The organism is Streptomyces sp. NPDC059917 (genome assembly GCF_042730635.1).
GTDB lineage: Bacteria > Actinomycetota > Actinomycetes > Streptomycetales > Streptomycetaceae > Streptomyces.
The window spans coordinates 1-99,216 of sequence record NZ_JBHWLC010000026.1; the positions used below are offsets into that span (position 1 = coordinate 1).

General features: G+C 72.6%; 89 protein-coding genes and 1 tRNA gene. 51 read left to right on the forward strand and 39 right to left on the reverse strand.

Annotation, left to right across the window (positions count from 1 at the left end; translation table 11 throughout):
* Positions 1 to 195: 195 nt before the first annotated feature.
* The 5 genes from ACFWAR_RS17265 to ACFWAR_RS17285 form a co-directional block, all read right to left on the reverse strand.
* Complete coding sequence (locus ACFWAR_RS17265) at positions 196 to 1,140, reverse strand: tyrosine-protein phosphatase (protein WP_385777877.1); 945 nt, start codon at positions 1,138 to 1,140, stop codon at positions 196 to 198.
* Between the two features lie 31 nt (positions 1,141 to 1,171).
* On the reverse strand, positions 1,172 to 2,329 hold the full coding sequence (locus ACFWAR_RS17270) for an NAD(P)H-dependent flavin oxidoreductase (RefSeq protein ID WP_385777879.1): 1,158 nt from the start codon (positions 2,327 to 2,329) through the stop codon (positions 1,172 to 1,174).
* Positions 2,326 to 3,033 (reverse strand): CoA-transferase subunit beta, encoded by a 708-nt coding sequence (locus tag ACFWAR_RS17275; RefSeq protein WP_385778037.1) that lies wholly within the window; start codon positions 3,031 to 3,033, stop codon positions 2,326 to 2,328. The genes ACFWAR_RS17270 and ACFWAR_RS17275 overlap by 4 nt, the downstream gene beginning before the upstream one ends.
* 89 nt (positions 3,034 to 3,122) lie before the next feature.
* Positions 3,123 to 3,989 carry a CoA transferase subunit A gene (locus tag ACFWAR_RS17280; RefSeq protein ID WP_385777881.1) on the reverse strand — a complete coding sequence of 289 codons (867 nt, stop codon included), beginning with the start codon at positions 3,987 to 3,989 and terminating at the stop codon, positions 3,123 to 3,125.
* Complete coding sequence (locus tag ACFWAR_RS17285) at positions 3,986 to 4,753, reverse strand: enoyl-CoA hydratase family protein (protein ID WP_385777883.1); 768 nt, start codon at positions 4,751 to 4,753, stop codon at positions 3,986 to 3,988. Before ACFWAR_RS17285 ends, ACFWAR_RS17280 begins: the two co-directional genes overlap by 4 nt.
* Before the next feature lie 56 nt (positions 4,754 to 4,809).
* Here ACFWAR_RS17285 and ACFWAR_RS17290 point away from each other — a divergent pair, with 56 nt between their 5' ends.
* The 3 genes from ACFWAR_RS17290 to ACFWAR_RS17300 all read left to right on the forward strand — a co-directional run bounded on the left by ACFWAR_RS17290 (position 4,810) and on the right by ACFWAR_RS17300 (position 7,147).
* On the forward strand, positions 4,810 to 5,574 hold the full coding sequence (locus ACFWAR_RS17290) for an SDR family oxidoreductase (RefSeq protein ID WP_385777886.1): 765 nt from the start codon (positions 4,810 to 4,812) through the stop codon (positions 5,572 to 5,574).
* Position 5,575: 1 nt separating this feature from the next.
* Positions 5,576 to 6,487 (forward strand): SDR family oxidoreductase, encoded by a 912-nt coding sequence (locus ACFWAR_RS17295; RefSeq protein WP_385777889.1) that lies wholly within the window; start codon positions 5,576 to 5,578, stop codon positions 6,485 to 6,487.
* A gap of 168 nt (positions 6,488 to 6,655) precedes the next feature.
* Positions 6,656 to 7,147, forward strand: a complete 492-nt coding sequence (locus tag ACFWAR_RS17300) for an SUKH-3 domain-containing protein (RefSeq protein WP_385778039.1) — start codon at positions 6,656 to 6,658, stop codon at positions 7,145 to 7,147.
* A 240-nt stretch (positions 7,148 to 7,387) separates the two neighbouring features.
* On the opposite strand, the gene ACFWAR_RS17305 is transcribed toward ACFWAR_RS17300, so the two are convergent.
* From ACFWAR_RS17305 to ACFWAR_RS17315, 3 genes are all read right to left on the reverse strand, one after another.
* Positions 7,388 to 7,963 carry a hypothetical protein gene (locus ACFWAR_RS17305; RefSeq protein WP_385777892.1) on the reverse strand — a complete coding sequence of 192 codons (576 nt, stop codon included), beginning with the start codon at positions 7,961 to 7,963 and terminating at the stop codon, positions 7,388 to 7,390.
* A gap of 813 nt (positions 7,964 to 8,776) precedes the next feature.
* A complete protein-coding gene (locus ACFWAR_RS17310; protein ID WP_385777894.1) occupies positions 8,777 to 9,565 on the reverse strand; it encodes a hypothetical protein in 789 nt (262 codons plus the stop codon).
* A gap of 52 nt (positions 9,566 to 9,617) precedes the next feature.
* Positions 9,618 to 10,133 carry a SigE family RNA polymerase sigma factor gene (locus tag ACFWAR_RS17315; RefSeq protein ID WP_385777896.1) on the reverse strand — a complete coding sequence of 172 codons (516 nt, stop codon included), beginning with the start codon at positions 10,131 to 10,133 and terminating at the stop codon, positions 9,618 to 9,620.
* 157 nt (positions 10,134 to 10,290) lie between these two features.
* On the opposite strand from ACFWAR_RS17315, the gene ACFWAR_RS17320 reads away from it, so the two are divergent.
* The 11 genes from ACFWAR_RS17320 (at position 10,291) to ACFWAR_RS17370 (ending at position 19,625) form a co-directional block, all read left to right on the forward strand.
* Positions 10,291 to 11,211 carry an aminoglycoside phosphotransferase family protein gene (locus ACFWAR_RS17320; protein WP_385777898.1) on the forward strand — a complete coding sequence of 307 codons (921 nt, stop codon included), beginning with the start codon at positions 10,291 to 10,293 and terminating at the stop codon, positions 11,209 to 11,211.
* 567 nt (positions 11,212 to 11,778) lie between these two features.
* Positions 11,779 to 12,432, forward strand: a complete 654-nt coding sequence (locus ACFWAR_RS17325) for a DUF4360 domain-containing protein (RefSeq protein WP_385777900.1) — start codon at positions 11,779 to 11,781, stop codon at positions 12,430 to 12,432.
* 37 nt (positions 12,433 to 12,469) lie between these two features.
* Positions 12,470 to 13,129: a DUF4360 domain-containing protein gene (locus ACFWAR_RS17330; protein WP_385777902.1), complete on the forward strand. Its 660-nt coding sequence runs from the start codon at positions 12,470 to 12,472 to the stop codon at positions 13,127 to 13,129.
* A gap of 111 nt (positions 13,130 to 13,240) precedes the next feature.
* Positions 13,241 to 14,089, forward strand: coding sequence for a helix-turn-helix domain-containing protein (locus tag ACFWAR_RS17335; protein ID WP_385777904.1), 849 nt, complete (start codon positions 13,241 to 13,243; stop codon positions 14,087 to 14,089).
* Positions 14,049 to 14,306, forward strand: a complete 258-nt coding sequence (locus tag ACFWAR_RS17340; RefSeq protein WP_385777906.1) for a DUF397 domain-containing protein — start codon at positions 14,049 to 14,051, stop codon at positions 14,304 to 14,306. Before ACFWAR_RS17335 ends, ACFWAR_RS17340 begins: the two co-directional genes overlap by 41 nt.
* Before the next feature lie 105 nt (positions 14,307 to 14,411).
* Entirely contained in the window at positions 14,412 to 15,197 is a 786-nt protein-coding gene (locus ACFWAR_RS17345) for a 2-keto-4-pentenoate hydratase (protein WP_385777908.1), read from the forward strand.
* A gap of 13 nt (positions 15,198 to 15,210) precedes the next feature.
* Entirely contained in the window at positions 15,211 to 16,128 is a 918-nt protein-coding gene (locus tag ACFWAR_RS17350; RefSeq protein WP_385777910.1) for an acetaldehyde dehydrogenase (acetylating), read from the forward strand.
* Between the two features lies 1 nt (position 16,129).
* Positions 16,130 to 17,161, forward strand: coding sequence for a 4-hydroxy-2-oxovalerate aldolase (gene dmpG, locus ACFWAR_RS17355; protein ID WP_385777912.1), 1,032 nt, complete (start codon positions 16,130 to 16,132; stop codon positions 17,159 to 17,161).
* Positions 17,162 to 17,171: 10 nt separating this feature from the next.
* Positions 17,172 to 18,335, forward strand: a complete 1,164-nt coding sequence (locus ACFWAR_RS17360) for a Rieske 2Fe-2S domain-containing protein (RefSeq protein WP_385777914.1) — start codon at positions 17,172 to 17,174, stop codon at positions 18,333 to 18,335.
* On the forward strand, positions 18,335 to 18,565 hold the full coding sequence (locus tag ACFWAR_RS17365; protein ID WP_385777916.1) for a hypothetical protein: 231 nt from the start codon (positions 18,335 to 18,337) through the stop codon (positions 18,563 to 18,565). Before ACFWAR_RS17360 ends, ACFWAR_RS17365 begins: the two co-directional genes overlap by 1 nt.
* The gene (locus tag ACFWAR_RS17370) at positions 18,558 to 19,625 is read left to right on the forward strand and encodes a 2Fe-2S iron-sulfur cluster-binding protein (protein WP_385777918.1); all 1,068 of its coding nucleotides are present in this window, start codon (positions 18,558 to 18,560) and stop codon (positions 19,623 to 19,625) included. Before ACFWAR_RS17365 ends, ACFWAR_RS17370 begins: the two co-directional genes overlap by 8 nt.
* Positions 19,626 to 19,733: 108 nt before the next feature.
* On the opposite strand, the gene ACFWAR_RS17375 is transcribed toward ACFWAR_RS17370, so the two are convergent.
* Positions 19,734 to 20,615: an IclR family transcriptional regulator gene (locus tag ACFWAR_RS17375; RefSeq protein ID WP_385777920.1), complete on the reverse strand. Its 882-nt coding sequence runs from the start codon at positions 20,613 to 20,615 to the stop codon at positions 19,734 to 19,736.
* Positions 20,616 to 20,872: 257 nt separating this feature from the next.
* On the opposite strand from ACFWAR_RS17375, the gene hsaA reads away from it, so the two are divergent.
* From hsaA to ACFWAR_RS17410, 7 genes are all read left to right on the forward strand, one after another.
* Positions 20,873 to 22,042, forward strand: a complete 1,170-nt coding sequence (gene hsaA, locus ACFWAR_RS17380; RefSeq protein WP_385777922.1) for a 3-hydroxy-9,10-secoandrosta-1,3,5(10)-triene-9,17-dione monooxygenase oxygenase subunit — start codon at positions 20,873 to 20,875, stop codon at positions 22,040 to 22,042.
* Between the two features lie 2 nt (positions 22,043 to 22,044).
* Positions 22,045 to 22,905, forward strand: a complete 861-nt coding sequence (hsaD, locus tag ACFWAR_RS17385) for a 4,5:9,10-diseco-3-hydroxy-5,9,17-trioxoandrosta-1(10),2-diene-4-oate hydrolase (protein WP_385777924.1) — start codon at positions 22,045 to 22,047, stop codon at positions 22,903 to 22,905.
* Positions 22,906 to 22,913: 8 nt separating this feature from the next.
* Complete coding sequence (locus ACFWAR_RS17390) at positions 22,914 to 23,822, forward strand: VOC family protein (protein ID WP_385777926.1); 909 nt, start codon at positions 22,914 to 22,916, stop codon at positions 23,820 to 23,822.
* Positions 23,810 to 24,325 carry a flavin reductase family protein gene (locus tag ACFWAR_RS17395; protein ID WP_385777928.1) on the forward strand — a complete coding sequence of 172 codons (516 nt, stop codon included), beginning with the start codon at positions 23,810 to 23,812 and terminating at the stop codon, positions 24,323 to 24,325. Before ACFWAR_RS17390 ends, ACFWAR_RS17395 begins: the two co-directional genes overlap by 13 nt.
* Positions 24,322 to 25,992 (forward strand): FAD-dependent oxidoreductase, encoded by a 1,671-nt coding sequence (locus ACFWAR_RS17400; protein ID WP_385777930.1) that lies wholly within the window; start codon positions 24,322 to 24,324, stop codon positions 25,990 to 25,992. The genes ACFWAR_RS17395 and ACFWAR_RS17400 overlap by 4 nt, the downstream gene beginning before the upstream one ends.
* 58 nt (positions 25,993 to 26,050) lie before the next feature.
* Entirely contained in the window at positions 26,051 to 26,230 is a 180-nt protein-coding gene (locus ACFWAR_RS17405) for a hypothetical protein (RefSeq protein ID WP_385777932.1), read from the forward strand.
* A 143-nt stretch (positions 26,231 to 26,373) separates the two neighbouring features.
* Positions 26,374 to 26,583, forward strand: a complete 210-nt coding sequence (locus ACFWAR_RS17410; protein ID WP_385777934.1) for a hypothetical protein — start codon at positions 26,374 to 26,376, stop codon at positions 26,581 to 26,583.
* A 184-nt stretch (positions 26,584 to 26,767) separates the two neighbouring features.
* On the opposite strand, the gene ACFWAR_RS17415 is transcribed toward ACFWAR_RS17410, so the two are convergent.
* Entirely contained in the window at positions 26,768 to 27,661 is an 894-nt protein-coding gene (locus ACFWAR_RS17415; RefSeq protein ID WP_385777936.1) for a hypothetical protein, read from the reverse strand.
* Positions 27,662 to 27,828: 167 nt separating this feature from the next.
* On the opposite strand from ACFWAR_RS17415, the gene ACFWAR_RS17420 reads away from it, so the two are divergent.
* From ACFWAR_RS17420 to ACFWAR_RS17450, 7 genes are all read left to right on the forward strand, one after another.
* The gene (locus tag ACFWAR_RS17420) at positions 27,829 to 28,623 is read left to right on the forward strand and encodes a S1 family peptidase (RefSeq protein ID WP_385778041.1); all 795 of its coding nucleotides are present in this window, start codon (positions 27,829 to 27,831) and stop codon (positions 28,621 to 28,623) included.
* A gap of 223 nt (positions 28,624 to 28,846) precedes the next feature.
* A complete protein-coding gene (locus ACFWAR_RS17425; RefSeq protein WP_354383307.1) occupies positions 28,847 to 29,503 on the forward strand; it encodes a response regulator transcription factor in 657 nt (218 codons plus the stop codon).
* Positions 29,504 to 29,555: 52 nt separating this feature from the next.
* Entirely contained in the window at positions 29,556 to 30,752 is a 1,197-nt protein-coding gene (locus ACFWAR_RS17430; protein ID WP_385777939.1) for a sensor histidine kinase, read from the forward strand.
* Positions 30,753 to 30,763: 11 nt separating this feature from the next.
* Complete coding sequence (locus tag ACFWAR_RS17435; RefSeq protein WP_385777941.1) at positions 30,764 to 31,084, forward strand: chorismate mutase; 321 nt, start codon at positions 30,764 to 30,766, stop codon at positions 31,082 to 31,084.
* Between the two features lie 138 nt (positions 31,085 to 31,222).
* Positions 31,223 to 33,730 carry an aminopeptidase N gene (gene pepN, locus ACFWAR_RS17440; RefSeq protein ID WP_385777943.1) on the forward strand — a complete coding sequence of 836 codons (2,508 nt, stop codon included), beginning with the start codon at positions 31,223 to 31,225 and terminating at the stop codon, positions 33,728 to 33,730.
* 157 nt (positions 33,731 to 33,887) lie between these two features.
* Positions 33,888 to 35,330 (forward strand): pyridoxal phosphate-dependent decarboxylase family protein, encoded by a 1,443-nt coding sequence (locus ACFWAR_RS17445; protein ID WP_385777945.1) that lies wholly within the window; start codon positions 33,888 to 33,890, stop codon positions 35,328 to 35,330.
* Entirely contained in the window at positions 35,327 to 36,739 is a 1,413-nt protein-coding gene (locus ACFWAR_RS17450) for a lysine N(6)-hydroxylase/L-ornithine N(5)-oxygenase family protein (RefSeq protein WP_385777947.1), read from the forward strand. The genes ACFWAR_RS17445 and ACFWAR_RS17450 overlap by 4 nt, the downstream gene beginning before the upstream one ends.
* Before the next feature lie 62 nt (positions 36,740 to 36,801).
* Here ACFWAR_RS17450 and ACFWAR_RS17455 read toward each other — a convergent pair whose 3' ends face one another.
* On the reverse strand, positions 36,802 to 38,595 hold the full coding sequence (locus ACFWAR_RS17455; RefSeq protein ID WP_385777949.1) for a bifunctional metallophosphatase/5'-nucleotidase: 1,794 nt from the start codon (positions 38,593 to 38,595) through the stop codon (positions 36,802 to 36,804).
* Between the two features lie 154 nt (positions 38,596 to 38,749).
* Here ACFWAR_RS17455 and ACFWAR_RS17460 point away from each other — a divergent pair, with 154 nt between their 5' ends.
* Positions 38,750 to 39,493 (forward strand): SIMPL domain-containing protein, encoded by a 744-nt coding sequence (locus ACFWAR_RS17460; RefSeq protein WP_385777951.1) that lies wholly within the window; start codon positions 38,750 to 38,752, stop codon positions 39,491 to 39,493.
* Between the two features lie 156 nt (positions 39,494 to 39,649).
* Positions 39,650 to 41,077 (forward strand): pyruvate kinase, encoded by a 1,428-nt coding sequence (gene pyk, locus ACFWAR_RS17465; protein ID WP_385777953.1) that lies wholly within the window; start codon positions 39,650 to 39,652, stop codon positions 41,075 to 41,077.
* Between the two features lie 123 nt (positions 41,078 to 41,200).
* Here the strand turns inward: pyk and ACFWAR_RS17470 are convergent, their stop codons facing one another.
* Both ACFWAR_RS17470 and ACFWAR_RS17475 read right to left on the reverse strand, forming a co-directional pair.
* Positions 41,201 to 41,689: an isochorismatase family protein gene (locus ACFWAR_RS17470; RefSeq protein WP_385777955.1), complete on the reverse strand. Its 489-nt coding sequence runs from the start codon at positions 41,687 to 41,689 to the stop codon at positions 41,201 to 41,203.
* A gap of 34 nt (positions 41,690 to 41,723) precedes the next feature.
* On the reverse strand, positions 41,724 to 42,302 hold the full coding sequence (locus tag ACFWAR_RS17475; protein ID WP_385777957.1) for a MepB family protein: 579 nt from the start codon (positions 42,300 to 42,302) through the stop codon (positions 41,724 to 41,726).
* Positions 42,303 to 42,412: 110 nt separating this feature from the next.
* On the opposite strand from ACFWAR_RS17475, the gene ACFWAR_RS17480 reads away from it, so the two are divergent.
* Positions 42,413 to 44,965, forward strand: a complete 2,553-nt coding sequence (locus ACFWAR_RS17480; protein WP_385777959.1) for an MDR family MFS transporter — start codon at positions 42,413 to 42,415, stop codon at positions 44,963 to 44,965.
* A 59-nt stretch (positions 44,966 to 45,024) separates the two neighbouring features.
* On the opposite strand, the gene ACFWAR_RS17485 is transcribed toward ACFWAR_RS17480, so the two are convergent.
* The gene (locus ACFWAR_RS17485; RefSeq protein WP_385777961.1) at positions 45,025 to 45,351 is read right to left on the reverse strand and encodes a hypothetical protein; all 327 of its coding nucleotides are present in this window, start codon (positions 45,349 to 45,351) and stop codon (positions 45,025 to 45,027) included.
* Between the two features lie 92 nt (positions 45,352 to 45,443).
* On the opposite strand from ACFWAR_RS17485, the gene ACFWAR_RS17490 reads away from it, so the two are divergent.
* A complete protein-coding gene (locus tag ACFWAR_RS17490) occupies positions 45,444 to 46,082 on the forward strand; it encodes a TetR/AcrR family transcriptional regulator (protein WP_385777963.1) in 639 nt (212 codons plus the stop codon).
* A gap of 126 nt (positions 46,083 to 46,208) precedes the next feature.
* Here the strand turns inward: ACFWAR_RS17490 and ACFWAR_RS17495 are convergent.
* Positions 46,209 to 46,283: transfer RNA gene (locus ACFWAR_RS17495), tRNA-Leu, on the reverse strand.
* A 74-nt stretch (positions 46,284 to 46,357) separates the two neighbouring features.
* Between ACFWAR_RS17495 and ACFWAR_RS17500 the strand changes: the two genes are divergently transcribed.
* Positions 46,358 to 47,047: a response regulator gene (locus ACFWAR_RS17500; protein WP_354383321.1), complete on the forward strand. Its 690-nt coding sequence runs from the start codon at positions 46,358 to 46,360 to the stop codon at positions 47,045 to 47,047.
* A 73-nt stretch (positions 47,048 to 47,120) separates the two neighbouring features.
* On the opposite strand, the gene ACFWAR_RS17505 is transcribed toward ACFWAR_RS17500, so the two are convergent.
* The 8 genes from ACFWAR_RS17505 to ACFWAR_RS17540 form a co-directional block, all read right to left on the reverse strand.
* Positions 47,121 to 47,837 carry an ABC transporter ATP-binding protein gene (locus tag ACFWAR_RS17505; protein ID WP_385777965.1) on the reverse strand — a complete coding sequence of 239 codons (717 nt, stop codon included), beginning with the start codon at positions 47,835 to 47,837 and terminating at the stop codon, positions 47,121 to 47,123.
* Positions 47,834 to 48,718 carry an ABC transporter ATP-binding protein gene (locus ACFWAR_RS17510; protein ID WP_385777967.1) on the reverse strand — a complete coding sequence of 295 codons (885 nt, stop codon included), beginning with the start codon at positions 48,716 to 48,718 and terminating at the stop codon, positions 47,834 to 47,836. The genes ACFWAR_RS17505 and ACFWAR_RS17510 overlap by 4 nt, the downstream gene beginning before the upstream one ends.
* A gap of 4 nt (positions 48,719 to 48,722) precedes the next feature.
* Positions 48,723 to 50,543 carry a branched-chain amino acid ABC transporter permease gene (locus ACFWAR_RS17515; RefSeq protein WP_385777969.1) on the reverse strand — a complete coding sequence of 607 codons (1,821 nt, stop codon included), beginning with the start codon at positions 50,541 to 50,543 and terminating at the stop codon, positions 48,723 to 48,725.
* Positions 50,540 to 51,469, reverse strand: a complete 930-nt coding sequence (locus ACFWAR_RS17520) for a branched-chain amino acid ABC transporter permease (protein ID WP_354383325.1) — start codon at positions 51,467 to 51,469, stop codon at positions 50,540 to 50,542. The genes ACFWAR_RS17515 and ACFWAR_RS17520 overlap by 4 nt, the downstream gene beginning before the upstream one ends.
* Positions 51,470 to 51,560: 91 nt before the next feature.
* Positions 51,561 to 52,793, reverse strand: coding sequence for a branched-chain amino acid ABC transporter substrate-binding protein (locus ACFWAR_RS17525; RefSeq protein ID WP_385777971.1), 1,233 nt, complete (start codon positions 52,791 to 52,793; stop codon positions 51,561 to 51,563).
* A gap of 977 nt (positions 52,794 to 53,770) precedes the next feature.
* Positions 53,771 to 54,238, reverse strand: coding sequence for a hypothetical protein (locus tag ACFWAR_RS17530; RefSeq protein ID WP_385777973.1), 468 nt, complete (start codon positions 54,236 to 54,238; stop codon positions 53,771 to 53,773).
* 39 nt (positions 54,239 to 54,277) lie between these two features.
* Positions 54,278 to 54,754: a PaaI family thioesterase gene (locus ACFWAR_RS17535; protein ID WP_385777975.1), complete on the reverse strand. Its 477-nt coding sequence runs from the start codon at positions 54,752 to 54,754 to the stop codon at positions 54,278 to 54,280.
* A gap of 100 nt (positions 54,755 to 54,854) precedes the next feature.
* Positions 54,855 to 57,128 (reverse strand): FdhF/YdeP family oxidoreductase, encoded by a 2,274-nt coding sequence (locus ACFWAR_RS17540; protein WP_385777977.1) that lies wholly within the window; start codon positions 57,126 to 57,128, stop codon positions 54,855 to 54,857.
* A 257-nt stretch (positions 57,129 to 57,385) separates the two neighbouring features.
* Here ACFWAR_RS17540 and polA point away from each other — a divergent pair, with 257 nt between their 5' ends.
* Positions 57,386 to 60,106, forward strand: a complete 2,721-nt coding sequence (gene polA / locus ACFWAR_RS17545) for a DNA polymerase I (RefSeq protein WP_385777978.1) — start codon at positions 57,386 to 57,388, stop codon at positions 60,104 to 60,106.
* 40 nt (positions 60,107 to 60,146) lie between these two features.
* Here polA and ACFWAR_RS17550 read toward each other — a convergent pair whose 3' ends face one another.
* A complete protein-coding gene (locus ACFWAR_RS17550) occupies positions 60,147 to 61,052 on the reverse strand; it encodes a DUF4184 family protein (protein WP_385777980.1) in 906 nt (301 codons plus the stop codon).
* A gap of 200 nt (positions 61,053 to 61,252) precedes the next feature.
* Here ACFWAR_RS17550 and ACFWAR_RS17555 point away from each other — a divergent pair, with 200 nt between their 5' ends.
* From ACFWAR_RS17555 to ACFWAR_RS17565, 3 genes are all read left to right on the forward strand, one after another.
* Positions 61,253 to 62,437, forward strand: a complete 1,185-nt coding sequence (locus ACFWAR_RS17555; RefSeq protein ID WP_385777982.1) for a lytic transglycosylase domain-containing protein — start codon at positions 61,253 to 61,255, stop codon at positions 62,435 to 62,437.
* Positions 62,438 to 62,515: 78 nt separating this feature from the next.
* The gene (locus ACFWAR_RS17560; RefSeq protein ID WP_385777984.1) at positions 62,516 to 62,656 is read left to right on the forward strand and encodes an SPW_0924 family protein; all 141 of its coding nucleotides are present in this window, start codon (positions 62,516 to 62,518) and stop codon (positions 62,654 to 62,656) included.
* A 14-nt stretch (positions 62,657 to 62,670) separates the two neighbouring features.
* On the forward strand, positions 62,671 to 63,678 hold the full coding sequence (locus ACFWAR_RS17565; RefSeq protein WP_385777986.1) for a DUF3068 domain-containing protein: 1,008 nt from the start codon (positions 62,671 to 62,673) through the stop codon (positions 63,676 to 63,678).
* Here the strand turns inward: ACFWAR_RS17565 and hrpB are convergent.
* Together hrpB and ACFWAR_RS17575 are read right to left on the reverse strand one after the other, a co-directional pair.
* Positions 63,675 to 66,212 (reverse strand): ATP-dependent helicase HrpB, encoded by a 2,538-nt coding sequence (gene hrpB / locus ACFWAR_RS17570; RefSeq protein ID WP_385777988.1) that lies wholly within the window; start codon positions 66,210 to 66,212, stop codon positions 63,675 to 63,677. The two genes, ACFWAR_RS17565 and hrpB, sit on opposite strands and share 4 nt — an antisense overlap.
* A 3-nt stretch (positions 66,213 to 66,215) precedes the next feature.
* On the reverse strand, positions 66,216 to 67,070 hold the full coding sequence (locus ACFWAR_RS17575) for a class I SAM-dependent methyltransferase (protein WP_385777990.1): 855 nt from the start codon (positions 67,068 to 67,070) through the stop codon (positions 66,216 to 66,218).
* 347 nt (positions 67,071 to 67,417) lie between these two features.
* On the opposite strand from ACFWAR_RS17575, the gene rpsA reads away from it, so the two are divergent.
* The 4 genes from rpsA to ACFWAR_RS17595 all read left to right on the forward strand — a co-directional run bounded on the left by rpsA (position 67,418) and on the right by ACFWAR_RS17595 (position 71,325).
* On the forward strand, positions 67,418 to 68,938 hold the full coding sequence (gene rpsA, locus ACFWAR_RS17580; protein WP_351038657.1) for a 30S ribosomal protein S1: 1,521 nt from the start codon (positions 67,418 to 67,420) through the stop codon (positions 68,936 to 68,938).
* Between the two features lie 235 nt (positions 68,939 to 69,173).
* Positions 69,174 to 70,112 (forward strand): PAC2 family protein, encoded by a 939-nt coding sequence (locus tag ACFWAR_RS17585; protein ID WP_385777992.1) that lies wholly within the window; start codon positions 69,174 to 69,176, stop codon positions 70,110 to 70,112.
* Between the two features lie 66 nt (positions 70,113 to 70,178).
* Positions 70,179 to 70,787 carry a dephospho-CoA kinase gene (coaE, locus tag ACFWAR_RS17590; protein ID WP_354383338.1) on the forward strand — a complete coding sequence of 203 codons (609 nt, stop codon included), beginning with the start codon at positions 70,179 to 70,181 and terminating at the stop codon, positions 70,785 to 70,787.
* A gap of 166 nt (positions 70,788 to 70,953) precedes the next feature.
* Complete coding sequence (locus tag ACFWAR_RS17595; RefSeq protein ID WP_385778043.1) at positions 70,954 to 71,325, forward strand: tetratricopeptide repeat protein; 372 nt, start codon at positions 70,954 to 70,956, stop codon at positions 71,323 to 71,325.
* 25 nt (positions 71,326 to 71,350) lie between these two features.
* Here the strand turns inward: ACFWAR_RS17595 and ACFWAR_RS17600 are convergent, their stop codons facing one another.
* Together ACFWAR_RS17600 and ACFWAR_RS17605 are read right to left on the reverse strand one after the other, a co-directional pair.
* Positions 71,351 to 71,608 (reverse strand): DUF6343 family protein, encoded by a 258-nt coding sequence (locus ACFWAR_RS17600; protein WP_385777995.1) that lies wholly within the window; start codon positions 71,606 to 71,608, stop codon positions 71,351 to 71,353.
* Positions 71,609 to 71,679: 71 nt separating this feature from the next.
* Positions 71,680 to 72,306, reverse strand: a complete 627-nt coding sequence (locus tag ACFWAR_RS17605; RefSeq protein ID WP_385777997.1) for a hypothetical protein — start codon at positions 72,304 to 72,306, stop codon at positions 71,680 to 71,682.
* Between the two features lie 177 nt (positions 72,307 to 72,483).
* On the opposite strand from ACFWAR_RS17605, the gene ACFWAR_RS17610 reads away from it, so the two are divergent.
* On the forward strand, positions 72,484 to 75,408 hold the full coding sequence (locus tag ACFWAR_RS17610) for a DEAD/DEAH box helicase (RefSeq protein WP_385777999.1): 2,925 nt from the start codon (positions 72,484 to 72,486) through the stop codon (positions 75,406 to 75,408).
* Positions 75,405 to 76,616: an SWIM zinc finger family protein gene (locus tag ACFWAR_RS17615; RefSeq protein ID WP_385778001.1), complete on the forward strand. Its 1,212-nt coding sequence runs from the start codon at positions 75,405 to 75,407 to the stop codon at positions 76,614 to 76,616. The genes ACFWAR_RS17610 and ACFWAR_RS17615 overlap by 4 nt, the downstream gene beginning before the upstream one ends.
* 19 nt (positions 76,617 to 76,635) lie before the next feature.
* Here ACFWAR_RS17615 and ACFWAR_RS17620 read toward each other — a convergent pair whose 3' ends face one another.
* Entirely contained in the window at positions 76,636 to 77,178 is a 543-nt protein-coding gene (locus ACFWAR_RS17620) for a hypothetical protein (RefSeq protein ID WP_385778003.1), read from the reverse strand.
* Positions 77,179 to 77,304: 126 nt separating this feature from the next.
* On the opposite strand from ACFWAR_RS17620, the gene ACFWAR_RS17625 reads away from it, so the two are divergent.
* Positions 77,305 to 77,991: a chaplin gene (locus ACFWAR_RS17625; protein ID WP_385778005.1), complete on the forward strand. Its 687-nt coding sequence runs from the start codon at positions 77,305 to 77,307 to the stop codon at positions 77,989 to 77,991.
* Here the strand turns inward: ACFWAR_RS17625 and ACFWAR_RS17630 are convergent.
* Together ACFWAR_RS17630 and ACFWAR_RS17635 are read right to left on the reverse strand one after the other, a co-directional pair.
* The gene (locus ACFWAR_RS17630) at positions 77,967 to 78,653 is read right to left on the reverse strand and encodes a DUF2293 domain-containing protein (RefSeq protein WP_385778007.1); all 687 of its coding nucleotides are present in this window, start codon (positions 78,651 to 78,653) and stop codon (positions 77,967 to 77,969) included. The two genes, ACFWAR_RS17625 and ACFWAR_RS17630, sit on opposite strands and share 25 nt — an antisense overlap.
* 120 nt (positions 78,654 to 78,773) lie before the next feature.
* Positions 78,774 to 80,213: a WGR domain-containing protein gene (locus ACFWAR_RS17635; protein WP_385778009.1), complete on the reverse strand. Its 1,440-nt coding sequence runs from the start codon at positions 80,211 to 80,213 to the stop codon at positions 78,774 to 78,776.
* A 91-nt stretch (positions 80,214 to 80,304) separates the two neighbouring features.
* Between ACFWAR_RS17635 and ACFWAR_RS17640 the strand changes: the two genes are divergently transcribed.
* A complete protein-coding gene (locus ACFWAR_RS17640) occupies positions 80,305 to 80,952 on the forward strand; it encodes a uridine kinase (protein WP_385778011.1) in 648 nt (215 codons plus the stop codon).
* A 38-nt stretch (positions 80,953 to 80,990) separates the two neighbouring features.
* Here ACFWAR_RS17640 and ACFWAR_RS17645 read toward each other — a convergent pair whose 3' ends face one another.
* Both ACFWAR_RS17645 and ACFWAR_RS17650 read right to left on the reverse strand, forming a co-directional pair.
* On the reverse strand, positions 80,991 to 81,905 hold the full coding sequence (locus ACFWAR_RS17645) for a carbohydrate kinase family protein (RefSeq protein ID WP_385778045.1): 915 nt from the start codon (positions 81,903 to 81,905) through the stop codon (positions 80,991 to 80,993).
* Positions 81,899 to 82,822: a pseudouridine-5'-phosphate glycosidase gene (locus ACFWAR_RS17650; RefSeq protein ID WP_385778013.1), complete on the reverse strand. Its 924-nt coding sequence runs from the start codon at positions 82,820 to 82,822 to the stop codon at positions 81,899 to 81,901. The genes ACFWAR_RS17645 and ACFWAR_RS17650 overlap by 7 nt, the downstream gene beginning before the upstream one ends.
* Before the next feature lie 186 nt (positions 82,823 to 83,008).
* Between ACFWAR_RS17650 and ACFWAR_RS17655 the strand changes: the two genes are divergently transcribed.
* Positions 83,009 to 83,404 (forward strand): cupin domain-containing protein, encoded by a 396-nt coding sequence (locus ACFWAR_RS17655; RefSeq protein ID WP_385778015.1) that lies wholly within the window; start codon positions 83,009 to 83,011, stop codon positions 83,402 to 83,404.
* A 22-nt stretch (positions 83,405 to 83,426) separates the two neighbouring features.
* Here the strand turns inward: ACFWAR_RS17655 and ACFWAR_RS17660 are convergent, their stop codons facing one another.
* The 3 genes from ACFWAR_RS17660 to ACFWAR_RS17670 all read right to left on the reverse strand — a co-directional run bounded on the left by ACFWAR_RS17660 (position 83,427) and on the right by ACFWAR_RS17670 (position 86,591).
* Entirely contained in the window at positions 83,427 to 84,809 is a 1,383-nt protein-coding gene (locus tag ACFWAR_RS17660) for an MFS transporter (protein WP_385778017.1), read from the reverse strand.
* Between the two features lie 207 nt (positions 84,810 to 85,016).
* Complete coding sequence (locus ACFWAR_RS17665; protein ID WP_385778019.1) at positions 85,017 to 85,568, reverse strand: methylated-DNA--[protein]-cysteine S-methyltransferase; 552 nt, start codon at positions 85,566 to 85,568, stop codon at positions 85,017 to 85,019.
* 72 nt (positions 85,569 to 85,640) lie between these two features.
* On the reverse strand, positions 85,641 to 86,591 hold the full coding sequence (locus ACFWAR_RS17670; protein WP_385778021.1) for a glycerophosphodiester phosphodiesterase: 951 nt from the start codon (positions 86,589 to 86,591) through the stop codon (positions 85,641 to 85,643).
* Positions 86,592 to 86,921: 330 nt separating this feature from the next.
* Between ACFWAR_RS17670 and uvrB the strand changes: the two genes are divergently transcribed.
* The 4 genes from uvrB to ACFWAR_RS17690 all read left to right on the forward strand — a co-directional run bounded on the left by uvrB (position 86,922) and on the right by ACFWAR_RS17690 (position 93,043).
* Positions 86,922 to 89,057, forward strand: coding sequence for an excinuclease ABC subunit UvrB (gene uvrB, locus ACFWAR_RS17675; protein ID WP_385778023.1), 2,136 nt, complete (start codon positions 86,922 to 86,924; stop codon positions 89,055 to 89,057).
* Between the two features lie 83 nt (positions 89,058 to 89,140).
* Entirely contained in the window at positions 89,141 to 89,719 is a 579-nt protein-coding gene (locus tag ACFWAR_RS17680) for a TerD family protein (protein ID WP_385778025.1), read from the forward strand.
* A gap of 58 nt (positions 89,720 to 89,777) precedes the next feature.
* A complete protein-coding gene (locus tag ACFWAR_RS17685; RefSeq protein WP_385778027.1) occupies positions 89,778 to 91,787 on the forward strand; it encodes a TerD family protein in 2,010 nt (669 codons plus the stop codon).
* A gap of 263 nt (positions 91,788 to 92,050) precedes the next feature.
* Positions 92,051 to 93,043 (forward strand): TerC/Alx family metal homeostasis membrane protein, encoded by a 993-nt coding sequence (locus ACFWAR_RS17690; protein ID WP_385778029.1) that lies wholly within the window; start codon positions 92,051 to 92,053, stop codon positions 93,041 to 93,043.
* A 13-nt stretch (positions 93,044 to 93,056) separates the two neighbouring features.
* Here ACFWAR_RS17690 and ACFWAR_RS17695 read toward each other — a convergent pair whose 3' ends face one another.
* The 3 genes from ACFWAR_RS17695 to ACFWAR_RS17705 all read right to left on the reverse strand — a co-directional run bounded on the left by ACFWAR_RS17695 (position 93,057) and on the right by ACFWAR_RS17705 (position 95,892).
* Positions 93,057 to 94,349, reverse strand: a complete 1,293-nt coding sequence (locus ACFWAR_RS17695) for an MFS transporter (protein WP_385778047.1) — start codon at positions 94,347 to 94,349, stop codon at positions 93,057 to 93,059.
* Positions 94,350 to 94,536: 187 nt separating this feature from the next.
* Positions 94,537 to 95,193 carry an MBL fold metallo-hydrolase gene (locus ACFWAR_RS17700; protein WP_385778031.1) on the reverse strand — a complete coding sequence of 219 codons (657 nt, stop codon included), beginning with the start codon at positions 95,191 to 95,193 and terminating at the stop codon, positions 94,537 to 94,539.
* A 9-nt stretch (positions 95,194 to 95,202) separates the two neighbouring features.
* Positions 95,203 to 95,892 carry a maleylpyruvate isomerase family mycothiol-dependent enzyme gene (locus ACFWAR_RS17705; protein WP_385778033.1) on the reverse strand — a complete coding sequence of 230 codons (690 nt, stop codon included), beginning with the start codon at positions 95,890 to 95,892 and terminating at the stop codon, positions 95,203 to 95,205.
* Between the two features lie 178 nt (positions 95,893 to 96,070).
* On the opposite strand from ACFWAR_RS17705, the gene uvrA reads away from it, so the two are divergent.
* Positions 96,071 to 99,073, forward strand: coding sequence for an excinuclease ABC subunit UvrA (uvrA, locus tag ACFWAR_RS17710; RefSeq protein ID WP_385778035.1), 3,003 nt, complete (start codon positions 96,071 to 96,073; stop codon positions 99,071 to 99,073).
* Positions 99,074 to 99,216 lie beyond the last annotated feature (143 nt).

The following is a 99,216-nucleotide window of genomic DNA, read 5'->3' on the forward strand; positions in this document are numbered from 1 at the left end:
GTGTATACGACCCCCCCGCGGCGGCGGCGCCCAGGGCGCGAGCCAGGGCTTCGGCCAGGGCCGTCGCCGCGCGACCGGCGGCGGCGCCGGGTCGGGCCGCCCCAGCGCCTGATCCCTCCCCGCACGCGTACGTACGACGACGCCGGGCAGCGCATGACGCGCTGCCCGGCGTTTTCGCGTTCCCGCCCCTCGTCCCTACGAGCGGACCAGCTTGACCTGGAGCTTCGCCAGGGTCCGCAGGTCCAGCCCGAGGCCGTCCGTCAGGTAGCCGTAGAAGCCGCCGTAGTCGGCCTCCAGCTGCGCCGTCGCCGAGTCCAGGTAGTCCTGGCGGACCTCCTGGAGCGGTATCAGCAGGTCCGGGTCCTGCATCCGGCCGGACTGCTTGAGCCCCGCCCGGACCTGGGCGTCGTACGCGGCCCGGAAGGTGTTCGAGGCCAGGTAGTCCTGCTCGGCCGTGGCCTGCGGCACGGCCAGGGCCCGCAGCAGGACGTAGCTCAGCCAGCCCGTCCGGTCCTTGCCGGACGTGCAGTGGTACAGCAGCGGACCCTGCTTGCCGTCCGCGATCTCCCGCAGCGTCGTCGCGAACTGGGCCCGGCTGTCCGGGTTCGTGACGAAGGTGCGGTAGACCTCGCGCATGTAGGCCTCGGCGCGGCCGCCGCCGAGCATCTGCTCCTGCTTGACGGGGTCGCCGGTGGCGATCGCGCCCACCAGGAACCCGTACAGGCCGCGGTCGCTGACCTGGCGCGAGGTGGAGGTCAGGCCGGCGGGCAGCCGGTCCGTCCCGTCGTACTGCTGCTCCATCGGAATGCGGAAGTCGACGACCTTCGTGAGGCCGAGACCGGAGACCGTGGTGAGGTCCGCGTCGGTCAGCTTGCCGAGCGCGTCGGAACGGTAGACCAGCCCCTGGCGGACCTGACCGCCGAGGAGGGTGCGGTACCCGCCGATGTCGCGGACGTTGACCGCGCCCTGGAGCGGGATCCGGCGGATCGTGTCCGCCTGCTGGTGGGGGTGCTGGGGGTGCCGGGCCGTGGTGGCGGCGGCCGGCGTCGGCGCGGCGTACGCGGCGGCCGGGAGGGTGCCGACGGCGAGCGCGGAGAGAAGCACTCCGGTCGCCGCCAGGCGGATTCGGGCACGGCTCATCGGTGCGACTCCTGAAAGGGGAGAAGGGGGATCACCCTGCCGGAGGCAGGGCGCGGAGCACTGCGTGTGCCTCGGCCATGACGCGGGTGACGAGTTCCGCACAGGACGGAAGGTCCTCGATCACGCCCGCGACCTGGCCCGATGCCATGACGCCGAGGTCCGTACGGCCCTCGACCATGGACGCCTTGAGGAGCATGGGGGTGTTGGCGGCGAGCAGGACCTGGCTCCAGGACAGGTCCTTGCCGTGTTTCATCGCGAGCCCGTCGCGGACCATCTGCGGCCAGCTCAGCCCAGAGATCCGGCGGAAGGACGCCGCGTGCCGGACCGCCTTGGCCAGCGCCCGGGTACGGCCCGCCCGCTCCAGCGCGACGACCAGCTCGCTGCGCAGCATCCGGTGCGGCAGCCCGTCCACGGCCGTGGTCACCGTGACGTCTTTGACCCCGGCCGCGAGGTAGCGGGCCTTGACCGGGTCCGGGACGGTCGAATCGGAGGTCAGCAGGAACCGGGTGCCCATCGCGACGCCCGCCGCGCCGAAGGCGAGGGCCGCGACCAGGCCGCGCCCGTCGTGGAAGCCGCCCGCCGCGATCACCGGGATGTCCACCGCGTCCACCACCTGCGGCAGCAGCACGGTCGTCGCCACGTCCCCGGTGTGCCCGCCGCCCTCCCCGCCCTGCACGATCACCGCGTCCGCGCCCCAGGCCGCGACCTTCTCCGCGTGCCGCCGGGCCCCGATGGACGGGATCACCACCACGCCCGCGTCCTTGAGCCGCGCGATCAGCTCCTTGGAGGGCGCGAGCGCGAAGGACGCGACCCGGACCCCCTCGTCGATGATCAGCTGGGCCCGCTCGGCCGCGTCCCCGGCGTCCGCCCGCAGGTTGACCCCGAAGGGCGCCCGCGTACGGGACTTGACCTCCTGCACCGCCCCGCGCAGCTGGTCCACGGTCATCGTGGCGGAGGCCAGGATGCCGAGCGCACCGGCGTTGGCGGCGGCGGACACCAGGCGCGGGCCCGCGACCCAGCCCATGCCGGTCTGGACGATCGGGTGCTCGATGCCGACGAGCTTGGTGAGGGCGGTTTCGATCCGGGGCGTCTGCGGCCGGGACGTCTGTGGCCGGGACGTCTTCGTCCGGGACGTCTCGGTCGGGGGCGTCTGCGGCCCGTCCGTTTCTCTCCCATCCGTCCCCGTCACGCGGGCACCTCGCGCAGGCGGGTGGCGCGGGGGTCGAGTTCCTCGCGGATCAGGAGCAGTTCGGCGGCGCTCGGCTCGCGGGTGCGGGCGATCGGGTCCGTGATGCCGGTCAGGTCGAAGCCGGTGGCCGCGCGGACCTCCTCGACGCTCACCCCCGGGTGCAGGGAGGCGATCCGCATCGACCGGTCCGGGGTCCCGAAGTCGAAGACCCCGAGGTTCGTCACCACGCGGGGGATGCGGTGGAAGCGGGTCGCGGACGGGCCCGCCGCGGCGGCCCGGTCGTAGCCCACGCCCGAGACCATGTCCACGCGGGCGACGAAGACCCGCGAGGAGTGCTTGGGGATCCAGTAACTGACCGGGTTGTTCAGGGTGTTGACGGGGGCGCCGCGGACGCCGAGCAGCTGGCGGGAGGGCTGCTCCCAGTCGCCGATGCAGGAGATGTTCTGGTTGCCGAAGCGGTCGATCTGGCTGGCGCCCATCATCACGTGCCGCTTGCCGCCGGTGACCATGGCCAGGTGCTGGCGGTAGGGCAACCAGCCCTCGACGGAGCCGTCCGGGCCGACCAGGAACGCCTCGCCGTTGGTCAGCAGCAGGTCGGGGGCGAAGGTGCGGCGGGCCAGCCGGGCGCCGATGGAGGGGATCAGGCCCATGGGGCTGGCGAGGACCTCGCCGTTGTCCCGCCAGGCCTCGGCGCAGGCGATCACGCAGTAGTCGGCGCGGGTCGGGGGGGCTGGGGTGGTTGAGGTGGCTGGTGTGGCGGGGGTGGCTGGCGTGGCTGGCGTGGCTGGGGTGGTCACTTCTGCTGCTCCTCGTGCCAGGCCTGGACGGCGGACTGGTAGGCCTTCTCGTTGCCGGACAGGAAGCGGGCGGTGAACTCCGCCCAGGCCGCCGGGTCGCCGGCCGCGGCGACGTACGCCTTCTGGAAGGGCTCGTCGCGCTCGTAGTCGGGGGCGCAGGTGGTGAAGTGCGCGCCGTTGGGGGTCTCGACGACCCCGGTGACCGAGTGCCGCTTGAGGAGCAGGGTCTGCGGGGCCGCCCCGCGGGTCAGCTCGGCGGTCTCGACGAGCCGCTCGCAGGAGACGTACGCGCTGTCCGCCGCCTCGCAGAAGAGGTCGTCGAAGTACGGGTCGGGGCCCAGGTACTGGCCGTTTCCGGCTCGGTCGGCGCGGTTCACGTGGACCAGGGCCGCGTCCATGCGCAGGGCGGGTACGGCGACGAACTCCTCGCCGTCGGCGTAGGGGGAGGTGACCGTGCGCAGTTCGGGATTGACCCGCATGACGTCGGAGCCGAGGCCGGCGCGGACGGGCAGGAAGGGCAGCCGGTTCACGGCGGCGGTCAGCCCCCACATGAACATGGCCTCGTCGATCTCGGTGAGGGTGAAGGCGCCGCGCTCGCGGGCGGCCCGGAAGTGGGGCTCCAGGGGGATGGAGTCGAGGGTGGTGAAGGCGGCCACCAGCTTGCGGATCTTTCCGGCGGCGGCCAGCAGGCCGACGTCGGGGCCGCCGTAGGAGATGACGGTGAGATCGGTGATCTCGGACCGGAGCAGTGCTCGCACCAGGGCCATCGGCTTGCGCCGCGAGCCCCAGCCGCCGATCCCGATCGTCATCCCGCTGCGCAGCCGTCCGACCACCTCGTCGGGGGTCATGGTCTTGTCGGTCATCGGCGCTCCTCGCCTCCGAAGGTGTCGCGGACCCGGTCGGCGACCCCGCTGAGATTGGCCTCGAAGGTGAAGCCCTGCTCGAAGCGGTAGCTGCGCCGGACGTCCACGGGGTCGATGCCGTTGATGGCCGCCTTCGCCAGGCGGATGAGGTAGCCGTCCTTGAGCGCGATCTCGGCGGCCAGCTCCAGGGCCGCCGCGCGCAGCCCCTCGCGCGGGACCACCTTCCAGACCGAGCCGTGCGCGTGCAGCTCGGCGGCCGTCGCGGTGCGCGAGGTGTAGTACAGGGCGCGCATCAGGTGCTGGGGGACCAGCCGCGAGAGGTGGGTGGCCGCGCCGAGCGCGCCCCGGTCCAGCTCCGGCAGCCCGAAGGTGGCGTCGTCGCTGGCCACGATCGCGTCGGCGTTGCCGACCAGGCCGATGCCGCCGCCCAGGCAGAAGCCGTGCACGGCGGCGACGACGGGGACCTCGCACTCGTACACGGCCGCGAAGGCCTCGTAGCAGCCGCGGTTGGCGCCGATGAGCGCGCCGTGCCCGCCGTTTTCGCCGCGTCTGGTGTCGCGCTGCATCTCCTTGATGTCGACGCCCGCGTTGAAGCCGCGCCCCTCGGCCGCCAGCACCACGCAGCGGACCTCGGGGTCGCGGCCCGCGGCGCGCAGGGCGTCGGCGAGGTCGTACCAGCCCTGCACGGGAAGGGCGTTGACCGGTGGGAAGTCGACTGTGACGAGTGCGATGCCCTTGCCGGGGCTTGAGGTGGAGACACCCATGAGCGGATCAGCTACCTTTCCACCAAACGTTTGTTAGGGGAGGAAGGTAGCAGCCTATGGAGCTGGACGGGAGGGTCGTCGTCGTCACCGGTGGCACCCGGGGCGTCGGCGCCGGTATCGCCCGGTCGTTCCTCGCGGCGGGCGCGCGGGTCGTCGTCTGCGCGCGCCGCCCGCCGCAGGAGCCGGTGGAGGCGGGGGGCCGGGAGGCCCGTTTCACCGCCCTCGACCTGCGGGATCCGGTGGCGGTGGGGGAGTTCTTCGCCTCCGTCGCCGAGCGGTACGGGCGGCTGGACTGCCTGGTCAACAACGCCGGCGGCACCCCGTACCGACTGCTCGGCGAGGGCGAGGCCGAGCGGCACGCACGGGTCGTCGCCCTCAACCTGACGGCGCCGCTCACCGCTTCGCTGGCCGCCTACCCCGCGCTACGGGCTGCGGGCGGGTCGGTGGTCATGATCGGCAGCGTCAGCGGCACCCGCCCCTCGCCGGGCACCGCCGCCTACGGGGCCGCCAAGGCGGGGCTGGAGAACCTGGCCCGCTCGATGGCCGTCGAGTGGGCGCCCGAGGTACGGGTGAACACCCTGGTGCTGGGCATGGTCCGCACCGAACTCTCCCACCTGCACTACGGGGACGAGGCCGGGATCGCCGCCGTCGGCGCCACGGTCCCGCTCGGCCGGCTCGCCGAGCCCGCCGACGTGGGCGGGGCGGCCGTCTTCCTGGCCTCCGACCGGGCCGCGTACGTGAGCGGCGCGAGCCTGCTGCTGCACGGCGGCGGCGAACGCCCCGCCTTCCTGGACGCCGCAACCGCCAACAAGGAGACGTGACATGGGACTTGCCGAAGACCGGGTAGTGATCGTGACGGGCGCGGGGCGGGGGCTGGGCCGGGCCCACGCCCTGGCCTTCGCGGCGGAGGGCGCGCGGGTCGTCGTCAACGACCTCGGGGTGGGCCTGGACGGGTTGCCGGGGCCGGACGCCCCGGCGGCGCTGGTGGTGGCGGAGATCCGGGCGCTGGGGGGCGAGGCGGTGGCCCACGGCGGGGACATCGCCACGACGGAGGGTGCGGCCTCGCTGGTCGAGTGCGCGCTGGACGCCTTCGGGCGGCTGGACACCCTGGTCAACAACGCGGGGTTCCTGCGGGACCGGATGCTCGTGAACCTCGACGAGGACGACTGGGACGCGGTCATGCGGGTCCACCTCAAGGGGCACTTCCTGCCGCTCAAGCACGCGGCGGCGCACTGGCGGGCCGAGGCGAAGGCGGGGCGGCAGGTGGCGGCCCGGGTGGTCAACACCTCGTCGGGGGCGGGCCTGTTGGGCTCGGTCGGCCAGGGCAACTACAGCGCGGCCAAGGCGGGGATCCTGGGCATGACGCTGGTCGCGGCGGCGGAGATGGGCCGGTACGGGGTCCAGGTCAACGCGATCGCCCCGGCGGCGCGGACCCGGATGACGGAGGAGACCTTCGCGGCGACGATGGCGGCCCCCGTAGCCGGGGCCTTCGACGCGATGGCCCCGGAGAACGTCTCCCCGCTGGTCGTCTGGCTCGGCTCCGACGCCTCGGCCGGGGTCACGGGCCGCGTCTTCGAAGCGGAGGGCGGCCGCATCACCGTCATGGAGGGCTGGCGCCCGGGCCCCACCGCGAACCAAGCCTCCCGCTGGACCCCGACGGAGGCGGGCGAGGCCGCATCGAAACTCCTGTCCGAAGCCCAGCCCCCGCACCCGGTGTACGGGGCGGCGGGGTAGGGGGGATGCAGCACTGGGCCCCGCTCCGCGCGATCGAGCATCTCGGGGAACTGGACCGTGACCAGTCCTGGTAAATGGCTTGCGTCTCGGTGTGTTCTGCATGATCTAGTTCGTGGAGTTCGCTGGCTCGTGCCTGATGGCGCTGCACTGTCTTGGAGTCGATTGCTGATGCCGAATAGATTTGACCTGCTGCGACCCGAGACGATCCAGGTTTTGAGTGATTCCGGTTGGGACCCTCAGCGGAAGATGGATGTTTCCCGGTGGATGGAGGTATTCCGGCAGGAGGGGTACGCTCCGAGCTTGCGGGCCGAAGAGGTGCTGTCCACCCTGGGTGGATTGAGCGTTGAGCCGGTGAATAAAACAGGTCCGTACTTTAGCAACGACGAACCCTTCAGCTTCGATCCCATTTCTTGCGGGAATCAGCGGGGCATGGCGCTGGAGATTGAGCAGGCTTTGGGTGGGCGCTACTTCCCCATTGGTGAATGGCTTAGCTATTCGAGCGTCTTTATGGAGGATGGTGGTGCGGTAGTTGCCGCGGGCCTCGGGTGGATCTGGTCAATGGGTTCCAGCTTCGAGGAGGCTTTGGAGTTGGCCATCTATGCGGATCGCCCTCTGGAGTGCTTGTACACCGACCCGGGACTCAATCCGTGGCCCCGCTAGATTTAATTCTGCTTGGAAGGCGATCTCCGGCATGCTTGGGATTGCCTGGAATGTGGCGCAAATTTCACTAGGTCAGGAGCATGAGTGGAAGCGGGCGAGTGTCCTGTTGGGTCTGAATCCGGGGGCGGAATTAACTGCTGGTTGGTGCAGTGCGCGGGATGGGTACGTCTACCAGGGTGGTGCTTAAGTTTCCGCTAGGTATCGGCAGGGCCTCGGGGGGATTTGGCGTTCGGGAAGCGGTTAGCCCACTGCGCTCAGGATGGGGGTCCAGGTGGGGCTTGTGAGGGTGGATGCCGCTTGGGCTTCGGTGAGGGGCGGGGTGGGGCGGGTGGGCTTGGGGGTTTCGGGGCCTGTGCCGCCGCCGGGGCTGTTCCATTGGGTTAGTTGGAGTTGGGCTCCGGTGGATTTCAGGGTCAGGGTGAGGGTCCAGCGTTGGGCGGAGCCCGGGGTGCGGTCGGCTGCGGTGCGTTCCGAGAGGAGCAGTGCGCCGCCGGGGGTGGTCGGGCTGTCGGGGAGTTCGGTCAGGGTGCAGGTGTCGCCCTTGGGGCGGGCGGGGGTGCGGTCGCAGCTCAGGCCGTCGCCGTCGCGCAGGGGGAGTTTGAGGCGGACCGCCGAGATGCCGACGAAGGCGGGGCCGTGGCCGTCGTCGAGGAGGAGTCCGGCGTTGGCTACGTAGCCGGCCGAGGGGTCCGCCGGGTTGTTGCTCTGGCCGTGTTGGTCGCTGAACCGGGCGCCCGGGAAGGTCTGTTGCAGGGCCTGGATCATCTGGTCACCGGAGACCGCGGAGCGGGGTAGGGCCAGGGCCGTCGGTTCCATATTCTGTCTGCTGTGGAAGGTTGGAGTAGCTGATGAGGCGCATGGACGACTGGGATGCAGGATCGTTCTTGAAGAACATTGCCATGCTTGAGATTAGGGCAATGGCGCGACGAAAAAAGCCTCTAGAGTTTTGGCCGGATGGTGATTCTCTGGCTTGTATTGCATGGCTTGCAGACCTCTGTCACACCATGCCGGACGCTTCGCTTCGAGTGTCTGGTGTTCGTGGGGTGATCGGCATCAGGAGCTCCCGCCCATTCCTGCATGCGTGGGAAGTAGCCGATTCAAGGGGGCGTGAATGGATAATCGATCGACTGGAGCGCGAGGGGGTTGCATGGACTCCTCCAGAGTCGACGAGGAAGTATCCGGAATCTTGACCATGCAGCCACGCGGCGTCGAGTGGCCAGATTTGACATCGGTATTATGTCGTGAGGGGTAGTGGAGGCGGAAGCGTAAAGGGTCCGTGATCTCCGTCATGTGTTTACTTGTCGCAAAAATCGGGGTGCGCGGTAATCTCGGCGAGGTTATATTTGCGATCGTGGGATATGTGTGCCCTGCAACGGAGAGTCTCGATGCCGGAGCTGTTGATTTTCCGGAGGGGATTCCCGACCCGGCCACGGGTTAGTGGAGAGTGTTTGATGTCGCTGCGGCTACTAGAGTGGAGTTTAAGTTCGGGTCAATTGTTTTGGGGCGCTCTGGGGTGGTCGTTATGAAGGGGCGGTCATTCTGTGGTGGCGGGATGTGAACAAGCGTGAATGCGTCAGTTACCGCTAGGTCTCGGCAGGGCCTCGGGGGGATTTGGCGTTCGGGAAGCGGTTAGCCCACTGCGCTCAGGATGGGGGTCCAAGTGGGGCTTGTGAGGGTGGATGCCGCTTGGGCTTCGGTGAGGGGCGGGGTGGGGCGGGTGGGCTTGGGGGTTTCGGGGCCTGTGCCGCCGCCGGGGCTGTTCCATTGGGTCAGTTGGAGTTGGGCTCCGGTGGATTTCAGGGTCAGGGTGAGGGTCCAGCGTTGGGCGGAGCCCGGGGTGCGGTCGGCTGCGGTGCGTTCCGAGAGGAGCAGTGCGCCGCCGGGGGTGGTGGGGCTGTCGGGGAGTTCGGTGAGGGTGCAGGTGTCGCCCTTGGGGCGGGCGGGGGTGCGGTCGCAGCTCAGGCCGTCGCCGTCGCGCAGGGGGAGTTTGAGGCGGACCGCCGAGATGCCGACGAAGGCGGGGCCGTGGCCGTCGTCGAGGAGGAGCCCGGCGTTGGCTACGTAGCCGGCCGAGGGGTCCGCCGGGTTGTTGCTCTGGCCGTGTTGGTCGCTGAACCGGGCTCCCGGGAAGGTCTGTTGCAGGGCCTGGATCATCTGGTCACCGGAGACCGCGGAGCGGGGTAGGGCCAGGGCCGTCGGTTCCATGTCGGAGCCGGAGGGGCGGAGGGTGGGGAGGAGCAGGGCGCATGTGGCGATCGCGGCGCAGGCCCCGGCCCCGGCCAGGAGGGCGGCGGTGCGGCGGCGGCGCTGGTGGGTGCGGCCGCGCTGGACGGCGCCGGTCAGGAGCGGGGTGAGGTCGGGGTCCAGGGAGTCCGTGGTGCGGTTCAGGGCGTGGGCGAGGTCTGTTTCGAAGGGCATGGTGGGTCACTGCTTCTCTGTTGCTGGCGGGTGAGGGTGAGGGGGCGTTCGCTCAGTGCGGGACCAGGTCGGACAGGGTCTCGCCCAGGAGCGCGCGGAGTTTGCCCAGTGCTCGGGTGCCCTGCGAGCGGACCGCGCTGTTGCTCAGCTTGAGCGTGCGGGCGGTCTCCTCGATGGTGTGCCCCTCCCAGTAGCGGAGCAGGAGCACCGCCCGGTCGCGGGGCGGTAGTTGGCCGAGGGCGGTCGTGAGGGTGATGCGCAGGGCGCAGTCGCGGCCGCTGACGTCCGCGCTGTCGGGTACGGTCCCGGTTCCGGTCGGGCGTTCGGTGGTGCTGCGTCGGCGGCGCAGGGTGAGGAACGTGCGGACCAGGACCGTTTGGGCGTAGGCCGCGGGGCTGTCCGCCCGGGCCACGCGGTTCCAGTGGACGTAGATCCGGCTGAAGGTCTCCTGGACCAGGTCCTCGGCGAGGTGCGCGTCGCCGGCCGCGAGGGTGTACGCCGAGCGGTAGAGGGCCTTCGCCCGCGCGGACACGAATTCCAGGTACGCGTCCTCCTGTGCTGATTTCACTCGGTCCCCACCTGTTCGCTTGCCTGCTGATCCCCGTGCATATCCCTCTTGACTACGCGGGAGGTCAGGATGTCGCGCCGTCGGGCGATCTTTCTTTCCCGGGTTCGGGGGCGGGCCGGGTGCAAATCGGTGGACGGGGTGGCGTGCGTGCAGTGGGATGGCCGGACCGCGTCGCCCGTCACACCGGGGTCGGGGGCCGGAACGGGGGGTTCGCGTGAGGATCGGTACGGAGCTCGTGCGGCAGCTGGTCGACGGGCAGTTTCCGGAGTGGGCCGCGCTGCCGTTGGTCGCGGTGGAACCGGGCGGGTCGGACCACGTGATCCATCGGCTCGGCCGGGAGCTGGCGGTGCGGTTGCCGCGGCGGGCCGCGGTCGCCGAGCGGTTCGCGACCGAGTACCACTGGCTGCCGCGCCTAGCCCCGCACCTTCCGCTGGCGGTCCCGGAGCCCGTACGCGCCGGGCGCCCCGGCTTCGGGTACCCGTGGCCGTGGGCGGTGTTCCGCTGGTTGGACGGTGAGCAGGCGACCGTCGAGGTCCTGGGGGATTCCGCCGCGGCGGCCGTCGAGCTGGCGGGGTTCCTGGAGGCGCTCCAGCGGTTCCCGGCCGAGGGGGTTTCGGGTGACCTGTCGCACGGGTCCCTGGCCGATCGCGACCGGGAGACCCGGGCGTCCATCGCGCGGTTCGGCGAGGCCGGTGAGGTCTTCGACGCCCCGGCGGCGACCGCCCTGTGGGACGCGGCCCTCGGCGCCCCCGGCTGGGACCGCCCGCCGGTCTGGTTCCACGGGGACTTCCACACCGGCAACCTGCTCACCGTGGACGGTCGGCTCAGCGCGGTCATCGACTTCGGAGGGCTGGGCCTCGGCGACCCGGCTCGTGACCTGATGGTCGCCTTCACGCTGTTGTCGCCGGGCAGTCGTACGGTCTTCCGCGCGGCGCTCGGCGTGGACGAGGCCACCTGGACGCGCGGGCGGGGATGGGCCCTGGCCACCGGTCTGAACGCGTATGCCGCGTACGGCGCCGTGGATGCGGGGGTTGCTGCGCAGACCGTTCGGCAGATTCGGCAGGCGCTCATCGGCTAGGCCGGTGCCGTGTGCGGATTGTGGCCGTCCCTGATCTGCCCTCCGGGGGCGCCTCAAACGCCGGCGGGGCTGGAGTGCGGTCTCGTCCGGGGTGCCTCGAACGCTGGCGGGGCTGGAGTGCGGCCTCGCGCGGGGTGCGTCGAGCGTCGGCGGGGCTGGAGTGCGGTCTCGTCCGGGGTGCCTCGAACGCTGGCGGGGCTGGAGTGCGGCCTCGCGCGGGGTGCCTCGAACGCTGGCGGGGCTGGAGTGCGGCCTCGCGCGGGGTGCGTCGAGCGTCGGCGGGGCTGGAGTGCGGCCTCGCGCGGGGCGCCTCAAACGCTGGCGGGGCTGGAGTGCGTGCTTCCGGACATCCTGGGGGAGGGTGGGCCGCGGGGGATGGGGCGGGGGGCTGGTGGGGGGGCTCGGTGGGGGGAGCGGACTCGCTGGTTCCGGCCAGTGGGGGGTGGGGTGGGGGTGTTGGCCGTATCCGGTGGTTACCCCGGCCGTGGGGGAGTGGTGGCATGTGCATGCTCAAGCCGGATCCGGATTGCGGATCCGGTGTCGTCGCCACCGGACGGAGTAACGGACATGAAGCTGCGCAGACTGGCCCTCGGGGCCGCGACCCTGACCCTGGTGGCGGTGGGCGTTCCCACCGCCGCCGCACAGGCCGATGGTGCGTACGTGCCCCCGGGCCGAGTCACCGTGGAGGTGGTCGGGGCGAACGGGTCGGGGTGCCCCGCGGGTACGGCCGACGTGGCCGCGGCGCCCGACAACACCGCCTTCACCGTCACCTACAGCGACTACCTGGCCCAGGCCGGGGCGGGCGCCGGGGGCACGGACTTCCGCAAGAACTGCCAGCTGGCGCTGCGGGTGCACGTGCCGCAGGGCTTCACCTACGCCATCGCCCGCGCCGACTACCGCGGCTTCGCCAGCCTCCAGCGCGGCGCCTACGGGCAGGAACGCGCCGGGTACTACTTCCAGGGCCAGTCGCAGACGGCCCGGACCACGCACCAGTTCGGCGGCCCGTACTCCGACAACTGGCAGGCCAGCGACCAGACCGGCTACGCGGACCTGGTCTGGGCCGCCTGCGGCGAGGACCGGATCCTCAACGTCAACACCGAACTGCGGGTCTACGCGGGCTCGTCCAGCCCGCAGGCCCTGAGCTTCATGAGCATGGACTCGACGGACGGCAGCGTGAACACGGTCTACCACTTCGAGTGGAAGCAGTGTCCGAGCGTCTGATCACGCCCCACCCCTCGAACGGTCAGGAGCGACAACGATGTCTCTTTCCCTGTCCCGAACCCTGCTCGCCATGGGCGCGACCGCCGCCCTCCTCGCCACCGCGGCCCCCGCGCAGGCGGGTCCCATCACCGTCCCGCCGGACAAGATCGTGATCGAGCTGGCCACCGTCAACGGTTCCGGCTGTCGAGAGGGGACGGCGCAGGTCGCCGTCGCGCCCGACAACACGGCCTTCACGGTGACCTACAGCGAGTACCTCGCCCAGGTCGGCCCCGGCGCCCCGCCCACCGCCTTCCGCAAGAACTGCCAGCTCAACCTGCGCGTGCACGTGCCGTCCGGCTTCACCTACGCCATCGTCCAGGCCGACTACCGCGGCTTCGGCAGCCTCCAGCGCGGGGCGACCGGGCAGGAACGGGCGGGCTACTACTTCCAGGGCATGCCCCAGACCACCCAGCGCACCCACCAGTTCACCGGCCCGCTCGACGACAACTGGCAGACGACGGACAAGACCGAGTACTCCGACCTGGTCTGGGCCCCCTGCGGTGAGCAGCGCAACTTCAACATCAACACGGAGTTGCGGGTGAACGCCGGTACGTCCGCGCCGGGTACGACGAGCTTCATGGCCATGGACTCGACGGACGCGAGCGTGAACACGCTGTACCACCTCGCCTGGCAGGTCTGTCCGGGCCCGAGGAAGTAGCTCGTGCGTGGGTGGTTGCCCCGTTTTCGGTACCGGGGTGCGGCTGACTCGTTACGCTCGGTCGCCGACCGGAACGACCGCTGCACGGCGCGTACTTAGGGGTGACCGCCCATGGTCAACATCAGCGACCTCGATCCCACCGCCTCCCCGCTGGACTACTACGGCGCCGAGCTGCGCCGCTGCCGCGAAGCCGCAGGGCTGAAGCAGGCGCAGCTCGGCGACATCATCTACTGCACCGGCTCCCTGATCGGCCAGATCGAGACCACGAGGCGGGTCCCGACCCGCGATTTCTCCGAGCGGCTGGATGCGGCCTTGGGGACGGATGGCCAGTTCGGCCGGCTGGTGGGGTTGGTGCTGAGGAGTCAGCTACCGAGTTGGTTCCAGGCGTATGCCGAGATGGAGGCTAGGGCGGAGTACATCTCCACGTATCAGGCGCAGGTGGTGTACGGCCTGTTGCAGACGGAAGAGTACGCGCGAGCGGTGCTCGCGACGGGGCTGCCGAGCAATCTGGAAGACTTGGTTGCGGCCCGGATGGAACGCCAGCGGATCCTGCGGCGGGAGCGTCCGCCGATGGTGTGGGTCGTGCTCGACGAGGCCGCGCTGTATCGGCCGATCGGTGGCCGGGAGGTCATGCGGAACCAACTCCAGCACCTGCTCAGCATCAACGAGCAACGCTGGACACGATTGCAGGTGCTTCCCTTCGCAGCAGGCGAACACGCCAGCTTGATCGGGTCGTTCAACACCCTGCGGTTCGACGGGGACCCGGACATCGTCTACACCGAGGACTTGATCTCCGGCCACATGACGGCCAACCCTGACACGGTCAGGGAGTCCGCCCTTCGTTACGCTCAGCTGCAAGCCGCCGCCCTCTCGGTGGAGGAATCGGCGGCATTGATCGTCCGCGTAATGGAGGAACGCTATGGGCACCAACCAGAACATGGCCAACGCGCGGTGGCGTAAGTCCTCGTACAGCGGAAACACGGGCGGCGACTGTGTCGAGTGCTCGCCCCTCGGCATCGCCTGGCGCAAGGCTTCGTACAGCGGTAGCAGCGGCGGCGAGTGCGTAGAGGTCGCCCCCCAGCCCTGCCAAGTCGCCGTCCGGGATTCCAAGATCCCCGGCGGTCCCGTCTTCACCGTCGGCCGGGTCGCCTTCGCGGCCTTCGTCGAGGCGCTCTAGGCATCCGGAGCCCCCGTTCCCGCTCAGCGGGAACGGGGGCTCCCGTGCGCGCCGGGCCCGCGCCTACCGTCTGCGGCACCACACCACCGCAGCCGGGAGGCACCCATGCTCGACGAACGGCTCCGGCGCGAGGCCGCGGGGCTGCTGCGCACGGCCGAGCTGCGGCGGGAGCCCGTACGGCCGCTGAGCGAGACGTATCCCGGGATCGACGCGCAGGACGCGTACGAGATCCAGTTGCACAACATCGGCCGCCGCGTCGACCACGACGGCGACCGGATCACCGGGCACAAGGTCGGGCTCTCGTCCCCGGTCATGCAGGCCATGATGGGCGTCGACGAGCCCGACTACGGGCACCTGCTCGACACCATGGAGCTGCGCTCCGAGGTCCCCGTCCCGCTCGCGGGCTACTGCGCGCCCCGCATCGAGGTCGAGGTCGGTTTCGTGCTCGGCGCCGACCTGCCGGGCGAGGGCTGCACCGAGGCGGACGTGCTGGCCGCGACCGAACGGGTCGTCCCGGCCATCGAGTTGATCGACAGCCGGATCGCGGACTGGCGGATCGCCATCGCCGACACGATCGCCGACAACGCCTCCTCCGCCGGTTACGTCATCGGCGCCGGCCGGGATCCGCGCGAGCTCGACCTCAAGGCCATCGAGGCACGCCTGACCTGCGGCGACGAGCTGCTGGCCACCGGCCGTGCCGACGCCGTCCTCGGGGACCCCGCCACGGCCGTCGCCTGGCTGGCCCGTACGGTCGCCCGCTTCGGCGTACCGCTGCGCAAGGGGCACCTGATCCTGCCCGGGTCCTGCACCCGCGCCGTGGACGTGCGCGCCGGGCGGACCTACACCGCCGACTTCACCGGGCTCGGCCCGGTCTCCCTCTCCTTCTCCTGAGGTGGCCACGAGCATGACCAAGAGCACGACCGAGAGCACGATCAAGAAGGCGACCGCCGCCATCGTCGGCTCCGGCAACATCGGTACCGACCTGCTCTACAAGCTCCTGCGCTCCCCGTACGTCGAGCCGCGCTGGATGGTCGGCGTCGACCCCGACAGCGAGGGCCTGGCGCGGGCCCGCCGGGCCGGGATCGAGGCCACGCACGAGGGGGTGGAGCGGCTGCTCGCCCGCGGCGAGCTGCCCGACCTGGTCTTCGAGGCCACCTCCGCCTCCGTGCACCGGGCCAACGCCCCGCGCTACGCCGAGCTCGGCATCAAGGCGATCGACCTGACCCCGGCCGCCGTCGGGCCCGCCGTGGTGCCGCCCGCGAACCTCACGGCCCACCTGGACCGGGACAACGTCAACATGATCACCTGCGGCGGGCAGGCGACCATCCCGATGGTGTACGCCGTCTCGCGGGTGGTTCCGGTGGCCTACGCCGAGATCGTGGCGTCGGTCGCCTCCGTCTCGGCGGGGCCCGGGACCCGGGCCAACATCGACGAGTTCACCCGGACCACGGCCCGCGGCATCGAGGAGATCGGCGGCGCCGCGCGCGGCAAGGCCATCATCATCCTCAACCCCGCCGACCCTCCCGTGATCATGCGCGACACCGTCTTCTGCGCGATCCCGGAGGACGCCGACCGCGAGGCGATCACGGCCTCGATCGAGCAGGTCGTGGCGGACGTGGCCGCGTACGTCCCCGGCTACCGGCTGCGCGCCGAGCCGCAGTACGACGACCCCTCGCCGCTCGGCGGCGGGACGGCCCGGGTCGCCATCTTCCTGGAGGTGGAGGGCGCGGGCGACTACCTGCCGCCCTACGCCGGGAACCTCGACATCATGACCGCCGCCGCCACGAAGGTCGGCGAGGAGTTCGCCAAGGAGATGAACTGACGTGGCCACCTACTCCGAGAGCCTGGACATCCGGGTCACCGACTCCTCGCTGCGCGACGGTTCGCACGCCAAGCGGCACCAGTTCACGGGCGAGGACGTGCGCTCCGTGGTCGCCGCGCTCGACGGCGCGGGCGTGCCCGTCATCGAGGTCACGCACGGGGACGGGCTGGGCGGGTCCTCGTTCAACTACGGCTTCTCCCGCACCCCCGAGCAGGATCTGATCAAGATCGCCGCCGAGACCGCCCGCACCGCGAAGATCGCCTTCCTGATGCTGCCGGGGCTGGGCGTCAAGGACGACATCCGCGCGGCGCACGCGAACGGCGGCGCCATCTGCCGGATCGCCACCCACTGCACCGAGGCCGACATCGCCGTCCAACACTTCGGGCTGGCCCGGGAGATGGGGCTGGAGACCGTCGGGTTCCTGATGATGGCGCACTCCACCAGCCCGGAGAACCTGGCCCGCCAGGCCCGGATCATGGCCGACGCGGGCTGCCAGTGCGTGTACGTCGTGGACTCGGCCGGGGCCATGGTCATGGACCAGGTCACCGACCGGGTCGCGGCGCTGGTCGCCGAGCTGGGCGGCGACGCGCAGGTCGGCTTCCACGGGCACGAGAACCTCGGGCTGGGCGTGGGCAACTCGGTGGCCGCCGTGCGCGCCGGGGCGCTCCAGATCGACGGTTCGACCCGGCGGCTCGGCGCGGGCGCGGGCAACACCCCGGTCGAGGCCTTCGCCGCGGTCTGCGAGCGGATGGGGATCCGGACCGGCATCGACGTGCTGAGGATCATCGACGCGGCCGAGGACGTGGTGCGGCCCGTCATGGACGAGGAGTGCACGCTCGACCGGATGGCCCTGCTCATGGGCCACGCGGGGGTCTACTCCAGCTTCCTCAAGCACGCCTACCGGCAGGCGGAGCGCTACGGCGTCTCCGGCGCCGACATCCTCCTGCGCGCGGGCGCGCGCCGCCTGGTCGGCGGCCAGGAGGACCAGCTCATCGACATCGCCGTCGAACTCGCCGCCCAGGCCGAGAAGTAGGGAGCCACTCATGACGACAGCCGAAGCAGTCGAAGCAGCCGAAGCACCGGACGTGGTCCGCGTCATCGAGGCGGCCGCCGTGCCGACGCGGTTCGCCCGCGGGTGGCACTGCCTGGGCCTGGCCGAGGACTTCAAGGACGGCGCCCCGCACGAGGTGGCCGCCTTCGGCACCAAGCTCGTGATCTTCCAGGGGGCCGAGGACGGCGAGCTGCACGTCCTGAACGCCCACTGCCCGCACATGGGCGGCAACCTGGCGCACGGCAGCGTCAAGGGCGACACCGTCGCCTGCCCCTTCCACGACTGGCGCTGGAGCGGCAACGGCCGCTGCGCCGCGATCCCCTACGCCCGCCGGGTCCCGCCGCGCGCCCGCACCCGGGCCTGGACGGTGCTGGAGCGCAACGCGCAGCTGTACGTGTGGCACGACCCGGAGGGCGCCGAGCCGCCGGCCGGGATCACGATCCCCGAGATCGAGGGGGTCGGCAGCCCGGAGTGGAGCCGGTGGAGCTGGAACTCGCTGCGGGTGGAGAACGCCAACTGCCGCGAGATCGTGGACAACGTGGTGGACATGGCGCACTTCTACTACGTGCACTACGCCTTCCCGCACTACTTCAAGAATGTCTTCGACGGGCACGTGGCCACCCAGTACATGGAGTCCACCCCGCGCGGCGACGTGGACCTCGGCACCCTCTCCACCGGCGGCGGGCTGCGCTCCGACGCCTCCTACCACGGGCCCTCGTACATGATCGACAAGCTGTGGAGCGATGTGGGCGGGGGCGTCGAGCTGGAGTCGGTGCTCATCAACTGCCACTACCCGGTGGACGAGAACAGCTTCGTGCTCATGTACGGGACCATCGTCAAGAAGCTCCCCGGGATGAGCGACGAGCAGGCCGCCGAGGCCGCGCGGCTGACCTCCGAGGGGCTGGCGGTCGGCTTCGAGCAGGACGTGGAGATCTGGCGGAACAAGACCCGCATCGACAATCCGTTGCTGACGGAGGAGGACGGGCCGGTCTACCAACTGCGGCGCTGGTACGAACAGTTCTACGTGGACGCCGCCGAGGTCACGGACGAGATGGTGCGCCGCTTCGAGTTCGAGATCGACACCACCCGCGCCACCGAGGCGTGGCGGGCCGAGGTCGCCGAGAACCTCGCCCGGCGCGGGTCCGGGGCCCCGTGATGACCCCGGTGGTCTGCGGGGAGTGCGGGAACCGGGTGCTGTGCGAGAAGTTCAGCCCCGCGCACACCCAGGTGCAGTGGACCGGGGAGGCGGCCGTGCAGTGCCCCCGCATCGGGGCCGTGGTGGCCCGGGGCGGGTCGAGCGCCGGGGTGCGCTCCTGCGCCGCGCTGCGGGAGAGCATCGAACGGGCCGTGATCGAGGGGCGGTTGGAGGTGCCCGCCGATGCCTGAGTCGTCCGGGGTGTCCGGGCTGTCCGGGGTGTCCGAGGTGTCCGGGGCCGAGTTGCTGCTGCGGGTGGTGGAGCGGGTCCAGGAGACGCCGGACGCGGTCTCGCTGGTCCTGGAGGCGCCGGGGCGCGGGCCCCTGCCGTACCGGCCGGGGCAGTTCCTGACCCTGCGGGTGCCCGGGGGCGGGGCCCGCTGCTACTCGCTGGCCGGCTCCCCGCACACCGGGGATCCGCTGCGGATCACGGTCAAGAAGGTGCCCGGCGGGGTCGGTTCGGCGTGGGTCTGCGAGCGGTTGGCCCCCGGGGACGAGGTCCGGGCGCTACCGCCCGCGGGCACCTTCACCCCGGCCGACCTGGACCGCGAGCTGCTGCTGGTGGCGGGCGGCAGCGGGATCACCCCGCTGCTGTCCATCGCCAAGTCCGCGCTGGCGGTGGGCCGGGAGCGGGTCACGCTGCTCTACGCCAACCGGGACGCGGAGTCGGTGGCCCTCGCCGGGGAGCTGCGGGAGCTGGTGGCCGAGCACCCCGGGCGCTTCGCCGTCGTGCACTGGCTGGAGCGCCTCCAGGGGCTGCCGACCGCGGACCGGCTGGCGCCGCTGGTGGCCCCGTACCCGGCCGCCGAGGCCTACTTGTGCGGGCCCGCACCGCTGATGGACGCCGCCGAGGCGGCCCTGCGGGCGGTCGGGGCGGGCTCCAGGGGCGTCCACCGGGAGCGGTACTTCTCGCTCTCCGGGGACGTCTTCGCGCAGCGGCCCCCGCTCCGCACCGGCGCCGGGCCGGGCGTCACCGCCGAGGTCGACCTCGACGGGACCACCCACACCGTGGCCTGGGCGCCGGACGCCCCGCTGCTGGACGCGCTGCTCGCGGCGGGCGTGCAGGCGCCGTACTCCTGCCGCGAGGGCGCGTGCAGCGCCTGCTGCTGCCGGGTGGTGGAGGGCGAGGTGAAGATGCTCCGCAACGAGGTGCTGGACCGGGACGACCTGGCCGAGGGGTACGTCCTGGCCTGCCAGGCGGTGCCGTCCGGCCCGCCCGGTGCCCGTATCCGGATCAGCTACGCGGGCTGACCGCGGGGCGGACGCCGCTTACGGACGGGACGGGAAAACGGACCGGACCCGGCCCCCTGGCGGGGGGTCGGGGCCGGTCCTTCTCGTGCGCTGCGGTATGACTACCCGCTACATCCACTCGCTGAACCGCAGCCAACCCATCATGTTGTCCATCGTTTCTTCCGGCACCCCCGGCCGTTGGTCCGGGGGCGGCGCGGAGCGGCCCGCGCGCCCGGGACCGTACAGCTCCCGCCACACCGCCCGCGCGCAGGCCAGTACCAGCGGACCCAGTCGGGCGTGCTCGCGTTCGCCGTGGTGCGCGTCCGCCGGGGACGGCGCGGACACCGAGACCGCGGCCACCGCGAGCCCGGCACCCCGCAGCGGCGCGGCCACGCAGGAGATCCCGCGGAAGGTCTCCTCCCGGTCGTGGGCCAGCCCGCGCTCGCGGACCGCCGCCAGCTCCGCGCGCAGCGCGGCCGGTCGGGTCAGGGTGTGCGCGGTGCGCGGGCGCAGGCCCTGTGCCAGTACGTGCTCCAGGGCGCCCGGGTCGCCGAAGGCGAGGAGGGCCCTGCCGGAGGCGGTGCAGTGCGCGGGCAGCCGCCCGCCGACCCGCGAGGGCACGCCCGTGGCCACCGCGGCGCCGATCCGCTCCAGGCACACCACCTCGGCGCCGTCGAGCACCGACAGGTGCACGACCTGCCCGGTCCGCTCGTGCAGCGCGTGCAGCAGCGGCAGGGCGGCCCGGCGCAGCCGGTTGTGGTGGGAGGCGAGCGCGCCCAGCTCCAGCATCCGCATGCCCATCCGGTAGTCCCGGCCCTCCCGGTCCAGCCACCGCAGCCCCACCAGCTGGTCGAGGATGCGGTGCGCGGAGGAGCGCGGGATGCCGGAGCGGCGCACGACCTCGGTGAGCGAGAGCCGGGGCCGCGGACCGTCGAAGGCGCCCAGCACCCGCGCCGCCTTCTCCAGCAGCGACAGCGGCGCCGGGTCGGTCTCCATGACCTGATCGAGCACGAGGAACCCCCTGCGTGAGGCCTGCGTGAGGCGTTGGGGCGACCCTGCCACGGGCCCCCGGACGCGGGGAAGGTCCCGGAAGCAGATATTTCAATCAGTAATACTTCGGGCAGTCATCTTCGGCCTTCCCGCTCAGTGGGAAGCGCGCGTTCCGTGCCGCTCGGGCCCCGGCGTACGTTCCTCGCCATCCGATCCGGAGCACCACCGGAACTCCGGAGCACCCGTGACATCCGGAGCACCAGAGAAATGGGGACACCATGAGCGACGAAGAGGTCCTCGCGGCCGTCCGCGACCTCGCCCCCGCCCTGCGCGAGCGCGCCGCCGAGGCCGAGGCCCTGCGGAAGGTCCCCGAAGCGAACGTCAAGGAGCTGGAGGCCACCGGCTTCTTCCGGCTCCTCCAACCCCGCGCCTACGGCGGGTACGCCGCGCACCCCGGCGTCTTCTACGCCGCCGTCAAGGAGGTGGCCAAGGCCTGCGGGTCCACCGGCTGGGTGTCCTCCGTCCTCGGCGTCCACCCCTGGCACGTGGCGCTCTACGACCCCCGCGCCCAGGAGGAGGTCTGGGGCCCGGACCGGGCCGCCCGGATCTGCTCCTCCTACGCCCCCACCGGCAAGGTCGCCCCCGTCGAGGGCGGCTTCACGATCAGCGGCCGCTGGCACTTCTCCTCCGGCTGCGACCACGCCGACTGGGCCCTGCTCGGCGGCCTGGTCACCGACGCCGAGGGCCGTCCCGTGGACATGCGGACCTTCCTGGTCCCGCGCGCCCAGTACCGGATCGACGAGGTCTGGGACACCGTCGGCCTGCGCGGCTCCGGCTCCAACGACATCGTCGTCGAGGACGTCTTCGTCCCCGAGCACCGCGCGCTCAGCTTCGGCCCGGTCACCGCCCTCCAGGTGCCCGGCCACGCGGTCAACCCGGAGCCCGTCTACCGGCTGCCCTACGCCTCCGTCTTCACCACCACCATCTCCGCGCCCATCGTCGGCATCGCCGAAGGGGCCTACGAGGCCCACGTCGCCGCCACCCGCGAACGCTTCCGGATCTCCTACGGCCAGCAGGTCGCCGAGGACCCCTTCGCCCAGGTCCGCATCGCCCGCGCCGCCAGCGACGTGGACGCCTCCTGGCTCCAGCTCCGGCGCAACATCGCCGAGCTGTACGACCTGGCCGAGCGCGGCACGGAACTGCCGCTGGCGCTGCGCGCCCGCACCCGGCGCGACCAGGTCCTCGCCACCGAGCGCTGCGTGGCCGCCGTGGACCTCCTGATGGAGAACGCGGGCGGCAGCGCCATGCGCACCGGACCCGGCGCCGTCCAGCGGGCCTGGCGCGACGTCCACACCGGCCGCGGGCACGCGGCCAACGACCCCGAGCGGGCCCTCGTCCTCTTCGGCCAGAGCGCCCTCGGCCTCGACATCCAGGACACGATGCTGTGAGCATGACGATCCCGACCTACGAGAGCACCTCGCGCACGCGCGCGGCGGGCGGGCTGAGCCTCCACTTCCACGAGGCCGGCCCCGACGCCCCCGACGCGCCCGTCCTGATCATGCTGCACGGGGGCGGCCCCGGCGCCTCGGGCTGGTCCAACTTCGGGCCCAACCTGCCCCATTTCGCACGGCACTTGCGCACCCTGCTCGTCGACCAGCCCTGCTACGGCCGCTCCGACAAGCGCGCCCCCGAGCGCGACTACTTCTCCCACAGCGCGGGCGCCGTCGTCGCCCTCATGGACGAACTCGGCATCGAGCGCGCCCACTTCATCGGCAACTCGCTCGGCGGCGGAACCGCCACCCGGCTCGCCCTCGACCACCCCGACCGGGTGGCCAAGCTGCTCCTGATGGGACCCGGCGGGATCTCCCTCAACCTCTTCTGCGCCGACCCCACCGAAGGCCTGAAGCGGCTCTTCGAGTTCAGCTCCGCGCCCGAGCCGACCCGCGCGCAGATGCGGGCCTTCCTCACCTGCCTGGTCCACGACCCGGCGCTCGTCACCGACGCGCTCGTCGAGGAGCGCTACGCCCAGGCGATGGACCCCGAAACCCGCCTCGGCAACGCCCGGATGGGCGCCGCCTTCGCCCGCTGGCCCGAGGCCGCCATGCTCTGGCGCGAGGCGCACCGGATCAGCTGCCCCGTGCTGCTGACCTGGGGCCGCGAGGACCGGGTCAATCCGGTCGACGGCGCCTTCCTCGCGCTCAAGACCATCCCGGACGCCCGCCTGCACGTCTTCCCGCACTGCGGCCACTGGGCGCAGACCGAGGCCGCCGACGAGTTCAACCGCCTCGCCACCGACTTCTTCCTCCACTAGGGGCCACGATGGACATCCGCGCACTCGGCTACCTCCGCATCGAGACCGCCGACCTCGCCGCCTGGCGCACGTACGCCCTCGACGTCCTCGGGATGGCCGAGGCCACCGGCAGTACGGACACCCTCCTCAACGTGCGCATCGACGACCGGACACACCGCTTCCAGTTCGTCGCAGGGCAGCAGGACCGGCTGCTCGCGGCGGGCTTCGAGGTCGCGGGCGCCCGCGCCCTGGAGGACGCGGCCGCCGAGCTGGAAGCCGCCGGCCTCCCGGTCAAGGAGGGCGACGCGGCCACCCTCGCGGACCGGCGGGTGCGGGGCCTGATCCACTGCGAGGACCCCAGCGGCAACCCGCTGGAGATCTACTGGGGCCAGGCCCAGGACCACGGCCCGCTGCCCGCCCGCTACGGCAACCGCTTCGTGACCACGGGGCCGGACGGGGCGGACCTCGGCCTCGGCCACGTGGTGCTGCCCGCTCCCGACACCGAGGCCACCCTGCGCTTCTACGAGGACCTGCTCGGCTTCCAGCTGCGCGACTCGATGCGGCTGCCCCCGGTCGCCGTGCCCACGGGCGCGCCGGGCCAGGACTTCCACTGGATGCACTTCCTCAGCCCCAACCGCCGCCACCACAGCCTCGGCCTCTACCCCGGGGCGCTGCCGCCCGGCATCGTCCACTTCATGGTCGAGCTGGAGACCCTCGACGACGTCGGCTACTGCCTGGACCGGATGAACCGGGCCGGGATACCCATCGCCTCCACCCTCGGTCGGCACTCCAACGACCGCATGGTCTCCTTCTACGCCCAGGCCCCCGGCGGTTTCCAGGTCGAGTACGGCTGGGACGGGCTCCTCGTCGACCCCGCCACCTGGACCGCCAAGGAGATCACCTCGGACAGCCTCTGGGGCCACCAGTGGAACGGCTGACCGCGCGCGCCGACCGAGGAGCGGGCATCGACCCCGCCGCCTTCCGCGAGGTGCTCGGGGCCTTCGCCTCCGGCATCACCGTGGTCGCCGCCCTCGACGGCGACGGCCGCCCGGCCGGACTGGCCTGCCAGTCCTTCGCCTCCCTCTCCCTCGACCCGCCGCTCGTCCTGCTCTGCGTCGGCAAGGGATCCACCAGCTGGCCCGCGGTCCGGGCCGCCGCACGCTTCGGGGTCAGCATCCTCGCCGAGGAACACCGCCCGGTGTGCGAGGCCCTCGGGCGGCGCGGCGCGCAGAAGTTCGCCGAGGTGGACTGGGAGCCCTCGGCGCACGGCGCGGTCCGCATCGCCGGGGCGCTGGCCACCGCCGACTGCGCCCTGGAGGAGGTCCACGAAGCCGGTGACCACTACCTCGTCACCGCCCGGGTCCTGGAACTGACCGCCCGCGAGGGTGGATCGCCCCTGCTGTACTTCCGCAGCGACTACGCCACCGGAGCCTTCGGATGACCGACACCACCCCCAGCGCGCACGCGCACGCGTACGACGTCGTCGTGGTCGGGTCCGGCGCGGCCGGACTGGCCGCCGCCGTCACCGCCCGGCTGCGCGGCCTGAGCGTCCTCGTCGTGGAGAAGACCGACGCGTACGGCGGCTCCACCGCCCTGTCCGGCGGCGCGATCTGGGTCCCCGGCAACCTCCACCTCGACGCGGCGGGCCTCGGCGACACCCGGGAGCGGGCCCGCACCTACCTCGACGCCACCGTCGGCGACCGGGTCCCGGCCGCCCGCAAGGACGCCTACCTGGAGCACGGGCCGCGCATGGTGCGCGAGTTCCACGAGCGCACCGCGGTCCGCTTCATGTACACCCCCGGCTACCCGGACTACTTCCCCGAGGCGCCGGGCGGGATGCCCCGCGGGCGCTCCGTCGAGCCCCGGATCGTGGACTTCAAGCGGCTGGGGGCGCTGCGCCACGACATGCGGCGCGCGGGCCTACCGACGTACGGGCTGACCATGACCTCCTACGACTTCCGCTTCCTGAACATGGTCGCCCGCACCTGGGCCGGCCGCCGGGCCTCGCTGCGCGTGGCCGCCCGCGCGGTGAAGGCCCTGGTGAGCGGGCGCACGCTGCTCTCGCTCGGCGAGGCGCTGATCGCCCGGCTGCGGCTGTCGCTGGACCGGCTCGGCGGCGAGCTGTGGCTGTCCGCCCCGCTGACCGGCCTGATCACCGAGGACGGAGCGGTCACCGGGATCCGCTGCACGCACGACGGGCGCGAGGTCACCGTACGGGCGCGCGGCGGGGTGGTGCTGGCCTCCGGCGGCTTCTCGCACGACCAGGGGCTGCGCGAGAAGCACCTGCCCGGGCCCACCTCCACCGCCTGGACCCACGCCTCGGCGGGGCAGACCGGGGACGCGCTGCGGCTGGGCGAGGAACTGGGCGCCGCCACCGACCTGTTGGACAAGGTGTGGGGCGCGCCCTCGCTGTGCCCGCCGGGGGAGCGGCCCTTCTTCCTGGTCGCCGACCGGGGCATCCCGGGCATGGTGATCGTGAACGCGGCGGGGGAGCGGTACGCCAACGAGGCCGCGCCCTACCACGCGTTCGTGGACCGGATGTACGCGGCGGACCGGCCGGACGCGACGACCGTGCCGTCGTGGTTGGTCCTGGACGCCCGCTCCAAGGCGCGCTACCTCTTCGCGGGGCTCTTCCCCGGCCAGCCCTTCCCCAAGCGGTGGCTGGAGAGCGGTTTCGTGCGACGGGCCGCCACGGTCGAGGAGTTGGCCCGGCGGATCTCCGCCCCGGGCCTGCCCGCCGCGATCCACCGCTTCAACGCCTTCGCGCGGGCGGGGCGGGACGAGGACTTCGGGCGCGGGGAGAGCGCCTACGACCGCTACTACGGCGACCCCACGCTCGCCAACCCCAACCTGGCGCCGATCGACAAGGGCCCCTTCTACGCCGTCCCGGTCCACCCGGGGGACATCGGCACCAAGGGCGGCCTGGTGACGGACGGGGACGGCCGGGTGCTGCGCGAGGACGGCGCGCCCGTCCCCGGGCTCTACGCCTCGGGGAACTGCTCGGCCGCGGTGATGGGGGAGACGTACCCGGGGCCCGGCGCGACCATCGGCCCGGCCATGGCCTTCGGTTGGGCGGCGGTCAACGCCATCGCGAAGGAGTTGTCCTAGTCGGGCGACTCTCGCGGAGGGGGGTGTTCCGGCCGGTGCGGCCGGGCACACCCGGCGCATGAGTACGAACGCCATCATCGTGGGCGGCGTTCTGGCGTCGTTCGTCGCCTTCTTCGTGCTGGGCTGGCTGACGAACCGGGGCCGGGGCAGCGCGCCCCTGAGGGGGCCCCGCGACGAGGACGGCGACGGCTGCGGGGGCGGCGGCGACGGCTGCGGCTGCGGGTGCTCGGACGCGTGAGGGGTGGCCGGAGCCGGGTATTCCGGCGCGGGCGGCAGGGCACGAACCGGGACATGAGTCGATTAGGGGTCTGGATCACCGTTTGTACGGTGCTGTGCCTGGGGACGTGGGGCGCGCTCGCGTGGGTCTGGTTCGATCCGGACATGGGGCACGCGCGGGACGCCTTCGGCGGGGGCGGGAAGATCATCGGGTTCGGCGCGTCCGTCCCGACCACGATCACGATGATCAGCGGCATGTTGGTCTTCGGCGGCTCCTCCGGTGGCGGGGGCGGGGGCGGCGACGGCGGGTACGGACCCGGGGGCTGCGGTGCCGGGTGCGGGGGCGGGTGCGGGGGGTGCGGGGGCGGCCTGTGAGGGCCCCGGCCTCCGGCGGGGCTTCTTGCCTCCGGCGGCGCCTCAAACGCCGGCGGGGCTGGATGTGGTCGGCCGGGTGCGGCGGTCCCGGCCTCCGGCGGCGCCTCAAACTCCCCCAGCTACCGCTGGGAGGGGCCCCCGGGCGAGGCTGGAATTGGTCGGCCAGTTGTGGGGGTGAGGGGGGTCAGGTGTCGCACTCCAGCTCGGTGCGGCACAGTGCGCAGCGTGCTCGTAGGCGTCCGCGGACGGGGACGCGCAGGCGCTGTCCGCAGGTCGGGCAGGGGAAGCTGACCCGTTGGCCCGAGGGGCCGGGCTCGAAGCGGTACGTCGGCCCCCGCTCCGGGTCGGCGGCCCCGGCGCGGCGGTCCTTCGCGTAGCGCCGCCGCTCCAGCAGGCCCGCCGCGGCCAGCGGGGCCCGGCGCAGGTCCCGGCGGGCCAGCTCGCGTCCGCGCACGTAGGCCTCGTACGCCTGGGGGCTGGTGAACCAGGTGGAGAGGTCCTCGCCCAGCAGCTCCCCGCGCTTGGCCAGGACGTACCCGAACTCCTCCGGGGTCAGGTAGCCGAGCTTCTGGTGGGTGAGCGCGTCCTCGCGGTAGGCGTCCAGCAGCAGCCAGCCCGCGCCGAGGTAGGCGGCGGCGGTGTCGGTGAGGATCTCGGTCTCGGCGGTGGTGGGGAAGTCGAGGTCCAGCCGGTGCAGCAGGACGTGCGTGACCTCGTGGGCCAGGGCGGCGGCCAGATCGCGCCGGTGCGTGCGGAAGCGGTCGTTGACCTCGACGAAGTACTCGGGCCCGGCGGCCAGCTCGACGGTGGCCGCGTGCTCCATCGCCCGGAAGCTGATGATCATCCGGGCGTCGGGGAGCCGCAGGTGGCGCACCATCGCGGAGGCCACCCGCTGCGCGCCGAGGTGCAGGTCGTCATCGTCGGGGAAGGCCGCGTCGGCGGGGGCGAAGCTCGCCGCGTAGGAGCGGACGCCGTCGGTCGACAGCCGCCGGTGCAGCGCGGTGAGGGCGGCGCGGACCGTGGCGAGGTGCGGGAACCCGTGCTCGACCGGGCTGTGCCGGCCGCCTGCGTGCGTCATCCGTCCCCCTCGGGGCGTGCGTCCTGAGTGACCTTGGCCGAATCGGCGTCCTTGTGCCCGCGCGGCGCTCAATGTGACATGGACCCGTCACGTCCGCCGTCCCCGCGGCGGCGTGCGCGACGCACCCACGCACCGCCCCACCCCCCACGAAAGGCAGCGTGCCGACTGTGTTGCACCCCAAGAGCGTCACCCGCCGTGCCACCCGTCCGATCCGCAGCGCCCTCGCCGTCGCGGCGGTCGCCCTCGCGGCCGTCAGCCTCCAGCCCGGCTCCGCCAGCGCCGACCCGACCCCGGTGGTCGGCGGCACCCGCGCCGCCCAGGGCGAGTTCCCCTTCATGGTCCGCCTCTCCATGGGCTGCGGCGGCGCCCTCTACAGCTCCCAGATCGTGCTGACCGCGGCCCACTGCGTCAACGGCTCCGGCAACAACACCTCCATCACCGCCACCGCCGGCGTCGTCGACCTCAACAGCTCCAGCGCCATCAAGGTCAAGTCCACCAAGGTGCTCCAGGCGCCCGGCTACAACGGGCAGGGCAAGGACTGGGCCCTGATCAAGCTGGCCAAGCCGATCAACCTGCCCACGCTCAAGATCGCCGACACCACCGCCTACAACAACGGCACCTTCACCGTCGCGGGCTGGGGCGCCGCCCGCGAGGGCGGCGGCCAGCAGCGCTACCTGCTGAAGGCCACCGTCCCCTTCGTCTCGGACGCCGCCTGCAAGGCCGCCTACGGCAGTCAGCTGGTCCCCGGCGACGAGATATGCGCCGGCTTCGACCAGGGCGGCGTCGACACCTGTCAGGGCGACTCCGGCGGCCCCATGTTCCGGCGTGACGACGCCGGAGCCTGGATCCAGGTCGGCATCGTCAGCTGGGGCGAGGGCTGTGCCCGCCCGGGCCTGCCCGGCGTCTACAGCGAGGTGTCCACCTTCGCCAACGCCATCCGGACGGCGGCCGCCGGCCTCTGACCCGCAGCTCTCGTCCTTCCGGCCGTGCGGGATGCGGCCGGAAGGACGAGGCGTTACGCCCCGAATGTACGTAAGGTCGGTGACAGTACCGCGAGGCTGGCACAGTACTGTCCCTGCGCCGCGGTCCCCTCTCCGCGGTCCGCCGTGCGGTTGCGGTCCGACCCGCGCGCCGGTCCCATGGGAAGGGTCCAAGGGCGACGGGCGACAGTGGGGCAGGCAACGCATGGCGATCAGCGTGGTCATCGCGGACGACCAGGAGATGGTCAGAACCGGATTCCGGATGATCCTGGAGAGCCAGAGCGACATCGAGGTGCTCGCCGACGTCGTCGACGGGGAGGCCGCCCTCGTCGCGGTCGAGCAGCACCGCCCCGACGTCCTCCTCCTCGACATCCGCATGCCCCGCCTGGACGGCCTCGAAGTCACCCGGCGGCTCGCCGGACGGGACAAACCGCGCATCGTCATCGTCACCACCTTCGACCTCGACGAGTACGTCCACGCGGCGCTCCACGGCGGCGCCTCGGGCTTCCTCCTCAAGGACGCGAGTCCGGCCATGCTGGTTGAAGCGGTCCGCGCCGCGGCCGTGGGCGACTCGCTCGTCTCACCGGCCATCACCGTGCGGCTGCTGCGCGAGATGGCCACCCGCACCCCCGCGGCCGTGGCCGCACGGCGCCCCGCCGAACCGCTCACCGAGCGCGAGGTGGACGTCGTACGGTGCCTCGCCCGCGGCATGACCAACGCCGAGATCGCCGCCGAGCTGTACGTGTCCCTCTCCACCGTGAAGACCCACCTGGCGAACGTCCAGGCCAAGCTCGACGCCCGCAACCGCGTCGAGATCGCCGCCTGGGCCTGGGAGAGCGGCCTGGCGGCGAGCTCGACGTGACCGCGGCACCACCGAAGCCCGCTCCCGCCGGGTCCCCGCGCGGGGGCCCGAGGTGAGCCCGCTGGCCAGTTGGGCGCGACGGCACCCGCACGGCGCCGATCGGATCAGGGTCTCCCTCATCCTGCTGCTCCTCGCCCTCGTCAGCTTCGAGGGGGCCGTGCTGGCCCGGCAGCCCACCGTCCCGCACGCCGTCATCCTGGTCTCCGGCGTCCTGGTCTGCCTCGCCGCCGCGCCCTGGCCCCGGCTCGGGCTGGTCGCCCGCGCCTGGTTCGCGGCCGCCGTCACCTGGTCCGCCACCGCCTTCCTGATCTTCGTCAACCACCCCATCGTGGTCTGGGGCGCGGGCGAGGCCATAGCCCTGCTCGTCCTGCTCAGCGGGGTGCTCCTGCGCACGCCCGCCCGCACCGCGGCCGTCCTCGGCCCGATCCTGGGCCTGGGCTGCATGGCCGTCCCCGTCCGGGACTCCGACCCCGGCCGCTTCACCCTGCTCTTCTCCGTCCTGACCGTCGTCGTCACCGCCTACTCGCTGCTGCTGCGCCTGCAGGCCGTCCAGCGCCGCCGCGAGGTGCGGGCCGTGCGCACCGCCGAACGCCTCGAACTCGCCCGCGAACTCCACGACCTCGTCGCCCACCACGTCACCGGCATCGTCGTCGAGGCCCGCGCCGCCCGTTTCACGAACGTCTCCGCCGAACGCGCCAACGAGATCTTCGGCCGGATCGAGACCGCCGGGGGAGAGGCGCTCGGCTCCATGCGCCGCCTGGTCAAGGTCCTGCGCGAGGACGACGTGGGCCCGGGCACCGCACCCATCGCCGGTCTGGAGGAGATCCGCGACCTGACCACCCGGTTCTCCGTCACCGGACCGCCCGTCGTCCTCTACGTCGAAGCGGGCCTCGCCGACACCCTGCCCGGCGACGTCGCCGCCGCCGCCCACCGCATCGTCCTCGAAGCCCTCACCAACATCGGCAAGCACGCGGCCACCGCCACCGCCGTCCGCATCGGCCTGCGCATCGTCGCCACCGGCCTCGAGGTCCGCGTCGCCGACGACGGCGGACGCCCCGCCAAGCTCTCCGAACAGGCCCGCGGCGGCGGCTACGGCCTCGCCGGGATGACCGAACGCGCCGAGGCCATGGGCGGCACCCTCAGCGCCGGACCCGCCCCCGAGGGCGGCTGGATCGTCACCGCGATCCTCCCCTTCGCCAGCCGTCTCACTGGCCGAGCGGCCGAAGACCCCGCCCCACCAGCCACGTAAGCTCGGGAACCATGACGAACAGCCACATCGACGAGAACGTCCGCGAGGAACTGGCCCGACTGCGGGACAGCATCGACAACATCGACGCGGCCGTCGTGCACATGCTCGCCGAGCGCTTCAAGTGCACCCAGCAGGTCGGCCACCTCAAGGCCAAGCACCAGCTGCCCCCGGCCGACCCGAACCGCGAGGCCAGCCAGATCGCCCGGCTCCGCCAGCTCGCCGAGAACGCCAAGCTCGACCCGGCCTTCGCCGAGAAGCTCCTCAACTTCATCATCGCCGAGGTGATCCGCCACCACGAGACGATCGCCGCGGCCGAAGACCCCGACGCGTAGCCGTCCGGTGGCCGCGACGTGGCCGCGACGTGGCTGGGAGACGGCCGCGGGGCGTCCGGCGGATCCCGGAGCGGATCCCGCAGCGGGCCCCGGCCGCCGGCCCTTCGGTGCGCGCCGCCCCTTTGGCAGCATGGGGGCATGTCCGCACTGACGCGCAACGAAGCGCAGACCCGAGCCGCCCTCCTCGACGTCCACCACTACGTCGTCGCCCTCGACCTCACCGGGGACGAGGACACCTTCGACTCCACCACCGTCATCCGGTTCAGCGCCAAAGCCGCCGGTGACACCTTCGTGGAGCTGAAGCCGGAGGAACTGCGCTCCGCCACGCTCGACGGCACCCCGCTCGACCCCGGCGCACTGGCCGGCGACCGGCTCCCGCTCACCGGGCTCACCGAGGGCCCGCACGAGCTGCGCGTCGAGGCGTCGATGCGGTACTCGCGCACCGGCGAAGGACTCCACCGCTTCACCGACCCCGCGGACGGCGAGACGTACGTCTACAGCCAGATGTTCCTGGACGACGTGCAGCGCGTGCTGCCCGCCTTCGACCAGCCCGACCTCAAGGCCGTCTTCGAGTTCACCGTCACCGCGCCCGCCCACTGGAGCGTCATCGCCAACGGGACCACCGAGCGCACCGGTCAGCGCCAGGCGGACGGCGCCGGCATCTGGCGCTCCGCCCCCACCCCCCTCATCTCCACCTACCTCGCGGCGGTCGCCGCCGGCCCCTGGCACACGATCCGCACCGAGCACGCCGGGCTGCCCTTCGCCGTGCACTGCCGCCGCTCCCTCGCCCCGTACCTGGACGCCGACGCCGAGGAGATCCTCGGCATCACCACGGACTGCTACGACCGCTACCACGAGAAGTTCACCGAGCCCTACCCCTTCGACTCCTACGACCAGGCGTTCGTCCCCGAGTTCAACGCGGGCGCCATGGAGAACCCGGGCCTGGTCACCTTCCGCGACGAGTACATCTACCGCTCCGCCGTCACCGACACCGAACGCCAGTGGCGCGCCGTGGTCATCGCCCACGAGATGGCCCACATGTGGTTCGGCGACCTCGTCACCCTGCGCTGGTGGGACGACATCTGGCTGAACGAGTCCTTCGCCGAGTACATGGGCTACCAGATCCTCACCGAGGCCACCCGCTTCACCGGCGCCTGGACCGACTTCGGCCTCGCCCGCAAGGCCTGGGGCTACGACGCCGACCAGTGGCCCTCCACCCACCCCGTCGCCCCCGACCCCGAGGCCGTCCCCGACACCGCGTCCGCGCTCCTCAACTTCGACGGGATCTCCTACGCCAAGGGCGCCTCCGCGCTGCGCCAACTCGTCGCCTGGCTCGGCGAGAAGGACTTCCTCGCCGGCATCAACACCCACTTCCAGCGGCACAAGTTCGCCAACGCCTCCCTCGCCGACTTCGTGGAATCCCTCGCCGCCCACACCGGGCGCGACGTCCACGCCTGGGCCGACACCTGGCTGCGCACCACCGGCATCGACACCCTCACCCCGCACATCGAGGACGACGCCGACGGGTGGACCCTCACCGTCGAGCGCCGCGGCAGCCGCCCCCACCACATCGCCGTCGGCGCCTACGACGACGTGCCCGGCGAGGACGGCCGCCTCGAACAGCGCCTCCTGCTCGACCTCGACCTGCCCACCAGCGAGGTCATCTCCGGCGTCGGGCCCCGCCCCGCGCTCCTCCTCCTCAACGACGGCGACCTCAGCTACGCCAAGGTCCGCCTCGACCCCGGCTCCTGGGACACCGCGCTGCGCGCCCTGGCCGGCATCCCCGACGCCCTCACCCGCAGCATCATCTGGAACGCCGCCCGCGACATGGTCCGCGACGGGGAACTCCCGCCCGCCGCCTACCTCGGAGCGGCCGCCGCCCACCTGCCGCACGAGGACGACCTCGCCATCGTCCAGAGCGTCCTCGGCTTCGCCCGCGGCCAGATCGCCGACCGCTACCTCCCCGCCGAGGACCGCGCCGGGGCGCTGACCACCCTCACCTCCCTCACCCGCGCCCTCATCCGGCGCACCGAGGACGGCGCGGAACCGGGACTGCGCCTCGCCGCCGTCCGCACCTTCATCGACAGCGCCACCCAGCCCGACACCCTCGCCGCCTGGCTCGCCGACGGCACCGTCCCCGGCGGACCCGAGCTCGACCCCGAACTGCGCTGGCGGATCCTCGCCCGGCTCGCCGCCCTCGGCGCCGTCGACGAGCGGGCCGTCGACGCCGCCCTCGCCGCCGACCCCAGCGCCACCGGCGAGGAGGGCGCCGCCCGCTGCCGGGCCGCCCTGCCCGACGCGGACACCAAGGAAGCCGCCTGGCAGCGGATGTTCCACGACGACACGCTGTCCAACTACCTGTTCTCCGCCACCGCCCAGGGCTTCTGGCAGCCCGAACAGGCCGAACTCCTGCGCGCCTACGTGCCGCGCTTCTACCCCGAGGCCCTCGCCCTCACCGCCCGCCGCGGGCCCGCCATCGCCGCGGCCGTCGGCCGCTACGCCTTCCCCGTCCACGCCATCGACCAGGACAACCTCGACGCCGGCCAGGAGTGCCTGGAGCGGGGCGAGCCCATCCCGCTGCTCCGGCGCAAGCTCGTCGACCAGCTCGACGACGTCGCGCGCGCCCTGCGGGTGCGCACCGGCTGAGCAGTCCGGGGGGCGGCTCGGGGCCTGCCGGGCAGCGGCTGAAAAACAACCACCGGACAAACCCCGGCGGTTACCCCATTAGGGTCGGATCGTTGTGCTGGGCGGGGGCCCGGCGGGGCCGCGCCCCGCGCCCCGCCCAGCTTCCGTGAGGACCCGCGTGACGATCCGCACGACCCCACCGCACGGCACCCCGCCCCCGCTGCCCCCGCTCGCGGGCGGCAGCGGGGCCGCCGACGCGCTGCGGCCCCTCCTCGACACCGTCCTCGACGCCCTCACCACCGGCGCCGCCGCCCGCGGCGGCCCCCTCCCCGCAGGCGGCCCCGACGCCGTCACGGCCAGGGTCCGCGCCGCACTGGGCGACGTACTGCCCGCGCGGGGCAGCGGCGACCACGAAGCGCTGCGCACCCTCGTCCACGTCCTCGCCGCGGGGGCCGCCGACCCGGCCGACCCGCTGTGCGCGGCCCACCTGCACGGGCCGCCGCTCGCCGTCGCCGTCGCGGCCGACCTCGCCGCCAGCGCGCTGAACCCCTCGCTGGACTCCTGGGACCAGGCCCCCGCCGCCTCCGCGATCGAGGCCCTCGTCACCCGGGCCCTGGCCGCCGAGCTGTACGGCACCCCGCACCCGGACGCCCCGCACCCCGACGCCCTCGTCACCACCGGCGGCACCGAGGCCAACCAGCTCGCCCTGCTGCTGGCCCGCGAACGCCACCGCGCCGCCGGCCCCCTGACCGTCCTGCACGGCGCCAACGCCCACCACTCCGTGCCGCGCTCCGCCTGGCTCCTCGGCCTCCCCCCGGCCGTCGAGATCCCCACCCCCACCGGCACCCTGCACCCCGCGGACCTCGACGCCGCCCTCGCCCTGGCCCGGCGCACCCGCCCCGGCCCCCTCCTCGTCACCGCCACCGCGGGCACCACCGACGCCGGGCTCATCGACCCCCTCGACGCCCTCGCCGACCAGTGCGCACGGCACGGCGCCGACCTCCACGTCGACGCCGCCTACGGCGGCGCCCTCGCCCTCAGCCCCCGTCACCGGCCCCTCCTGAGCGGCCTCGACCGGGCCCGTTCCCTCACCCTCGACCTGCACAAACTCGGGTGGCAGCCGGTCGCGGCCGGGCTCCTCGCGGTCCCCGACGCCGCCCTGCTCACCCCCCTCGCCCACCAGGCCGACTACCTCAACGCCACCGACGACACCGAGGCGGGCCTGCCCGACCTGCTCGGCCGCTCCCTGCGCACCACCCGCCGCCCCGACGTCCTCAAGATCGCCGTCACCCTCCGCGCGCTCGGCCGCGACGGCCTCGCCCGGCTGATCGACGGGACCTGCGCCGCCGCACAGCAGCTCGCCCGCCTCATCGACGCCCACCCCGGCTTCGAACTCCACGCACCGCCCACCATCAGCACCGTCCTCTTCCGTCCCGTCCCCACCGACGACGCCGCCCTCGCGGCCACCCGCCGCACCCTGCTCCACGGCGGCCGCGCCGTCCTGGGCCGGGCCACCGCCGACGGCCGCCTCTGGCTCAAAGCCACCCTGCTCAACCCCCACACCACCACAGGGGACCTCGCCACCCTCCTGACCCTCCTGGAAGGCAGCACCCACCGATGACCGCGCCACTCGAAGCACCCCATGACCTCGTCGGAATCGGCATCGGCCCCTTCAACCTCTCCCTCGCCGCGCTCGCCCAGGGCCTGCAACAACACGAGTTCGCCGGCGGTCTCGCCACCGCCTTCTACGACCAGCGCCGCGACTTCAGCTGGCACCCCGGCCTCCTCATCGACGGCGCGACCCTCCAGGTCCCCTTCCTCGCGGACCTCGTCACCCTCGCCGACCCCGCCAGCCCCTGGACGTTCCTGAACTACCTCAAGCACAAGGAACGCCTCTTCCCCTTCTACTTCGCCGAGCGCTTCCACATCCAGCGCGCCGAGTACGACGCCTACTGCCGCTGGGTCGCCGGCCAGCTCCCCGGCCTGCACTTCGGCCACCAGGTCGACGCCGTCCGCTGGAACCCCGAACGCGCCCTCTTCGAGGTCGACTTCACCCAGCTCGACGCCGACGGCGAAGCCGAGGCCCTGGGCCGCACCTACACCCGCAACCTCGCCCTCGGCATCGGCAGCGCCCCCTACGTGCCCGACCCGCTGCGCCCGCTCGCCGAAGCGCCGACCGTCCCCGTCGTGCACTCCGCCGAATACCTCGACAACCGGCAGCGGATCCTCGGGGCCGACCACGTCACCGTCATCGGCTCCGGCCAGTCCGGCGCCGAGGTCTTCCTCGACCTGCTGCGCGCCCGCCCCGCCGGTCGCGAACGCCTCACCTGGCTCGCCCGCACCCCGTCCTTCGCGCCCATGGAGTACTCCAAGCTGGGCCTGGAACACTTCACCCCCGACTACACCCGCTACTTCCACGACCTGCCCGAGGCCGTGCGCGACAAGCTGCTGCCCGCCCAGTGGCAGCTCCACAAGGGCATCGACGCCGACACCATCGCCGCCATCCACGACGAGCTCTACCGGCGCACCCTGGACGGCGGCTGGCCCGACGTCGTCCTCACCCCCGGAGTCAGCGTCCGCACCGCGGGCCGGGTCGCGACCACCAAGGTCGAACTCCACCTCGAACACGCCCAGCAGGGCACCCGCTCCCGGCTCACCACCGACGCCGTCGTCCTCGCCACCGGCTACCGCGAACGCCCGATCGGCAGGATCCTGGCCGGCCTCGACCCGTACATGCGCAAGGACTCCTCCGGCCGCCCGCGCATCGACGACCGCTTCCGGATGAAGCTCGACCCCACCGTCACCGGCACCGTCTTCGTGCAGAACGGCGAACGGCACACCCACGGCGTCGGCGCGCCCGACCTCGGGCTCGCCGCGTGGCGCAGCGCCACCATCCTCAACACGCTCACCGGCAAGGACCCCTACCCCCAGCCGACCCGCACCGCCTTCACCTCCTTCGGCCTGGAGCGGCGCGAGGCCGCCCGGCCGCGGGTCCCCGGCGAACTGCTGCCGCTCGTCGAGCACCCCTGAGCGGGGGCGGGGGCGGTGCTCCCGTGCACCACCGCCCCCGCCCGCCCGGTCGCCGCTCCCGCCTAGAAGACCGGCACCCCGGCCCGCGTCAGGCGCCAGTCCACCGCCGCGAACTGCGCCGGGTCGACGGTGCCCTTGGCCTTCACCCACTGGATGATGGTGTTGCGGATCTCCTCCGAGTTGGCCCACAGCTGCTTGGACTTCGGCACGTGCGGGAAGTTGCCGCCGCCCGAGGCCCGGTAGTTGTTGACCGCCAGCACGAACTGCGCCGCCGGGTCGACGGGCTTGCCCTGGAAGGACAGCCCGGTGATCCGGGACCCGGCGGGCTGCGCGATGTCGATGTCGTAGCTCACGCCGTACACCGCGTCGTAGTTGTAGTCCGGGATGCTCTCCGCGTTGGTCAGCTTCGCGAGGTCCACCGGGTCGCCCGGCGCCGTCCGCGCGTAGTACCTCGCCGAGAACTCCAGGTAGTCCTTCAGCTGCGCGCCGGTCAGCAGCCGCGCTTCCAGCGTGTTCTCGAAGGGGTACAGGCCCGCCGCGTCCTTGATCGTCACCTGGCCGGCCGGGATCGCCGCCGTGCGCGAGAAGCACGAGGCCTGGGAGAGGACCGGCAGCGCCGCCCACTCCGTGCCCGTCAGCGCCGTCTTCACCGTCTCCGCCTGCACGTGGCTGATCAGGTCGATGATCGCCACGTCCTTGAACGGGCCCTCCGCCGAGGACATCGCCCGCAGCGAGGTGCCGATCACCTGGTTGACGTACGCCACCACCTTGCGGTGCTCGTCCGACAGCAGCCGGACGATCTTCGGGTCCTCCACCGCGGTGTTGGAGTTCAGCACCCGCGCCGCGACCTTCGCCACCGACCAGCGGCCCTTCGCCCAGGTCAGCTCGAAGTCGAACAGGGTCAGGCGCTGGCCCCACTTGAGCGGCTCGGACAGCACCACGTCCTTGCCGGTCGCCTTGTTCTTCACCCGGTACTCGGGGATCTCCGTGTGCGCGTGGCCCACCAGGATCGCGTCGATCCCCGGCACCTGCTCGGCCACCAGACCGGCCGCGTTCTCGATGTGGGGGAGCTGGTCGCCGTAGCTCGACGTACCGCTCGAACCCGAGTGCGCCGAGACGATCACGACGTCGGCGCCCAGCGAACGCAGCCGCGGCACGTACTTCGCCGCCTGCTCCTCCAGACCCGGGAAGGTCATCTTCCCCTGCACGTTGGCCTTGTCCCAGATGGCTATGCCCGGGTTGGTCAGACCCAGCACCGCGACCTTGACGTCCGGACCGTGCGGCGTACAGATGCGGTGCATGCTGTACGGCGGGAACGCCGGGCGCAGCGTCTTCGCGTCCAGCGCGTTCGCCCCGAGCAGCGGGAAGTCGCACTGCTCCTCGAACTTGCGCAGCACCGGAATGCCGTAATTGAACTCGTGGTTGCCCAGCGCCGCCGCGTCGTACCCGATCGCGTTCATCGCCTGCGCCATCGGGTGCACGGGGCCGCGGCGCGCGGTGATCGGGTCCACCTTGGCGTAGTAGTAGGACAGCTGGGTGCCCTGGATCGTGTCGCCCGCGTCGATCAACAGGGTGTTCTGGCGGCCCTTCTCCTTGCGGACCTGGTTCACCAGGGTGGAGATCTTCGCCAGACCGACGTCGTTGTGCGCCTTGTCGTCGAACTCCTTGTCCGTGAAGTAGTCCCAGTTGAAGACGTTGCCGTGCAGGTCGGTCGTCCCCATCACGGTGAACGCGTAGGTGCGCGGCGGCCGGGGCTGCTGCGCGGCGGCCGCCGGGGTGACCGCGGTCCCCGTCAACGCCACCGCGGCTCCCGTCGCGGCCGTGGTCCCCAGGAACGTCCTTCGGTCGAACGCCATGCCATCTCCCCTTGTGAGGCGTGCCTTGTAAGGCGTGAACAACGCGCGTAGATAACGCGCGTAGATTCTGACCCGTCGACGTCGTCGGCAACACCCCTGTCAGGTTTCGATCCGATGACCAGCCCCGAACGGGCGACAGTGCGAGAGTGAAACCATGAGCGACGACGACGCAACGCCCCAGTCCTACGCAGCCACGCCGACGCAGGGAACCCCGCTGCCGTACGGCACCCCCGACGTCCCGCGGGTCGCCGTCCGCGGCGAGGCCCGCATCGAGGTGGACCCCGAGATCGCCCGCATCGGCATCACGGTCAGCGCGCGCGGCGTGGACCGCCGGGGCGCCCTCGAAGACCTCACCCGGCGCAACAACGCGGTCCTCGACCTGGTCAAGAGCTACGGCGACGAGGTCGAGAAGCTCGAAACCGGTGCCTTCTCGATCACTCCCGAACTCACCCGCCAGGGCCGGGGCGAACGCGTCCGGGCCTACCACGGACGGGTCGTGATCACCGCCGAACTCTCGGACTTCACGGCTTTGGGCGAACTCACCACCCGCCTCGCCGACCTCGAACTCACCCGTGTGGACGGACCTTGGTGGGCCCTGCGCCCCGACTCGCCCGCCCACGGCCGGGCGCGGCGCCAGGCCGTCCTCGAAGCGGTCAAGCGCGCCCGCGAGTACGCCGAGGCCCTCGGCGCGGGCCTCGCCGCCCTCGTCGAACTCGCCGACCTCGGCGCCGAGGACGCCGGGCCGCGACTGATGGCGGCGCCCGGCGGCGCCATGCGCTCCATGGCCTACGGCGGGGCCCCCGAGGAGCACGCGCCCGCGCTCGACCTCGAACCGCAGCGGCAGACCGTCTACGCCCAGGTGAACGCCCGCTTCACGATGACCGCGCCGCAGCTCTGAGGGCCGTACGACCGCCGGGTGTCCACCGGTGCGGGGGTGCTCATCAGAGCACCCCCGTGCACATTCAATAATTGTCAACAAGCTTTTGCCCACTGGTTGTTGAGTGGACACCCGGAACCAATTCTCTACTCCCCGGTAGGGGCATACGCTCAGCCCATGCGCCGAGCGAAAATCGTATGTACCCTGGGCCCCGCCACCGACTCATACGACCAGATCAAAGCCCTGGTCGAAGCCGGAATGGACATCGCCCGCTTCAACCTCAGCCACGGCACCTACGCCGAGCACGAGGAGCGTTACCACCGGGTGCGCAAGGCTTCCGACGAAACCGGCCGCAGCGTCGGAATCCTCGCCGACCTTCAAGGTCCGAAGATTCGCCTCGGCCGCTTCCGCGAAGGCCCCGTACTCCTTGAACGCGGCGACGAGTTCACGATCACCGTCGAGGACCACGAGGGCGACCGCCACACCTGCGGCACCACCTACAAGGGCCTCTCCCACGACGTCACCACCGGCGAGCGCATCCTCGTCGACGACGGCCGCGTCACCCTCGAAGTCACCGGGGTCGACGGCCCGCGCGTCCGCACCCTCGTCGTCGAGGGCGGCATGGTCTCCGACCACAAGGGGCTGAACCTCCCCGGCGTCGCCGTTTCCGTCCCGGCCCTGTCCGAGAAGGACATCGAGGACCTCCGCTGGGCCCTGCGCACCGGCGCCGACGTCATCGCGCTCTCCTTCGTCCGCAGCGGCCGCGACATCGAGGACGTCCACCGCGTCATGGACGAGGAGGGACGCCGCCTCCCCGTCATCGCCAAGATCGAGAAGCCGCAGGCCGTCGAGAACATCGACGACATCGTCGCCGCCTTCGACGGCATCATGGTCGCCCGCGGCGACCTCGGCGTCGAAATGCCGCTGGAGCAGGTCCCGATCGTCCAGAAGCGCGCGGTGAAGCTCGCCAAGCGCAACGCCAAGCCGGTCATCGTCGCGACCCAGATGCTCGACTCGATGATCGACAACTCCCGGCCCACCCGCGCGGAGGCCTCCGACGTCGCCAACGCCGTCATCGACGGCACCGACGCCGTCATGCTCTCCGGCGAGACCAGCGTCGGCAAGTACCCCATCGAGACGGTCCGCACCATGGCCCGCATCGTCGAGGCGGCCGAGGAGGACATCCTCGCCAAGGGCCTGCCCCCGCTCACCGACCGGAACAAGCCCCGCACCCAGGGCGGGGCCGTCGCCCGGGCCGCCGCGGAGATGGGCGACTTCCTCGGGGCGAAGTTCCTCGTCGCCTTCACGCAGAGCGGCGACACCGTGCGCCGCCTCTCCCGCTACCGCTCGCCCATCCCGCTGCTGGCCTTCACCCCGGACCAGGCGACCCGCTCCCAGCTCAACCTCACCTGGGGCGTGGAGACCTTCCTCGGGCCGCACGTCGACTCCACGGACGCGATGGTCGCCCAGGTCGACGAGGAGCTGCTGCGGATCGGCCGCTGCGTCCCCGGCGACGTGGTCGTGATCACCGCCGGTTCGCCCCCCGGCGTCCCCGGCTCGACCAACCTCGTCCGCATCCACCACATCGGCGAAGCCGTCCGCTGACGCCCGGCGCGGCCCCGCTCGGCCCCGCTCGGCCCCGCTCCGCCCCGCTCCGCCCCGGTCGGCACGGCGGGCGGGGCCGAGCGGTCGGCGGGACGGGAGCGAGCGGGTCGGCGGGTCGGCGGGTCAGCGGTAGTCGGCGGTGCTCCGCACCTCGCCGAAGCGCGGGAAGGTCCGCCGCACGGCGAACTCGTGCTCGTCCGCCGCCAGTCCGGACATCGCGTCGGCCACGAACTCCAGCTCGTAGCCGTGGTCGGACGCGGCCCGGGCGGTGGATTCGACGCCCATCGTCGTGACGAGCCCGGCCATCACCAGGGTGTCCACGCCGAGCGCGCGCAACCGCTCGTCCAACCCGGTGCCGTAGAAGGCGCCGACCGTGCGCTTGACCAACACGACGTCGCCCTCCCGCACCAGCCCGTCGGCGAAGCCGCTGCCCGGCGGCTGCTCGGCGACTCCCGGGCGGTCGACCCGCACCAGCACCACGGGCCGCCCGGCCGCCCGGAACCCCTCGGCCAAGGCGCGGCAGCGCGCGAGCACGTCCTCGCCGGAGTACGGCGCGAGGGGAAGGGCGATGATGCGGGGCATCAGGTCGATGAGGATCAATGCGCTGGCCATGGCCCGATCCTAGGACCCCCACGATGCGCCGGGTTCAGCGGTCGTGTGCGCCGACCTGCCGGTGGTAGAGCCCTTGGGCGCGGGCCAGGTCGAGGGGCCCGTCCTGGTGCAGGTGCAGGAAGAAGTCCAGCTGCCACGCCTGCGCACGGGCGGCCTGGCGGTTGGTGGTGGTCACCCAGGGCGGGTAGACGCGGAAGGCTCTCTTCCCGCCGGAACCGTCCGCCGATACGACACCGTGGCGGCGGAGCGCGTCCACGGGAAAGACGAACTGGCCGAAGTGCCGATGGTCGCGGGCGCTGATGACGAAGAGGTCGACGCGGTCCGTGGTGTCGAAGGGCTCGATGGGCCCTGCCGGGGACCTCTTCCAGACGGTGACGAACTGCCCGACCTTGGTGGGGGTCGTCCTGGCCGCGCGAAACCGGATGGCGAGGCCGTCAAGGGTGAACTCGTGGGCGGCGTAAGCGGCGCCCTCGGCTTCGGGCACCGGCTGCGAGCAGGTGAACCCACAGGGGTCGTAGACGAGTGTCTTCGCCGCGATGAGGTCCCCGTGGGCCGGGGCGGCAGGCGACCACGGTGCGGGATGGACGGCGGAGGAGTGTTCGCGGTTCGTCATTGTCCGTCCACCCTGTCACGGCTGCGGGAGGCGCCGACCGCGACGCGGGCGGGTGCGGGCGTTCGCCCCACAAGCCTTGCCCCGTTGGAGAGTTGGACTATCTTTCTCCCGTGGACCAGCTGAACGCCGAAGACCCGACCCGCATAGGGCCCTACCGACTGATCGCCCGGCTGGGCGCGGGCGGGATGGGCCTGGTCTATCTGGGCCGCTCCGAGGGCGGGCGCACCGTGGCGGTGAAGGTCGTGCAGGCCGAGTTCGCCGGGCACCCCGAATTCCGCCGGCGCTTCGCGCGCGAGGTCGCCGCCGCGCGGCGGGTGGGCGGCAGCTGGACCGCGGCCGTCCTCGACGCCGACCCCGAGGCCGCGATCCCGTGGGTCGCCACCCAGTACATCCCGGGCCCCGACCTGCAGACCGTGGTCGCCAAGGACTACGGCCCGCTGCCGGAGCGCTCCGTCCACACCCTCGCCAACCGCCTGGCCCTGGCCCTGCGCGCGGTGCACGAGGTCGGACTGATCCACCGGGACCTCAAGCCCTCCAACGTCCTCGTCACCGTCGACGCCCCGCGCGTCATCGACTTCGGCATCGCGCGGGCCATGGACAGCCTGGCCGGGGACAGCCTGCACACGCACACCGGCATGCTGATCGGATCGCCCGGCTTCATGTCGCCGGAACAGGTCCGCGGGCTCGAACTCACCCCCGCCAGCGACGTCTTCTGCCTGGGCGCCGTCCTCGTCTACGCGGCCACAGGGCGCCTGCTCTTCGGCGCGACCGACACCGGGCTGAACGCCCATCTCTTCCGGATCGCGGAGGAGGAGGCGGACCTGAGCGGGGTGCCGGACTCGCTCGTCGAGCTGGTCCGCGCGTGCCTGCACAAGGACCCGACCCAGCGGCCCACCCCCGAGGAGGTGGCCGAGCGCACGGCCGCCGAGCAGGAGGGGGAGTGGCTGCCCGGCGCGGTACTGGCCCAACTCGGCCGGCACGCAGCCGAACTCCTGGACTTCGCCCCGGCCGGAGCCCGCGCCGAAGCCGCCGAGGTGTCCGAGGCGCGGACGGACCCCCGCGTCCCGTCCGCGGGAGCACCGGAGCAGGCCCGACAGCTGCCCCCGCCGCCCGCGTACGCCCCGACGCCCCCTGCGCCGCTGATCCCCGGGCAGGGCTTCGGCCCGCCGCCGGGCCCCTTCCCCGGCGCCTGGCCGGCAGCCCCCCAGGGCTCGCCCCAGCCCCCCGAGCCCCCGCACCCGCGGCGGTGGTGGGGCCTGGCGGTCGTCTCCCTGGCCCAGCTGATGGTGCTGTTCCAGGTCGCGGGCTTCGGATTCCTGCTCCCGGCGATCCAGGCCCATCTGAACCTGGCCACCAAGGAGATGAACGGCCTGGGCAACGCCTACGCCCTGGCCTTCGGTTGTCTGCTGCTGATCGGCGGACACCTCGCGGACCTCCTGGGCCGCAAACCGATGCTGATCGTCGGCGTGATCGGCTTCGCGCTGGCCTGCGGGCTCGGCGGCGCGGCCGCCGACGTCGACGTGCTGGTGTGGGCCCGCGCCCTCCAGGGCGTCTTCGGCGCCCTGCTGACGGCTTCCGCACTCGCCGTGGTCGGCAACGGCTTCACCGACCCGAAGGAGCGGGCCAGGGCCTTCGGTGTGTACGGCGCGGTCGTCGGCAGCGGTTCGGTGCTCGGGCTGTGCGCGAACGGCTGGCTCGTCGACAGTCTGAGCTGGCGCTGGTCCTTCTACTCCGGTGTCCTCCTCTCCGTGATCGTCCTGGTCGGTGTCCTCTCCCTGGTGCACGACCGCCGGGGCGGCGCCGCGGCGCGTCCGGACCCGCTCGGCGTGCTCCTCGGCTCGGCCGCCTTCGCCGCGCTGTCCTACGGTCTGCTGGGCAACCAGCCCAGCGGGTGGGTCCTGACTCCTCTCGTCCTGATCCTGCTCGTCGGGGGCGTCCTCCTGCTCGTGGCCTTCCTGTGGTGGCAGAGCAGGGCGGCGAACCCGCTCTTCCCCGTGGACCGCAACCGTGTCGGCGCCTTCCTCGCCATGGCGCTGGCCGGCATCGGTCTCTTCACCCTCTTCGTGGCCCTGACCTTCTACCTGCAGGCCCTACAGGGCTGCCGTCCACTCGGAGCCGGGCTGCGCCTGCTGCCGCTGGTCGGCGCGAACGTCATCGCCGCCACGCAGATCGCCCCCCGGCTGCTGCGGCGGGCGGCAGCGCGCGTGGTGATCGTCGCGGGTCTGGTCGTCACGGCCGTCGGGCTGGCCCTGCTCGCGGCCCTCGCCCACGACAGCGGATACGTCTCGCTGGTCCTGCCGGGCATCCTGCTCGTGGGCCTCGGCTCCGGCCTGTTCGTCACGGCGGTCCTCGCCGTGGCGACCGAGGCCGCCGAGCAGCGCTCCGGCGGGGCCGCGGCAGTCATCAGCGCGGCGCAGCAACTGGGCCTGGCGATCGGCGCGGCCATGCTCAGCGCCCTGATCACGAGCCGGATCCAGGAAGCGCGCGCCAACGCGTCGGTGGTGTCCGGGCGGATCAGTGCGGAGCTGCTCGCCGGCTACACGACCGGCCTGTGGTGGGCCTGCGGCGCCACCCTGCTCGCGGCCGTGCTCGCCGCCGTGCTCATCAAGGCCGGCCCGACCCGGCTCGACGCCTCCACAGGCTCGGCCTCCAGCCCGCGCTGACCTGACCTGGGGGGTGTCCGACGGATGTCCGCGGCGTCGCGGCGCCCGCCAGACACCCCCTAGTCCCGTATGCGGGGGAGGGCCCCGGCCGCGGCTCGCAGGCTGCGGTCCCCTCTGTGCTCCGCCGAGAAGAACGGCGCGGATGCCGCGGACCCCCGCCCGCCCGGAGCGGCCCCCGGCGCCATCCTGGCGCACGCCCGCTCGGCCGCCGTGGCCCGCTCCGGGCAACCCCGCAGCCCCCGCAGCAGCGGCCCTCGCGGCCGCGCCGCCGCCTCCGCGCTGCCCAGCCACGCGTCGGCCGCCGGGAAGTTGGGGATGCGCACCTCCCGGCCGCCCCTGGCGAACTCCTCGCCCGTGGCCTCGTACCAATGCTCTTGAGCGATCACGCTTCCACTCATGACTGTCCCCCCGAACACCTTCACCATTTATCGAAACGCTACGCAGCGTTTCGATAAACGGTAGCGGCTATCGTGAAGCCGTGTCAACCAACTCCACCCCCCGCACCGGCGGCCGCCTCCGCAACGAGGAAGCCCACCGATCCGTCCTAGAGGCCACCGCCGCCCTCCTCGTGGAGAACGGCTACGGCGCGCTCACCATCGAAGGCGTCGCCAAGCGGGCCAATGTCGCCAAGAGCACGGTCTACCGCTGGTGGAAGAGCAAGCCGGAGCTGGTCATGGACGCCTCCGTCCACGTCCCCACCCCCGGCCCCGATCCCGCCCCCGAAACCGCCGTCGACCCCGCCTCCGGGGCGGCGGAGATCGACACGGGCTCCCTCGCGGGTGACCTCGCCGCGTTCCTCGCCGACCTCTACGGCGCGGCCGCCGACCCCGTCCGGGCCCGCGCGCTCACCGGTCTCGCCGCCGAGGCCCAGCTCGACCCCGGCTCCGCCGCGCCCTTCCGGGACTGGGCCCGTACCCGGCGCGAGCTGGTCCTCGTCCTCCTCGCCCGCGCGGTCGCGCGCGAGGAGATCCCCGCGGCGACCGACGTCGAGAGCGCCGCGGACCTCGTCCTCGGCCCCTTCTGGTACCGGCTCCTCGTCATGGGCGCCCCGCCCGCCCGCGCCGAGGGTGCGGCCCACGCGGCGGCGGTGCTCCACGGAATCGCGGCGGGGAAATGAGGCGCACGAGGAAGTCGTGCAGGGGGAGGCGGGCGGGAAACAGCCCAGAGTGACCGGCAGCGCGGTCGAATTCGCTCGTGTGAGCTAACGGCCGCGAAGTCGCGCGACCATGGAATGTAAGGAAAGTGCCCCAGGTGGGATTCGAACCCACACTGTCCGCTGTTTGAGAGCGGCCTCTCTGACCAGTTGGAGTACTGGGGCCTACGAAACGAAGGACTCAACGAACCCTGCGCGAGACCACCTTACAGGAGCTAGGTAGGCTCAGGGGAGCTGTTATGCCCCGCAACGAGGAGCCCTCCGTGACCGCCGAGCACGAGTCGTCGCCCACACCCGTCGACGCCGACCAGTCGCATGTCCCGCCGCTGACGACCCGCGTCGTCATCGCCGAGGACGAGGCGCTCATCCGGCTCGACCTGAAAGAGATGCTGGAGGAGGAGGGCTACGCCGTCGTCGGCGAGGCCGGGGACGGTCAGCGCGCCGTGGAACTGGCCCGCGAGCACCGGCCCGACCTCGTCATCCTGGACGTGAAGATGCCCGTCCTGGACGGGATCTCCGCCGCCGAGGTGATCGCCGAGGAGTCGATCGCGCCGGTCCTGATGCTCACCGCCTTCTCGCAGCGCGACCTCGTCGAGCGGGCCCGGGACGCGGGGGCCATGGCGTACCTGGTCAAGCCGTTCTCCAAGAGCGACGTGGTCCCCGCCATCGAGATGGCCGTGTCCCGCTTCGCCGAGCTGCGCGCCCTGGAGAAGGAGGTCGCCGACCTCTCGCTCCGGCTGGAGACCCGCAAGCTCGTGGACCGCGCCAAGAGCATCCTGCAGACGCAGTACGGCCTGACCGAGCCCGCCGCCTTCCGGTGGATCCAGAAGACCTCCATGGACCGCCGCATGTCGATGCAGCAGGTCGCCGAGGCGGTCATCGAGGACGCCGAGGAGAAGAAGAACGCCGCGGCGGCGGCCAAGGACTAGCGCAACCGAACGCAGCCGGCCCGCCCCGGAAAATCGGGGCGGGCCGGCCGCGTTGTATGTCAGGTCGGTCGGATCAGTCCTCGCCGAGGTACGCCTTGCGGACGTCCTCGTTGACGAGCAGCTCGCGGCCCGGGCCCGACAGGACGATCTTGCCGATCTCCATGACGTGCCCCTGGTCGGCGAGCGAGAGCGCGGCCTGCGCGTTCTGCTCGACCAGCAGGATCGTGGTGCCCGCCGCCTTCAGCTCGGTGATGGTCGCCATGATCTTCTGCATCATGATCGGCGAGAGGCCCATCGACGGCTCGTCCAGCATCAGCAGCTTCGGCCGGCACATGAGCGCGCGGCCCATCGCCAACATCTGCTGCTCGCCACCCGAGAGGGTGCCCGCGGCCTGCTTGCGCCGCTCGCCCAGGATGGGGAACAGCTCGTAGGCGCGCTGGACGTCCTTCTGGATGCCTTCCTTGTCCTTGCTCAGGAAGGCGCCGAGGAGGAGGTTGTCCTCGATCGTCATGCGCGGGAAGATGTGCCGCCCCTCGGGGGAGTGGGCGAGCCCGAGCGCGACGATGTCGTGCGCGGGGGTCTTCTTCAGCGACTTGCCGTTGAAGCGGATCTGGCCGCCGCGCGGCTTGATCAGGCCCGACAGGGTCCGCAGGGTGGTCGTCTTGCCCGCACCGTTGGTACCGATGAGGGTGACGATCTGTCCGGCCTCGACGCTGAACGAGATGCCCTTGACGGCTTCGATCTTGCCGTAGGCGACCCGGAGGTCCTCGACCTCGAGGAGTGCGGTCACTTGGCTTCTCCGTCCGTGCTGGTGGTGCTGTGCGCCTCGGCGGCCTCGACCTCGGCGACTTCCTCGGCGCCGGGGGCGCCTTCGAAGGGCTCGCCCAGGTAGGCGGCGACGACGCGCTCGTCGCCCTGGACCTCGGCCGCGCTGCCCTCGATGAGCTTCTCGCCCTGCACGAGGCAGGCGACGCGGTCGCAGAGGTTGAAGATGAAGCGCATGTCGTGCTCGATGACGAGCACGGCGATGCCCTGGTCCCGGATCGCGAAGATCAGCTCTTCGGTCGCCCGGGTCTCCTGCGGGTTCATGCCCGCGGTGGGCTCGTCGAGCAGGATCAGCCCGGGGTCGCTCGCGAGGGCGCGGGCGATCTCCAGCTTGCGCTGCTCGCCGTAGGGCAGGTTGCGCGCGAGGTGCTCGGCCTTGTGGGCCAGACCGATGAACTCCAGGAGTTCGAGGGCCCTCTCGCGGCTGGCGGCCTCCTCGCGGTGGAAGCCGGGCAGCCGCAGCAGCGAGGACCACAGTCCCTGCTTGGTCCGGGTGTGCCGGCCGACCAGCACGTTCTCCAACACCGTCATGTTGTTGAAGAGACGGATGTTCTGGAAGGTACGGGCGATACCGGCCGCGGTGACCTTGTACGACTTGGGCGGCAGGACCGTGCCCTTGTACCGGACTTCACCCTCGGTGGGGATGTAGAGGCCGGTGAGGCAGTTGAAGAAGGTGGTCTTGCCCGCGCCGTTGGGGCCGATGAGTCCGACGATCTCGCCGGCCTTCACGGTGAGGTCGACGTTCTTGACGGCCGTGAGGCCGCCGAAGCGCATCGTGACGCCGCGCGCGTCCAGGACGGTCTCCGCCGTGCTGGCGGAGAGGGCATCGGTGGTGGTGGTCGTCATGGGTTCAGACCCCTGCCTTGCCGAGGACCGTGGGCGCTTCCATGTCCTCGTGGAGTTCGAGCTGGTTGCGCCGGTTGGGGATGATTCCTTCGGGGCGCAGGCGCATCAGGACGATGAGCGCGAGCCCGAAGATGAGCAGCTGCTTGTCGCCCATGAACTGGAGCTTGTTGGGCAGCAGGAAGAGCAGCGAGCCACCGATGAGGGGACCGGCGATCGTTCCCATGCCGCCCAGGACCACGGCGGCGAGCAGGAACGCGGAGTTCGGCGGGACCGTGTTGGCGAAGACGTACTGCTCGGGCGTCACGGTGTACTGGACGTGGGCCTGGACGGCACCGGCCAGACCGGCCAGGGTGGCGCCGAGGGCGAAGGCGATGAGCTTGACGCGGAAGCCGTTGATGCCCATGGCCTCGGCGGCGGTCTCGTCCTCGCGGATGGCGACCCAGGCGCGCCCGATGCGGGACTCCGAGCTGCGGCGGAAGACCAACACCACGACGAGGGTGATGATCAGCATCAGCAGGAAGTAGTTCGCGAAGCGGCCGATGGTGAATCCGGCGATGGTGTGTTCGGCGCCGAAGTCGAAGCCGAAGAGGTCCACGTTCGGGATCGAGGAGATGCCGTTGGGACCGTTGGTGACGTCCGGGCCGGAGATGCCGTCGAGGTTGTTCATCGAGATCCGGAAGATCTCACCGAAGCCGAGGGTCACGATGGCGAGGTAGTCGCCGCGCAGCCGCAGGGTCGGGGCGCCGATCAGCACGCCGAAGATCATCGAGGCGGCGGCGCCGATGAGGAGCGCGGCCCAGAAGGGCAGGTGCACGCCGAAGGGCGAGTTGGGCGAACCGGAGACCAGGGCCGCGGTGTAGGCGCCGACGCCGAGGAAGGCGACGTAACCGAGGTCGAGGAGACCGGTGAGGCCGACGACGATGTTCAGGCCCAGGGCGACGGTGGCGAAGATGAGGATGTTGACGCCGAGGGTCGCGTACTGGTCGTCGGTCTGCGTGAAGGGGAAGGCCGCGGCGGCGACGAACGCCCCGATGAGGGCGACGTTGCGGTGGCGACCGGTGATCGCCGAGAAGCGGGCGATGAGGCCGGACTTGTTGAGCGCGGCGAAACCGAAGCTCGCGGTGATCAGGAAGCCGATGAAGAGTTCCTGGTACGGGGTGCCGATGCCGAAGGTGAAGACGCCGAGGGCGACGCCCAGGAGGCCCGCGATGAGCAGGATCTCCAGGTAGGCGGGCAGCTCCTTGGCCGGACGGACCGGCCCGTTGGCGAAGGCGGCCTTGACGTTGGCCCACTGGTTGCGGCTGTCCAGCTTGAAGTTGTCCCAGCCGCTGTCCTCGGGGTCGGGGATCTCGGGGACCGCCCGCTCGAAGGGCAGCGCCAGGGCGCCCACCAGGGCGAGCAGGCTGACGACCGCGAGGAAGAAGCCGCCGGGCTCCAGGTCCACGAGGTGGCCGAGCTTGCTGATGATCGCGATGATCGTGTACCAGGCGGTGGCGAAGGCGGCGAGGGCGGAGAGCTTGATCGCCGCGTCGGCACCGGCCGGGGCGAGCCAGCCCAGGCCCTTGACCCCGTACGACGCGAGGCCGAAGAGGGCGGTCATCAGGCCGCCGACGAGGACCAGCCACTGCAGGCCCGCGGGGGAGCCGTAGAAGGTGAGGTCCCCGGGGAACGCGGCGGTCCAGGTCCAGGAGAGGAAGGCGGAGAGGGCGGTGAGCGCGCCGCCGACGGTGGCGAGGGCGCGGCCGGCCTTCTCGGGGAGGGGAACGAAGCCCCGGGCAGCGGCGGTCTGCGGGATGTCCGCGGTGTTGGTCGTCATGGTTGTCACGCCCTGTCCGCCACGCGCTGGCCCAGCAGGCCCTGGGGCCGGAAGAGCAGCACGAGGATGAGGAGTACGAACGCCCAGGTGTTGCCCCAGGTCTGACCGCCCAGCTGGTGGAAGCCGGGGATGTCGGCGATGTAGGCCGTGGCCATGGTCTCGGCGAGGCCGAGGACGAGGCCGCCGATCATCGCGCCGTAGATGTTGCCGATGCCACCGAGGACGGCCGCGGTGAAGGCCTTGAGGCCGAGCAGGAAGCCCATCTTGTAGTTGATCTCGCCGTACTTGAGGCCGTACGCGACGGCTCCGACGGCGGCGAACACGGCGCCGAGGGCGAACGCGACCGTGATGATGCGGTCGGTGTTGATGCCCATGAGCTTGGCGGTGTCCGGGTCCTGCGCGGTGGCCTGCATACCGCGTCCGGTGCGGGTCTTGAGGACGAAGTAGCCGAGGAAGGCCATCGAGATCGGAGCGGCGATCAGCAGGAACACGTCACCGGTCTGGATGGTGACGTTGCCGATGTTGAAGGGTCCGCCGGAGATCTCGGGGAAGACGATGGAGGACTTCGCGTCCGGGTACCAGGCCCAGACCGCCTGCTGGAGGGCGAGCGAGAGGCCGATGGCGGTGATGAGCGGGGCCAGGCGGGGAGCGTTCCGCAGGGGGCGGTAGGCGAAGCGTTCGGCTCCGACGGCGAAGAGGGTCGCCACGATGACAGCGCCTATGAGCATGAGGGGCAGCGCGATCCACATGGTGGTGCCCGAGGGGAGGATCGACCAGACCGTGAAGGCGCCGAAGCCACCGGTCATGAAGATCTCGCCGTGCGCGAAGTTGATGAGCTGGACAATGCCATAAACCATCGTGTAGCCGATGGCGACGAGCCCGTACATGGATCCCAGTAGCAGGCCGTTGACCAGCTGTTGCGGCAGTTCGTGCACCGCAGGTCCTCCGAGTCTTTCGACGGATGTGACACCGCGCGGGGCGCTTGGTGCGCGCCCCGCGCGGCAGGAGTGAGGTGGTACGGGCCGGTTACTTGGCGGGGTAGGTGCCCGACTCGACGGCCTTGAAGTCCGGGCCGTCGACCTTGTAGACGGTCAGCTGCTTGTTGGTGGCGTCACCGAACTCGTCGAAGGAGACCTTGCCGGTCACACCGTCGAAGGAGACGCCCTGGACGGCCTCGAGCACCTTGGCGCGCGCGCCCTCGGGGAGCTTGCCGTTGTTGGCGTCGACCGTCTTCTTGACGGCCTCGATGATCGCCCAGGCGGAGTCGTACGAGTAGCCGCCGTAGGCCGCGTACGGGTCCTTGAAGCCGGCCTTCTTGTAGTTCGCGATGAACTCCGTGGCGGACGGCAGGGTCTCGACGGGCGCACCGACCGAGGTGGCCATGTCACCCGCGGCGGCGGGGCCGGCCAGGTCGACGAACTTCTTGTCGAAGATGCCGTCGCCACCGATGAGCGGGATGTTCGCGCCCGCGGCCTTGATCTGCTTGCTGAGCGGGCCGGCGGCCGGGTACTCGCCACCGTAGTAGACGACGTCGGCGCCGGAGTTCTTGACCTGCGTCACGATCGCCGAGAAGTCCTTGGACTCCGGGTCGATGTGGCCCTCGCCGGCGACGGCGCCGCCGAGCTTGGTGAACTCGCCCTTGAAGGTGGCGGCCAGACCGGCGCCGTAGGTCTTCTTGTCGTCGATGAGGAAGACCTTCTTCTTGCCCCCCTTGTTGAAGAGGTACTGCGCCGCGAACGGGCCCTGGATGGCGTCCGTGGTGGCGGTGCGGAAGTAGCTCTTGTAGGTGCGGACCTTCTGGCCGGTCGCCCAGTTCGGACCCTGCGTGAGGGACGGGCTGGTGTTGGCCGGGGAGATCTGGGCGAGCTTGGCGTCGTCGAAGACCTTCTGCATCGACTCGGACACCGAGGAGTTCAGCGGGCCGACGACGCCGAGGACGTCCTTGTCGGCGACGAGCTTGGTGGCGTTCTGCTGTCCGGAGGACGGCTGGGCCTGGTCGTCGAGCGCCTGGATCTTGAAGGTGACGCCCTTGACGTACTTCTTCTCGTTGGCGGTCTTGACCGCGAGGTCGACCGAGTTCTTGATGCCGAGGCCCAGGGCGGACAGGTCACCGGTCAGCGGCGCGTCCACGCCGATGGTGACCGTGACGTCGCCGCCGCCGGAGGTGTCCGACTTGTTGTCGCGGGAGCCACAGGCGGTGAGAGTGAGAGCGCCCGCGGCGAGGGCGGCCGTCACGGCGATGAGCGAACGATGACGCACGATCAGTCCTTTCCTGGCGCCGCGTCCCCCCTGGGACGCGCCGAGTCGAACGCGGGGAACCGAACTGAATGGCATCCGGCGGTCGCGGTAACTGGCCGTGACTCTAAGCCGCCCATCGGACGTTATGGAGTGCTCAGGCCAATGATGTGACTCTCTTGTTATGCCACGGCGTAATACATAGCGGATCTCTGGGGGTGGAACGGGGGAATTCCGGCCGGTTCGTCTTGTCCGCATCGTGAGATACGGCAGGACTGTCGGGCGGTTTAAGTCCTTACAGGCCAGGCTGCTCAAGGGTTTTGGTCATGACGCGGGCGTGGGGCCCACATCTCGACCAACGGGACAGGCCCTGGTCAGAGCGGTGGAAAGATCCCTGGCATATCGGTCACCGAGGATGTAACTGTGATCCTCTTTCTGGAATCCATTACTGAGGGTTACTTCCAGAAAAGGGAGCCCCGCATTCCGTGCAACATGCACACAGTCCGCCACGTGAATCTCCACAACAACCTCACGGACTTCTCCGGCAGCCACGATGACGGGTGAGGGTGGCCGCACGGTCACCGTCAGTGCCCGCGAAGGCTGCCCGATCCGCTCGATCGTCACCGCCGGTCCGGCGGACGTACGTGCACGCACAGTGAACCTGAGGGCAGTGCCTGCCGGGGTCGTTTCCAGCGGTTCCGGCTCCCCGTAGGTCAGCGCCAGGGTCTGCGAGGGCGCGGCCGGCGGCGGAGCCGGTACGGGCGCGGGCGGCCGGGGTCGCGCGGCGTAGAGGTAGCCCCCCGCGAGCCCGAGGGCGACCAGCAGGGCCAGCGCCGCCACCGCGGGGCGGTGTCGGGCGCAGCGGTCGAGGGCGCGGCCCAGCAGGGCGCGGGCGGGCCCTGGGGCGGCTGCTCCGGGGAGGTCGTCGCCCCGCCCGTCCGCGGGGCCGTCGGGCTCCCGGCCCGCGGTGCCCTCGCCCGGTTCGACCGGGCCGATGCCGCTCATCCCCAGGGGCCGCCGGTCGCCGTCGCGGTCGCCGCGGAGCGGTGGTGCGCGGCGCAGCGCTCGCGGGCCCCGCGGTCGACGACCCGCCGGGCGGCCGCGTCGGCGGCGGAGGCGCCTTCGGGGGCCTTGGCCCGGCCCTCGGCGCGGGCGTCGGCGAGCACGGCCCGCAGGATCTCGTTCTGGTCGCCGGACAGGCCCATGGACTGGTAGTCCAGGCCGACGGGGTCGCCCGCGCCGTCCCCGTCCAGCACGACGCCGGCCCAGTGCGTGATCAGCGCGGTGCAGAGGTCCTCGGGCGAGGTGGGCCGGGGTGCGGGGGCGGCGCCGGCCGGGGGCGGCGACGTACCGGCGGGGGTGTCGCGGCCCGCGTCCCGGTCGGGCCCGGAGCAGCCCGTGAGCGCGGCGGCGAGGAGCGTCGCGGCGCAGGCTGCCAGGGCGCCGCGCGGCGCCGGTCCGGATCCCATGCGGGAACGCTAGACCGGCGCCGCGGTGAGGGCAACTGGTCAGTCGTTACGGGGCTGTTGCGCCTCGACGTCGCGCAGCAGGCAGGTGAGGCGGGCGGTGCAGATCCGGCGGTCCTGGTCGTCGGTGATGACGATCTCGAAGGTGGTGGTGGAACGCCCCTTGTGCACCGGGGTCGCGGTGCCGGTGACCAGGCCGGAGCGGGCGCCGCGGTGGTGGGTGCAGTTGAGGTCCACGCCGACCGCGACCTTGTTGATGCCGCCGTGCATCATCGCGCCGACGGACCCGAGGGTCTCGGCGAGCACCGCGGAGGCGCCGCCGTGCAGCAGCCCGTACGGCTGGGTGTTGCCCTCGACGGGCATGGTGCCCACGACCTTGTCGGCCGAGGCCTCCAGGACGCGGATGTCCATGCGCTCGCCGAGGTGCCCGGCGGAGAACAGCGAGGGCAGGTCGATGCCCAGCGCCGCGTACTCGTCCAGGACCTCCTGCGGGAACTTCACGGCGTGCTGCTCGCCCATGGGCCTGCTCCGTTCGTCAACGTTCGTTAACCGACTTGTCCGAAGGGCCGTTCTATCAGGTCCTCCGGACGGGCCCGTCGGCCCGGTTCGCCGGCCCGGCTCACCCCGCCGGTTCGAAGCGCACGACGACGGACTTGCTGGCCGGGGTGTTGCTGGTGTCCGCGGTCGCGTCGAGGGGGACGAGCACGTTGGTCTCCGGGTAGTACGCGGCGGCGCAGCCGCGCGCCGTCGGGTAGTGCACCACGCGGAAGCCGGGCGCGCGCCGCTCCACCCCGTCGCGCCACTCGCTCACGATGTCGGTGTACGCGCCGTCGGCGAGCCCCAGCTCGGCGGCGTCCTCGGGATTGACCATGACCACGCGACGGCCGCCGGTGATGCCGCGGTAACGGTCGTCGAGGCCGTAGATCGTGGTGTTGTACTGGTCGTGGCTGCGCAGGGTCTGGAGCAGGAGGCGGCCCGCGGGGACCCGGGGGTACTCCACCGGGGCCGCGGTGAAGTTCGCCTTGCCCGTCTTGGTGGGGAAGCGCCGCTCGTCGCGGGGGGCGTGCGGCAGCTGGAAGCCGCCGGGGGCCGCGACGCGGGCGTTGAAGTCCGCGAAGCCGGGGACCACGCGCGAGATGCGGTCGCGGATGGTGGCGTAGTCCTTCTCGAACTCCTCCCACGGGGTGCGGGAGGCGGCGCCGAGGACCGCGCGGGCGAGCCGGGCGACGATGGCGGGCTCGGAGAGCAGCTCGGGTCCGGCCGGGGCGAGGTTGCCGCGCGAGGCGTGGACCATGCCCATCGAGTCCTCGACGGTCACGAACTGCTTGCCGCCCGCCTGGACGTCCTTGTCCGTACGTCCCAGGGTGGGCAGGATCAGGGCCCGCCGCCCGGTGACCGCGTGCGAGCGGTTGAGCTTGGTCGACACGTGGACGGTGAGGGCGGCGCGGCGGATCGCGGCCTCGGTGACCTCGGTGTCGGGCGTGGCGCCGACGAAGTTCCCGCCCATGGCGAAGAGGACCTTGGCCCTGCCGTCGCGCAGCGCCTGGATGGAGCGCACCACGTCGTAGCCGTGCGCGCGCGGCGAGGTGATGCCGAACTCCGCGTCGAGGGCGTCGAGGAAGGCGGGCGCGGGGCGCTCGAAGATGCCCATGGTGCGGTCGCCCTGCACGTTCGAGTGGCCGCGCACGGGGCAGACCCCGGCGCCGGGGCGGCCGATGTTGCCGCGCAGCAGGAGGAGGTTGACGACCTCGCGGATGGTGGCGACGGAGTGCTTGTGCTGGGTGAGGCCCATGGCCCAGCAGACGATGGTCCGCTCCGAGGCCAGGATCATGGCCAGGGCGCGTTCGATCTCGGGGCGGGTGAGGCCGGTCGCGGTGAGCGTGTCCGCCCAGTCGGTGTCCTTGGCGGCCGCCGCGAAGTCCTCGTACCCGTGGGTGTGCTCCCGGACGAAGGCCTCGTCGGTGGCCCCCTCCGTCTCCAGGACCAGCTTGTTGAGCAGCCGGAAGAGGGCCTGGTCGCCGCCGATGCGGATCTGCAGGAAGAGGTCGTTGAGGGCGGTGCCCTTGAACATGCCGACCGGGGACTGCGGGTTCTTGAACCGCTCCATCCCGGCCTCGGGCAGCGGGTTCACCGAAATGATCTTCGCCCCGGCGGACTTGGCCTTCTCCAGCGCCGACAGCATGCGCGGGTGGTTGGTGCCCGGGTTCTGACCGGCGACGATGATCAGATCGGCCCGGTGCAGGTCCTCCAGCGAGACGCTGCCCTTGCCGATGCCGATCGTCTCCGTCAACGCCGAGCCCGAGGACTCGTGGCACATGTTGGAGCAGTCGGGCAGGTTGTTCGTGCCGAACTCGCGCGCGAAGAGCTGGAAGAGGAACGCCGCCTCGTTGCTGGTGCGGCCCGAGGTGTAGAAGAGCGCCTCGTCGGGGGAGTCGAGCGCGGTCAGCTCCTCGGCGATCACCTCGAAGGCGCGCTCCCAGCTGACCGGCTCGTACCGGTCGCCGCCCTCGGGGAGCAGCATCGGCCGGGTGATCCGCCCCTGCTGGCCGAGCCAGTAGCCGCTGCGCTCCGCCAGGTCGGCCAGCGGGTGGGCGGCGAAGAACTCCGGGGTGACCCGGCGCAGGGTGGCCTCCTCGGCCACGGCCTTGGCGCCGTTCTCGCAGAACTCGGCGGTGTGCCGCTTGTCGCCCTCGGGCCAGGCGCAGCCGGGGCAGTCGAAGCCGCCCTTCTGGTTGACCTTGAGCAGGGTCCGCGCGGTGCGCGCGACGCCCATCTGCTGCTGGGCGATCCGCAGGGTGTGCCCGATGGCGGGCAGGCCGGCGGCGGCGTGCTGGGGAGGCGCGACCTGCGGCGCGTCCTGGACGGGATCACCTGAGGGCGGCTTGGTCGCCATGTCGGCTCCCCTTCGAGCGCGTGTACGAGTGCAGCACATGTTGCCGCACATTCGATCCTTTCACGGCCACGGGGACACCGGGAGGGCGGTCCGAGGTGCTCGCGGCCCCGAGCGGGTGCGCCGGGGGCGGCCGGTGGGACGCGTGCGCCGCGGGAGGCGGCGGACGCGCCCCGATGGGGGGCGCGTCCGGCCGGGGGTCCGCTGCCCGGGTGACGGGCGGCGCCGGAATTGTCAGTGGAGCCGCCTAGGATCGGGGCGTGGCAGATTCAGCAGCGAAGAAGACCGACCAGCCGCCCGCAGCGGACCGCCCCCGCCTGATGCTCATGGACGGGCACTCCCTGGCCTACCGGGCGTTCTTCGCGCTGCCCGCGGAGAACTTCACGACCGCCGGCGGCCAGCCGACCAACGCCGTCTACGGCTTCGCGTCGATGCTGGCGAACACGCTGCGCGACGAGGCGCCCACGCACTTCGCCGTGGCCTTCGACGTCTCGCGCAAGACCTGGCGCTCGACGGAGTTCCCCGAGTACAAGGCGAACCGTTCCAAGACCCCCGACGAGTTCAAGGGGCAGGTCGAGCTGATCGGCGAGCTGCTCGACACGATGAGCGTGCCGCGCTTCGCGGTCGACGGCTTCGAGGCCGACGACGTGATCGCCACCCTCGCGACCCAGGCCGAGGCCCTCGGCTTCGACGTGCTGATCGTCACCGGCGACCGGGACTCCTTCCAGCTGGTCTCCGAGCGCACCACCGTCCTCTACCCCACCAAGGGCGTCTCGGAGCTGACCCGCTTCACGCCCGAGAAGGTGGAGGAGAAGTACGGCCTCACCCCGCAGCAGTACCCCGACTTCGCGGCGCTGCGCGGCGACCCGTCCGACAACCTGCCCGGCATCCCCGGCGTCGGCGAGAAGACCGCCGCCAAGTGGATCAACCAGTTCGGTTCCTTCGCCGAGCTGGTCGAGCGCGCCGACGAGGTCAAGGGCAAGGCCGGGCAGAACTTCCGCGACCACCTGGACGCCGTCAAGCTGAACCGCGTCCTCACCGAGATGGTGCGCGACGTCGAGCTCCCCAAGACCCCCGCCGACCTGGCGCGCGCGCCGTACGACCGCACCGCCATGACCGGCGTGCTGGACGTGCTGGAGATCCGCAACGCCTCGCTGCGCGAGCGGCTGCTCGCGGTCGACCCGGGCGCGGTCGAAGAAGAGGCCCCCGCCCCGGCGGCCGGCGTCGAGCTCGACGCCTCGGTGCTGGGAGCGGGCGAGCTGGCCCCCTGGCTGGAGGGCCGCGCGGGCGCCGCGCTGGGCATCGCGACCGTCGACAGCTGGGCGCTGGGCGCGGGCCGGATCACCGAGGTGGCGCTGGCCGCCGCCGACGGCGCCGCGGCCTGGTTCGAGCCGTCCGCGCTGGACGAGGCCGACGAGCGCGCCTTCGTCGCCTGGGCCGCGGACGCGGCACGCCCCAAGGTGGTGCACAACGCCAAGGCCCTCATGCGGGTCTTCCCCGAGCACGGCTGGAGCCTGGCGGGCGTCACCATGGACACCGCCCTCGCCGCCTACCTGGTCAAGCCGGGCCGCCGGTCCTTCGCGCTCGACGTGCTGTCCAACGAGTACCTCCACCGCGAGCTGGCCCCCGCCGCCGCCGACGGCCAGCTCGCCTTCGGCGCCGACGACACCGCCGAGGCCGAAGCGCTGATGGCACAGGCCCGCGCGGTCCTCGACCTGGGCGGGGCCTTCACGGGCCGACTCGCCGAGGTCGGCGCCACCGAGCTGCTCCACGACATGGAGCTGCCCACCTCCGAGCTGCTCGCCCGAATGGAGCGGTACGGCATCGCCGCCGACCGCGAGCACCTCGAAGCGATGGAGCAGCAGTTCGCCGGTGCGGTGCAGCAGGCCGTGAAGGAAGCGCACGCCGCGGTGGGCCACGAGTTCAACCTCGGCTCGCCCAAGCAGCTCCAGGAAGTGTTCTTCGGCGAGCTGGACCTGCCCAAGACGAAGAAGACCAAGACCGGCTACACCACCGACGCCGACGCGCTGGCCTGGCTCGCCACCCAGACCGAGCACGAACTGCCCGTGATCATGCTGCGCCACCGCGAGCAGGCCAAGCTGCGGGTCACCGTCGAGGGCCTGGTCAAGTGCATCGCCGCCGACGGCCGGGTGCACACCAGCTTCAGCCAGACCGTCGCGGCGACCGGCCGCCTGTCCTCCACCGACCCGAACCTGCAGAACGTGCCGGTGCGCACCGACGAGGGCCGGGCCATCCGGCGCGGCTTCGTCGTCGGCGAGGGCTTCGAATCGCTGATGACGGCCGACTACAGCCAGATCGAGCTGCGCGTCATGGCGCACCTCTCCGAGGACGCGGGGCTGATCGAGGCCTTCGCGACCGGCGAGGACCTGCACACCACCGTGGCCTCCCAGGTCTTCGGCGTGGAGCGGTCCGCCGTCGACGCCGAGATGCGCCGCAAGATCAAGGCGATGTCCTACGGCCTGGCCTACGGGCTCTCCGCCTTCGGCCTCGCCCAGCAGCTGAACATCGAGCCCGCCGAGGCGCGCGGCCTGATGGAGACCTTCTTCGAGCGGTTCGGCGGGGTGCGGGACTACCTCCAGCGCGTCGTCGAGGAGGCCCGCGCCACCGGCTACACCGAGACGGTCCTGGGCCGCCGCCGCTACCTCCCCGACCTCAACAGCGACAACCGCCAGCGCCGCGAGGCCGCCGAGCGGATGGCGCTGAACGCCCCCATCCAGGGCACCGCGGCCGACATCGTCAAGGTCGCGATGCTGCGCGTGGACCGGGCGCTCACCGAGGCCGGTCTCACCTCGCGGATGCTGCTCCAGGTGCACGACGAAATCGTGCTGGAGATCGCCCCCGGCGAGCGCGCGGCCGTCGAGGAGCTGGTGCGCCGCGAGATGGCCGCCGCCGTCGACCTGCGGGCCCCGCTGGACGTGTCCGTCGGCGTGGGCGGGGACTGGGAGTCCGCCGCGCACTGACGCCGGGCGACCGCCAAGGCCGTACGCACGCCCGTCCCCGCTACCGGCTGGGGACGGGCGTCCGCGTTCCCCCGGTGCCCCGGGCTCCCCGGTCGTCGCGGTCCGGGCCGCCGTCGCGGTTCCCGTCGCCGTCGCCGTGCCGGCCGCCCCGGTGGCGCAGGCGCACCAGGACCCCGTACAGCAGGAGCGCCACGGCGAGCCCGCCGCCGGCGCCGAAGCAGACGGTCGGGACGATGTCGAGCGGGCTGCGGATCCGGTCGAAGTACGTGAAGAAACGGGCGACCCGCAGCCACACCACGACGCCCACGCAGACCACGGCCAGCGCGACGGCCGCCCAGCGGTCCGCCCGCCCCAGGACCGGTACGCACTCCGGCGCGGCGGACCGCGGCAGCCGACGCAGCGCGCTCACCGTGAACCAGGTGAGCGCGACGGCGGCCAGCGCCGAACTGCCGTACTGCAGCCAGGTGTAGAGCGGCAGCCCGAAGGCGAGCGGACGACCGAGATCGGGCAGCATCCGCATGCCCCAGCGGTCCATGTGCGTGAAGCTGTCCCACATGACGTGCGTGAGCGAGCCGAGCACCGCGGAGAGGTAGAACCGCAGGGCCAGCACCGGCAGTCGGCCCCCGCGCCAGTCCTCGCCGCGCACCAGCGCGTGCACCCTGCCCCGGGCCCGCCGGGGGAGCAGGGCGACCAGCGGCTCGCGCAGCAGCAGCCAGCAGCCGACGAGGGCCGCGGTCAGGGCGGCGTCGAGGGTGAGCACGCCCGCCGCCGAATGCGCGAAGTCGCCGTGCACCATCACCCCTTGGACGACGGCGTCCGCGAAGTAGAAGGTGTCGGGCGCGAACGAGCCCAGTACCAGGGCGGAGGCGACCAGCGGCCCCCGCGCGCGGCCGGTCCGGCGGATCGCCGGAAGGACGGCGGCCGCGTGGCTGAGTGTGAACGGCATGGCGCCTCTCGTCAGGTCTTCGTTTACTTCGGTCCAATGCACTCCGAACGGTCGGGACAGTATGCGTGACCTGCGCAAGACGTGCGGAAGTGGTGAATTCCGCAGCCAGGTTGATGCAGTGTGAAGCGAGTTGACGTACCGTCTCGCGGACGTCGAGGGGGAGGGGTCGGCCCATGCCGGTTCGGTCGAAGGTGCGTTCAGTGCGGTCCACGGTCCGTTTCGGCCACGGGTGGCTCAGGGGCGGGCTGGCGGTCGTGGTGTCGGCCCTCGTGGCGGGGGCGGTGACCGGTTCGCAGGCGCCGGGCGCGCTCGTGCGCGCCGATGCCGGGGGCGGCGCGAGCGCCGAGCGGCCCGCCGCCGCCCCGGCCCCGGGCAACGAGGCCGGAGGCGACTCCGCCTACTTCACCGAACTCCCGCCCCTGGCCAGCCCCGAGCCGCCCGCCGTGGTGCCGGCGGCGGACGCGCCCGGGCCCGCCCCCACCCCGGCGGCCCCGGCCGCGGGGGAAGCGGTGGTCACGGGCCCGGCCGAGGGCGCGCAGGGGATACCGGCGAGCGTGTTGGCGGCGTACCGGGGCGCGGAGCAGAAGATCGCGGCGAGCGATCCGGGGTGCGGGCTGCGCTGGCAACTGCTCGCGGCGATAGGCAAGGTGGAGTCCGGGCAGGCGCGCGGCGGGCAGGTGGACTCCGCGGGCACGACGCTGCGGCCCATCCTGGGGCCCGTGCTCGACGGCAACGGCTTCGCGAACATCCCGGACACGGACGGCGGGGCGTACGACGGCGACGCGGCCCACGACCGCGCGGTGGGGCCGATGCAGTTCATCCCCTCCACCTGGGCGTCCTGGGGCCAGGACGCGAACGGCGACGGACGGCGGGACCCGAACAACGTGCACGACGCGGCCCTCGCGGCCGGCCGCTACCTGTGCGCCGGCACGCGGGACCTGCGGGTGGGCGCGGACCTGGACCGGGCGGTCCTCTCCTACAACTACTCGACGGAGTACCTGACGACGGTGCGGTCCTGGTACGCGTACTACTTGAAGGGCGCGCACGAGGTGCCGGACGGGAGCGGGGGCACCGGCACGGGTACGGGCCCGGTGACGCAGCCCTCCACGAAGCCGACGCCCACGCCCACCCCGACGCCCACGCCGACTCCGACCCCGACTCCCACGCCGACCCCTACTCCGACTCCGACTCCGACGCCGAAGCCGAGCCCCACGCCGACGCCTGCTCCGACGCCCTCGCCCAGCACCTCCGCCGGTCCGAAGCCGAGTCCGAGCGCCAGCCCGAGCGCGTCCGCGACGGCCTCCGCTCCCGCCGCGAGCCCGTCGCCCAAGGCGTCGCCCAAGGCCTCCCCGAGCGGGTCGGCGGCGGGCACGGAAAGCCCGTAGCCAGACGGTTCTCATCTCGCCCGCGCGTTGCTACGGTGCGCCAGACCTGACGACACATCAGATCTCGGAGGCCCCGGCATGCGCGCACTCGTCGCCGCCGCCATCGGGCTGGCAGCCGCGCTGGCCCTCGTCCTGACCATCACGGCGATCGGGGTCCCGGACGGCACGACCTCGCCCAAGCCCCTGCTCACCACGATCCCCTCCGCCCCCGGAAAGTAAGAGGAGGCCCGGCCATGCGACGCAGAGCGAGCCTCGTCCTGCTTGCCCTAGCCGTGTTCTGCACCGCCCTCGCGCCCCTGCTGCGCTGGTACGCGTACCCCCGCCTCGCCAAGATCCCGCCGAGCCAGTACCAGGAGATGGTCCTGGAGGCGAAGAACGCGACCCTGCTCGACTACAACAACGGCATGGTGCCCAAGAAGGTCGACAAGGTCACGATCATCCAGACCCTCAAGGGCAACGTCGAGGCGTCCAAGGAGATCGAGGCGAGCGCGGGCAAGGACGTCGTCGTCTGGGACACCCTGACCTACATCGTCGGCCCGGACGGCAAGATGGTCTCCCAGATCCCCGAGCGCTACATCTTCGACGCGCACACCCAGGACCCGGTGCACGCCACCGGCGAGATGGTCGACGGGGACCCGGTCAAGCGCGAGGGCATCGAGTTCAAGTGGCCGTTCTTCACCGAGCCGCGCGACTACCTGTACTTCGACGCCCAGACGCGCACCTCCTCGCCGATCCACTACGTCGGCCCGCGCAGCTTCCGCGGTCTGGACGTCTACTACTTCGAGATGACGGTCCCCTGGACCAAGGTCCCGATGCCGAAGAAGATGCCGATCCCCGGCATCGACCCGACGAAGATCGAGGAGCAGACCGGCACGTCGCTCTGGTACTCGGCCACCATGAAGTTCTGGGTCGATCCGGTGACCGGAGCGCCCGTCAACGCCGAGCAGAGCATCCGGCAGGAGATGCGCGGCGGGATCGCGGCCGCGCAGCCCGACGGCAAGCTCACCGCCTTCGCCGGCGACGTGAAGATCCGCCCCGACTACCTCGACCACACCGTCGACCTGGTCAAGTCGAACCGGACCATGGTGCTCGCGCTGCACACCTACGGGCCGACGGGGCTCCTGGTCGTGGGCCTCGGGCTCTTCGGGCTCGCGCTGTGGCTGGAGGCGCGCGGTCGCCGGCGGCGCGGGGCGGGCGACGACCCCGAACCGACGGCGGCGCCGGTGCCTGCGGCGCTTTAGGAGCGCCGCAGGCGGTTGGTGGTGTGGCGGGTGGGCTCGGCGGTCGCCGGGTCCTCCGGCCAGGGGTGGCGGGGGTAGCGGCCGCGCAGCTCGGCGCGCACGGCGCGGTAGCCGTCCTGCCAGAAGGACGCCAGGTCGGCGGTGACCGCCGCCGGGCGTCCGGCGGGCGACAGCAGGTGGACGAGTACGGGCACCCCCGCGACCAGTGGCGTGCGCGCCAGCCCGAACAGTTCCTGGAGCTTGACCGCCAGGACGGGCTGGCCGTCGCCGTCGCCGTAGTCCACCCGGATCCGGGAACCGCTGGGGACCTCGATCCGCTCCGGGGCCAGCTCGTCCAGGCGGGCGGCCTGGCCGGTGGCCCAGGGCAGCAGCCGGTTCAGTGCCTGGCCCGCCTCGATCCGACCGAGGTCGGTGCGGCGCCGGGCGCGCGACAGCTCGGGCTCCAGCCAGTCGTCCGCCCTTGCCAGGAGCACGTCGTCGCCCGCGACGTCCGGCCAGGGGGCGCCGAGGGTGCGGTGCAGGAAGGCGAGGCGGGCCCGCAGGGTCCGTGCGTCGGCGGACCAGCGCAGCAGGCCGAGGCCGTCGGCGCGGAGCCCGTCCAGCAGGGCCGCCCGGACCCGGTCCGGGGCGGGGTCGCGCAGCGGGCGCACGGTCAGCTCGATCGCGCCGAGGCGGTGCACGCTGCGGGCGCTGACGTCGCCGTTCTCCCAGCGGACCTCCTCCGCGTCGGCGGACAGCAGGTGGGCCGCGGCCGCCCGGGCCGTGTCCTCGTCGACGAGGGCGGCGAGGCGGATCCTGGCGGAGGGGGAGTGGGGCGTGCGGTCGGCCACCGCCACGGCCAGCCAGGGGGCGTTGCGCAGGGGGGAGCCGTCGTTCAGGTCGGCGCCGGTGCCGTTGGCCATGAGGTAGGAGCCCTCGGCCTTGCGCTGGGCGACGCGCTCCGGGAAGGCGAGCGCGGCGATCAGCCCGGCGACGGCGTCGTCGCCGAGCCCCTCGCCGCCGCCCGCCCCCGGAGGGGAGGCGGGCGGCAGGGCTCGGGTGAGGCGGTGGGATTCGGTGCGCCAGCGGGGGGCGTAGGCGTCGCCGCCCCGGCGGGCCCGGCGCCAGGCGGCGGCCAGGTCGTCGCCGTACTCCCGCGGCGGCTCCTCGCTCAGCAGGGCCACCACCTCCGCCGCCCGGCGCCCGCCGACCTCGGCCGCGCCGTCCAGCAGGGCGCGGGCCAGGCGCGGGTGCAGGCCGAGGCGGGCCATCGCGCGGCCCCGCGGACCCACCCGCCCGGCCCGGTCCACGGCGTCCACGGCCGCCAGCACCTCCCGGGCCGCCGCCATCGCACCGGCGGGCGGTGCGTCCAGCAGCGCCAGCCCGGACGCGTCCGGGTCGCCCCAACAGGCGGCCTGGAGCGCGAACTGGGCCAGATCGGCGATCCGGATCTCGGGCGAGGGGAAGGCGGGGAGCCGCCCGTCCTCCGCCTCGGCCCAGCAGCGGTACACCGCCCCCGGCGCCTCGCGCCCGGCCCGCCCCGCCCGCTGGCGCGCCGACGCGCGGGACGCCCGTACGGTCGCCAGCGTGCCCAGGCCCCGCGCGTGGTCCACCCGCGGCTCGCGGGCGAGCCCCGCGTCCACCACGATCCGCACCCCCGGCACGGTCAGGCTGGACTCCGCCACCGCCGTCGCCAGGATCACCCGGCGCCGCCCGTCACCGCCCGCGAGGACGGCGTCCTGCACCGCGGCCGGAGCCCGCCCGTGCACCTGGAGCACCTCGGCGTCCACCGCGCCCAGCTGCCCCGCGACCCGGGAGATCTCACCGACCCCGGGCAGGAAGCACAGGACGTCCCCCGCCCGCTCGGCCAGCGCCCGCCGCACCACCGCCGCGACGTGGGTCAGCAGGGCGGGGTCGACGCGCATGCCGTGCGGCGGGCGCACCGGACGTACCGGCGGGGCCCACACCACCTCGACCGGGTGCGCGACCCCGGCGGCCTCCACCACCGGCGCGTCCCCCAGCAAGCGGGCCCACCCGGCCGCGTCGGTCGTCGCCGAGGCCGCGAGCAGCCGCAGCTCCGGGCGCAGGGCCGCCCGTACGTCGAGGAGGAAGGCCGCGACGGTGTCGGCGTCCAGGTGCCGCTCGTGGCACTCGTCCAGGACCACCACGTCCGTCCCCGCCAGCTCCTGGTCCCGCTGGAGGCGCTGGAGCAGCACCCCGGTGGTCACCACCTCGACCCGGGTGCCCGGGCCCACCACCCGCTCGCCGCGCACCGTGAAGCCGACCGAGTCCCCGACCCGCTCGCCCAGCAGCCAGGCCATCCGGCGGGCCGCCGCCCGGGCCGCGATCCGGCGGGGTTCGGCGACGATCACCCTGCGCGCGGGGCCGTCGCCCACCAGGCCGGCCAGGACCAGCGGGACGAGCGTGGTCTTGCCGGTCCCGGGCGGCGCGCACAGCACCGCCGTGCCGTGCGCGTCGAGCGCCGCGACCAGCGCGGGCACGGCCGCGCCGACCGGGAGGGATTCCAGGGCGGAGGTGCGGGGGACGGACGCCATGGGTCAGCCGCGCTCGCAGACGAAGATCGCGGTGCCGGGGATCAGGTTCCCGCGCAGCGGGGACCAGCCGCCCCACTCCTGGCCGTTCCAGGCGGGCCACTCGGGCTCGACCAGGTCGACGAGGCGGAAGCCGCCCGCGACCACGTCCCGGACCCGGTCGCCGAGGGTGCGGTGGTGCTCCACGTACACGGCGCGGCCCTGCTCGTCCTGCTCGACGTACGGGGTCCGGTCGAAGTAGGACGCGGCGACGGACAGGCCCTCGGGCCCGGGCTCGTCGGGGAAGGCCCACCGGATGGGGTGGGTGACGGAGAAGACCCAGCGGCCGCCGGGGCGCAGGACGCGGTGCACCTCGCGCATGACGTTCACCGGGTCGGCGACGAAGGGGACCGCGCCGTAGGCGGAGCAGGCGAGGTCGAAGGAGCCGTCGCGGAAGGGCAGGTTCCCGGCGTCGGCCTCGACCAGGGGGACGTCATCGCCGATCCGCAGGGCGTGCTGGAGCTGCCGGTGCGAGAGGTCGAGGGCGACGGGCCGGGCGCCCTGGGCGGCCAGCCAGCGCGAGCACTGGGCGGCGCCGGCGCCGATCTCCAGGACGTCGAGGCCCTTGAGGGAGGAGGCGGGTCCGAGGAGGGCGGCCTCCGCCTCGTCCAGGCCCTCCGGGCCCCAGACGAAGCGGTCGTCGCCGAGGAAGGCGCCGTGGTCGCTCTGGTACTCGTCGGCGTTGCGGTCCCACCAGCCGCGGCTCGCGCGGCTGCTCTCCGCTTCCCCGGCGGCGCGGCGCGTGGCCTCCGCGTCGTCGTCGTCCCCGACGGCGGCTTCCGTCGCGTACGCATCTTCGGGGTCGTAGTCCTCTTGGTTCATGGGGCCCGTCGTCGTAGTCTTCGAAAAAGGGGCGGAGAGCCGGTCATCACGGGCTCGCCACCCACGAATTGTGCCGGGTAAATGGCGTTCTGCCCCGGGTGTCCGCCTTCGCGCATTGACCCTGTCCGGCTGCCCCCGTATGCTACAAGTTGCGCTGCGAGCCTGCGCTCCTCAGACCTAGCAGGCTGCGCTCGCTTCTGTTGTAGTCCCCTCGGTTTTCGAGGCTCTCTCCGCTCTCCGAGCGTTCAGAGACCTCCTTGGCTGTCCGGTCATAGGCAGATGGCGATAAGGGCTCCCGGCGTAGCAGTACCTACGACTTTCTGTCCGTAACCGGAGCCCTTTCCCACATGACGAGCAGCACCGAGACCACCGCCACCACTCCTCCGCAGGTAGCGGTCAACGACATCGGCGACGCGGACGCGTTCCTCGCGGCGATCGACGAGACGATCAAGTACTTCAACGACGGCGACATCGTCGACGGCGTCATCGTCAAGGTGGACCGGGACGAGGTTCTCCTCGACATCGGTTACAAGACCGAAGGCGTGATCCCGAGCCGCGAGCTCTCGATCAAGCACGACGTCGACCCGAACGATGTCGTCAAGGTCGGCGACGAGATCGAGGCCCTGGTTCTCCAGAAGGAGGACAAGGAAGGCCGTCTGATCCTGTCCAAGAAGCGCGCTCAGTACGAGCGTGCCTGGGGCACGATCGAGAAGATCAAGGAAGAAGACGGCATCGTCACCGGTACCGTCATCGAGGTCGTCAAGGGTGGTCTCATCCTCGACATCGGCCTCCGTGGCTTCCTGCCGGCCTCTCTCGTCGAGATGCGTCGCGTCCGCGACCTCCAGCCCTACGTGGGCAAGGAGCTCGAGGCGAAGATCATCGAGCTGGACAAGAACCGCAACAACGTGGTCCTGTCCCGCCGCGCGTGGCTCGAGCAGACCCAGTCCGAGGTTCGCCAGACGTTCCTCACCACCCTGCAGAAGGGTCAGGTCCGCTCCGGCGTCGTTTCCTCGATCGTCAACTTCGGTGCCTTCGTGGACCTGGGTGGCGTCGACGGTCTCGTCCACGTCTCCGAGCTGTCCTGGAAGCACATCGACCACCCCTCCGAGGTTGTCGAGGTCGGCCAGGAAGTCACCGTCGAGGTCCTCGACGTCGACATGGACCGCGAGCGCGTCTCCCTGTCGCTCAAGGCGACGCAGGAAGACCCGTGGCAGCAGTTCGCCCGGACGCACCAGATCGGCCAGGTCGTCCCGGGTAAGGTCACCAAGCTGGTTCCGTTCGGTGCGTTCGTCCGCGTGGACGAGGGCATCGAGGGTCTGGTCCACATCTCCGAGCTGGCCGAGCGCCACGTGGAGATCCCGGAGCAGGTCGTCCAGGTCAACGACGAGATCTTCGTCAAGGTCATCGACATCGACCTCGAGCGTCGCCGGATCTCGCTGTCGCTGAAGCAGGCCAACGAGTCCTTCGGTGCCGACCCGGCCTCGGTCGAGTTCGACCCGACGCTGTACGGCATGGCTGCCTCGTACGACGACCAGGGCAACTACATCTACCCCGAGGGCTTCGACCCCGAGACCAACGACTGGCTCGAGGGCTTCGACTCCCAGCGCGAGACGTGGGAGCGCCAGTACGCCGAGGCGCAGGTTCGCTTCGAGCAGCACCAGGCGCAGGTCATCAAGAGCCGCGAGGCCGACGAGGCCGCCGCTGCCGAGGGCGCTGCCGCTCCGGCCGCCGGTGGCAACACCGGTGGCGGCGCGAGCCTCTCCGGTGGTTCGTACTCCTCCGAGGGTGCGGACGAGACCTCCGGCGCCCTGGCGTCGGACGAGGCCCTGGCCGCGCTGCGCGAGAAGCTGGCCGGCGGCCAGAGCTGATCGCAGCGCACGGCGGCGCGCTCCGGCGCGCGGCTGAGCTGAGCTGAGAACGACGAGGCCCGTCCCCTTCGGGGGGCGGGCCTCGTCGCGTGTGCGGACCCGTCGGGAGTCCGGGCCCGTTGTGTGTCCCCCCGATGAACGGTGGCGGTTTCTCCCCGATGGGCCGCCAACTGGGGAATGGCAGCGCTTCCTTGAACGTTCTTGGCAGAGAACGAGACGAAGGGGAGTGGTGACGGTGCTTGATTCGCAAGGCCTGTACGAGTGGGATGCGAAGGGTCTGGCCGTGGTGGACCTGGCGCTCGCCCAGGAGTCCGCCGGGCTGGTCATGCTCTACCACTTCGAGGGGTACATCGACGCGGGAGAGACCGGCGAGCAGATCGTGGAGCGGCTGCTCGACGCCCTGCCCCACCAGGTGGTGGCCCGCTTCGACGCGGACCGGCTCGTGGACTACCGGGCCCGGCGCCCGCTCCTGACCTTCCAGCGGGACCACTGGAGCGACTTCGACGCCCCCGCGCTGGAGGTCCGACTGGTCCAGGACGCCACCGGCGCGCCCTTCCTGCTGCTGTCCGGCCCCGAGCCGGACGTGGAGTGGGAGCGCTTCGCCGCGGCCGTCGAGCAGATCGTGGAGCGCCTCGGCGTCCGCCTCTCGGTGAACTTCCACGGCATCCCGATGGGCGTCCCGCACACCCGGCCCGTCGGCATCACCCCGCACGGCAACCGCACGGACCTGATGCCCGGACACCGCAGCCCCTTCGACGAGGCGCAGGTGCCCGGCAGCGCGGAGTCCCTGGTGGAGTTCCGGCTCGCACAGGCCGGACACGACGTCCTGGGCGTCGCCGCGCACGTACCGCACTACGTCGCCCGCTCCTCGTACCCGGACGCCGCGCTGACCGCCCTGGAGGCGATCACGGGCGCGACCGGCCTGGTCCTGCCGAGCGTGGCGCACGCGCTGCGCACCGAGGCGCACCGCACGCAGACGGAGATCGACCGGCAGATCCGGGAGGGCGACGAGGAGCTGGTCGCCCTCGTGCAGGGCCTTGAGCACCAGTTCGACGCGGCGGCCGGAGCGGAGACGCGGGGCAACATGATCGCGGAGCCCGCCGAGATCCCCTCGGCGGACGAGATCGGCCGCGAGTTCGAGCGTTTCCTCGCGGAGCGCGAGGGCGAGGGCTGAGAGCGGGCGGGTGCCGAGGGGGAGGGCCCGTACGGGGCTCCAGGGCACGGCAGTAGGCTGCGGGCCATGTTGAAGGTGGGCCTGACGGGCGGAATCGGTGCCGGCAAGAGCGCGGTCTCACGACTGCTGGCGGGGTACGGGGCGGTGATCGTGGATGCCGACCGGATCGCGCGAGAGGTCGTGGAACCGGGATCGCCCGGGCTGGCGGCGGTGGTCGCGGCCTTCGGGGAGTCCGTACTGGCTCCCGACGGCAGCCTCGACCGGCCGAAGCTCGGCTCGATCGTCTTCGCCGACCGGGAACTCCTGGGCACCCTGAACGCGATCGTGCACCCGCTGGTGGGCGCGCGCTCGGCCGAGCTGGAAGCGGCCGCGGGCCCCGACGCGATCGTCGTGCACGACGTACCGCTCCTCACCGAGAACGGCCTGGCGCCGCTGTACGACCTGGTCGTCGTCGTGGACGCGGCGCCGGAGACCCAGCTGGCCCGGTTGACCGCACTGCGCGGCATGGAGGAGGGCGAGGCGCGGGCCCGGATGGCGGCGCAGGCGACCCGTGAGCAGCGGCTGGCCGTGGCGACGCTGGTCATCGACAACGACGGGCCGCTGGCGGCGCTGGAGCCGCAGGTGCGCAAGGTCTGGGAGGAGCTCACCGCGCGCGCGGCCGCTCCCCGGGATTGAGCGACTGCGCGGCGACCTCGGGCCGGTGGCGCAACGACCATCGTCGCGTGGCGCGTTGAAGGCGTCCGGAGAGGGAAGGAATCCCATCGTGTCCGACACCACGCCACCGTCCGAGTCCGCAGCGGAACCCGGGTCCGGGTCCCCGCCCGAGTCCGGGCGGGAGCCGGTGGCCGGTGCGGGTTCCGGTAGCCCGGAGACCCACGTCATCGACTTCCGGGCCGCCGAGCGGCTGCTCGCGGCCCGGGACCCGAGGGGCGCGGTGAAACTGCTGGACTCGGTGATAGCCGCCCATCCGGAGAACACCGCCGCCCGACTGCTGCGCGCCCGCGCCTTCTTCGCCGCCGCCCAACTGAGACCGGCGGCCCTGGAGTTCGAGCTGGTCCTGGAGCGGGAGCCGGACAACGCCTTCGCCCACTTCGCGCTGGCCCGCACGCACCAGCGGGCCGGGCGGCCGGAGCGCGCCCGCCGGCACTTCCGGCTCGCCGCGGCCCTGGACCCGCAGCCGGAGTACCTGCGGGCCGCGGCCTTCGAGGAGTAGCCGGTCGGCCCTGGAGGCCCGTGGTTCAGCGGTGCGGCGGCTCGTACGGCGGGACGTCGCGCCCCGGCTGGTAGTGCGGACCCTGGTGGATGTGGCGCACGATCATCGCCATGTCCACGCTCACCAGGAGCAGGAACGCGCCGCAGACCGCGGCCCAGGCCGGCTGTCCGGCGGCCGCGAAGGCGGCCGTGCCCGCGGCGGCCCAGAGCAGCCCCCACACGCTGAGCCAGAACCGCAGGCGCAGCGGGCTGCGCGCGGTCACCGGTTCGTTCCCGGTACGCATGGCCATCGCCTCGGATCCGTCGCCCGACCGGCCGTCGTCCCCCGTCCGTCCATGGTCCCACGCGCGGTGCGTCAGGGGTTGAGCTTGTGCACGGCGGTGGTGGTCGTCTTCTTGAAGGCGGTCACGGGCGCGTCGGCCAGCACCCCCATCTGGCCCCACTTCACGACGGTCACCGTGGATCCGTCGCGCCCGATGCCGTAGAGGTGGACGCCGGGCTCGGAATCGGGGATCGAGGTGTGCACGCCGTAGACGTGCGCCCCCTCCTCGACCCGGACCGGGCCGTAGTCCTGCCAGGAGGCCGTCCCGCCCGGGGTCGCGCGCAGCCAGTCGGCCGCGCAGGCGGCCACCTTCCGCTCCAGGGCGGCCGCCAGCTTCTTGGCCGCCGCGTCGGAGGCGGTGCGCACGGAGACCTGGACCGCGCCGGTGTCGAGGTCCGTGCCGAAGGCGCGGTGCCAGCTGCCCGCGGCGGGCAGCGCGCCCTCCAGACAGAAGGGCGCGGTCTCCGGGAGCCCCTTGGTGACCTTGCCCTGGGTCCAGGGGGAGCTGGGGTGCGGGGGCAGATCGGTACCGGCGAGGAAGCCGGGTGCGGTGGCGGTCGGCGCGGCGGCGGCCGGGGCGGACGCGGTGAGCGCGAGCGCGGCCGCGGCGGCGGCGGCGGCGGCGAGGACGGTGGCCGAGGCGGTGGCGCGTCGGAACATGGGCGGACTCCCCGTGGTCGGTGGTCGATGGCCGGTGGGGACAGCCATACCCCGGTCGGGGCCGGGTAATGCGAAGGTCAACACCCCAGGTCAGCGCCATTGTCAGTGGCCACATCTAGACTCGTCGGCAGTGACGTCCGCCGTCACGATCGGGACGAGAGCGGGAGGGGGAAGGCGATGGCGCATCCGTCGCGCGAGCACGCGCTCGCGGTGCGGGACCTTCCCGGGCCGATCGCGCGCCCGCGGCCGCCCGCCGCCTTGGTGCGCCACGCCGCGCTCTTCCTGCCGGACGCCGTTCCGCGCCGGAGCCGGATCGCCTTCTGGTCGCCGGTCGGCGAGGAGCTGCCCGATCCCGCGGACCTTCCCGGCCTGCCCGACCTGGTCGGCGAAGCGCTGGGCACGGTGCACCCCGCGGGCAACTCCCTGCGGACCCGGACCGTGCCCTCGCTCGTCCTGCCGCTCGCCGCCGCGCTCCCGCTGCTCGTCGCGGCCCCGCAGCACCCCGCCGCCCACCCGGCCACCCGGGCCTGGGGCACCGCCGCCCGACAGGCCCTCGCGCTGGTCGCGCGGGGCCGGCTGCTCCCCGGCCTGACCCCCGAGGGCGTCGACGCCTGGCGGGTCGGCCCCCTGGACGGCGAGGACATCGCCTACCTCCGCGCGGTCGCGGCCGCCCTGCCGTACGAGGCGCACGCCGCACCGCTGCCCGGGCGCCGCCCGCTGCTCCTGCCCGAACCGGAGGCCCTGGTCCGCGCCTTCCTCGACGCCGTCGCCGACACCCTGCCGCGCACCCCGGCCGCGCCGGTCGCCGCCGGGCGCCCCTTCGCCTCGGTCGAGCCGCAGCAGGTGCCCGGCCTGCGGGAGTGGGCGGCGCAGGTCGCCGCCGGGGCGGACGCGGGGGTGGGGATCTCGCTGCGGCTCGACCTGTCCTCGTACCGGCTCTTCGACACCGAGGAGGACGCCGCGCGCGACACCCGGCAGGACGCCGCCGAGGTGCGCCGGGCGGGTGCGGCCGTGGTCCAGGTGCACAGCCTGGCCGATCCGACGCTGGTCGCCGACGCGGGCGCGCTGTGGGCGGGTACGGCCACCGACCGGTTCGGGCCGCGGGCCCGGGTCGACGCGGTGCTCGCGCTGCGTCGGGCCGGCCGGGTGTGGCCGCCGCTGCTGCGGCTGCTGGAGCAGCCCGTGCCCGAGGCGCTGGCCCTCTCGGACGCCGAGCTGGAGGACCTCCTGGGCGTCGCCGCGACCCGGCTCGCGGCGGCCGGGGTCGGCGTCCACTGGCCGAGGGACCTGGCCCGGACGCTGAGCGCGAGCGCCGTCGTACGCTCGACCGCGCCCGGTTCGGCGACCGACGGGACCGCCTTCTTCGACGCGGCCGGACTCTTCGCCTTCTCCTGGGAACTCGCGCTGGGCGGCGACCGCCTGACCCCCGGCGAGATGGACGCCCTCGCGCAGGCCCACCGTCCGGTGGTGCGGCTGCGCGACCAGTGGGTGCGCGTCGATCCGGACCTGGTCCGCAAGGCCCGCAAGCGGGAGCTGGGGCTGCTGGATCCGGTGGACGCGCTGGCGGCCGTGCTGACCGGCGAGGCCGAGGTCGAGGGGGAGGCGGTGCCCGCGGTCGCGGTGGGCGCGCTGGCCGCCCTGCGCGACCGGCTGACCGGGGACCCGGCGCCGCTGCCGCAGCCGCCCGGGCTGCGGGCCACCCTGCGCGACTACCAGGCACGCGGCCTGGCCTGGCTCGACCTGATGACCTCCCTCGGCCTCGGCGGCTGCCTCGCCGACGACATGGGGCTGGGCAAGACCGTCACGCTGATCGCCCTGCACCTGCACCGGGCCCGCCCCGAGCCGACCCTGGTGATCTGTCCCGCGTCCCTGCTCGGCAACTGGCAGCGCGAGATCGAGCGGTTCGCCCCCGGGGTGGCGGTGCGCCGCTTCCACGGGGCGGGGCGCAGCCTGGAGGGCCTGTCCGGCGGTTTCGTCCTCACCACCTACGGGACGATGCGGGCGAGCGCCTCGCGGCTGGCCGGTCAGCAGTGGGGGATGGTCGTCGCCGACGAGGCGCAGCACATCAAGAACCCGCATTCGGCGACCGCGCGGGCGCTGCGCACCATCGGCGCACCGGCCCGGGTGGCGCTGACGGGCACCCCCGTCGAGAACAACCTCTCCGAGCTGTGGGCCCTCCTCGACTGGACCACCCCCGGTCTGCTCGGCCCGCTCACCGCCTTCCGGGCCCGCCACGCCCGGCCCGTGGAGCACCAGCAGGAGGAGGACGGCGGCAATGAGGCCGCCGTGGCCCGACTGGCCGCGCTGGTGCGGCCGTTCCTGCTGCGCCGCAAGAAGTCGGACCCGGGGATCGCGCCCGAGCTGCCGCCCAAGACGGAGACCGACCACCCCGTCTCGCTGACCCGGGAACAGGCCTCCCTCTACCAGGCCGCGGTGGACGAGGCGATGGCCGTGATCGAGGCCAGCGAAGGCATCGAACGCCGCGGCATGATCATGAAGCTGCTGGCCTCGCTCAAGCAGATCTGCAACCACCCGGCGCAGTACCTCAAGGAGGAGCGGCCCCGGATCGCGCACCGCTCCGGCAAACTCGCCCTCCTGGACGAGCTGTTGGACACGATCGTGTCCGAGGGCGGTTCGGTGCTGGTCTTCACCCAGTACGTGACGATGGCCCGGATCCTGGAGCGGCACCTGGCGGCCCGCGGGATCCCGGCCCAACTGCTGCACGGCGGGACCCCGGTGGCCCGCCGCGAGGAGCTCGTGGACCGCTTCCAGAACGGCGAGGTCCCCGTGTTCCTGCTCTCCCTCAAGGCCGCGGGCACCGGCCTCAACCTCACCCGCGCCGGACACGTCGTCCACTACGACCGCTGGTGGAACCCCGCCGTCGAGGAACAGGCCACCGACCGCGCCTACCGCATCGGCCAGACCCAGCCCGTCCAGGTCCACCGGATCATCGCCGAGGGCACCGTCGAGGACCGCATCGCCGAGATGCTGGAGGCCAAGCGGGCCCTGGCCGAGGCGGTCCTCGGATCGGGCGAGACCGCGCTGACCGAGCTGACCGACCGCGAGCTCGCCGACCTCGTCTCCCTGCGCAGGCGCTCGTGATCACCGCGCGCGACGACCTGCGCCGCACCTTCGACTCGCTGCCCGCGGGGGCCGGGGCCGCGAGCTGGTGGGGGCGGGCCTGGGTGGCCGCCCTGGAGGGCCGCTCCGGTGACGCGGCGCGCCTGGGGCGCGGGCGGGCGTACGCGCAGGACGGGCACGTCGACGCGGTGACGGTCACCCCCGGGCGGATCGTGGCGTACGTGCGCGGCAGCCGGGCCCGGCCGTACCGCACCGAGCTGGCCCTGACCGTCTTGACCGAGGAGGAGTGGGACGAGCTGCTGGAGGACGCGGCCGCCCAGCCGGCGGCCCTGGCCGCGCTGTTGGAGCGCGAGGTTCCGCAGGCCCTGGCCGATCGGCTGCTGCCGGGGGCGGGGGACCTCGTACCGCACTGCTCCTGCCCGGACGTCGGGCGTCCGCCCTGCAAGCACGCCGCCGCGCTCTGCTACCGCGCGGCCCGGCTGCTCGACGAGGACCCCTTCGTCCTGATGCTGCTGCGCGGCCGGGGCGAGCGGGACCTCCTCGACGAGCTGGCCCGCCGCAACGCCGCGCACGCCGCCCGCGAACGGCCCGCGGCCGAAGTCGACTTCCCCGGCGTCCCGGCGCGCGCGGCCGTGCACCGCGGCGCCCGGGCGCCGCTGCCCGCGCCGCTCGACGCACCGGCCGTCGGCGCCGCCCCCGCCTACCCGGAGGAGCGCGGCGCCCCGGATCCGCTGGCCCTGGACCAGCTGGCCTCCGATGCCGCGGCGCGCGCCCACGCCCTCCTCGCCACCGGCGAGGACCCGATCGCCGGCCTCACGCTCTGGCAGGACGCGGTCCGCCTGGCCACCGCGCAGCCGCCGACCTCGGGCCTGGCCGCCTCCACCCGCGCCCTGTACCGCGATCTGGCCGCCGCCACCGGGCGCTCCCCGGGCGACCTGGCCCGCGCGGTGTCGGCATGGCGCCAGGGCGGCGCGGCGGGGCTGCTGGTGCTGGAGGAGGAGTGGGATCCGCCCGCGGGCCCCTTCGACCGGGCCCGCCCGGCGTTGTCGGCCGCGGGGCGGGGTCCCTTCCGGCCCCGCCGCAACCGCCTCAGCGGGCGCACCCGCCAACTCCGGCTCGGCCGCGACGGCCTCTGGTACCCCTACGAGTCCGAACCGGACGAGGAGGACTGGTGGCCCTGCGGGCCGCCGTCCGCCGACCCGCTCACGGCGCTCGCCCCCCGCCGCTGACCCGGTCCCGGCCCCCGGCTCAGTTCCCCGGTAGGGAGGCCGCCCAGCGGGTGAGGGTGGCGAAGTCGCGTGCGCGCAGGCCGTGTCGGGGGCGGATGCGCAGGAGGAGGGACGGCGCCGGGTAGTGCGCGCGGGCCCAGGCGCGGTCCTTGGCGGTGATCATGTCGTCGACCCAGGCGAAGGGGCGTCCGGCGGCCCACTCCAGGAGCGGCCGGGTCTTCCAGTAGAGGCCGTCGGGGTCGTGGGCGAAGAGTTCCGGCCACTCGATGACGGGAAGGTCGCCGGGCAGCCCGATGTGCGGGGAGATCATCGTGTTGGCCTGGTGCATCCAGGTGGTGGCCCAGGCCAGTTCGAAGGGCAGGGCCTGCAGGCGCGGGCCGTGCGTGGGATGCAGCCGGACCCGCAGGCCCCGGCGCGCGCTCGGCGAATCCGGGGCGCGGCGGGCCATCCAGAGGGCCGGACGCATCCGGTGCGTGGTGTATCCGTGCAGCCCCGCGAGGCGCGACCGGAACGGGTTGAGCGGGCCGTCCACGTCGAGGAGCAGCAGTGGTCTGTCCATCATGAAGTACGCACTACCCAGTACACGATGGAGTGAAATGCCTACCGGCGCTATAACCCGAACGGGTTCAGGGCGTTGTTCCGGATGCGGGTGCACACCCGTGAACTCCTCCGGAAGGCAGGGACACTGATGCGCAGCAGTCGTCGAAATGGCTTGATCGCGGCGGTGGTCGCGGGAGGTGGCCTGGCCGCCGCGGGTGTGGGAGGTCTCGCCCACGCCGACGCGGACGCGGGTGGTTCGGCGCAGCGCTCGCCGGGGCTGCTCTCGGGGAACGTGGTGCAACTGCCGGTGCACGCGCCGGTGAACGTGTGCGGCAACACCGTGAGCGTGGTGGGCCTGCTCAACTCCGCCGCGGGGAACCGGTGTGCCAACGCGGGCCCCGGTGGGCATCCGGATCCGCGCCCCTCGCATCCGTCGGGCCCGTCGTCCGCGACGGGCCCCTCCCGGCAGGGTGCCGGGAACGGCGGGGGAGCGCTCGCGCAAGGGCGCGGAAAGGATTCGCCTGGCCTGCTCTCCGGCAACGGGATCCAGCTGCCGATCGATCTCCCGGTGAACATCAGCGGCAATGCGGTGAGCGTCGTCGGCGTCGGCAACTCCGCGGCGGGCAACACCTCGGTCAACACGGGCCCGCCCAGCGGGGGCAAGCCCGCCCAGCCGCCCGTGGCGGTGCGCCCGGTCACCCCGCCCGCGCCGCCCCGGGAGACGGGTCCCGCGCTGGCCCACACCGGCGCCGACGGGCTCGACTACCTGATCCCGGGCAGCGCCGCCCTGCTGCTCGGCGGGGCCCTGCTCTACCGCCGCTCCCGCGCCAGCTGAGCGGCCCGCTCCGGGCCGGGCCGCCAGGAGGCGAGGACCGCCTCGATCCGCGGGGCGAGGCGGGCGCGGGCCTCGAACCGCGGGACGCCCGCCACCAACAGGGCGTCGTACTCCGTGTCCTCGTGCCGGACCGCGGCCCGGACCGCCACCGAGACGGCCTGCTCGGACAGGGCCCGGCCCGCCGCGCTGCGGCCGACCCGCCCGCTGCCCCGTAGCGAGGCGTGCGCCGCGATCGCCAGGGCGCGCTCCGGCGGGCACCCGGGGAACAGCCGCGCTATCTCGGCGGCGAAGAGCGCGGTGAACCGGGTGTCCTCGGCGGCCCGGCGCAGCCGGTCGCGGGCCCGGCGCCGGGCCCGCGCCTCCGCGTCCGCGAGGCAGGCGGCCTCGGCCCGGGCGAGCGCCGGTACCTCGACCAGCAGGCCCTGGCGCTCGTGGCGGCGGTGGCGCTTGTTGAAGCGGACCACCACCGCGCACACCGAACTGCCCGTCCGCGCCCGGCGGGTGAGGGCGGCGTCCCCGCGCGGCAGGTAGACGAGGTGCCCGAGGTCGGCGCAGTCCAGGCAGCGGGGAACACCGGACGCGCGGACGAGGTGCGGGAGCGGCCCGTGCCCGCACTCCGCGCAGCTGATCCGCTTGAGCGACTCGAAGACGACGAGGTCCATACAGGTGTGATACCGCCGCGGCGGCCCCCTATCACCTTGCCGAGCACGGCAGTTGCCCCCTTTTCGGGCTCCCCCGGCGCGGTCCGCGCCCCCTCCCCGGACCGCGCCGCGTGCCCGCGCTCACACCAGGCGGCGGATCTCCCCGCGCACGCGGTAGAAACCGCCCGGGGCCGGATGCAGCGCGTCCACCACGTACCGGGCGCCCGCCTCCCGGATGCCCCGCGGGAACTGCACGTTCCACGACGGCTCGAAGCCGCCCGAGACCACCTGCACCCGCGTCCGGCCGCCCTGCTGGACGCACTCGACCACCACGCCGCCGGCGGGCGCGACCGTCACCGTCGCCACCGCGGCGGCCGAGGCCGCCGGGGTGAACACGGGCAGCGCCGCGGCCGACTTCACGTCCATCGCGGTCGGCACCGAGCCCTGCTGGGCCGCCGCGATGGCCGCCTCGCTCGCGTCCACGCACACCAGTGAGCCGTCGGTGGTCACCAGGTACAGCCGCTCGTCCAGGTACTGCATCGACAGCGCGGAGCCGCTGCCCGTGCCCAGCTTCCAGAGGCGCCGCCCATCGGCGTCGAAGCAGTACACCGACGAGGAGGAGTCACCCGCGAAGACGTGCCGGCCGTCGGGGGAGGTCGCGCACGAGTACACCGAACCGTCGCACCGGTAGGTGGCCTCGACGGCCCCGGTCGCCTTCGCGATCCGCTCCACGGTGTGGCGGGAGGTGCCCGCGTACACCGCGTGGTCCTCCTGCCAGCCGAAGAGCACCTGGCCCTTGGTCGGCGCGTGCCACAACTCCCCGGAACCGTCCTGCGAGTACGCCGTCACGCCCGAGGAGTGCCCGTGGTAGACCGCGTCCCCGTCCGCCCGGACCATCCACCCGTTGGATCCGGCGGACTTGCGCGACCACTGGAACTCGTCCTCGTGGTCGATGACCGTCAGACCGCCGTTGCGGTCGGAGACGGTGAGCACGCCCTCGCGGATGTCCAGCCAGAAGATGTCCACGTCCGCCGCGATGTCGTAGGCCCCGAAGGGGACCTTCGACGACAGGTCGTACACCGTGCCGTCGTCGCAGCCCGCGTAGATCCAGAACTCGTCCGCCACCAGGCACTTGACCCCGTCCGGCAGCGAATAGCGGGCCAGCACCTCGCCGCCGTGGCTCAGCGTGTAGACGTCGCCCGCCTGGTTGCCGACCCAGCACCGGTCCTCGTCCACGTGGATCCCGAAGGCCGAGGCCCCGGTGCGGAACCGCCACAGCACCGGCGCCACCGCCCGCGCGGTCGACGGCGCCGAGGTCACCTCGCGGCGGGAGACGGCGCGCGCCGTCCGCTGCCCCCGCACGGCCGGGGCGTACCCCTTGCGGACCTTCTCCCCGACCTTCTTCGCGGCGGCCGCCCGCGCCTTCTCGATGGTCGGGAAGGAGGAGTTCTGCAGCTGCCCGTCGGCTCCGATCCGGCCGTAACGCACCGAGACGTCCGTGCCGTCCACGGTCACCTCATAGAACTTGTGCGCGCCGCCACCCTCTTGCGACAGCTCCAGGTACGTCGTCTCGCGAGCCATGGCAGGCCCCTCCCCAAGGTCGGGCCGACGGCTCTTTCGCGTCGGTGATCCCTTGATGAGAAAGCTACGGGTGAGCACTGACAATGGGACCGTGCAGCTGGAAGCGATCACTTGGGAGGGGATGGCCGAGCGGCTCGCGGGCCATCTCGACGGGGCCCCGCGGGACGCGGGCGCCGGGGAGCCCTGGCTGCGGGTGGCCGTGGACGGTGCGCCCGCCGCCGGTACGGACGTGCTCGCCGGACGGCTCGCGGACGCCCTGCGCCGACGCGGCCGTTCGGTCCTCGTCGTGCCTACCGGTGGCTTCCTGCGGCCGGCCTCGCTGCGCTTCGAGTACGGCCGACGGGACGTCGACGCCTACCTCGGGGGCTGGTACGACACGGCCGCGCTCTGGCGCGAGGTCATCGGGCCGCTGGATCCCGGGGGGAGCGGTCGGGTGCTCCCGGACCTGTGGGATCCGGTCACGGACCGGGCGACCCGGAGCCCGTACGTGACGCTGCCGCCGGGTGGGGTGGTGATCCTGCACGGACCGTTCCTGATGGGGCATTGGTTCCCGTTCGACCTCAGCGTCCACGTCCGGCTCTCCGCCGGGGCCCTGGCGCGGCGCACGCCCGAGGACGAACGCTGGACCGGGCCCGCCTTCGCGCGCTACGACGCCGAAACGGATCCCGGGTCGGCGGCCGACGTCCTGGTCCGCGCCGACGACCCCCGGCACCCGGCCTGGACCGGCCTCCCGCACTGACCGACCCGGCCCGGGCCGGGCCCGTTCGAGGCGCCGCGCTACGGGCGGCCGCCCAGGCGGGTGACGGCCACCGCGCCCGCGCGGCAGCCGGCCCTTGCCGCTTCCACCGGGTCCGCGCCCGCCAGTCGGGCCGCCAGGAAGCCGCCGGTGAAGGCGTCGCCCGCGCCCGTGGAATCCACGGCCAGGGCGGGCTCCCCGGCGACCTGCGCCGTCACCCGGCCGCCCTCGGCGACCAGCGCCCCGGCCGCGCCCCGGGTCACCACGACCAGCGGGACGCGCAGGCTCAACTCGGCCGCCGCCCGGGCCGAAGGGGCCGGGCCGGGCAGTCCGGCCAGCAGCCGCGCCTCGTCCTCGTTGGGCAGCAGCGTGCCCGCCCCCGCGACGGCGTCGAGGAAACGGTCCACCCCCAGCGCGGACAGGAACCCGGCCGAGGCGGGGTCCACGCTCACCGCGATCCCGCGTTCCCGGGCCGAGCGCAGCGCCAGCCGGGCCAGCTCGCGGCTGGTGTCCCCGAAGAACAGGTAGCCGGACAGGTGCAGATGGGCCACACCGGCCAGCAGCTCCGGGGTCCAGTCGGCCCGGGAGAGGCGGAGCACGGCCCCGCTGTCGGTGAGGAAGGTCCGTTCCGCGTCCTTGCCGACCAGCGCCACCACCGTCCCGGTGGGCTCCACCGGGTCGACCACCAGCAGCGGCCGCACCCCGGCGGCGAGCAGGGCGCGCTCGTGCCACTGCGCCGACTCGGCTCCCACCCGCGCGAGCAGCGCGACGTCCGCGGCTCCCTGGTGGGCCGCCCAGCAGGCCGCGTTGGCCCCGGCGCCGCCGGGCATCGTACGGATCCGGGCCGGAGTGTCGGTGGCCGGAGCGAGCGGCTCCAGGTGCACGGCCACCACGTCCGTGACCACGTCCCCGACGACCAGCAGACCGCCGCCGACGCCCCCCGGCCCGGTCACCAGGCCGCCCACGCCGCCGCGATCCGCGCACCCAGGCGCACGTTGCCGCGCACCGCCGCCAGGTTCGCCTCCAGCGAGGCCCCGCCGGTCGCGCGGACCAGGAAGTCGAGGAGGAACGGGGTCACCGCCTGCCCCGTGATGCCGCGTTCCCGGCACTCCGCGAGGGCCCGGGCCAGTACCCGGTCGTGCAGGTCCGGATCGAGCTGGTCGGCCTCGGGGACCGGATTGGCGACCAGCAGCGCGGATCCGGGCCCGCCCAGGGCGTCCTGAGCGGCCATCACCCCGGCCACCTCCTGCGGCCGGTGCACCGTCCAGTCGACGGGCTCGCCGGAACTGCTCAGGTAGAAGCCGGGGAACCGTTCCGTCCCGAACCCCAGCACCCCCACCCCGAGCGTCTCCAGCCGCTGGAGCGTGGCCGGCACGTCCAGGATCGACTTCACCCCCGCGCAGACCACCGTGATCCGGGTCCGGGCGAGCAGCGACAGGTCGGCCGACTCGTCCTGCGCCCGCGCCCAGTCGCGGTGTACGCCGCCCAGCCCGCCGGTGGCGAAGACGCGCAGCCCGGCCCGCGCGGCCAGGAACGCCGTCGCCGACACCGTCGTGGCCCCGGTGGCACCGGCCGCCATCGCCGGGGCCAGGTCCCGGTGGCCCAGCTTGCGCACGCCGTCGCCGTTGGCGATCCGCTCCAGCTGGGCCTTGTCGAGCCCGGCGTACGGCACCCCGTCGAGCACCGCGACGGTCGCCGGAACCGCGCCCTCCGAGCGGACGATCGACTCCAGCTCCAGGCCCACCTGGAGATTGCGGGGCCGGGGCAGGCCGTGCGCGAGGATCGTCGATTCGAGGGCGACGACCGGTCGCTGCTCCGCCAGCGCGTCGCGCACCTCTTCCGACAGGACGGGAACCGCTGTGTGCTGTGACATGTCCCCATCCATGGCACGGGATCCACGCCCCCAAACGCGCCCCCGGCCCAACTGTCCGAGATGCACGGGGTGCGTCCGCACACGGCCCGGGCCCGTGACCCTGGACAGGATGACTCGTGCGCCCCGCCGATCCTGGACGACCTGGCCACCGCGCGCGGCCGTCCCGCCGGGCTAGGGTTTCGCGCCATGAGCACCGAAGACCCCGCCGTCCCGACCGCCCCCGATGCCGTTCCCGCCTCCTTCGCCGTGTCCGTACCCGACGTACCGGACGCCGAGCTGGAGACCGAGGAGCTCGACCCGGGACAGATCGTCTCCGGCGCCCCCGTGGTGACGGGCAAGGTGCTGTGGGAGTCCGCCGACGGCAAGCAGCTGCGCGGGATCTGGCAGATCACCCCCGGAGTGGTCACCGACACCGAGGCGAACGAGCTGTTCGTCGTCGTCAGCGGCCGGGCCACCATCGAGATCGAGGGCGGCGGGCGGCTGGAGGTCGGCCCCGGCACCGCCTGCGTGCTCCGGGAGGGCGACAGGACCACCTGGACCGTGCACGAGACGCTGCGCAAGGCCTACCACATCAGCCTCTGACCGGCCCGTGACGTGACGCCCGTCAGTCCTTGGCGGTGTCCGCCCCCGCGCCCTCGACGGGCGCGGGGTGGCGGCGCGCCGTGAAGAGCGCGAGCCCGGCCATCGGCAGCAGGAGCGCCGCCCCGACGGCGTTGAGCCAGCCGTAGCCCGCCTGGGAGACGATCAGCCCGGACACGGCGCCGCCGACGCCCGCGCACGTGTTCATGGTCAGGTCGGACAGACCCTGTACCGCGGCCCGCGCGGCCTGCGGCACCGAGTCCGTCAGCAGCGCGGAACCGGAGACCAGCCCGGCCGACCACCCCAGCCCCAGCAGGAACAGGCCCGCCGCGGTCTGCGCGTGGTTCGCCCCGGCGGTGCCCGCGAGCAGGGCGGCGATCGACAGCAGCCCGGCCGCCAGGCCGATCACCGACAGCCTGCCGAGCCGGTCCGCCAGCCAGCCCATCACCGGCGAGAAGGCGAACATGCCCGCGATGTGGCCGCTGATCACCAGCCCGATCAGCTGGAGGTCGGCGCCGTGGTGCCCGAGGTCCACCGGGGTCATCACCATGATCGAGACCATGGCGGTGTGCGTCACGGCGACCGTCACCAGGGCCAGCCGGGCCCGGGGGGAGGCCCGTACGGCGGCGAAGGCGGCCCGCAGCGAGCGGCCCGCGGTGCTCTGCTCGGCCGGACCGGCCAGTGCGCGGGCGGTCAGCAGCGGATCGGGCCGCAGCAGCACCCCGATCAGCAGCGCGGTGAGCAGGAAGATCCCGGCGGCCCACAGGAAGGGGCCCGCCTTGTCGGGTATGGACGTCCCCGCGAAGCTCCGGCTGGCCGGGGCCGAGAGGTTGGGTCCCAGCACCGCGCCGATGGTCGTGGCCCACACGACCGTCGAGATCGCCCGGGCCCGCCGGTCGGGGGCCGCCAGGTCGGCGGCGGCGAACCGGCACTGGAGGTTGGCGGAGGAGGCGGCGCCGAAGGCGGCCATGCCGAGCAGCAGCAGCGGGAAGTTCTTCAGCACGGCGGCCAGCACCACGAGCCCGCCGCCGACCGCGCCGATCACATAGGCCAGGACCAGCCCCGCCCGTCGCCCGCGCGCCGTCATCAGGGCCGCGAGCGGCAGCGAGACCAGGGCGGTGCCCACGACCGAGGCCGTCGAGGCCAGTCCGGACACGGCCTCGGTGCCGCTGACCTCGGTGGCCAGTACGGGCGCCAGCGCGATGCTGATCGGTATGCCGAGCCCGCCCAGGACCTGCGCGGCGATGAGCACGCCGGAGGTGCGTCGGCGCAGCCGGGGCAGGTCGGCGTCGGTCAGCCCCCGGACCTCGCGCTCCTGCCGCAGCTCGAGGGCCGAGCGGGCCGCGGGGGCCGTGCGGTCCGGTCCGACGGATCCGGGCGAGCGGTCCGTACCGTGCGGGGCGCTCATTTCGTACACCTCCGGTCCCTCGGACAGGAGCGGACGGGCGATGCGGGACGGGGGACGGCGGGCTGGGCCGCGGCAGCAGTCACCGGCGCAGTGTCGCACCGCCCGCCGCGCGGGGGAACCGGTGGCGGCTCCGCGGGCGGACCGGATCGTCGCTGGTCAGCACCTGATCGACCCCGAATCGGCGGCCGGCCGGCACCCGGGCGGCCCTCAGAAGAGCGGCTCCGGGAGGACGCCCTCCAGCGCCAGCAAGGTCCGCTTGGTCTCCACCCCGCCGCCGAAGCCGCCGATCCCGCCGCCGTTCTCCACGACCCGGTGGCAGGCCACCACCAGCGGCAAGGGGTTCGAGCCCATCGCCGCGCCCACGGCCTGGGCCGCGCCGGGCTGGCCGACCCGGGCGGCCAGCTCGCCGTACCCGACGACCGCCCCGTAGGGGACGGTGCGGTCCAGCTCCTGCAGGACCTGGCGGTTGAAGCCGGAGCTGAGCCGCCAGTCCAGCGGGAGCGTGAAGCGCCGCAGGTCACCGGCGAAGTAGGCGGCGAGCTGGCGTATGGGCTCGGCCAGCAGCACCTCTTCGCCCGGCGCCGGACGGAAGGCCGCCGCGCCGAGCCGGTCGATCAGCGGCCCGGCCGCCCGCGGCGAGGCGTGGAAGGCGACCTTGACCAGGCCCTCGGAGGTCGCGGCGAGGAGGAGCGGACCGATGGCGCTCGCGACCACGGTCCATTCGAGGTGCGGCCCCCGGGGCCGCTCGGTGCTGTCCACACGACCACCGTACGACGCCCCACCGACAACGCTCCGGGGCCGCGGTGCCACGGCCCCGGAGCGCGGGAGCGGTCAGTAGCCGTACACCGTCCGCCGCACCAGGTCGGGGCGGTTGCTGATGATGCCGTCCACGCCCATCTCCACGACCCGCTGCGTCGTGTCCGAGTCGTCCACGATCCAGGTGTCGACCTCCATGGCCTTGCCGTGCGGCCCCTGGAGGGCGTGCACCCGCGCCACCCAATCGGCGTTGATCTCCCGGAACCAGGGGTTGATCCGGTCGGAGAAGGCGGCGTACCGCTCCAGGTCCTCCTCCGGCGGCGCGCCGAGGAAGGCCGTCACCACGTCCGGCCGCATCCGGTGCACCAGGGCCACGGAGTCGGCGCTGAAGCTCTGCACGACCAGGCGCGAGGCGACGTGCCGCGCGTCGAGCCAGCCCCTGCTGTCGAGCAGGTCGAGGATCTCGCGTTCGATCCCCGGGTACAGCTCCGGCTTCTTGACCTCCAGCAGCAGCCGGCCCTGATTGAGCTGCACCCGGTCGAGGTACTCGCGCAGCGTCGGGATCCGGGCGCCGGCGAACTCCGGGCGGAACCAGCTGCCCGCGTCGAGCCGGGCGATCTCCGCCGCCGTGAAGTCCTTCACCCGCCAGGGGCTGCGCTTCGGGAACACCTTCGCCGCGTCGGTGGTCCGCTTGAGGGTGTCGTCGTGGATCACCACGAGCACGCCGTCCTTGGTGCGCTGGACGTCGTTCTCCACCCAGTCCATGCCCAGCCGCGCGGCCAGGTCGATGGAGGCCAGCGTGTTCTCCGGGGCGTAGGCCGACGCCCCCCGGTGCGCGTACACCACGGGGAGCCCGAGCAGCCCGGCCAGCGGCGCCGCCTTCGGCCCGGGGTGGGGAGCCGCGGCCGGTCCGGCCTTCGGGCCGCCCGCCCGCAGCGGCGGCGGCGTGGCGGAGGCCGGCCCGGCCAGTGCGGAGAGGGTGATGCCGAGCACGGCGGCAGCCGCGGCAACGGTTCGGACGTACATGTGCGGTCTCCTCGGGTCACGGGTCATGAAGGGTGCGACCGGCGGCCCGGCCGGACGCGCGGACGGGCGGGGGACGTCGGGCGGTGATGGTCGTATCCCGCCCCTCTTGGCGTATCTGACGGTCTGTCGTGAAATGTGACTCATCGCGATGATGCCGTTCACGATCGGGCCGTCGCCACCGAACTACGACAAACGGACCAGGGTCACCCTGCGCGGCGGGCCGTCACCGAAGCGTGTCGTGCGCTGGTCGGACGGGGGTCGGGCACCGGCCCGGGCGTCCGCGGAGCGCGCGGGCGCGTGAGTGTCAGTGGGGGGCCGTACGGTTGACTCATGCGGCCCGTATCGAAGATCGAACGCACGGTGGCGCCTTTCGAGGTCGTCAGTCCCTACCAGCCCAGCGGTGACCAGCCGGCGGCCATCGCCGAGCTGGAGCAGCGCATTCGCGCGGGCGAGAAGGACGTGGTCCTGCTCGGTGCGACCGGCACCGGAAAGTCGGCCACCACGGCCTGGATGATCGAGAAGCTCCAGCGGCCGACGCTGGTCATGGCGCCGAACAAGACGCTGGCCGCCCAGCTGGCGAACGAGTTCCGCGAGCTGCTGCCGAACAACGCCGTCGAGTACTTCGTCTCGTACTACGACTACTACCAGCCCGAGGCGTACGTCCCCCAGTCGGACACCTACATCGAGAAGGACTCCTCGATCAACGAGGAGGTGGAGCGGCTGCGCCACTCCGCGACCAACTCGCTGCTGACCCGCCGCGACGTCATCGTGGTCGCGTCCGTCTCCTGCATCTACGGCCTGGGCACCCCGCAGGAGTACGTCGACCGGATGGTCTCGCTCAAGGTCGGCGAGGAGTTCGACCGCGACCAGCTGCTGCGCCGCTTCGTCGACATCCAGTACACCCGCAACGACGTCGCCTTCACCCGCGGCACCTTCCGGGTGCGCGGCGACACCATCGAGATCTTCCCCGTGTACGAGGAACTCGCGGTCCGCATCGAGATGTTCGGCGACGAGATCGAGGCCCTCTCCACCCTGCACCCGCTGACCGGCGAGGTCATCAGCGAGGACCGCGAGCTGTACGTGTTCCCCGCGAGCCACTACGTCGCCGGGCCCGAGCGCATGGAGAAGGCGGTCGCCGGCATCGAGGTCGAGCTGGCCGAGCGCCTCGCGGAGCTGGAGAAGCAGGGCAAGATGCTGGAGGCCCAGCGGCTGCGCATGCGCACCACCTACGACCTCGAGATGATGCGCCAGATCGGTTCCTGCTCCGGCATCGAGAACTACTCGCTGCACATGGACGACCGCGAGCGCGGCAGCGCGCCCAACACCCTCATCGACTACTTCCCCGAGGACTTCCTCCTCGTCATCGACGAGTCGCACGTCACCGTGCCCCAGATCGGCGCGATGTACGAGGGCGACGCCTCGCGCAAGCGGACCCTGGTCGACCACGGCTTCCGGCTGCCCTCGGCCCTGGACAACCGTCCGCTGAAGTGGGAGGAGTTCCAGGAGCGCATCGGGCAGACGGTCTACCTGTCGGCCACCCCCGGCAAGTACGAGCTCTCCCGCGGCGACGGGTTCGTCGAGCAGATCATCCGGCCCACCGGCCTGATCGACCCCGAGGTCGTCGTCAAGCCGACCGAGGGCCAGATCGACGACCTGGTGCACGAGATCCGCCAGCGCGTCGAGAAGGACGAGCGCGTCCTGGTCACCACCCTGACCAAGAAGATGGCCGAGGACCTCACGGACTACTTCCTGGAGCTCGGCATCGCGGTCCGCTACCTGCACAGCGACGTGGACACGCTGCGCCGGATCGAGCTGCTGCGCGAGCTGCGGGCCGGTGAGTACGACGTCCTGGTCGGCATCAACCTGCTGCGCGAGGGCCTCGACCTGCCCGAGGTGTCGCTGGTGGCGATCCTCGACGCCGACAAGGAGGGGTTCCTGCGCTCCGGGACCTCGCTGATCCAGACCATCGGCCGCGCCGCGCGCAACGTCTCCGGCCAGGTCCACATGTACGCGGACAAGGTGACGCCGGCGATGGAGAAGGCCATCGAGGAGACCAACCGGCGCCGGGAGAAGCAGGTCGCCTACAACACCGAGCACGGCATCGACCCGCAGCCGCTGCGCAAGAAGATCAACGACATCGTCGCCACCATCGCCCGCGAGGAGGTCGACACCGAGGAGCTGCTCGGCAGCGGCTACCGCCAGCAGAAGGGCGGCAAGGACGCGAAGGCCCCCGTACCGGCGCTGGGCGGCCGTGCGGCCAAGGGCGGCAAGGGTGCGAAGGGCGGCAAGGGCGAGGTGCTGACCGACCGCCCCGCGGCCGAACTGGCCTCGCTGATCGAGCAGATGACCGAGCGGATGCGGGCGGCCGCGGCCGAGCTGCAGTTCGAGGTCGCCGCCCGGATCCGCGACGAGGTCGGCGAGCTGAAGAAGGAGCTGCGGCAGATGAAGGAAGCGGGCCTCGCCTGAGCCGTGGCCGGTCAGTAGTGTTCGGGCGTGGAACAGCCACAGGCACGCGCTGCCTGGGGGTGGCTATGGAGAGGGGACAGCACGTGACGGTCAACATGACCAAGGGTCAGGCCATCAGTCTGGAGAAGAAGGACGGCGGGTCGCTGACCGCGGTCCGGATGGGCCTCGGCTGGCAGGCGGCCAAGCGCCGCGGCCTGTTCGGCAGCCGTACCCGGGAGATCGACCTGGACGCCTCGGCCGTGCTGTTCGCCGGCAAGGAGCCCATGGACGTGGTGTTCTTCCGGCAGCTGCAGAGCAAGGACGGCTCGGTCCGGCACACCGGTGACAACCTGGTCGGCGGCGCCGGTCAGGGCGGCGACGACGAGTCGATCCTCGTCGACCTGGCGCGCGTGCCGGTGCACATCGACCAGATCGTCTTCACGGTGAACTCGTTCACCGGACAGACGTTCCAGGAGGTGCAGAACGCCTTCTGCCGCATCGTCGACGAGACCAACGGCCAGGAACTGGCCCGCTACACGCTCGACGGCGGCGGTCAGTACACCGCGCAGATCATGGCGAAGGTGCACCGCGCGGGCACCGGCTGGAAGATGACGGCCCTGGGCAACCCGGCGAACGGCCGGACCTTCCAGGACCTGCTGCCGGCGATCCTGCCGCACCTGTAAGCCGGAGCGCCGCGCCAGGCGCCCGGGAGAACGCGTACGACGGGGGAGGGGCTGCACGATGACGGCCGAACTGGTCCGGGGGCAGAACCACCCCCTGTCCCGGCACCGGGTGGAGATCAGGGTCTCGGCGGGCACACCGGTGCTCGCCGGGGCCGCGTTGGGCGACGACGGGGGCCGCCTGGCCGACCCCGGGTCGCTGGCCCACCCGGGGGAGCCGCGGGTGCCCGGCCTGGAAGTGCCCGTGGCCGCCGCCGCGCGGCACGCCTTCGAGGTCGACCTGGACGCGGTGCCCGCCGTCGTCCACAGGGTCGGCATCGTGCTGGTGCTGCCGCAGGGCGGCCCGCCCCGCTTCGGTGCGGTCGCCGCCCCGTACGTCGCCGTGGCCGCCCCCGACGGCGCCGAGCTGGCCGGTTACACCCTGACCGGACTGGACGCGGAGACCGCCGTCGTAGCGGTCGAGCTGTACCGCCGCCAGGGCGCCTGGAAGGTGCGCGCCGTCGGCCAGGGATACGCCGACGGGCTCCCGGCCCTGCTCGCGGACCACGGCCTGAGCGTCCGGGACGCCGCGGACCTGGCCGCCCGCGCCCACGCCGCCGGCAGCCCGGCACCGGGCTCCGCCCCCGCCGCCTCTCCCGCCCCCGCGGTGCCCGCCGCCGCGGGATCGCCGTACTCCACCCCGGCCGCGGGCACGACCGGTACGGCCGCGCCCGGTCCCGCGCAGGCCTCCTCGGACACCCCGACGCCCTTGGCGACCCCGGTGGTGCCCCAGACCCCGGTCCCCGGGCCGGTGCCCCCGCCGCCGCCCGCGGACCCCGCGCCCGGCGTCGGCCCGGAGGGTCCGCCCACGATCAGCTACGCCCACCCGCGCCGCGACCGGACCTCGCAGCCCCCGCCGCCCGCCCCGCAGGCCCCGCCCGCGCAGCCCGGGGAAGCGCACCGCCCGGTCGCGGGCGACGCCACCGGCTGGTCCATGGACGAGCGGCTGTACAACCAGGTCTGGGGCATGTTCGAGGACCTGGCCCGCTCGGTCTCCGCCTACCGCAGCGCCGCCGACTTCGCCGAGTCCCGGCTGGAGCGCGAGCTGGACGCGGCCCTCGCCGACCCCCGCAGCCGCCTCGGCGGATCCGGGGACGGCGCCCGCGAGAGCGCCAGGGCCCGCCGCGACGAGCTCGTCGCCCAGGCCCGGGCCGTCCTCGACCGCGACCTCGCCCAGCTCAAGGCGGAGGTGGAGGTGGTCGAGCCCGCGCTCCCCGCCGCCTTCGCCGGTTGGGCCAACCCGGTCTGGCACGCCCACCGGATCCCCGCCGAGGCCCCGCTCGCCCTGCGGCTGGGCGATCTGCACCTGCCCGAGTGCCCGGAGCTGCGCATACCGATGCTGGTGCGGTTCCCGATGGAGCGCGGCCTGTGGATCGACAACGGCCGCACCGGTTCCGAGGCGGCGATGATGGCGGACACCGCCCCGCTGCGCCGGGCCGCCATGGACATGGCCGTCGCGCACGCGGTGCGCCTGCTCGCCGTGCACCCCGCGGGCCGCTTCTCGGTGCACGTCATCGACGCCGCCGGGGCCGGGGCGTCCTCGCTGGCCCCGCTCGTACGGGCCGGGGTACTGGCGGCGCCGCCCGCCGCCGGTTCCGCCGGAGTCACCGAGACCCTCGCGCGGCTCACCCGCCGGGTGGACCTCGTACAGATGGCGGTGCGGGCGGGAGCGCCCGAGGACCTGCCGCCGGACCTGGACACCGCCGAGCAGCTGCTCGTCGTCCACGACTTCCCGCACGGCTTCGACGACCGGGCCGTCACCCAATTGCGCTACCTGGCCGACGAGGGTCCCGCGGTCGGCGTCCACCTGCTGATGGTGGCGGACCGTGACGAGGCCTCGGCGTACGGGCCGCTGCTGGATCCGCTGTGGCGCTCGTTGATGCGGCTCTCCCCGGTGCCGGACGACCACCTCGCCGATCCGTGGGTCGGCCACGCCTGGACCTTCGAGGCGTCCTTCCCGCCACCCGGCAGTCGGGTCCTGGACCAGGCGCTGGAACGGATCGCGGAGGCGCGCAGGGGGCGCGGAGCCTGATCGGCGCGGCCCGGGCGGCCGCGCCGGCTGACCATCCCCTGACCTTCTCTTGGTTATCCCTTTACCTTATGCGGCCGAGACGGGTACGCTGGTGTCTGCGGAGGGGAGTATTCCTGCTTTCCTGCTACGGCGTGCCCGTCAATACGGACCGTAACCGGTCCCGGGGCGTCGGCCCACGGCCTCCAGGCCGCCCGGGTGGAAGAGACCTCCGGCAGCGATGACGCTGACGAAGTGCTGAGCCATCCGCCGGAGGCGTGTTCAACGTGGACGTTTCGTGGACCCTTTGGGTGCTGACCATTCTCGGTCTGGGCATCCTCATCGGAGCCGATTTCTTCATCGGCCGTAAACCGCACGACGTATCGATCAAGGAAGCGGGCATCTGGACGGTCGTCTGGATCGTCCTCGCCGCCCTCTTCGGCCTCGGCCTGCTGTTCTTCGGCAGCGGCCAGGCCTCCCAGGAGTTCTTCGCGGGCTTCATCACCGAGAAGTCGCTGAGCGTCGACAACCTCTTCGTCTTCGTCCTGATCATGGCGAAGTTCGCGGTGCCCTCCCACCTCCAGCAGCGGGTGCTGCTCGTGGGCGTGCTGATCGCCCTGGTGCTGCGCGCGATCTTCATCGCGGCCGGCGCGGCGATCATCGCCAGCTTCTCCTGGGTCTTCTACATCTTCGGCGCGTTCCTGATCTACACCGCGTGGAAGCTCATCCAGGAGGCCCGCAAGGACGAGGAGGACGAGGAGTTCGAGGAGAGCCGCCTGCTCAAGACCGTGGAGAAGAAGTTCGGCGTCGCCGACCGCTACCACGGCACCAAGCTCTTCATCCAGAAGAACGGCAAGCGCGTCCTGACGCCGCTCATGGTCGTCATGCTCGCCATCGGCACGACCGACATCCTCTTCGCCCTGGACTCCATCCCCGCGATCTTCGGCCTGACCCAGGACCCGTACATCGTCTTCACGGCCAACGCCTTCGCCCTGATGGGCCTGCGCCAGCTGTACTTCCTCATCGGCGGTCTGCTCAAGAAGCTGGTCCACCTCAGCTACGGCCTGTCGATCATCCTCGGCTTCATCGGCGTCAAGCTCGTGCTGCACGCCCTGCACGAGTCCGGGGTGCACGTCCCGCTGATCTCCATCCCGGTCTCGCTCGGCGTCATCTGCGGCGTCCTGGTGATCACCACGATCACCAGCCTGATCGCCTCGAAGAAGCAGGCGGCGGCCGAGGCCGCCCGGGAGACCGAGCCCCAGGACAGCGTCGGCAGCTGACCCGCGGTCGCGCTCAGGCGGGGGCGGCCGCTTCGGCCGCCCCCGCCGCCGCGCGCACCACCACCGGATTCGTCTCCGGCAGCAGGGCGAAACAGCCCAGGCTGACCAGGGCGATCCCGGTCAGGTACGCGCCCACGCCCCACGCCGGTCCCGAACCGTCGGCCAGGGCCGTGGCCACGATCGGCGTCAGCGCCCCGCCGAGCACCCCGCCCAGGTTGTAGCCGACGGCCGCCCCCGTGCACCGCACCCGCGGCGGGTACAGCTCCGGCAGGTACGCGCCCACCACCGCGAACATCGTCACCATGCCCAGCAGCGCGCCGAGGCAGCCCAGGGTCATCAGCACCGGATCGGCCGTCCCGAGCAGGGCCACCAGCGGGAACATCCACAGCGCGCAGGCCGCGCTCCCGGCCAGGCAGAGCGGGCGGCGCCCGTACCGGTCGCCCAGCACCGCCACCAGCGGGGTGAGCGCGCCCTTGAGGGCGACGGCGACCATGACGCAGGCGAGCATCACGCTGCGGCCGACCCCCAGGTGCTCGGTCGCGTAGGCCAGGGACCAGGTGGTCACGGCGTAGAAGACGGCGTAGCCGACGGCGAGCGCGCCGCCGGTGAGCAGGAGCAGGCGCCAGTGGCCGCGGACCACCTCGGCGATCGGGGCGGTCGCCCGCCGGTCGTCCGCCGCCAGGGCGCGGAACTCCGGGGTCTCCTCGACCGATCGACGCAGCCACAGGCCCGACAGGGCGAGCAGCCCGGCCGCCCAGAACGGCACCCGCCATCCCCAGGAGCCGAACTGGCCGTCGGTGAGCGTGGTGGACAGCCCCAGCATCAGCCCGTTCGCCAGCAGGAACCCGACGGCCGGACCCATCTGCGGGAAGCTCGACCACAGCCCGCGCCGGCCCTCCGGGGCGTGTTCGGCGGTCAGCAGCACCGCCCCGCCCCACTCGCCGCCGAGGCCGAGGCCCTGGAGGAAGCGCAGCAGGAGCAGGAGCAGCGGGGCGCCGACGCCGATCGAGGAGTACGTCGGCACGCAGCCCACCGCCACCGTGGCGAGGCCGGTCAGCAGCAGGGACGCCAGCAGCACGGGCCGTCGGCCGTACCGGTCGCCGACATGCCCGAAGAGCACGGAGCCCAGCGGGCGGGCGAGGAAGCCGATGCCGAAGGTGCCGAAGGCCGCGAGGGTGCCGGCCAGGTGCGAGAAGGTGGGGAAGAACAGGGGGCCGAGGACCAGGGCCGCGGCGGTTCCGTAGACGAAGAAGTCGTAGAACTCGATGGCGGTCCCGATGAGGGAGGCCGAGGCGAGGCGCAGCATCGAGGGCGGCCGGCCGGGGTGCGGGGAGCGATCTTGGTGCATGGTGCAGCAGATACCCCGGCCCGGGGGGTCCGGGGGAGCGGAACGCGGATCCTCCACCGGAAGGAGTGCCGCACCGCGCCGGTGTTGACGCGGGCCGCCCCTCCCGTCGGGGAGGGGCGGCCCGGTCGCACGTGTGCGGGCCCGGCTACCAGCCGCGCTCGCGCCACTCGGCGACGTGCGGGCGCTCGGCGCCGATGGTGGTGTCGTTGCCGTGGCCCGGGTAGACCCAGGTCTCGTCGGGGAGCTGCCCGAAGAGCTTCGCCTCCACGTCGTCGATCAGCTGCGCGAAGGCCTTCGGGTCGCCCCAGGTGTTGCCGACGCCGCCCGGGAAGAGGCAGTCGCCGGTGAACACGTGCGGGTGGCCGTGCGGGTCGTCGTAGACCAGCGAGATCGAGCCCGGGGTGTGTCCGACCAGGTGGCGGGCGGTCAGGGAGATCCGACCGAAGGTGATCGTGTCCCCGTCCGCCACGGGGACGTCGGTGGGCACCGGGATGCCCTCGGCGTCGTAGCGCCCGGCGTAGGTCCGGGCCCCGGTCGCGTCGACGACCTCCTGCAGCGCGCCCCAGTGGTCGCCGTGCTGGTGGGTGGTGACGACCGAGGTGATGCCGTCGTCACCGATCAGGGAGAGCAGGGTGGCGGCCTCGGCCGCCGCGTCGATCAGCAGCTGCTCGCCGGTCGCCCGGCAGCGCAGCAGGTAGGCGTTGTTGTCCATCGGGCCCACGGAAACCTTGGAAATCATCAAGTCCGCGAGTTCATGCACGTCGGCCGGACCGCCGACCTTCACCGCTCCGCTGTAGGTCATGTCCTGATCCTAGAGGGGGGGAAGCAGGGGCAGGGGGCCGCCCGCCGTGGTCAGGGCGTCGCCCTTGTCGCCGCGGCCCGCCAGCCAGGCCAGGAGCTGGGCGGGGGTGCCGGTCAGGGTGACGGGGGCGCCCTCGGCGCCGCCGGTGCGCCAGGTGCGGCCGTCGCCGGGGGAGAGCGTCACCGGCGGCACCTCGGGGTGCCCGGACCAGCGGTCGGCCAGGAACTCGATCTCCCGGCCGGTGAACTCGTCCGGGAGGTCCGCCAGCTCGTAGCCGATGCCGAGGTCCACGTGGTGCAGCTCGATCTCGACGAGGCGGCGGAAGGGGATCCGGGAGGCGCTGTCGGTGACCCCGTTGCGCAGCTCGACCGTGCGGGACCAGTCCTGGGGCGCGTCGGCCACGGCCTGGAACCCGGCGGCGGAATTCCGGACGTCCTCCAGCTGTTCCACCAGGGGCCGACCGGCATCGCGCTGGATGTCGGCGTCGCGCGCGGAGGCGCTCTCGTACATGGGGCGCCCTTCGAACACGTTCACGAGGGCGTCCGCGTTGCGGGCGAGGTGGGCGAGTACGTGGCCCCGGGACCAACCGGGCAGGCGTGACGCCTCGGCCACGGCCGCGTTGTCCAGTTTCGCGGCCGCGGTCAGCAGTCGGTCCGTGGCTTCGCGCAGGGATCGCAGGTCGTGCGCATGATCAATCATGAGCCGACCCTAGCGCCGCCACACGATCGGGTGAAGCGCTCTTCGGAGTGCCGGAAATCGAATGCACGTGCTATACGCTCGGAGGAGCACACCAGACCATCCAGCGGCGCCTCCCGACCCCCATACTCTGGACGGCCGGGGCCCGTCCCCCGCTCTCTCAAGAAAGGTGCGGACCGGCGTGACCGACCGTCTCATCGTTCGTGGCGCTCGCGAGCACAACCTCAAGAACGTCTCGCTCGACCTGCCCCGCGACTCACTCATCGTCTTCACCGGACTCTCCGGGTCGGGCAAGTCCTCCCTGGCCTTCGACACGATCTTCGCCGAGGGCCAGCGCCGCTACGTCGAGTCGCTGTCGTCCTACGCCCGCCAGTTCCTGGGGCAGATGGACAAGCCCGACGTCGACTTCATCGAGGGCCTCTCCCCGGCCGTCTCCATCGACCAGAAGTCGACCTCCCGCAACCCGCGCTCCACCGTCGGCACCATCACCGAGGTCTACGACTACCTCCGCCTGCTCTTCGCCCGCATCGGCAAGCCGCACTGCCCCCAGTGCAGCCGCCCGATCGCGCGGCAGTCGCCGCAGGCGATCGTCGACCGGGTGCTCGCGCTGCCCGAGGGCAGCCGCTTCCAGGTGCTCTCGCCGCTCGTGCGCGAGCGCAAGGGCGAGTTCGTCGACCTCTTCGCCGACCTCCAGACCAAGGGCTACAGCCGGGCCCGGGTGGACGGCGAGACGATCCAGCTCTCCGAGCCGCCCACGCTGAAGAAGCAGGAGAAGCACACCATCGAGGTGGTCGTCGACCGCCTCACCGTCAAGGACGGCGCCAAGCGGCGGCTCACCGACTCGGTGGAGACCGCCCTGGGCCTGTCCGGCGGCATGGTGATCCTGGACTTCGTCGACCTCGCCGAGGATGACCCCGAGCGCGAGCGGATGTTCTCCGAGCACCTCTACTGCCCGTACGACGACCTGTCCTTCGAGGAGCTGGAGCCGCGCTCCTTCTCCTTCAACTCGCCCTTCGGCGCCTGCCCCGAGTGCACCGGCATCGGTACGCGCATGGAGGTCGACCCCGAGCTGATCATCCCCGACGAGGACAAGTCCCTCGACGAGGGCGCGATCTCCCCGTGGTCGCTGGGCCACACCAAGGACTACTTCCAGCGGCTGATCGGCGCGCTCGCCGGCGAGCTGGGCTTCCGGACGGACATCCCCTGGGCCGGTCTGCCGCAGCGGGCGAAGAAGGCCCTGCTGTACGGCCACAAGACGCAGATCGAGGTCCGCTACCGCAACCGCTACGGGCGGGAGCGGGCGTACACCACGGCCTTCGAGGGCGCGGTGCCCTTCGTCAAGCGGCGGCACTCGGAGGCGGAGAGCGACACGAGCCGCGAGCGCTTCGAGGGCTACATGCGCGAGGTGCCGTGCCCGACCTGTGAGGGCACCCGGCTCAAGCCGATCGTGCTCGCGGTGACCGTGATGGAGAAGTCCATCGCCGCGGTGTCCGCGATGTCGATCAGCGAGTGCGCCGAGTTCCTGGGCGAGCTGCGCCTCGACGCGCGCGACAAGAAGATCGCCGAGCGGGTGCTCAAGGAGGTCAACGAGCGGCTCCGCTTCCTGGTGGACGTCGGTCTGGACTACCTCTCGCTCAACCGCGCGGCCGGCACCCTGTCCGGCGGCGAGGCCCAGCGCATCCGACTGGCCACCCAGATCGGCTCCGGTCTGGTCGGCGTGCTGTACGTGCTGGACGAGCCGTCGATCGGCCTGCACCAGCGCGACAACCACCGGCTGATCGAAACGCTGGTGCGGCTGCGGGACATGGGCAACACGCTGATCGTCGTCGAGCACGACGAGGACACCATCAAGGTGGCCGACTGGGTCGTGGACATCGGCCCCGGCGCCGGTGAGCACGGCGGCAAGGTCGTGCACAGCGGTTCGCTCAAGGACCTGCTCAAGAACACCGAGTCGATGACCGGGCAGTACCTGTCCGGGAAGAAGTCCATCGAACTGCCCGACGTGCGCCGGCCCGTGGACCCGAGCCGCCGCCTCACCGTCCACGGTGCGCGGGAGAACAACCTGCGCGACATCGACGTGTCGTTCCCGCTGGGCGTGCTGACCGCCGTCACCGGCGTGTCCGGCTCCGGCAAGTCCACGCTGGTCAACGACATCCTGTACACGCACCTGGCGCGCGAGCTGAACGGCGCCCGGACGGTTCCGGGGCGGCACACCCGGGTGGACGGCGACGACCTCGTCGACAAGGTCGTCCACGTCGACCAGTCGCCGATCGGCCGCACCCCGCGGTCCAACCCGGCGACGTACACCGGTGTCTTCGACCACGTGCGCAAGCTGTTCGCGGAGACCATGGAGGCGAAGGTGCGCGGCTATCTGCCGGGCCGCTTCTCCTTCAACGTCAAGGGCGGCCGGTGCGAGAACTGCTCCGGTGACGGCACGATCAAGATCGAGATGAACTTCCTGCCGGACGTCTACGTTCCGTGCGAGGTCTGCCACGGAGACCGGTACAACCGGGAGACGCTGGAGGTCCACTACAAGGGCAAGTCCATCGCCGAGGTGCTGAACATGCCGATCGAGGAGGCCCTCGGCTTCTTCGAGGCGGTTCCGACGATCGCCCGGCACCTGCGCACGCTGAACGAGGTCGGGCTCGGCTACGTCCGGCTCGGCCAGTCCGCGCCGACCCTCTCCGGGGGCGAGGCGCAGCGCGTGAAGCTGGCGTCGGAGCTGCAGAAGCGGTCGACGGGCCGGACGGTGTACGTGCTCGACGAGCCGACGACGGGTCTGCACTTCGAGGACATCTCGAAGCTGATCAAGGTGCTGTCGGGGCTGGTCGACAAGGGGAACTCGGTGATCGTCATCGAGCACAACCTCGACGTCGTCAAGACCGCGGACTGGGTCATCGACATGGGGCCCGAGGGCGGCTACGGCGGCGGGCTCGTGGTCGCGGAGGGCACGCCGGAGCAGGTGGCCTCGGTCGGGGCCAGCCACACCGGCAAGTTCCTGCGGGACATCCTCGGTGCGGAGCGGGTCTCCGATGCGGGGGTGCCGGCGGCGCTGCCCGCGGGGAAGAAGCGGGCCCCGGCGAAGAAGACCGCGGCCGCGGCGAAGAAGGCGGCCGCGACCAAGGCCACCGCGAAGAAGGCGGCGGCCCCGGCGAAGAAGGCGACCCGGACCCGCAAGGCCTAGGCGCGTTCGGGCGGGGACACCGGCGGCAGCTGCCGCCGGTGTCCCCACCCCCGTGACACCAGGACGGGGGTGACCCCGGCGGGGGGGGCGCGGGTTACTCCGGGAGGCGGCGGGTGCAGCGACCGCCCGGGGCCGGGGCGGGG

Coding starts and splice junctions, on each gene's coding strand:
- ACFWAR_RS17265 (WP_385777877.1), bottom strand. CDS start 1,140: ATGAGCCGTGCCCGAATCCGCCTGGCGGCGACCGGAGTGCTTCTCTCC.
- ACFWAR_RS17280 (WP_385777881.1), bottom strand. CDS start 3,989: ATGACCGACAAGACCATGACCCCCGACGAGGTGGTCGGACGGCTGCGC.
- ACFWAR_RS17285 (WP_385777883.1), bottom strand. CDS start 4,753: ATGGGTGTCTCCACCTCAAGCCCCGGCAAGGGCATCGCACTCGTCACA.
- ACFWAR_RS17290 (WP_385777886.1), top strand. CDS start 4,810: ATGGAGCTGGACGGGAGGGTCGTCGTCGTCACCGGTGGCACCCGGGGC.
- ACFWAR_RS17295 (WP_385777889.1), top strand. CDS start 5,576: ATGGGACTTGCCGAAGACCGGGTAGTGATCGTGACGGGCGCGGGGCGG.
- ACFWAR_RS17300 (WP_385778039.1), top strand. CDS start 6,656: ATGCCGAATAGATTTGACCTGCTGCGACCCGAGACGATCCAGGTTTTG.
- ACFWAR_RS17305 (WP_385777892.1), bottom strand. CDS start 7,963: ATGGAACCGACGGCCCTGGCCCTACCCCGCTCCGCGGTCTCCGGTGAC.
- ACFWAR_RS17310 (WP_385777894.1), bottom strand. CDS start 9,565: ATGCCCTTCGAAACAGACCTCGCCCACGCCCTGAACCGCACCACGGAC.
- ACFWAR_RS17320 (WP_385777898.1), top strand. CDS start 10,291: ATGGCCGGACCGCGTCGCCCGTCACACCGGGGTCGGGGGCCGGAACGG.
- ACFWAR_RS17325 (WP_385777900.1), top strand. CDS start 11,779: ATGAAGCTGCGCAGACTGGCCCTCGGGGCCGCGACCCTGACCCTGGTG.
- ACFWAR_RS17330 (WP_385777902.1), top strand. CDS start 12,470: ATGTCTCTTTCCCTGTCCCGAACCCTGCTCGCCATGGGCGCGACCGCC.
- ACFWAR_RS17335 (WP_385777904.1), top strand. CDS start 13,241: ATGGTCAACATCAGCGACCTCGATCCCACCGCCTCCCCGCTGGACTAC.
- ACFWAR_RS17340 (WP_385777906.1), top strand. CDS start 14,049: ATGGGCACCAACCAGAACATGGCCAACGCGCGGTGGCGTAAGTCCTCG.
- ACFWAR_RS17345 (WP_385777908.1), top strand. CDS start 14,412: ATGCTCGACGAACGGCTCCGGCGCGAGGCCGCGGGGCTGCTGCGCACG.
- ACFWAR_RS17350 (WP_385777910.1), top strand. CDS start 15,211: ATGACCAAGAGCACGACCGAGAGCACGATCAAGAAGGCGACCGCCGCC.
- ACFWAR_RS17360 (WP_385777914.1), top strand. CDS start 17,172: ATGACGACAGCCGAAGCAGTCGAAGCAGCCGAAGCACCGGACGTGGTC.
- ACFWAR_RS17365 (WP_385777916.1), top strand. CDS start 18,335: ATGACCCCGGTGGTCTGCGGGGAGTGCGGGAACCGGGTGCTGTGCGAG.
- ACFWAR_RS17370 (WP_385777918.1), top strand. CDS start 18,558: ATGCCTGAGTCGTCCGGGGTGTCCGGGCTGTCCGGGGTGTCCGAGGTG.
- hsaA (WP_385777922.1), top strand. CDS start 20,873: ATGAGCGACGAAGAGGTCCTCGCGGCCGTCCGCGACCTCGCCCCCGCC.
- hsaD (WP_385777924.1), top strand. CDS start 22,045: ATGACGATCCCGACCTACGAGAGCACCTCGCGCACGCGCGCGGCGGGC.
- ACFWAR_RS17390 (WP_385777926.1), top strand. CDS start 22,914: ATGGACATCCGCGCACTCGGCTACCTCCGCATCGAGACCGCCGACCTC.
- ACFWAR_RS17400 (WP_385777930.1), top strand. CDS start 24,322: ATGACCGACACCACCCCCAGCGCGCACGCGCACGCGTACGACGTCGTC.
- ACFWAR_RS17405 (WP_385777932.1), top strand. CDS start 26,051: ATGAGTACGAACGCCATCATCGTGGGCGGCGTTCTGGCGTCGTTCGTC.
- ACFWAR_RS17410 (WP_385777934.1), top strand. CDS start 26,374: ATGGGGCACGCGCGGGACGCCTTCGGCGGGGGCGGGAAGATCATCGGG.
- ACFWAR_RS17415 (WP_385777936.1), bottom strand. CDS start 27,661: ATGACGCACGCAGGCGGCCGGCACAGCCCGGTCGAGCACGGGTTCCCG.
- ACFWAR_RS17425 (WP_354383307.1), top strand. CDS start 28,847: ATGGCGATCAGCGTGGTCATCGCGGACGACCAGGAGATGGTCAGAACC.
- ACFWAR_RS17435 (WP_385777941.1), top strand. CDS start 30,764: ATGACGAACAGCCACATCGACGAGAACGTCCGCGAGGAACTGGCCCGA.
- pepN (WP_385777943.1), top strand. CDS start 31,223: ATGTCCGCACTGACGCGCAACGAAGCGCAGACCCGAGCCGCCCTCCTC.
- ACFWAR_RS17450 (WP_385777947.1), top strand. CDS start 35,327: ATGACCGCGCCACTCGAAGCACCCCATGACCTCGTCGGAATCGGCATC.
- ACFWAR_RS17455 (WP_385777949.1), bottom strand. CDS start 38,595: ATGGCGTTCGACCGAAGGACGTTCCTGGGGACCACGGCCGCGACGGGA.
- ACFWAR_RS17460 (WP_385777951.1), top strand. CDS start 38,750: ATGAGCGACGACGACGCAACGCCCCAGTCCTACGCAGCCACGCCGACG.
- pyk (WP_385777953.1), top strand. CDS start 39,650: ATGCGCCGAGCGAAAATCGTATGTACCCTGGGCCCCGCCACCGACTCA.
- ACFWAR_RS17470 (WP_385777955.1), bottom strand. CDS start 41,689: ATGGCCAGCGCATTGATCCTCATCGACCTGATGCCCCGCATCATCGCC.
- ACFWAR_RS17475 (WP_385777957.1), bottom strand. CDS start 42,302: ATGACGAACCGCGAACACTCCTCCGCCGTCCATCCCGCACCGTGGTCG.
- ACFWAR_RS17500 (WP_354383321.1), top strand. CDS start 46,358: ATGCCCCGCAACGAGGAGCCCTCCGTGACCGCCGAGCACGAGTCGTCG.
- ACFWAR_RS17510 (WP_385777967.1), bottom strand. CDS start 48,718: ATGACGACCACCACCACCGATGCCCTCTCCGCCAGCACGGCGGAGACC.
- ACFWAR_RS17530 (WP_385777973.1), bottom strand. CDS start 54,238: ATGGGATCCGGACCGGCGCCGCGCGGCGCCCTGGCAGCCTGCGCCGCG.
- ACFWAR_RS17535 (WP_385777975.1), bottom strand. CDS start 54,754: ATGGGCGAGCAGCACGCCGTGAAGTTCCCGCAGGAGGTCCTGGACGAG.
- ACFWAR_RS17540 (WP_385777977.1), bottom strand. CDS start 57,128: ATGGCGACCAAGCCGCCCTCAGGTGATCCCGTCCAGGACGCGCCGCAG.
- ACFWAR_RS17550 (WP_385777980.1), bottom strand. CDS start 61,052: ATGCCGTTCACACTCAGCCACGCGGCCGCCGTCCTTCCGGCGATCCGC.
- ACFWAR_RS17560 (WP_385777984.1), top strand. CDS start 62,516: ATGCGCGCACTCGTCGCCGCCGCCATCGGGCTGGCAGCCGCGCTGGCC.
- ACFWAR_RS17565 (WP_385777986.1), top strand. CDS start 62,671: ATGCGACGCAGAGCGAGCCTCGTCCTGCTTGCCCTAGCCGTGTTCTGC.
- hrpB (WP_385777988.1), bottom strand. CDS start 66,212: ATGGCGTCCGTCCCCCGCACCTCCGCCCTGGAATCCCTCCCGGTCGGC.
- ACFWAR_RS17575 (WP_385777990.1), bottom strand. CDS start 67,070: ATGAACCAAGAGGACTACGACCCCGAAGATGCGTACGCGACGGAAGCC.
- rpsA (WP_351038657.1), top strand. CDS start 67,418: ATGACGAGCAGCACCGAGACCACCGCCACCACTCCTCCGCAGGTAGCG.
- coaE (WP_354383338.1), top strand. CDS start 70,179: ATGTTGAAGGTGGGCCTGACGGGCGGAATCGGTGCCGGCAAGAGCGCG.
- ACFWAR_RS17600 (WP_385777995.1), bottom strand. CDS start 71,608: ATGCGTACCGGGAACGAACCGGTGACCGCGCGCAGCCCGCTGCGCCTG.
- ACFWAR_RS17605 (WP_385777997.1), bottom strand. CDS start 72,306: ATGTTCCGACGCGCCACCGCCTCGGCCACCGTCCTCGCCGCCGCCGCC.
- ACFWAR_RS17610 (WP_385777999.1), top strand. CDS start 72,484: ATGGCGCATCCGTCGCGCGAGCACGCGCTCGCGGTGCGGGACCTTCCC.
- ACFWAR_RS17620 (WP_385778003.1), bottom strand. CDS start 77,178: ATGATGGACAGACCACTGCTGCTCCTCGACGTGGACGGCCCGCTCAAC.
- ACFWAR_RS17625 (WP_385778005.1), top strand. CDS start 77,305: ATGCGCAGCAGTCGTCGAAATGGCTTGATCGCGGCGGTGGTCGCGGGA.
- ACFWAR_RS17630 (WP_385778007.1), bottom strand. CDS start 78,653: ATGGACCTCGTCGTCTTCGAGTCGCTCAAGCGGATCAGCTGCGCGGAG.
- ACFWAR_RS17635 (WP_385778009.1), bottom strand. CDS start 80,213: ATGGCTCGCGAGACGACGTACCTGGAGCTGTCGCAAGAGGGTGGCGGC.
- ACFWAR_RS17650 (WP_385778013.1), bottom strand. CDS start 82,822: ATGTCACAGCACACAGCGGTTCCCGTCCTGTCGGAAGAGGTGCGCGAC.
- ACFWAR_RS17655 (WP_385778015.1), top strand. CDS start 83,009: ATGAGCACCGAAGACCCCGCCGTCCCGACCGCCCCCGATGCCGTTCCC.
- ACFWAR_RS17660 (WP_385778017.1), bottom strand. CDS start 84,809: ATGAGCGCCCCGCACGGTACGGACCGCTCGCCCGGATCCGTCGGACCG.
- ACFWAR_RS17670 (WP_385778021.1), bottom strand. CDS start 86,591: ATGTACGTCCGAACCGTTGCCGCGGCTGCCGCCGTGCTCGGCATCACC.
- uvrB (WP_385778023.1), top strand. CDS start 86,922: ATGCGGCCCGTATCGAAGATCGAACGCACGGTGGCGCCTTTCGAGGTC.
- ACFWAR_RS17685 (WP_385778027.1), top strand. CDS start 89,778: ATGACGGCCGAACTGGTCCGGGGGCAGAACCACCCCCTGTCCCGGCAC.
- ACFWAR_RS17695 (WP_385778047.1), bottom strand. CDS start 94,349: ATGCTGCGCCTCGCCTCGGCCTCCCTCATCGGGACCGCCATCGAGTTC.
- ACFWAR_RS17700 (WP_385778031.1), bottom strand. CDS start 95,193: ATGACCTACAGCGGAGCGGTGAAGGTCGGCGGTCCGGCCGACGTGCAT.
- ACFWAR_RS17705 (WP_385778033.1), bottom strand. CDS start 95,892: ATGATTGATCATGCGCACGACCTGCGATCCCTGCGCGAAGCCACGGAC.